Raw genomic sequence first — 115343 nt, forward strand, 5'->3', positions numbered from 1 at the left:
ACCCTCGCGGCCTCCCTGCGCGCCGTCGTCGTGCTCTCGGCAGCGGCGGCTGCCGGGCTCGTCGCGGCCGCCGCACCGATCGGCCGGGTCTTCACCGCCATCGACCGGCGCGGCGAGGGCTCCCGGGCCCTGGCGGCCATGCCCGAGGCGCTCATCGCCATGGTGCCGGGACTCATCGCCTTCGCGCTGTGCGCCGTGGCCCTGCGGGCGCTCTACGCGCGCGGCCGAGCCCTGCTCGCCGGGCTGACGATGGCCGGGGGCTGGCTCGTCGCGGCCGTCGTGCCGCTGCTCGTCCTCGGCCCCCAGGACGGGGCCCGTCGCACCCTCGTGGTCCTCGGGCTCGCGTCCTCGCTCGGCATGGCGCTCGCGGGCCTGGGCCTGCTCCTGCGGGTGCGCCACGACTGGGGCGTCGAGGCCGTCGCCGGGCTGACGCGCGCCCTCGTCCTCGCCGGGCTCGCCCTCGGCGCGGGGCTGCTCGTCCACCTGCTCGGCCGGGACCACTGGCCCGAGCAGACCCCCTTCGTCGTCGTCGCCGGGGGCCTCGCCGCCGCCGCCGTCGCCGCGGGTGTGCTGCTCGTGGGGGCCGCACTCGACCCCGGCCTGCGTGCCCGACTGCCCGGAGCACGGCGGACGAAGGGAGGATGAGCCCATGAGGATCCTGCTCTGCCTCGCGAGCGCCTCCGGAGGGATCGGGACGCACGTCGCCGACCTCGCCGCCGGGCTGCGCGCAGCCGACCACGACGTCGTCGTCGCCACCGAGCCGGGGACCCGCGAGCGGTTCGACCTGCCGGGGGAGGCGCCCCTCACCCCACGCGCCGTGCGCGCCCTGGCCCGGGGGGCCGACGTCGTCCACGCCCACGGGTTCCGGGCGGGGCTGGTCGCCTCGGCCGCGGCGCGGGGGACCCCCTTCGTCATCAGCCTGCACAACCCCGTCCGCGGCTCGGGGACCTCGCCGCGCCGGCTCGCGGGGGAGGCGGCCGCCCGGCTCGTCGTGCGGCGAGCCGACCTCGTCACCGGGGCGAGCAGCGACCTCGTCGCCGACGCGAGAGCGCTCGGCGCCCGGCGGGCGGAGCCGGCGGAGGTGCCCTCGCCACGGGTGCCCGGGCTGCTCGCCACCGACCGAGCCGCCTGGCGGGCCGCGCACCGTGACCTGCTCCTGGCGGGGCACGGGATGGCGGGGGAGACCCCCTTCGTCCTGACGATCGCCCGGGTCGCCCCGCAGAAGGGCATCGACGTGCTGCGGACGGCGGCGGGGCTCGGAACCGGCACATGGGGGCTCGTCGGGCCCGGCCAGGAGGCACTGACCGACCCGGGACCGGTGCGCCTGCTCGGCGCGGCCCGCGACGTCACGCCGTGGCTGCTGGCCGCCGACGTCCTCGTCGTGCCGAGCGAGTGGGAGGCCCGGGCCCTCGTCGTCCAGGAGGCCATGGCAGCCGGGACGCCCGTCGTGGCCCGCAGGGTCGGCGGCCTGCCGGACCTGCTCGACGGGGCCGGGCTGCTCGTCGAGGGCCCGCAGGACCAGGCCGCGGCGCCCATCGCGCGCGCCGTCGCCGCAGTCCTGGACCACCCGGAGCGCGCGGCGGCGGCCGCCGGACGCGCCCGCACGCGGGCCGCGACGTGGGACGGGCTCGAGGAGAGCGTGGCACGGTGGGTGGCCAGGTACCGAGCACTGCCCGATGTGACGTAGATTGGAACCCCGTGGTGGCACTGACGAAACACATCTTCGTGACCGGAGGAGTCGTCTCCTCACTCGGCAAGGGACTGACGGCCTCGAGCCTCGGGCACCTGCTTCGAGCGCGTGGCCTGCGGGTCACGATGCAGAAGCTGGACCCCTACCTCAACGTGGACCCGGGGACGATGAACCCGTTCCAGCACGGTGAGGTCTTCGTCACCGAGGACGGTGCCGAGACGGACCTCGACATCGGCCACTACGAGCGCTTCCTCGACACCAACCACGACGGCTCCGCCAACGTGACGACCGGTCAGGTCTACAGCCGGGTCATCGCCCGCGAGCGCAAGGGCGAGTACCTCGGCGACACCGTCCAGGTCATCCCGCACATCACCAACGAGATCACCTCGCGGATGCGTGCGCCCGCGGCCGGCAGCCCCGGCGTCGAGGCCTCCAGCGCTCCCGACATCATCATCACCGAGATCGGCGGCACCGTCGGCGACATCGAGTCGCTGCCCTTCCTCGAGGCGGCCCGCCAGGTGCGCCACGAGCTCGGCCGCGACAACTGCTTCTTCCTCCACGTCTCGCTCGTGCCGTACATCGCGCCGAGCGGCGAGATGAAGACCAAGCCGACCCAGCACTCCGTGGCCGCGCTGCGCCAGGTCGGCATCCAGCCCGACGCGCTCGTCCTGCGCGCCGACCGCGAGATCAGCGCCGACATCAAGCGCAAGATCTCGATGTCCTGCGACGTCGAGCAGGACGGCGTCGCCGCCTGCGTCGACGCCCCGAGCATCTACGACATCCCCAAGGTCCTGCACCGGGAGCACCTCGACACCTTCGTCATCCGGCGCCTGGGCCTGAACTTCACCGACGTGGACTGGGACAGCTGGGACACCCTGCTGCGCCGGGTCCACCACCCGCGCCACGAGATCGAGGTCGCCCTCGTCGGCAAGTACATCGACCTGCCCGACGCCTACCTGTCGGTGACCGAGGCCCTGCGTGCCGGTGGCTTCCACAACGACGCCAAGGTCCGCATCCGCTGGGTCCCCTCGGACGACTGCCAGACGCCGGCCGGTGCCGCGCGGGCGCTCGGTGGCGTCGACGCCGTCCTCGTGCCCGGAGGCTTCGGCGTGCGCGGCATCGAGGGCAAGCTCGGTGCCCTGCGCTGGTCCCGGGAGAACCACGTGCCGACGCTCGGCATCTGCCTCGGCCTGCAGTGCATGGTCATCGAGTACGCCCGCAACGTCGCGGGGATCCAGGGCGCGAGCTCCACGGAGTTCGACTCCGACTCCTCGGCGCCGGTCATCGCGACGATGGAGGAGCAGAAGTCCTTCGTCGACGGCGCGGGAGACCTCGGCGGCACGATGCGTCTGGGCTCCTACCCCGCAGACCTGCGCGAGGGCTCGGTCACCGCGCAGGCCTATGGCACGACCAAGGTCACCGAGCGCCACCGCCACCGCTACGAGGTCAACAACACCTACCTCGACCAGCTCGAGCAGGCCGGTCTCGTCGTGAGCGGCACGCATCCTCAGCTCGGTCTCGTCGAGTTCGTCGAGCTCCCGCGCGAGGTGCACCCGTACTACGTCTCGACGCAGGCGCACCCCGAGTTCAAGTCCCGCCCGGACAAGGCGCACCCGCTCTTCGCCGGGCTCATCGGCGCGGCCGTCCAGGCGCAGAAGGACGCGCGACTCGTCGAGGTCGAGCCGAGCCGCGAGACGGCGCCGGCAGCGGCCACCACCGACTCCGCCGGCTGATGGTCGAGGACGGGAGGCTGCGGGACGAGCTGGTCAGCCTGTCGGTGACGGCCAGCGAGGTCGTCTTCGACGGTGCGGTGTGGGACGTGCGCCGTGACACCTTCGAGCTCGAGGGACAGACCCTCGTGCGCGAGGTCGTCGACCACCCGGGCGCCGTCGCCGTCCTCGCCCTCGACGAGGACGACCGGGCGCTGCTCATCCGGCAGTACCGCCACCCCGTGGCCGCCCACGAGTGGGAGGTCCCCGCCGGACTGCTCGACGTCGCGGGCGAGGATCCACTCGTCGGGGCGCAGCGCGAGCTGCTCGAGGAGGCGGACGTCACCGCCGACGAGTGGTGGGTCCTCGTCGACTACTTCCCCTCGCCCGGCGGGATGAACGAGGCGATCCGGGTCTACCTGGCCCGCGGCCTGCACGAGGTGCCCGAGGGCGAGCGCCACGCGCGCGACGGCGAGGAGACCCACCTCGAGTACCGCCGGGTCCCGCTCGACGAGGTGGCCGAGGCCGTGCTCGCGGGACGGGTGCACAACTCGACCCTGATCGTCGCGGCCCTGGCCGCCCGGGTCGCGCGGGAGGGCGGGTGGGTCTCCCTTCGTCCGGCCGACAGCCCGTGGCCGGAGCACCCCGCCCACCGCTGATCCGTCCGTGCGGGCCACGGGTTCGCCGAGCACCTCGCTCCTTCGTAGGATGAGCGGTGGCCGGGCGCCCGCCGGGCCGAGAACCACCCCTCGCGATAGGACGTCATGCTCCGCACCCACGAAGCCGGCACACTGCGTGCCGAGCACTCCGGCCAGACCGTCACGCTCACCGGATGGGTGGGTCGCCGACGCGATCACGGCGGCGTGGCCTTCCTCGACCTGCGGGACGCCTCGGGCGTCGCCCAGGTCGTCGCCCGTGACGAGGTCCTCACCGGTGCGGCGCACGACCTGCGCAACGAGTACGTCGTCAAGGTCGTCGGCGAGGTCACCCCGCGTGACCCCAAGGACGTCAACCCCAACCTGCCCACCGGCGAGGTCGACGTCGTCGCGACGACGATCGAGGTCCTCTCCGAGGCCGCGCCGCTGCCCTTCCAGATCGACGAGCGCGTGAGCGTCGGCGAGGAGGCGCGCCTGAAGCACCGCTACCTCGACCTGCGCCGCCCGGGTGCCTCGAGCGCCGGCGCCGGTCTGCGTCTGCGGAGCAAGGTCAACGCCGCTGCCCGCTCGGTGCTCGCCGAGCGCGACTTCGTCGAGATCGAGACCCCGACCCTCACGCGGTCCACGCCCGAGGGCGCGCGTGACTTCCTCGTCCCCGCGCGCCTCGCGCCCGGCGAGTGGTACGCGCTGCCGCAGAGCCCGCAGCTGTTCAAGCAGCTGCTCATGGTCGCCGGCATGGAGCGCTACTACCAGATCGCGCGCTGCTACCGCGACGAGGACTTCCGCGCCGACCGGCAGCCGGAGTTCACCCAGCTCGACATCGAGATGTCCTTCGTCGAGCAGGACGACGTCATCGAGCTCGGCGAGGCGATCGCCAAGGCGGTCTGGGCGACGATCGGCGTCGACCTGCCCACCCCCTTCCCGAGGATGACCTACGCGGAGGCCATGGAGCGCTACGGCTCCGACAAGCCCGACCTGCGCTTCGGCGTCGAGCTCGTCGACTGCACCCAGTACTTCGCCGACACCCCCTTCCGGGTCTTCAGGGCCGAGCACGTCGGCGCCGTTGTCATGCCGGGTGGCGCGAGCCAGCCCCGCCGGCAGTTCGACGCCTGGCAGGAGTGGGCGAAGCAGCGCGGGGCCAAGGGCCTGGCCTATGTCACCGTCGGCGAGGACGGCCAGCTCGGTGGCCCCGTCGCCAAGAACATCTCCGACAGCGAGAAGGCCGGTCTGGCCGCCCACGTCGGTGCCGAGCCCGGCGACTGCATCTTCTTCGCCGCGGACACCCCCCGGGCCGCCCGCGCGCTCCTGGGTGCCGCCCGCCAGGAGATCGCCCAGCGGTGCGGGCTCATCGACGACAGCGCCTGGTCCTTCCTGTGGGTCGTCGACGCCCCGCTCTTCGAGCCGGCCGGCGACGCCGTGGCCGCGGGCGACGTCGCGGTGGGTGCCGGCGCGTGGACCGCGGTCCACCACGCCTTCACCAGCCCCAAGGAGGAGTTCCTCGACACCTTCGACTCCGACCCGGGGCCGGCTCTCGCCTACGCGTACGACCTGGTCTGCAACGGCAACGAAATCGGCGGCGGGTCCATCCGTATCCACCGCAAGGACGTGCAGGAGCGGGTCTTCAAGGTCATGGGCCTGGACGAGGAGTCCGCGCAGGAGAAGTTCGGATTCCTCCTCGAGGCCTTCAAGTTCGGCGCCCCGCCGCACGGCGGCATCGCCTTCGGCTGGGACCGCATCTGCATGCTGCTCCTGGGTGCCGACTCCATCCGCGACGTCATCGCCTTCCCCAAGTCCGGTGGCGGCTACGACCCGCTGACCGACGCGCCCGCGCCGATCACCCCGGAGCAGCGCAAGGAGGCGGGCATCGACGCCACGCCGCGCCGCGACGAGGACGCGGAGCAGGCAGGCGCCTGAGCGATGGGCGAGCCGGTCGAGGTGCTGCTGTGGGACTGCGACGGCGTCCTGCAGCACGGACGCTTCGACTGGCGCGCCCGTCTCGACGGGGCGGTCGGCCCCGGCTTCGCCGAGCAGGTCTTCGAGGCCGAGCTGCCCGCCCTGCGCGGTGAGCGGTCGCTGCGCGAGGTCCTCGAGGAGCTGCTGCGGCACGAGGGCCGGCGGCGCACGCACCTGCCGTTGACGGTCGAGGACCTGCTGGCGATCTGGGAGCAGTTCGACCTCGACCCGGAGGCGGTGGCGGTGCTCACCGCGGTCCGAGAGCTCGGCGTGCCGTGCATGCTCGCGACCAACCAGCAGGACCACCGGGTGCGGCACATGCGTGAGGTGCGCGGCTACGACGACCTCGTCGACGGCTCCTACTACTCGAGCGAGCTCGGCGCGATGAAGCCCGACCCCACCTTCTTCGAGCACATCCTGCAGGACCTCGACCTGCCGGGGGAGCGGGTCGGGTTCGTCGACGACGTGCCGGTCAACGTCACGGCCGCCCGCGGCGTCGGGATCCGGGCGGTGCTGCACGACCCCGCCTCGGGCGCCGCCGGCCTCGTCCACGGCCTCACCCCGCTCGTGCCGGGGCTCGCCGCCCACTCGATCTGAGTCAGTCGCCGAGCAGCTCCACGAGCCGGTCGAGGAAGGCCGTCTGCGCGGCCACCACGAGCTCCCGGGCGCTGTCGAGGTCGTGCCACCCCGCGCGGTCGAGCTCGGGGAAGCTCTGCCGCCGGCCGGATCGCGGAGGCCACTCCATCTCGAACACGCCGCTCTCGACGAAGACGACGTCAGCTGCCGCGCCGACCTCGATCGCCCACGCCGTGACCCGTTTGCCGCCGGACTGGCGGATCTCGCCGAGCGGCACACGGTCACCAGCCGGTGCCGGAGCCCCGGTCTCCTCCAGCCACTCGCGCTCGGCCGCGGCGAGCGGCTCCTCGTCCGGCCCGTGCTCGCCCTTGACGATCGTCCAGCCGCGCGGCCGCCTGGTCCACAGGGGGCCGCCCATGTGCCCGAGGAAGACGTGCGCGCTCCCCCCTTCGCCCCGGACGAAGGGGAGCAGTCCCGCACTCGTGCGGGTCACCTCAGGCCCCGGCGAGGATCGCGTGGACCCGACGCAGGTCGGCGGTGATCGCCTCCGCCGGCCGGTGCCGGGTCACCGGGTGGTCGGTGAGGCCCGTGAGGGCCTCGCGCGCCTGCGCCATGAGCTCGCGCTGCCCGCGCACGCGCGGGTTCCACGCCGCACCGAGGACCTGGTAGCCGATGGCGGCGAGCAGCTGCTCCATCTCGCGGTACGGGGCGACCGCCCGGGGGGCGTCGGCGACGGCCCGCGTGGCCACGACGTCGGAGCCGATGAGCTCGACGTACAGCTGGCGGCAGTGGTCGAGGTGGGCGGCCATCCCGGCGTCCGTGCGGGTCCGGCGCTCGGCGAGGTCCGCGAGCACGTCGTCGAGGGCGAGGACGACCCGACGCCCGTGGGCCCGCAGGAGCAGCTCCGGCCGGCCGAGGCGACCGCTGACGAAGAGGACGAGCACCGCCGACCCCACGCCGATGAGCGTGTCGAGGGCGCGGTCGAGCACGATCGTCTCCGTGTCCATCGCCGTCAGCCGTGAGGAGATCACCAGCGCGAGCGGGGTGATGAAGGTGACCGCCATCGCGTAGTTGCGTGTCACGAGCAGCTCGACGATGCCCTGGAAGACGATGACGACCGCCACGAGCCACCAGTGGCTGAGGTCGAGCGAGAGGACCGCGGCGAAGAGGACGAGCCCGGTGGCGGTGCCCACGGTGCGCTGCAGGGCCCGGTGGTGCTGCGAGACCCGGGTCCCGCCCGTCTGCACGACGAGGACGGCGAACCCGGCCGCCCAGTAGGCGTGGGCGTTGTCGAGCAGGAGGGCGAAGCCGCCCGCGAGGAGGGTCGCCGCCGCGACGCGGGCGGCGACGAGCAGGTCCTCGCTCGGCCAGCGCAGGGCCTGGCGCAGGGACCACGAGGCGCGGGGGCGCCCGAGGGAGACCTGCCGCACGCTCGCGGCCTGGTGCAGGGCCATCTCCGCGGTCACCTCGGTGTCGGTCCCGCCGACCGCTTTGGCGACCGTGCTCGCGTAGCGGTTGTTGACACGCTGGAGCCGCCCCGCGAAGGCCTCCTCGGTGCCACCGTCGGTCACGGCGGTCCAGGCCCGGCTGAGGGCCCCGGCGGCGGTCCGGCGGGCCGCGGGGACGGCCGCCGGGTCCGTCTCCCGGACGTAGGCGTCGACGGCCCCCTCGGCGGCGCTGACCGCGGCCTCCTCGATGCCGGTGACGCGGAACCACGCATCCGAGGTCCCGACGACGATCGCCGACAGGACGCCGATGGCGGCGAGACCGAGCACCTTGCCGGGATCGGCTCCGCCGGTCGCCGCGAGGTGGGCGATGCCGAGATCGAGGGCGAAGAAGAACGCGGCCGGCGGCCCGATGCCGAGGGTGTAGGTCAGCAGGGCGGCGACGGTCGCGACCACCGCCATCGCGAGGATGCCGAGGAGTGCATGGCCCGCGGTGAGGATGCCGATGCCGATCGCGAGGAGCAGCCCCAGACCGGCGAGCGGGATGGTCCGGAACCGGCGCCGGACCGGTCCACCGGCCCCGTAGAGGACGGCGAAGACCCCCAGCCCGGCCATGAAGGCATCGTGGTGGTTGTCGAGGAGGGAGATGAGGACCATCGGGACCGCCGCGGCCGTCGCCGCCCTGAGGGCGATCCAGCGCCGCACGGGGCCGGGGTTCCAGCGGACGAGGGGTCGCAGGAGCTCGCCGACCGCGCTCATGCCAACCTCCCGCTGGTCCACTCCGCGTGCACCTCGTAGCCGAGCGAGAGATAGATCCGTCGTGCCCGGTCGTTGTGCGAGTACATCCCCAGCGTGCACCACCCGTGCTCGGCGACGGCGGCCCGGGTCAGCTCGGTCGTGACCGCCCGCGCGAGCCCACGGCCGCGGGCGGCGGGCACCGTCGTGATGCCGGCGAGCACCGGTGCGCCCGAGCGCTCGCGCTCGCAGCAGCCGACGGCGAGCAGGGCGCCGGCCGCGTCGCGGGCACCGAGCCAGCGCTGCCCCGCGCGGGCGAAGGGCTGCCCGTCGGTCCCCGGGTTGTGCATGTCGAGCAGGGCCTGGACCTCGTCGCGCTCCGACGGCCCCAGCTCGACGAGGCCCTCGACGGGCTCGGTGGCCGGCGCGGTCCGCGTGCTCATGAACTCCCAGCGGCCACCGACCGCCCCGAGCAGCCCGCCGAGGTCCTCCAGACCGCGGGGCAGGGTGACCGAGGTGGCTCCCTTCGCCCTCGCCCGGCTCACCCACGAGGCGAAGGGGGCGGACCCCACCAGCTCGCGCAGGGCCGCGTGGTCGCCCCGGAGCATGATCGCGACGCCGTGGGTGTGGGTCGGGCGGACGAAGGCGAGCGCCCACGCCGCCCCGGCGCGGATCGCGAGGGCGGGGACCTCGACGTCGGACGAGGCCTCGGCCCGCACGACCGGGTCGCCGCCGCTCCACTCCAGCAGGTGCGACATGGGGACGGTCTGGCTCACCGGGATAGCGTGCCACCTGTGGTGCCCGACGATCTCTTCGCCTCTGCCTCCGACGACGCGGCGTCGCCCGGGGCGGACCTCAACGCGCCGCTCGCGGTGCGGATGCGCCCCCGCAACCTCGACGAGGTGCGCGGCCAGGGGGAGGTGCTGCGTCCCGGCTCGCCGCTGCGACGCCTCGTGGAGGGCAGCGCCAACGCCGTCGCCGGACCGATGTCGGCGATCATCTGGGGGCCGCCGGGGACCGGCAAGACGACGCTCGCGCACCTCGTCGCGACGGCCGCCGACCGTGACTTCGTCCAGCTGTCGGCGGTGACCGCCGGCGTCAAGGACGTGCGCGCGGTGATGGAGCGCGCCGCGACCAACCGGTCGATGTACGGGCGGCAGACGGTGCTCTTCCTCGACGAGATCCACCGCTTCTCCAAGGCGCAGCAGGACGCGCTGCTGCCCGGCGTCGAGAACCGCGAGGTCGTCCTCGTCGCGGCGACGACGGAGAACCCGAGCTTCTCGGTCATCGCGCCGCTGCTCTCCCGCTCGATCCTCGTCACCCTCGACTCCCTGACCCGGGAGGAGGTCGCGGAGGTCATCGACGCGGCCCTCACCGACGAGCGCGGCCTGGCCGGCGGGTACGACCTCGCCGACGACGCCCGCGACCACCTCGTCGCGATCGCCGGCGGTGATGCCCGTCGCGCGCTCACCTCCCTCGAGGCCGCGGCCGGCGTGGCCGCCGGCGACGTCCCCTTCGGGCCGGGCACACCGGAGACGGTGCCGCTCACCCTGGCCCACGTCGAGCAGGCGGTGGCCCGTGCCGCGGTGCGCTACGACCGCACGGGCGACCAGCACTACGACGTCGCCTCCGCCTTCATCAAGTCGATGCGCGGGTCCGACGTGGACGCGGCGCTGCACTACCTCGCCCGGCAGCTCGAGGCGGGCGAGGACCCGAGGTTCATCGCCCGGCGCATCGTCATCTCCGCGTCCGAGGACGTCGGCCTCGGCGACCCGACCGCGCTGCAGACCGCTGTCGCGGCCATGCACGCCGTCGCCCAGATCGGCATGCCGGAGGCGAGGATCATCCTCGCCCAGGCGGTCGTGCACAACACGTTGGCCCCCAAGTCCAACGCCGCCTACACGGGGATCAACGAGGCGGTCGCCGACGTGCGGGCCGGCAAGGTCCAGGCGGTGCCGCCGCACCTGCGCGGCAGCGGGTACACCCAGGCCTCCGACCGTGCGGCCGGTGCCAGCGGGGGAGCGAAGGTGGAGGGCTACGTCTACGCGCACGACCAGCCGGACGCGGTGGCGGCACAGCAGTACCTGCCCGACGACCTGCACGCCGAGCTGGCCGAGCGGTCGTACTACCGGCCGACGGACCGCGGCTTCGAGGCGCGGCTGCAGGAGCGGTGGGCCTGGCTGCGGGGACGTCTGCGCGGCAAGGGGTAGGACGGCGGGCCCGGGTAGGGTGGGGGCCATGACCGTGCCTCTCGGACGGCCGCGGCGGACCATCGCCCGGCGAGCTACCTCGGGGTCGGCCCGCGCCTGACGCGCCGGTCGCCCCCTTCGCTCCTGCCCGAGATCCTGCAGCACAGACCTGCACCACCAGATTGGACGCGAACACCCATGGAAACTGCCGAGATCCGGCGCCGCTGGCTGACCTTCTTCGAGGCGAAGGGGCACACGGTCGTCCCCTCCGCCCCGCTGATCCACGAGGACCCGACGCTCCTCTTCGTCAACGCGGGCATGGTCCCCTTCAAGCCGTACTTCTCCGGTCAGGAGACGGCGCCCTGGGACCGTGCCACGAGCGTGCAGAAGTGCGTGCGCACCGGTGACATCGACGAGGTCGGCAAGACCTCGCGGCACGGCACCTTCTTCCAGATGAACGGCAACTTCTCCTTCGGCGACTACTTCAAGCGCGAGGCGATCAGCTTCGCGTGGGAGCTGCTCACGACGAGCCAGGACGCCGGGGGGTACGGCCTCGACCCGGAGCGTCTCTGGGCGACGGTCTACCGCGACGACGACGAGGCCGAGCAGCTGTGGCTGGAGCTCACCTCGATCCCCGCCGAGCGCATCGTGCGCCGCGGCGAGGCGGACAACTACTGGTCGATGGGCGTGCCCGGCCCGGGCGGCCCGTGCAGCGAGATCTTCTACGACCGCGGCGAGGAGTACGGCCGGGACGGCGGGCCGGCGGTCGACGAGGACCGGTTCATGGAGATCTGGAACCTCGTCTTCATGCAGTACGAGCTGTCGGCGGTGCGCTCGAAGTCCGACTTCGACGTGGCCGGCCCGCTGCCCGCGCAGAGCGTCGACACCGGCATGGGCCTGGAGCGGATCGCGAGCATCCTGCAGGGCGTCGACAACATGTACGAGATCGACGAGGTCTACCCGGTCCTGGAGAAGGCCGCCGAGATGACCGGTCGCAGCTACGGCACCCGGTCGGGCCACACCGCTGGTGACTCGCACCCCGACGACGTCCACCTGCGCGTCGTGGCCGACCACGTGCGCTCCTCTCTCATGCTCATCGGGGACGGTGTCACCCCCGGCAACGAGGGACGTGGCTACGTGCTGCGCCGCATGCTGCGGCGTGCGGTGCGCGCGATGCGCCTGCTGGGCTACGACGAGCCAGCGCTGCCGCATCTGATGCCGGTCTCGATGGAGCGGATGAGCGCCTCGTACCCGGAGCTGCGCACCGGCTTCGACCGGATCGCGCAGATCGCCTACGCCGAGGAGCAGGCCTTCCGGCGCACGCTCGCGCAGGGCACGACGATCCTCGACACCGCGGTGGCGAGGACCAAGCAGGGCGGGGGGGACACCCTCGGCGGTGACCAGGCCTTCGCCCTGCACGACACCTACGGCTTCCCGATCGACCTCACCCTCGAGATGGCGGCCGAGCAGGGGCTGAAGGTCGACCGCGACGGTTTCGTCCGCCTCATGGACGAGCAGCGGCAGCGGGCCAAGGCCGACGCCAGGGCCAAGAAGGGCGGCATCGCCCACACCGAGGTGTGGAGGGACCTGCGTGCGCTGGGCGCCACCGACTGGCGCGCGTACGAGGAGCTGACGACGACCGGCTCGGTCGTCGGTCTCGTCCGCGACGGCGCCCGTGTCGAGGAGCTCGAGCCCGGGCAGACCGGCCAGGTCGTGCTCGACCGCACGAGCTTCTACGCCGAGTCCGGCGGTCAGGTCGCCGACTCCGGCGTCATCGTCGTCGACGGCGCGCGCCTGCTCGTGCGCGACGTCCAGCGTCCCGTGAAGGGCCTCGTCGTGCACACCGTCGAGGTCGCCGACGGCCCGGTGCGCGTGGGCACCGAGGCCTCGGCCGAGGTCGACCCGCAGTGGCGCGTGGACGCCTGCCAGGCGCACTCCGGCACGCACGTCGTGCACGCGGCGCTGCGGCAGGTGCTCGGTCCCTCCGCGCTGCAGTCCGGGTCGTACAACAAGCCCGGGTACCTGCGGCTCGACTTCGCGTGGAACCAGGGCCTGTCCGCCGACGCCCGCGCCGAGATCGAGCACGTGGCCAACCTCGCGGTCCGCGACGACCTGCCGGTCTCCGCGGACTGGATGACCCTGCCCGAGGCCCGTGAGCGGGGCGCGCTGGCGCTCTTCGGCGAGACCTACGACGAGCAGGTCCGCGTCATCGAGATCGGTGGCGAGTGGTCGCGCGAGCTGTGCGGCGGCACCCACGTGCGCCACTCCAGCCAGATCGGCGCCCTCACCCTCACCGGCGAGTCCAGCGTCGGCTCCGGCGTGCGCCGCCTCGAGGCCTACGTCGGGATGAACGCGCTGCAGCACCTCGCGACCGAGCGGGCGCTCGTCGCCGAGCTCTCGAGCATCGTCAAGGCGCCATCGGCAGAGCTGCCCGAGCGCGTCAGCGAGCTCGTCACCCGCCTGCGCGAGGTGGAGAAGGAGCTGGACAAGGTCCGTCGCGAGCAGGTGGCCGCCAACGCGGGCGCGCTCACGGACGCGGCGAGCGAGGTCGGCGGCACCACGTACATCGGCCAGCACGTCGCCGGGGGCATGCCGGACGACCTGCGCCGGATGGTCACGGACACCCGGGCCAAGCTCGGCGAGGAGCGACCCTCGGTCGTGGCCCTCACCGGTGACGGCCCCGGCAAGCCGGTCGTCGTCGTCGCCACCAACGAGTCCGCCCGGGCGAAGGGGGTCAAGGCCGGCGCGCTCGTGCGGGTCGCGGCCCAGGTCCTCGGCGGCGGCGGTGGCGGCAAGGACGACCTCGCCCAGGGCGGTGGCCAGGACGCCACCAAGGTCGAGGACGCCCTGGCGGCCATCGAGCGGGAGCTCGGTGCCTGACGAGGTGCCCGGCGCGATGCGCCCGGGCGTGCGGCTCGGCATCGACGTGGGCGAGGCCCGCGTCGGGGTCGCCGCGTGCGACCCCGGCGGGCTGCTCGCGACGCCCGTCGAGACCGTGGCACGCGACCTGCAGCACGGCAGCGACATCGACCGCGTCATCACCCTCGCCGGCGAGCTCGGCGCGATGGAGCTCGTCGTCGGCCTGCCCCGCTCCCTCGACGGGAGCGAGGGGCCGGCGGCAGCCGGGGTCCGGACCTGGGTCAAGCACCTGGGGTCCGTGTTGCACGCGTCACCGCTCGGCAACACACCGATCCGCCTCGTGGACGAACGGCTCACGACCGTGGATGCTCATCGGGGTCTGCGGGAGAGCGGCGTCGCCGGACGGCGCCATCGCAGCGTGGTCGACCAGGCGGCGGCCGTGCTGATCCTGCAGACTGCGCTGGACACGGAACGCGCAACCGGTGGACCCCCCGGCGAACGGGTCGGTCGGCCGCGCCGACGCACACCGAAGGGCAAGAAGGCATGAACCAGCTCGACGACGACATCTTCGAGAGCCAGCACGAGCACCGGCACACCCGGTCGCGTCGTCGGGCCAACCGCGACCGCTCGCGCCGCACCGGGGCGAGCTGCCTGGCGGTCCTGCTCGCCGGTGCGGTCCTGCTCGCGGCGGCCTTCTTCGCCTTCGGCTCCCTGCGCTCGCTCCTCCCCGGCGCCAGCGAGCCAAGCGACTACGAGGGCGCCGGCCACGGCACCGTCGAGGTGGAGATCACCTCCGGGCAGTCCGGCTCCGAGATCGGCGAGTCCCTCGTCGAGGCCGGCGTCGTGAAGTCGACGAGCAGCTTCACCTCCGTGGCGGCGACCCAGCCGGACAAGGCGGCGGCGATCCAGCCGGGCACCTACTCGATGCGTCAGGAGATGTCGGCGGCCAGCGCCTTCGACCGTCTGCTCGACCCCAAGGCGCGGATCGCCAAGGGCGTCACGCTGAGCGAGGGCCTGTGGCGGTCGGAGATCTACCCCAAGCTCTCCAAGGCCACCGGCGTGCCCGTCGCCGACTACGAGAAGGCGGAGAAGTCCGCCCAGCTCGAGCTCCCCGCCGAGGCAGGCGGCGACGTCGAGGGCTGGCTCTTCCCCTCGACCTACGAGTTCGAGAAGGGCACGAGCGCGGTCGAGCAGCTCAACCAGATGATCAGGATGACGACCGACCAGCTCACCGAGGCCAAGGTCGCGCGCCGCGACTGGGAGCGCACCCTCACCGTCGCCTCGATCGTCGAGGGTGAGGCCGGGGCCGCCGACCGCGGCAAGGTCGCCCGGGTCGTCGAGAACCGTCTGGAGGACGTCAACGGACCGACGGTCGGGATGCTCCAGATGGACTCGACGATCCACTACATGCTCCAGAAGCGGGGGACGGTGACGACCTCCGACAAGGAGCGCAACACCGACAGCCCGTACAACACGTACAAGAACAAGGGGCTGCCCCCCGGCCCGATCAACAACCCGGGCGCCGACGCCATCGAGGCCGCCGGCAACCCCGACGAGGGCGACTGGCTCTTCTTCGTCACCGTCGACCCGGAGTCGGGGGAGACGAAGTTCACCGCGGACGAGGCCCAGCACCAGCGCAACGTCCAGGAGTTCTGCCGCAACACCGGCAGCTGCGAGAAGTGACGCTGCACGCGGGCGTCCTCGGCAGCCCGATCCGGCACTCGCTCTCGCCCACGCTCCACCGGGCGGGGTACGCGGCGGCCGGGTTGCCGGACTGGGAGTACACCGCCCACGAGGTCGACGAAGGGGGTCTCGCCCCCTTCGTCGCCGGTCTCGACGCCTCCTGGCGCGGCCTGAGCCTCACCATGCCGCTCAAGGTCGCGGCCTTCGACGTCGCCGACGAGGTGAGCGCGCTCGCCCGCGCGGCCGGCGCCATCAACACGCTCGTGCGCACGCAGGCGGGCTGGTCGGCGCACAACACCGACGTCCACGGGATTGTCGCGGCCCTCGCCGAGGCGGGTGCCGCGCACGTCTCCTCCGCGACGATCGTCGGGTCCGGGGCGACGGCCCGCTCGGCGCTGCTCGGGCTCGTCGGGCTCGGGGCGCGACGGGTCACCGTCGCTGCCCGGACCCCGTCCCGGGCCGAGGCCCTGCGGGACGTGTGCGACGTCGATCTGCAGGTCGTCCCGCTCCGGGAGTGGGCGACCACGGGTGACCGGGCCGTGGTCTCCACCCTCCCGGGGGGACCGGCCAACGCCGTCGCCGCCGGGCACACCCGCGGCGACCTCACCGGGGTCACCCTCCTCGACGTCGTCTACGCCGACTGGCCGACCCCGCTGGCGCGGGCCGCCGCCGAGCACGGTGCGACGGTCGTCTCCGGGCTGGAGATGCTCGTCCACCAGGCGGCGCGGCAGTTCGAGCTCTTCACCGGGGTCACGGCGCCCGTCGAGGCGATGCAGGCTGCCGGCCGGGAGGCACTCGGCCACACCCCGGACGCCTGACGGCGCCCGCTGACCGAAGTGCGAGGATTGCGCCCATGTTGCGTTGGTTGACCGCTGGTGAGTCGCACGGCCAGGCCCTCGTGGCGACCCTCGAGGGGCTGCCCGCGGGCGTCGAGGTCACGACCTCGGACGTCGCCGGGGCCCTCGCCCGTCGCCGTCTCGGCTACGGCCGCGGGGCCCGCATGAAGTTCGAGCAGGACCAGGTGACCTTCCTCGGTGGTGTCCGCCACGGGAGGACCCTCGGCTCGCCGCTGGCCGTGATGATCGGCAACACCGAGTGGCCCAAGTGGGAGACGGTGATGAGCGCCGACCCCGTCGAGAGCGACGCGCTCGCCGCGGCCGACGACGTCAACGCGGAGAAGGAGATCGCCCGCAACCGGCCGCTCACCCGCCCGCGTCCCGGCCACGCCGACCTCGTGGGCATGCAGAAGTACGGATTCGACGAGGCCCGCCCGGTCCTCGAGCGCGCCTCGGCCCGCGAGACCGCGGCCCGCGTGGCCCTCGGCGAGATCGCCGAGCGCTTCCTCGAGCAGGCCTACGGCATCCGCCTCGTCGCGCACACGGTCGCCATCGGTGAGGGCTCCGCCCCCGTGGACGGCCCGCTGCCGACCCCCGAGGACACCCCGGTCCTCGACGCCAACCCGGTCCGCGCGATGACCCGAGAGGGCACCGACGCCATGGTCGCCGAGATCGAGGCGGCCAAGAAGGACGGCGACACCCTCGGCGGCGTCGTCGAGGTCCTCGCCTACGACCTGCCCCCGGGCCTGGGCAGCCACGTCCACTGGGACCGTCGCCTCGACGCGCGCCTCGCGGGCGCCCTCATGAGCATCCAGGCGATGAAGGGCGTCGAGGTCGGCGACGGCTTCACGACCGCCCGCCGTCGCGGCTCGGCCGCGCACGACGAGATGGAGCGTGACGCGGACGGCGTGATCCACCGCCGCACCGGCCGGGCCGGAGGGACCGAAGGGGGCATGAGCACCGGTGACGTGCTGCGCGTGCGCGCCGCGATGAAGCCCATCAGCACCGTCCCGCGCGCCCTCGAGACCGTCGACGTCGCCGGGACCGACCCGGCGACCGCCATCCACCAGCGCTCGGACGTGTGCGCCGTGCCCGCCGCCGGCGTCGTCGCCCAGGCGATGGTCGCCCTCGTGCTCGCCGAGGCCTGCGTCGAGAAGTTCGGCGGCGACTCCGTCGCCGAGACCGCCCGCAACCACCGCGCCTACCTCGACGCGATCCCCGAGCTCATGCGGACGTGGGAGGCGTGAGCGGGGCCCCCTTCGTCGTCGTCATCGGCCCTCCCGGGGTCGGCAAGTCGACGGTCGCCCGCGAGCTCGCCGACCGCCTCGGCCGGTCCCTCGTCGACACCGACTCCCTCGTGGAGCAGCGCGAGGGACGCAGCATCTCCGACCTCTTCGTCATCGAGGGGGAGGAGTACTTCCGGGCCGCCGAGGAGCGCGCCGTGCTCGAGTCGCTCACCGATGAGGGCATCGTCCTGGCGCTCGGTGGCGGGGCGCCGATGATCCCCGCGGTCACCGAGGCGCTGGCCGGGCACACGGTCCTCTTCCTCGACGTCGGCATCGCCGACGCGGCCAAGCGGATCGGCTTCGACACGAGCCGGCCGCTGCTGGCGGTCAACCCGCGGCAGAGCTGGATCCGGACGATGGAGGCGCGCCGCCCCACGTACGAGGCCCTCGCGACGCACCGCGTGGACACCGCGGGACGGCAGGTCGACGAGGTCGTGGCCGACGCCCTGCGTCTGCTGGAGGAGAGCGCGTGAGTGACGTGAGCACCATCCCCGTCGGAGACGACTACGACGTCCTCGTCGGGCCCGGCGTCTCGAGCCGCGTCACCGACGTCCTGCCGAAGGGGGTCGCCCGGGTCCTCGTCGTCCACGGCGCGCCGCTCGCCCGGCTCGCGGAGCCCGTCGTCGCCGCCCTGCGGGATGCCGGTCTCGAGGTCCACGTCGCCCCCGTACCGGACGCCGAGGCGGCCAAGACGGTGACCGTCGCGGCCGACCTGTGGGCGACGATGGGGCAGGCCGGGTTCACCCGGAGCGACGCGGTCGTCGCCGTCGGCGGCGGCAGCGTCACCGACCTCGGCGGCTGGGCCGCCGCGGCCTGGCTGCGCGGCGTGGCGGTCGTGCACGTGCCGACGACCGTGCTCGGCATGGTCGACGCGGCCGTGGGTGGCAAGACCGGCATCAACACGGCCGAGGGCAAGAACCTCGTCGGGGCCTTCCACACGCCGGCCGCCGTGCTCTGCGACCTCGACCACCTCGCGACGCTGCCCCCGGCGGACCTGTCCGCGGGGCTCGCCGAGGTCGTCAAGGGCGGCTTCATCGCGGACCCGCGCATCCTCGAGATCGTCGAGGCCGACGAGTCCGGGGTGCAGGACCCCACCTCGCCCGCCCTGCGCGAGGTCATCGAGCGCAAGATCGCGGTCAAGGCGGGCGTCGTCGCCGCCGACCTGCGCGAGTCGCACCTGCGCGAGATCCTCAACTACGGCCACACCCTCGGTCACGCGATCGAGCACCACGAGCAGTACCGCATGCGTCACGGCGAGGCCGTGGCCATCGGCATGGTCTTCGCGGCCGAGATCGCCCATCGCACGGGTCGGATCGACGCGGCCCTGCTCGAGCGGCACCGGTACGTGCTGGGTCTCCTCGGCCTGCCGACCCGGTACTCGGGAGCGGACTTCGACGAGCTGCTCGCCGCCCTTCGCCGTGACAAGAAGACGCGCGGGTCCACCCTGCGCTTCGTCGTGCTCGACGGCCTGGCCGAGCCGGCCCGGCTCGAGGGCCCGGACGAGGCCCTGCTGCGCGCGGCCTACGCCGCCCTCGCCTGACCGATCCCGCGCGCGACCGCCCCCCCGAACCTGCATTCCCCTAGGGCAATGCGCGCTCAGGTCTGCATTGCCCTAGGTGTTGCGGGGCATGAGGTTGGTGACACGAGGAGGGGCGTAACAGGGCGGGCAGGTCCCCGTGGCGACAGGATGAGGGTGTCAAAGCCGTTCATCACGAGCCAGCCAAAGGAACCTGCCCTGTGTCCCACGCTAATGCCCCGATGACCCCTGGTGGTCGCCTACGTCTGATCGAGCGAGTGCTGGGTCAGGCCAATGATGAGGCCGGCCCGCGGCCGATCGCGCACGTCGCAGCCGAGGCCGCGATCTCACGCCAGTGCCTGTCCAAATGGGTAGCCCGCTACCGCGAGCACGGCGAGGAAGGGCTGCACGACCGCTCCAGCCGGCCACAACGCTCCCCGAGCGCGACTGCCGAACCGGTGGTCGAGCGGATCATCGAGCTGCGGCGCCGTAAGTGGTCCGCGCGGCGCATCCATCTGGCGCTGGCCGATGAGGGCACGAATGTGGCGGTGTGCACCATCGCCCGGATCCTGCGCCGCGAGGGCTTGAACCGGCTGCGGGACCTGGACGTCGACGGGCAGCCCCTGCGCCAGCAGCCCGCCGGCAAGATCATCGCGCGCTACCCCGGGCACATGATCCACCTGGACGTGAAGAAGGTCGGACGCATCCCGCCCGGGGGCGGGTGGCGCGTCCACGGCCGCGGCTCGGACGCTGACCGGGCCCGCGGCCTGCGAGGACACCACCGCGGCGCCAAGGTGGGCTACACCTACCTGCACTCGGCCGTGGACGGCTTCACCCGGATGGTCTACACCGAGGCCCACGACGACGAGAGCGCCGCGACCGCGATCGCGTTCCTGGCCCGCGCCCGGGTCTTCTTCGCCGCGCACGGCATCACCCGCATCACCCGCATCGTCACCGACAACGGGTCCTGTTACCGCGCCAAGAACTTCACCCGCTCGGTGCTCTCCTTCGCCTCGAAACACAAGCGGATCAAGCCCTACACGCCCAAGCACAACGGCAAGGTCGAGCGCTACCAGCAGACCATGGCCCGCGAGGTCCTCTACGCCGACGCCTACCCCTCCGAAGAAGCCCGCCGACGACAGCTACAGATCTGGGTGACCCACTACAACTACCATCGCCCACACAGCGCCATCGGGGACCAACCCCCAGCCAGCCGCGCCAAGACCCGTGTCACCAAGGTCATGCCCAGTTACACCTAGGGGAATGCAGGGTCAGGGGGCGTCGAGGTCGGCCTCGTGCACGGTGATCGCGACCTGGACCCGGTTGTCGGCGTCGAGCTTGTCGAGGATGCGGCCGACGTGGGCCTTGACCGTCGCGACGCTCAGGTAGAGCTGCGCCGAGATCTCCGCGTTGGACAGGCCCGCGCCGACGGCGCGGGCGACGTCGAGCTCCCGCTCGGTGAGCAGCGCCAGGCGGGACCGGGCCGTGTCACGCGACGCGTCGGCCTCGCGTCGGGAGGCCCCGCGCACGGACTCCAGGACCCGGGACGTGACGCTCGGGGAGAGGATCGACTGCCCGGCCGCGACGAGCCGCACGGCTTCGACGATCCGGTCCGGCGGGGTGTCCTTGAGCAGGAATCCGTCCGCCCCGTGCTGCAGCGCGCGCATGACGTCGTCGTCGGCGTCGAAGGTCGTGAGGACGATGACCTTGCTCGGTGCCCCGCTGCGGACGAGCTCCTCGGTGGCCGACAACCCGTCCAGGCGCGGCATGCGGATGTCCATGAGCACGACGTCGGGCGCGTGCTCGGCGATGACCGACAGCCCCTGCCGGCCGTCCCCGGCCTGGGCGACGACGGTGATCTCCGGCGCCCCGCCGAGGATCATCGACAGCGCGGTGCGGACCATGGCGTCGTCGTCGACGAGGACGACGGAGATGGGCGGGCTCACGCCGGCCACGGTAGCGAGGCCACGAGTCGGTGCATCCCGTCGGGGTGCCAGCCGTGCGCCAGCTCACCGCCGGCCAGCTCGACGCGCTCGGCGAGCCCGAGGAGACCCAGCCCGGAGGCTGGTGCCGGCGCCTGGTGGCCGACGGCGCGGGGGTTGGCGACCTCGACCCGCAGCGTGCCGCCGGCGCGGCCGCCGAGCGTGACCGCCACGGCCGCCCCGGGCGCGTGCTTGCGGGCATTGGTCAGGCCCTCCTGCACGACCCGGTAGACCGTGCGTCCGGTCGTCTCGGGCACGGCCGTCGGGTCGATGCCGCCGTCGTCGAACGCGGCCCGGGTTCCCGCGGCACAGGCCTCCTCGAGCAGCTCCGGCACGTCGGCGAGGGTGCTCTGCGGGCGAAGGGGGAGGGACACGTCCTCGTCGCGCAGGACCCCGAGGACCTCGCGCAGGTCGGTCAGCGCGGCGCGGGCGTTGGTGTCGATCGCGGCGATCGCCTCGCGCCGCTCCGCCTAGGGCAGGTCCTCGCGGTAGGCGAGCAGCCCGGAGTGCATCGTGATGAGGGAGATGCGGTGGGCGAGGACGTCGTGCATCTCGCGGGCGATGCGCGAGCGCTCTGCCGTCTGCGCCCGGGAGACGCGCGCGCTCTGCTCCGACTCCGCGGAGCGGGCCCGCTCGACCCACGAGGCCACGAGTGCCCGGCGCGACCCGATGGCGTACCCGACCGCCACGGTGACGACGATGACGAGCAGGGTGACGAGGGCCTCCACCCAGAGCGGCAGCGCCTTGGGGTCGGGGTAGACGACGCGGGTCGCGAGGAGGCTCGCGAGCACGGTGAACCCGGCGAGCGGGAGGATCTCGCGCCAGCGCCGGCGGGTCGCGAGCGAGACGAGCACGACGGTCTGCGCTCCCGCGGCGACCATCGACACGCCGGCGAGCACCGTCGTCGCGGTGGTCACCGGGACCGGCCACCGACGGCGCAGCAGGAGCAGACCCGCGGCGAGGAGACCGAGGAGCGGGTCGACGACGACGAACCACAGGCCCCTCAGCACGCTCGGGCCCAGACCGCTGTCCGAGAAGATCATCGCGGCCGTGACGAGCCACAGCAGCCCGCCCAGGAGCAGCGCGACGACGACCCGCCACGTGGTGTCCCACCACGTGAGCCGGTCCGGGACGCGCTCCTCGCGCTGGGCTGTGGCTGTCACGGGCCCACCGTAGGCGCAGCCCGACCGCGACGACATCAGCCCCAGGGAGGGGGCCGCACGCCGGCGCCCCCTACCTGAGGAGGGGGAGCCGTCGAGACCTGCGGGCGATGCCCCCTTCGCCCCCGCCGTCGCATCGTGGGAGCCATGATCACGCTCACCCACCTCACCAAGCGCTACGGCGGCTTCACCGCCGTCGACGACATCTCCTTCACCGCCCGCCCCGGCAGCGTCACCGGGTTCCTCGGCCCCAACGGCGCGGGCAAGTCCACCGCGATGCGGATGGTCACCGGCCTCACGCCGCCGACCTCCGGCGAGGCGCTCGTCCTCGGCCGGCGCTACGCCGACCTGCCCAACCCCGGCCGCCACGTCGGCGTCATGCTCGACGCCTCGGCCCAGCACCCCGGCCGCACCGGACGAGAGGTGCTCACCCTGGCCGCCCGGACGATCGGCGTCGGTCCGACCGCCGTCGAGCACGGGCTCGCCACCGTCGGTCTCACCGACCAGGAGGCCGGTCGACGGGTGCGCAGCTACTCGCTCGGCATGCGCCAGCGCCTCGGCCTGGCCGCTGCGCTCATCGGCGACCCCGAGGTGCTCGTCCTCGACGAGCCGGCCAACGGGCTCGACCCCCAGGGCATCCACTGGATGCGGGGGCTGCTGCGCGGCTTCGCCGACCGCGGCGGCACCGTGCTGCTCTCCTCGCACCTGCTCTCCGAGGTGCAGGTCGTCGCCGACGAGCTCGTCATCATCGGCCACGGGTGCATCGTCGCCCAGGGCAGCGTCGAGCAGCTCCTGCAGCAGCAGGGCACGCGCGTGCGCTCCACCGACGACGCGGCCCTGGTCGCAGCGCTGACCACCGCGGGCATCGAGGTCACCGCCAGCCCCGCCGGCCTCCTGGCCGCGACGAGCAGCGAGGCGGTCGGTCGCATCGCGCTCGACGCCCGCATCGTCCTCACCGACCTCGCCAGCGGCTCCGCCGGTGGCCTCGAGGAGCTCTTCCTCACCCTGACCGCCGCACAGTCCCGAGAGGGGATGGCCGCATGAGCGCCGCCACCGCACCCACCGCACCCACCACGTCCGAGTCCGCGCCGGTCGACGTCTCCGGCGACCGGATCCCCTTCGCCCGGCTCGTCGGCCTCGAGCTGCGCAAGATGGTCGACACCCGCGCCGGTATGTGGATGCTCGTCGTCATGGCGGGGATGAGCTTCCTCGTCGCTGCCGGCCTCGTCGTCTGGGGCGAGGGGAGCGGCACGGCCTTCCCGACCTTCTTGGGCCTGATCGTCATGCCGATGATGCTCCTGCTGCCGATCGTGGGCATCATGTCGGCGACCCAGGAGTGGGCCCACCGCACCGGGCTGGTGACCTTCGCCCTCGTGCCACGGCGCGGTCGGGTGCTCGCTGCGAAGGTCGCCGGGGCGCTGGTGCTCTGCCTCGTGCTGCTCGCCGCCGCCGGCGCCGCGGCCCTCCTCGGCACGCTCCTCGCGGGCGGGGAACTCACCCTGACCGGCATCTCGCTGGTCGGCATCGTCCTCGCCGGGCTCGTCTACACCCTCCAGGGCGTCGCCTTCGGCGCGGCCTTCCTCAACACCCCGGTCGCTATCGTCACCAGCCTCGTGCTGCCGACGGTGTGGACGGTCCTCACCGCGATGACCGGCTGGATGGGCGATGTCGCCCGCTGGCTCGACCTCAACCTCGTCACCGCGCCTCTCACCGAGGGCAGCATGACCGGCGAGAGCTGGGCGCAGCTGGCGGCCGCCACCGCCGTCTGGGTCGGGATCCCGCTGGCGATCGGGACCCACCGGGTCCTCATGCGCGAGGTGAAGTAGTCCGCTCCCTGCTCGACCCACCACGGGGTGCGGTCCGCGACATGATCTCGATGATCGCGGCCGCGTCCTCGTCGCTGATCGCGCCCCACCCGGGCTCGTAGCCGTAGACCTCGCCGAGCGGGGTGGCCGCGCGGTTGCCGAGGAGCAGCTCCACGTCGTCGACCGTGAGCAGCCCGGGGTGCCAGACGCCGCACGCCTCCGAGACCTTGAGCAGGTCGCGGCGCAGGGTGCGCAGGTAGTTGTTGACGCGCTGCGCCTTGAGCGTCGGGTCCAACCCCCGGACGAGCCACGGGTTCTGCGTGGCGACACCGGTGGGACAGTGGTCCGTGTGACACCGCTGGGCCTGGATGCAGCCCAGCGCGAGCATCGGCTCACGGGCCACGTGCACCATGTCGCAGCCGAGGGCGAAGGCGACGAGCGCGTTCTCGGGCAGGCCGAGCTTGCCGGACCCGACGAAGGTGACCCGGTCGGTGATGCCCGCGCGGGCGAAGACCGAGTACACCCGGGTGAAGGCCAGCCGGAAGGGCAGCGCCACCGCGTCGCTGAAGACGAGCGGGGCAGCGCCGGTCCCCCCTTCGCCACCGTCGATGACGACGAAGTCGACCCCGCGGGAGTGGTCCGCGGCCATCGTGTCCACGAGCTCCTGCCAGAACCCCATGTCGCCCACCGCGGACTTGATGCCCACGGGCAGCCCGGTCTCGTCGGCGACGCGCTCGACGAAGTCGAGGAGGGAGTCGACGTCGTCGAACTCGGTGTGCCGGGAGGGGCTGGCGCAGTCGTGCCCCTGCGGGATGCCTCGGGTCTGCGCGATCTCGTCGGAGATCTTGGCCGCGGGCAGCATGCCACCCAGCCCCGGCTTGGCCCCCTGGCTCAGCTTGACCTCGATGGCCTTGACCGGCGCGGACGCCACGACCTCCTTGAGCCGCTCGAGGTCGAAGCGGCCCTCCTCGTCCCGGCACCCGAAGTAGGCCGTGCCGATCTGGAAGATCAGGTCCCCGCCCTGCCGGTGGTGCGGCGAGAGCGACCCCTCGCCGGTGCAGTGCAGCGCGCCGGCGAGGCGGGCGCCCTCGTTGAGGGCCCGGACGGCCGGACCGGACAGCGAGCCGAAGCTCATGCCGGAGATGTTGACGACCGAGTTGGGCCGGAACGCGTGCCGGCGGCCACGCGGTCCCCCGAGGACCTTGGCGCTCGGCAGGACCACGGAGTCCGCGGAGTGCACCGCCGTGGGCGCGGCGACGTCGGAGAAGGTGCGGTGCTTGAGGATCGGGTAGCCCTCCACCGTCTCCACGTCGTTGTCCGTGCCGAAGCCGACGTAGTTGTTCTCCATCTTGGACGAGGCGTAGACCCAGGCCCGCTGGTCCCGGCTGAAGGGCCGCTCCTCGTCGTTGCTCGTGACGATGTACTGCCGCAGCTCGGGTCCGATGCGCTCGAGCAGGTAGCGGGCGTTGGCGACGACCGGGAAGTTGCGCTTCAGGGAGTGCTGCTTCTGCAGCAGGTCCCGGGCAGCGAGCCCGGCGGTGCCGGCGAGCACGGTGGCGAGGGCGACCTTCGACTTCATGCTCGCCATCCTGCCTCTCCCGGGGGGTGGATGCGAGGATGCCCCGCATGACGACCTCGTGGGGCGCCGGCCGGCGTCGATGGCTGCTCGTGGCAGCGGCCGTCGTCGTGGTCCTCCTCGCAGCCCTCGTCCTGTGGCGCGCCGGCGACGACGACGTGCCGGGGGCGCCGCAGGGCCCGGCGGGGGCGGCGTTCTACTCGACGAGCGCGGAGCAGCTGTCCGCAGGGCGCCACGGCAGCCTCATCTGGTCCCGCCGGGTCGTCGACGGCCCGACGATCGGCGGGACGACGCACCTGGTCATGTACCGCTCGACGGACGCGAAGGGGGAGCCCGTCGCCGTGTCCGGGGTGGTGTCCGTGCCGGCCGGGAAGCCCCCGCAGGGCGGCTGGCCGGTCATCAGCTGGGGCCACGGCACCACCGGCATGGCCGACGAGTGCGCCCCCTCCCGCTCCCTGGTGGACCAGCAGACGGGCGTCTACACCGCGGCCATGGACCGGGCCACCGCGGACCTCGTCGGGGACGGCTACGCCGTCGCGCGCACCGACTACGAGGGGCTGGGCACGCCGGGGCCGCACCCGTACCTCATGGGGCAGTCGGCCGGGGCGGCCATGACCGACATCGTCCTGGCCGCGCACGAGCTCTCCCCGGACCTCTCCCCGCACTGGGTCGCCATGGGGCACTCGCAGGGCGCCCAGGCGGCACTCTTCACGAGCCGCTTCACCACCGGGTACTCACCCGGGCTCGACCTGGCCGGGATCGTCGCCCTGGCGCCGCCGAGCCAGCTCGGCGTCGTCGTCGAGATGGCCGACGGCGGTCGGCCCGCGGGGACGACGGCGCAGGAGCGGGCCGCCGCGGCAGATGCGGGCTCGGGGTTCCTCGGTCCGCTCATCGTCTCCGCCGCCCGCGTCGCCGGCGTGCCGGAGGAGGACGTGGTGAGCCCCGCGGGCCGCAGGCTGCTGCCGCAGCTGGAGGAGCGCTGCATCGCCGAGCTCTTCCGGCAGGACTCCTTCGGCGGCATGGACCTGCCGACCTTCCTGCGGGACGACGCCGACCTCTCCCGCATCCGCCGGGTCGTCGGCGCCAACGACGCGGCGGAGCTGCACCCGCAGGTGCCGGTCCTCGTCGTCCACGGCACGAAGGACACCACGGTGCCGCCGCTGCTCAGCGACCGCCGGGCGGAGCAGTACGAGGCGCAGGGCGCGGACCTGACGTACGAGCGCGTGCGGGGGGCCGACCACATCTCGGTGCTCGAGGAGGCCGCCGCCGACGTGAGCGCGTGGGTGTCCGAGGCGTTCGACGGTTAGGATGCTGGGCGGCCCGCGCGCGCCCTCGGCGCAGCGGTGGGAGACCAGACCGAGACGACGCGAAGGCGAGCACACCCGTGGCAACGACGAATGACCTCAAGAACGGCATGGTCCTCAACATCGACGGCCAGCTCTGGAGCGTCGTGGAGTTCCAGCACGTCAAGCCCGGCAAGGGCCCGGCCTTCGTGCGCACCAAGCTGAAGAACGTCACGAGCGGCAAGACCGTCGACAAGACCTTCAACGCCGGCACCAAGGTCGAGACGTCCAACGTCGACAAGCGCACGATGCAGTACCTGTACAACGACGGCACCGACTTCGTCTTCATGGACCCCGACACCTACGACCAGATCCCGGTCGCGCCGGAGGTCGTCGGTGACGCCGCCAAGTACATGCTGGAGAACCAGGAGGCGGTCATCGCCCGCCACGACGGCAGCGTCCTGTACGTCGAGCTGCCCGCCTCGGTCGTCCTCGAGATCACCTACACCGAGCCGGGCCTCCAGGGCGACCGCTCGACCGGTGGCACCAAGCCGGCCACCCTCGAGACCGGCGCCGAGATCGCCGTCCCGCTCTTCCTCGAGCAGGGCACCAAGGTCAAGGTCGACACCCGCGACGGCTCCTACCTCGGTCGAGTGAGCTGAGTGGGGGCACGCACCAAGGCGCGTCGGCGTGCCGTCGACCTGCTCTTCGAGGCCGAGTCCCGGGGCCTGAACGCGAGTGACCTCGCGAGCGAGCGGGCGTCGAAGCCGGTCACGCCGGCGCCGCTCAACCCGTACACGATCACCGCTGTCCAGGGCGTCGTGGCGCACTGGAACGACATCAACGACGCCCTGACCACGTACAGCCAGGGCTGGACCCTCGACCGCATGCCCGACGTCGACCGCGCCATCCTGCGGCTCGGCGCCTGGGAGATCCTCTTCAGCGAGGACGTCCCCGACCAGGTCGCCGTGAGCGAGGCCGTCGTCCTGGCGACCGAGCTCAGCACGGACGAGTCGCCGAAGTTCATCAACGGGCTGCTGGCGCGCATCGTCGAGGTCAAGCCCACCCTCGTCTGAGGAGACACATGAGCAGCGAGACCACCGTCGAGCACCGCCCCGAGCCCGTGGACCGCGGCGTCGTCATCGGACGGGGGCTGACCGCGCTCGCCCGGTGGTCGTGGCGCCTGGTCCTCCTGGCGGCCGGAGCGGTCGTGGTCTGGTGGGTCCTCGGCAAGCTCTGGGTCGGGGTCTTCCCCGTGCTCCTCGCGCTCATCGTCGCCACGGTCCTGTGGCCGCCGACCCGCTGGCTGCGGGCGAAGGGGGTGCCCTCCGCGCTCGCCGCGGCGCTGGTCATCGTCGGCTCGCTCCTCGTCTTCTTCGGGGTCCTCGGCGCGATCGCGCCCTCGCTCGTCTCGCAGTCCGGTGACCTCGCCGACCAGGCGGCCAAGGGCCTGGGCGACCTGCAGGAGCTCGCGGCCAAGCCGCCCTTCAACGTCGACAGCGCGACGATCGACGACGCGGTCGGCAAGGCGACGACCTGGCTGCAGGAGCGGAGCGGCCAGATCGCGAGCGGTGCCCTGGCCGGTGCCTCGGCCGTCGGCTCCGGCCTCGTCACCCTCGTCCTCGTCCTCGTGCTCGTCTTCTTCTTCATCAAGGACGGGCCGGCGTTCCTCCCCTTCGTCCGTCGGGTCGCCGGTGAGCGCGCCGGTGGTCACCTCACCGAGGTGGCGACGCGGTCGTGGAACACCCTGGGTGGCTTCATCCGCACCCAGGCGCTCGTCTCCGCCGTCGACGCGGTCCTCATCGGCACCGGTCTGGCGCTGCTCGGCGTGCCGCTCGCCTTCGCCCTGGCGATCCTCACCTTCTTCGGTGGCTTCGTGCCGATCGTCGGTGCCTTCGCCGTCGGCGTCCTGTCCGTCCTCGTCGCCCTCGTCGCCCAGGGCCCCACGACGGCGCTGCTCGTGCTCGCGCTGATCATCGCGGTGCAGCAGATCGAGGGCAATGTCCTCCAGCCCTTCCTCCAGGGCCGCTCGATGCAGCTGCACGCCGGCGTGATCCTCCTGGCGGTCGCGGTGGGCAGCACGCTCTTCGGCATCGTCGGTGCCTTCCTCGCCGTGCCGGTGGCCGCCGTCGCGGCGGTCGTCCTGCGGTACATCAGCGAGCAGGTCGACCTGCTCGCCGGCATCGTCAGCGCGGACGAGGTCGTCACCGAGTCGGCCGAGGGCGGGGAGGTCGCCGACGAGGTCGAGGACGAGGCCCCGGTCAGATCGTGACGCCCGTCGTCGCCCGCCCGGCCGTGAGCGTCATCCCGCTGCGTGACGGGCCGGACGGCCTCGAGGTCTTCGTCCAGCACCGCGCGACGACGATGGACTTCGCGGCCGGTGTCGTCGTCTTCCCCGGCGGCCGGTGCGACCCGGCCGACGAGGCGAGGGGAGCGGACCTCGCCCTGTCCGCCGCGACCCTCGCCGAGCACGTGCGCCGGTGGCGTCAGGTCCCCGTCGACGCCCCCGTCCACGTCGACCCGAGCGTGTCCGCGCGCACCCTGCTCGCCACCGGGCTGCGGGAGCTCGCCGAGGAGACCGGGCTCCTCGCCGACCCCGAGGCGCTGCTGCCGTGGGACCGCTGGGTGACCCCCGAGGCCTCGCCCAAGCGCTTCGACGTCGCCTTCTTCGTCCTCCCCGTGCCCGGGCACGCTCCCGACCAGCCGACGCACCTCACGACCGAGGCCACGCACTCCGTGTGGGAGGGCGTCGACGCCCTCCTCACCGCGGCGACGGAGCAGCGGCTGCGGCTGATGACCCCGACGAGGGTGCTGCTGCGCGAGCTCGCCGACCTGGGCGACGTCGCGTCGGTGCTCGCCCTGAGGCCGGTCATCACCGGCGTGCGGGACGACCGGCCCGGCAGCCGCCCACGGGCGACCGACCCCTCCTGAGCCGCGCGTCGATCAGAAGGCGGGCAGGACCTCACCGTTCGGCCAGGTCTCCTCGATGTACTTCTTGACCTCGGGGGAGTGGAGGAGCTCGTCGAGCTTCTTCAGCGACGCGTTGTCCTCGTTGGCCTTCTGCACCGCGAGGAAGTTGGCGTACGGGCTGTCCTTGCCCTCCTCGACGAGCAGCGCGTCATCGACCGACAGGTCGGCCTCGATGGCGTAGTTGCCGTTGATGACGGCGGCGTCGAGGTCCTGGAGCGAGCGCGCGAGCTGGGCCGCGTCGGTCTCCTTGAAGGTGAGGTCCTTCGGGTTGTCGGCGACGTCGAGGATGGTCGCGTTGGTCGCGTCCTTGCCGTCCTTGAGGGTGATGACGTCATTGTCGGCGAGCAGCTGCAGCGCGCGACCCTGGTTGGACGGGTCGTTGTTGATGCCGATCTGGGCGCCGTCCGGCAGGTCCTTGACGTCCTTGACCTTGTCGGAGTACAGGGCGAAGGGCTCGATGTGGATGCCCGTGTAGTGCGCGAACTCGTACCCGCGGTCCTTGACCTGCGCCTCGTAGTAGGGGAGGTGCTGGTAGTAGTTCGCGTCGAGCGTGCCCTCGGAGAGCTGGACGTTGGGCTGGACGTAGTCGTCGAAGGTCTTGATCTCCAGGTCGAGCTTCGCGTCGGGCGCGAGCTCCTTGTCGACGAACTCGAGGATCTTGGCGTGCGGGGTGGGGGACGCGCCGACGGAGATCGTGGTGACGCCGCCGTCGCCGGCCGCGGGGCCCTCGGCATCGTCCTCGACCGCGCCGCAGGCCGCGAGGGCAAGGGCGGAGACGGTGATGACCGCAGCAGCGCGGGTCGCGGAGCGGGTGGTGGGCATGGTGGTTCCTCTCGATGGGTGGCCGGTCGGGCCGGTGGTACGAAGGGGGGAGGTCAGCGGTGGTCGAGGCGGCGGGCGACGAGGTCGCCGACGACCTGGACGATCGTCACGATGACGACGAGGAGGGCGACGCAGACGATCATCACGTCGGACTCGAAGCGGTTGTACCCGTAGGACATCGCGACGGCGCCGAGGCCGCCGCCGCCGATGGCACCGGCCATCGCGGTGTAGCCGATGAGCGCGATGACCGTCGTCGTCAGTCCGGCCACGAGACCGGAGCGCGCCTCCGGGAGCAGCACCTTGCGGGTGATCTCGCGACGCGTGGCGCCCATCATCGCGACGGCCTCGACCTTGCCCGCAGGCACCTCGCGCAGCGAGGTCTCGACGAGCCGGGCGTAGAAGGGGATGGCGCCGACGGTGAGCGGGACGACCGCCGCCTGCCAGCCGATCGAGGTCCCGACGACGAAGCGCGTGAACGGGATGATCGCGATCATCAGGATGAGGAAGGGCAGCGAGCGTCCGACGTTGACGACCGCCCCGAGCGCACGGTGGACGGTGGGGTGGGGCGAGGTGCCGCCGGGCGAGCTCGTGTAGAGCAGCACACCGACGGGGATGCCGAGCAGCGCGGTGAGCACGCCCGCGAGGCCGGTCATCGCCAGCGTCTCCCAGACGGCGGTGGGGACGAGCTGGCGGATGACGTCGTTGTCGAGCCAGCGGCCCTCGGCGGCGACGGTGGTCAGGGCGGTCATGCGGCCACCTCCGGGGACAGGTGGGCGGCCTCGAGGACGCGGACGGCGTCACCGGTGCGCGCCGGCTCGACCTCGAGCTGGATGCGGCCGACGCGGCGGCCGGCGATGGTCTCGAGCGTCGCCGCGGCGACCTCGGCGGGGATGCCGGCCTCGCGCAGCAGCGCCAGGACGGCGTCGACGCTCGTGGTGCCGGAGCGGCTGTCGCCGAGCGCGACCTCGACGTAGCCACCCTCGTGCCCGAGCGGCAGCGGGGGCAGGGGGACGAGGTCGCGGTGGAGCTGGCGGCGCGGGTCGGCCACGACCTCACCGATGGGGCCGGTCTCGACGACGCGGCCGTCGGCCAGGAGGGTCACCGTGTCGCACACCTCGCGGACGACGGAGGGCTCGTGCGTGATGATGACGACGGTGATCCCGAGGTGCTCGCGCAGGTCGCGCAGCAGCCCCAGGATCTGCCGGGTGGTCGCGGCGTCCAGGGCCGAGGTCGGCTCGTCGCACAGCAGGATGTCGGGACGGGTCGCCAGGGCGCGGGCGATGCCGACGCGCTGCTGCTGGCCACCGGAGAGCTGGCCGGGGTGGTTGTCGGCGCGATCGGTGAGCCCGACGAGCTCGAGCAGCTCGGCGACGCGCGCCCGGCGCTCGTCGGCGGACCAGCCGGCGATCTCCAGGGGGAGGGCGATGTTGTCGGCGGCCGTGCGCGAGTCGAGCAGGTTGGCGTGCTGGAAGACCATGCCGAAGCGGCGACGCACCGCGCGCAGCTGCTCGCCGGCGAGGGCCGGGATGTCGGTGCCGTCGAGGTCCACCGTCCCGGAGGTCGGCCGCTCGAGCCCGGTGAGGCAGCGGATGAGCGTGGACTTGCCGGCGCCGGAGCGACCGACGATGCCGTGGATCGAGCCGCGCGCGATCGACAGGGTGATGTCGTCGAGTGCGACGACCGGCCCGCGCGCGGAGGGGAACTCCTTGCGCAGGCCGGACAGCTGCAGGAGGGGGGTCTCGGTCACGTCGAAGATAATAGGAAGTTATGTCTGGCATAAGCAAAACGCATGATGAGCCCCCTTCGCCCACGGGGTGGCGGTGCCGGGCGGACGTGGACGGATGTCGGGCGGTCCCGCCGCGGACGGTAGAGTCGGGGCCGATCGACATCCTTTAACCACTGTCCCGTGAGGCAGAGAAGGAGGTCTCGAGACACCCATGTGTCCGGACACGCCCCCAGAGGTCGGCCCCGAGCCGCCAGCCCGTGAGGTGCTCAGCACCTCCGACGTCGCCCGAGCGCTGCGTCGCATCGCCCACGAGGTCGTCGAGCGCAACAAGGGGGCCCAGGACGTCGTCCTGCTCGGCATCCCCAGTCGCGGCGTCGAGCTCGCCCAGCGCCTCGCAGCGCTCATGACGGAGATCGAGGGCGCCTCGGTACCCGTCGGCTCGCTCGACGTGACGATGTACCGCGACGACCTGCGGGGCCGCCCGACCCGCGCGCCGCAGCAGACCACCTTCCCCGCTGCCGGCGTCGACGACCGCATCGTCGTCCTCGTCGACGACGTCCTCTACTCCGGCCGGACCGTGCGCGCCGCCCTGGACGCGCTGTCCGACTACGGCCGCCCGCGGGCGGTGCGCCTGGCCGTCCTCGTCGACCGCGGGCACCGCGAGCTGCCGATCCGCGCCGACCACGTCGGCAAGAACCTCCCCACGTCCCAGGCCGAGCGCGTCACCGTGCGCCTCACCGGGCACGACGGCGTCGAGGACTCCGTGACGATCTCGGGCGGTGACCCCCGATGACCCGCCACCTGCTCTCCGTCGCCGACCTCGGCGACGACGCCCTGCGCGAGGTCCTCGACACCGCGGCCGAGATGCACGAGGTGCAGCATCGCCAGGTCAAGAAGATCCCGACCCTGCGGGGACGCACGATCATCAACCTCTTCTTCGAGGACTCCACCCGCACGCGCAGCTCCTTCGAGATCGCCGGCAAGTGGATGAGCGCCGACACGATCAACATCACCGGCAAGGGGTCCTCGACGTCGAAGGGGGAGTCCCTCCGCGACACCGTGCGCACCATCGCCGCCATGGGGGTGGACGCGATCGTCATGCGGCACCAGGCCTCCGGTGCCGCCCACCAGGTGGCCCGCTGGTTCGACGAGGCCGACGTGCGCACCTCGGTCGTCAACGCCGGCGACGGCACCCATGAGCACCCGACCCAGGCGCTGCTCGACGCCTACACGATCCGTCGGCGCCTCGGCACGCTCGAGGGCAAGCGGGTCGCGATCGTCGGGGACGTCACGCACAGCCGGGTCTTCCGCTCCAACGTCCTGTCCCTGCCGCGCCTCGGTGCGCAGGTCACGGTCGTCGCGCCGCCGACGCTCATGCCGAGCGGGGCCGCGCGCTGGGCGCAGGCCGACGGCTTCACCCTGAGCGACGACCTCGACGAGGTCATCGACTCCGGGGTCGACGCCCTGATGATGCTGCGGGTCCAGCGCGAGCGGATGTCGGGCGGGTTCTTCCCCACGGCCCGCGAGTACACGGTCGGCTACGGCCTGACCCGCGACCGCCTCGCCGCGCTCACCGCCGCCAACCCCGAGGCGGTCATCTGCCACCCCGGCCCGATGAACCGCGGCCTCGAGATCGCCGCCGACGCGGCGGACGCCGCGAGCAGCCTGGTCCTCGACCAGGTCAGCGCCGGTGTCGCCGTGCGGATGAGCGTCCTCTACCACCTGCTGGCCTCCGGCCTGACCGACGAAGGGGGCGCCGCATGAGGGACCTGCTGATCACCGGGGCCTCCCCGCTGGGCGCTGCGGCCACCGACGTGCTCGTGCGCGACGGCGCCGTCGTCGCGCTCGGGGCCGACGCCTCCGCCGACGCGACCCGGCAGGCCGAGCGCCTCGACGCCGACGGGCTGGTCCTGCTGCCCGGTTTCGTCGACCTGCACACCCACCTGCGCGAGCCCGGCCGGGAGGACGCCGAGACCGTCCGCACCGGGTCGGCCGCCGCCGCCGCCGGTGGCTTCACGGCGGTCCTCGCGATGGCCAACACCAGCCCGGTCACCGACACCGCCGAGGCCGCCGAGCGCGTCCTCGACCTCGGGGTCGCCGCCGGGCACTGCGACGTCCGGCCGATCGGTGCCGTGACCAAGAGCCTCGAGGGCGCCGAGCTGGCCGAGCTCGGTCTCATGCACCGCTCCCGGGCCCAGGTCAGGGTCTTCTCCGACGACGGCCGCTGCGTCCACGACGCGCGGGTCATGCGCCGGGCGCTCGAGTACGTGCGGGCCTTCGACGGCGTCATCTCCCAGCACGCCCAGGACCCGGCCCTCGCCGGCCCGGCCGCGTGCTGCCACGAGGGCGAGCTGAGCGGCCGCCTGGGCCTCACCGGCTGGCCGGCCGTCGCCGAGTCGAGCATCATCGCCCGCGACGCCGAGCTGGCGCTGCACACCGGCTCACGCGTGCACGTCGCTCACGTCTCGACCGCCGAGGGCGTCGAGGCCGTGCGCTGGGCCAAGCGTCGCGGGGCCCGCGTGACCGCGGAGGTGACCCCGCACCACCTCGTGCTCACGACCGACCTGCTGAGCGGCTACGACCCGGTGTACAAGGTCAACCCGCCGCTGCGCCCCGCCGAGGACGTCGAGGCGCTGCGCGAGGCCCTGGCCGACGGCACGATCGACGCCGTCGCGACCGACCACGCCCCGCACGCCCGCCACGACAAGGAGCACGCCTTCCCGGACGCCGCCTTCGGCATGCTCGGGCTCGAGACGGCCTTCTCCGTCGTGCACGACGTGATGGTCGGCTCCGGTCGCACCGACCTCGCGACGCTCGCCGAGCGGATGTCCCACGCCCCGGCCCGCATCGCCGGGCTCACCGACCACGGACGGGCGATCGAGGTCGGCTCCCCGGCCAACCTCGTCCTCGTCGACCCGAGCGAGCGGGTCACCGTCGACCCGGCCACCTCGCTCTCCCTGTCCCGCAACACCCCCTTCGCCGGGCACACCCTCACCGGGCGGGTCCGCACGACGATCCTGCGCGGCCGCGTCACGGCCACCGATGGAGAGGTCATCAGTTGAGTCACCACACCACCACCCCCGCGGTCCTCGTCCTCGAGGACGGTCGGACCTTCGCCGGCACGGCTTACGGCGCCGTCGGTGCCACCGTCGGTGAGGCGGTCTTCTCCACCGGCATGACCGGCTACCAGGAGACCCTCACCGACCCCAGCTACCGCGGCCAGGTCGTCGTCATGACCTCGCCGCACGTGGGCAACACCGGCTGGAACGACGAGGACGACGAGTCCTCCCGCATCCACGTCGCCGGCTACGTCCTGCGCGACCCCGCGATCCGCCCGAGCAGCTGGCGCTCGCGCCGCTCGCTCGAGGAGGAGCTCGCCGCGCAAGGCATCGTCAGCATCGCCGGGATCGACACCCGGGCGCTCACCCGCCACCTGCGCGAGCGGGGCGCCATGCGCGTCGGGATCTTCTCCGGCGAGGCCCTCGCCGACGAGGCGACCCTGCTGGAGCGGGTGCAGGCCGCCCCGGAGATGGCCGGCTCCGCGCTCGCGACCCAGGTGAGCACCACCGAGCCCTACGTCGTGGAGGCGAAGGGGGACAAGCGCTTCACCGTCGCCGCGATCGACCTCGGGATCAAGACCATGACCCCGAAGCGGCTCGCCGAGCGCGGCATCGAGGTCCACGTGCTGCCCGCGACCTCCACCTTCGAGCAGGTCATGGCGGTCGGCCCCGACGGCCTGTTCTTCTCCAACGGCCCCGGCGACCCGGCGACCGCGGGCGACCAGGTGGCCCTGCTCCAGGAGGCACTGCGCGCCGGCCTGCCCTACTTCGGCATCTGCTTCGGCAACCAGCTCTTCGGGCGGGCCCTGGGCTTCGGCACCTACAAGCTCAAGTACGGCCACCGCGGCATCAATCAGCCGGTCTTCGACCGGACGACCAACAAGGTCGAGGTCACCGCCCACAACCACGGCTTCGCCGTGGACGCGCCCCTCGACGAGGTGACGCAGACCCCCTTCGGCGCCGCGGCCGTGAGCCACGTGTGCCTCAACGACGACGTCGTCGAGGGCTTGGAACTACGGAGTGCTGCGGGGCAGCTCTTGGCCTTCTCCGTGCAGTACCACCCGGAGGCGGCGGCCGGCCCGCACGACGCCGCGTACCTCTTCGACCGCTTCGTCGACCTCCTCGAGACCACCACCGCCACCACCAAGGAGACCCAGGCCTGATGCCCAAGCGCGACGACATCACGAGCGTCCTCGTCATCGGCTCCGGGCCGATCGTCATCGGACAGGCCTGCGAGTTCGACTACTCCGGCACCCAGGCCTGCCGCGTGCTGCGGGAGGAGGGCGTGCGGGTCATCCTCGTCAACTCCAACCCGGCGACGATCATGACCGACCCGGAGTTCGCGGACGCGACCTACATCGAGCCGATCACCCCCGAGGTGGTCGAGAAGATCATCGAGCGCGAGCGTCCCGACGCGGTGCTCGCCACCCTCGGCGGCCAGACCGCGCTCAACACGGCGATCTCGCTCCACGAGGCCGGCGTGCTCGAGAAGTACGGTTGCCCGCTCATCGGCGCCAGCGTCGAGGCCATCGAGCTCGGCGAGGACCGCGAGCGCTTCAAGGGCGTCGTGGAGCGCTGCGGCGCCGAGTCGGCCCGCTCGATCATCTGCCACACGATGGAGGAGTGCCTGGCGGCGGCGGAGGACCTCACCTACCCGGTCGTCGTGCGGCCCTCCTTCACCATGGGCGGCCTCGGCTCCGGCTTCGCCTACGACGAGACGGACCTGCGCCGCATCGCCGGCCAGGGCCTGCAGTACAGCCCGACGACCGAGGTGCTCCTCGAGGAGTCGATCCTCGGCTGGAAGGAGTACGAGCTCGAGGTGATGAGGGACAACGTCGACAACGTCGTCGTCGTCTGCTCGATCGAGAACTTCGACCCCGTCGGTGTGCACACGGGTGACTCCATCACCGTGGCGCCCGCGCTCACCCTCACCGACCGCGAGTACCAGAAGATGCGCGACGTGGGCATCGCGGTCATCCGCGAGGTCGGCGTCGAGACCGGTGGCTGCAACATCCAGTTCGCGATCAACCCCGCCGACGGCCGGATGATCGTCATCGAGATGAACCCCCGCGTCTCGCGCTCCTCGGCCCTGGCGTCGAAGGCGACCGGCTTCCCGATCGCCAAGATCGCGGCCAAGATGGCCATCGGCTACACGCTCGACGAGGTGCCCAACGACATCACGCAGGAGACGCCGGCGGCCTTCGAGCCGAGCCTGGACTACGTCGTCGTCAAGGTGCCCCGCTTCGCGTTCGAGAAGTTCCCGGCGGCCGACCCGACCCTCACGACGACGATGAAGTCCGTCGGTGAGGCGATGGCCATCGGGCGCAACTTCACCGAGGCGCTGCAGAAGGCCCTGCGCTCCGCGGAGCGCAAGGGTGCTGCCTTCCACTGGGACGGCGACCAGCCCACGCTCGAGCACGGCCGCGAGCTCCTCGAGGCGGCACGCACGCCCACCGACGGCCGGATCGTGCAGGTGCAGCAGGCGATGCGCGCCGGCGTGTCGGTCGAGGAGGTCTTCGAGGCGACCAAGATCGACCCCTGGTACCTCGACCAGATGGCGCTCATCAACTCGGTCGCCGAGGAGGTGCACGCCGCGGAGGAGCTCAACCCGCAGGTGCTGCGCCTGGCCAAGCGGCACGGGTTCTCCGACGCCCAGATCGCCCGGCTGCGCCGGATGGACGAGGCCGTCGTGCGCGGCGTGCGCCACGCCCTCGGGGTGCGCCCGGTCTACAAGACGGTCGACACCTGCGCGGCGGAGTTCGCGGCCCGCACGCCCTACCACTACAGCTCCTACGACGAGGAGACGGAGGTCGAGCCGCGCGAGCGTCCGGCCGTCATCATCCTCGGGTCGGGGCCCAACCGCATCGGCCAGGGCGTCGAGTTCGACTACTCGTGCGTGCACGCCAGCTTCGCCCTGCGCGACGCCGGCTACGACACCGTGATGGTCAACTGCAACCCCGAGACGGTCTCGACCGACTACGACACGAGCAGCCGCCTGTACTTCGAGCCGCTGACCCTCGAGGACGCCCTCGAGGTCATCCACGCCGAGACCCAGGCCGGCCCCGTCGCGGGCGTCATCGTCCAGCTCGGCGGGCAGACGCCGCTCGGCCTCGCCGGTCAGCTGAAGGCCGCCGGCGTGCCCATCGTCGGGACCTCGCCCGAGGCGATCGACCTCGCCGAGGACCGGGGCCACTTCGGCCGGGTGCTCCACGAGGCCGGGCTCAACGCGCCCAAGCACGGCACCGCCTTCAGCGCGGAGGAGGCCGTGGAGATCGCCGGCGAGATCGGCTACCCGGTCCTGGTGCGCCCGTCCTACGTCCTGGGCGGACGCGGCATGGAGATCGTCTACGACGACGCCACGCTCTCCGAGTACGTCACCCGGGCGGCGATCGCCAGCCCCGAGCACCCGATCCTCGTCGACCGCTTCCTCGACGACGCGATCGAGATCGACGTCGACGCCCTGTACGACGGCACCGAGATGTACCTCGGCGGGATCATGGAGCACATCGAGGAGGCCGGCATCCACTCCGGTGACTCCAGCTGCACCCTCCCGCCGGCGACCCTCGGCACCTCCGAGCTGCAGCGGGTGCGAGAGGCGACCCTCGCCCTCGCCGAGGGCATCGGCGTGCGCGGCCTGATGAACGTCCAGTTCGCCCTCGCGCAGGACGTGCTCTACGTCCTGGAGGCCAACCCGCGGGCCTCGCGCACCGTCCCCTTCGTCGCCAAGGCCACGGGCGTGCCCCTGGCCAAGGCCGCGGCCCGCGTCATGCTCGGCACGAGCATCGCCGAGCTCAAGGACGAGGGCATGCTGCCCCGCCACGCCGACGGTGGCTCGATGCCGGCCCACGCGCCGATGTCGGTCAAGGAGGCCGTGCTGCCCTTCAAGCGCTTCCGGACCAAGGAGGGCGACGTCGTCGACTCGCTGCTCGGTCCCGAGATGCGCTCGACGGGCGAGGTCATGGGGATCGACGACGACTTCGGTGCCGCCTTCGCCAAGAGCCAGCTCGCGTCGCTCTCGAGCGGGCTGCCGACGACCGGCACGGTCTTCGTCTCCGTGGCCAACCGCGACAAGCGCGCGATGATCTTCCCGATCAAGCGCCTCGCCGACCTCGGTTTCACGATCCTGGCGACCCAGGGCACCGCGGACGTCCTGCGCCGCAACGCGATCGAGTGCGAGGTCGTCACCAAGCACTCCGAGCGTCGCGAAGGGGAGGTCAGCGTCGTCGACCGGATCCTCGCCGGTGAGATCGACGTCGTCTTCAACACCCCGTCCGGGCAGCACGCCCGCGCCGACGGCTACGCGATCCGCGCCGCGACGACCGCCATGGACAAGCCGATCGTCACCACGGTCCAGCAGCTCGGCGCGGCCGTGCAGTCGATCGAGGCCCGCATCCACGGCGAGCTGCGGGTCAAGCCCCTGCAGGAGCACGCCCGCGACCTCGACCTCTACGGGGTGGGGCGGTGACGGCTCGCACGATCGCGGCCCGCGAGGGGGCCGGTGTCGTCCAGGTCGACGCCGAGGTCCTGGGCAACGCCGCCGTGGGCGCCTACCGGCACCTGACGCTCGTCACGCCGGGTCTGGCCGAGATCGCGCGGCCGGGGCAGTTCGTGGCGCTGTCCGTCGGTGACGGGACGAGCTCGATGCTGCTGCGCCGCAGCTTCTCCATCCACCGGGTGAGCCCGGCCGGCACCTACGGCGGCACGACTGAGGTCGTCGTGGCGGCGCACGGGCCCGGCACCCGGGCGCTCACCGCGCTCGAGGCGGGGGAGAGCGTGAGCGTCATCGGTCCGCTCGGGCGCGGGTTCCCGCTGCCCTCGCAGCCGGTGCCGTGCATCCTCGTCGGCGGTGGCTACGGCTCCGCGCCGCTCTTCTGGCTGGCCGAGCAGCTGCGCGAGCGCGGTTGCGCCGTCGAGATCGTCCTCGGTGCGGCCTCGGCCGACCGGCTCTTCGGCGTCGTCGAGGCCCGCAGGGTCGCCGACGGCGTCACCGTGACGACCGACGACGGGTCGGCCGGCACGCAGGGCTGGGTCTCGGACGTGCTGCCCGACCTCATCACCCGCACGGGCGCCGGCGTGCTCTACGGCTGCGGGCCCATGGGCATGCTGCGCTCGATGAGCGAGATCGCCGAGGCACACGGGATCATCGCGCAGGTCGCCGTCGAGGAGGCCATGGCCTGCGGCGTCGGCATCTGCATGACGTGCGTCATGCCCGTCAGCGACGCGCAGGGCAGGACCAAGATGGTCCGCAGCTGCCTCGAGGGCCCGGTCTTCCGAGGCGACCGCGTGCGCTGGGAGGCCTTCGCGGACGGCCTGTGCCGCGTGCCCGCCGACGCGGTCGGCGCGCCGAAGGAGGCCCGATGACACCCCCTTCGTCCACGTCCGCGGCGTCCGCGGCGTCCGTGGCGTCCGTGGCGTCCGTCGACATGTCGGTGGACCTGGCCGGGGTGCGCCTGCCCAACCCGATGATGACCGCGAGCGGCTGCGCCGCCAACGGCCGGGAGATGCACCGGTTCATCGACGTGGCGCAGCTGGGCGCCTTCGTCACCAAGTCGGTCAAGGCCCAGCCCGTCTCCGGGCGCGGCACACCGCGCATGGCGGAGACCCCCTCGGGGATGCTCAACTCCATCGGCCTGCAGGGGCCGGGCGTCCAGGCCTTCGTCGAGGAGGACCTCGCCTGGCTGCACTCGATCGGCGCCCGCGTCGTCGTCTCCATCGCCGGGAGCACGGCCTCGGAGTTCGCGGGTGTCGCGCGCGCGGTCGTGCGCAGCCGGTACGCGAGCGCCGTCGCCGCCATCGAGGTCAACATCTCCTGCCCCAACGTCGCCAACCGCGGGCTCGTCTTCGCGTGCGACCCCGCGAGCTCGCACAAGGTGATGACGCTCGTGCGCGAGGAGGTCCCGCGCGGGCTGCCCATGCTCGCCAAGCTCAGCCCCGACGTCACCGACATCGTCGAGATCGCCGACACGGTGCTGCGGGCCGGCGCCCACGGCCTGACGATGATCAACACCACGCTCGGCGTCGCGATCGACGTCGACCGCCTGCGGCCCCACCTCATCGCGGCGACTGGTGGGCTCTCCGGGCCGGCGATCCGCCCGATGGCGGTCCGGGCGGTCTGGCAGGTCGCCGGGGCCATGCGCGCCGGCCGGATCAGGACCGCACCCATCGTCGGGGTCGGGGGGGTGCGGCACGGCCGCGACGCCCTCGAGCTCGTCGCGGCGGGCGCGAGCGCGATCCAGGTCGGGACGGCCGCCTTCAACGACCCGACCGCCCCCGAGCGCGTCGGGCGCGAGCTCGAGCAGCTGCTCGCCGAGCGCGGCTTCGACCGCCTGTCCGACGTCGTCGGGATCGCCCACGAGAGGTTCACGCCATGAGCGCCGACCCGCTGCCCCCCCTGCCCTTCGGCGCTCGGCTGCAGGCCGCGATGGCCGAGTACGGACCGCTGTGCGCCGGCATCGACCCGCACCGGGGCCTCGTCGAGTCGTGGGGCCTGACCTACGACCTCGCCGGCCTCGAGCGCTTCACGATGACCTGCGTCGAGGCCTTCGGGGGAGCGGTGGCCGCGGTCAAGCCGCAGTCCGCCTTCTTCGAGGTCTTCGGGGCGAAGGGGGTGGCCCTCCTCGAGCGGGCCCTCACCGATCTGCGGGACGCCGGCACCCTCACGGTGCTCGACGTCAAGCGCGGCGACATCGGCACGACCGTCGACGCCTACGGCGAGGCCTTCCTCGGCACGGACGCGCCCGCGGCCGCCGACGCGATCACGCTCAGCCCCTACCTGGGGTACGGCTCCCTGCGCCCGGCCATCGACCTCGCGCACCAGACCGGTCGCGGGGTCTTCGTCCTCGCCCTGACCTCCAACCCGGAGGGCGCCCAGGTGCAGCACGCCCGGCTCGCCGACGGCCGCTCCGTCGCCGGCGCCATCGCCGACGACGCCGCGGCGGACAACGCCGGGGCCCGCTCCCGTGGCGAGCTCGGCAGCGTCGGCCTCGTCGTCGGCGCGACCGTGGGGTCCGCCGTCGCGGACCTCGGCGTCGACCTGCCGGCCATGGGCGGACCGATCCTCGCACCCGGTCTCGGGGCGCAGGGCGCCACCGCCGCGGACGTGCGCTCGGTCTTCGCCGGGGCGCTCGGCCAGGTGCTCGCGAGCAGCAGCCGCGACGTGCTCCGGGCGGGGCCGGACGTGTCCTCCCTCCGCGCCCGGGCCCGGGAGGTGGCGACGCAGGTCGCCGACATCACCGCGGCGTGAGAGGGTGACCGGATCGCCGACCCGACGCCCCGGAGGCACGCCGTGAGCATCCCGCCCCTCAGCCCGCAGCAGCGTGCCCGGGCCCTGGAGCAGGCCGCCTCGGCCCGGCTCCGGCGGGCGGAGGTGCGCGAGCACCTCAAGGCCGGTCGTACCGGGGTCGCCCAGGTCCTCGAGGACGCCGGGAGCGACGACGCGCTGGCCCGGATGCGGGTCCGCACGCTCATCGAGTCCCTCCCGGGTGTCGGGCCCGTCACCGCATCCCGGATCATGGACGAGCTGGGGATCGCGGCCTCACGCCGGGTCCGCGGACTCGGCCGTCACCAGCGCACCGCACTCCAGGAGAGGTTCCCCCGGGCATGAGCACCCCCCGTCTGACCGTCCTCGCCGGACCCACCGCCGTGGGCAAGGGCACCGTCGCCGCCTGGATCCGCGAGCACCACCCCGAGGTGTGGCTCTCCGTGTCCGCGACGACCCGGCCGCCACGACCCGGCGAGGTCGACGGGGTGCACTACCGCTTCATGTCCGGCGACGAGTTCGCCGAGCAGGTCGCCTCCGGGCAGATGCTCGAGTGGGCGGTCGTCCACGGACGGGCCTCCTACGGCACCCCGCGCCGACCGGTCGAGGAGGCCCTGGCCGCGGGCAAGCTCCCCCTGCTGGAGATCGACCTGCAGGGAGCCCGGCAGGTGCGGGCCTCGATGCCCGACGCCTGCTTCGTCTTCCTCGCCCCGCCGACGTGGGAGGAGCTCGTCGGTCGGCTCGAGGGCCGCGGCACCGAGACGGCGGACGAGCGGGCGGTCCGGCTGGAGACCGCCAAGGTCGAGCTGGCGGCCCAGAACGAGTTCGACCGGGTCATCGTCAACGACGACATTCGTCGTGCCGCCGAGGAACTCGTATCATTGATGAGATCCCACTGACCCCGACGACAGGACCACCCCGACGTGTCCGGCACCACGGCCAACCCCATCGGTATCACCAACCCGCCGATCGACGACCTGCTGACCAAGGCTGACAGCAAGTACGCGCTCGTCATCTACGGCGCCAAGCGGGCCCGCCAGATCAACGCGTACTACTCCCAGCTGCAGGAGGGCCTGCTCGAGTACATCGGCCCCCTCGTCGACGCGCAGGTCCACGACAAGCCGCTCTCGATCGCCCTTCGCGAGATCAACGAGGGCCTGCTCACCAAGGAGGCCAGCGCCCCCGAGGGCGAGGACCTCCCGGCCACCGACGCGCCCGTCGCCGACGAGGCCTGAGCGGACCCCCCTTCGTGCGCATCGTCCTCGGTGTCGGAGGCGGCATCGCCGCCTACAAGGCAGCCCTCCTGCTGCGCCTGTTCACCGAGGAGGGCCACGAGGTGACCGTGGTCCCGACGGACGCCGCGCTGCGCTTCGTCGGGGCCCCCACGTGGGAGGCCCTCTCGGGCCGTCCCGTCCAGACCGACGTCTGGAGCAACATCACCGACGTGCCCCACGTGCGGCTGGGCCAGGAGGCCGACCTCGTCGTCGTCGCGCCGACGACCGCGGACCTGCTCGCCAAGGCCGCCCACGGGCTGGCCGGTGACCTGCTGACCAATGTCCTGCTCACCGCCCGCTGCCCGGTGGTGCTCGCCCCGGCGATGCACACCGAGATGTGGGAGCACGCGGCGACGCGGGCCAATGTCGCGACGCTGCGCGAGCGCGGCGTGACCGTCGTCGAGCCCGCCTCCGGGCGGCTCACCGGTGCCGACACCGGCCCCGGCCGGCTCCCGGAGCCGGAGGCGATCCACGCCGCCGCCCTCGAGGCCCTGGGCGGCTCGCCGTCCGCCGACCCGGCCCGCGGGCCCGACCTCGCCGGACGCACCGTGCTCATCAGCACGGGCGGCACCCGCGAGCCCCTGGACCCGGTGCGCTACCTCGGCAACCGGTCCTCCGGCAAGCAGGGCCTGGCCCTGGCCGAGGCCGCCGCCGCCCGGGGCGCGCGGGTGACCCTCGTCGCCGCCAACCTCGCCCTGCCCGTCCCCGACGGGATCACCGTCGTGCCGGTCCAGACCGCGCTGGATCTGCAGGCCGAGATGACCGCCCGGGCCGCGAGCCACGACGTCGTCGTCATGGTCGCGGCGGTGGCCGACTTCCGGCCCGCGGACTACGCCGAGAGCAAGATCAAGAAGACCCACGACCCGGCGGACCCCGATGCGGCGCCAACGATCCGGCTCGTGCGCAACCCCGACGTCCTCGCCGGTCTCGTCGCCGCGCGCGGGTCGTCGGCAGCACCGCTCCTCGTCGGCTTCGCCGCGGAGACGGGGGACGCGACCGGCTCGGTCCTCGAGCTCGGGCGGCAGAAGCTGGCCCGCAAGGGCTGCGACCTCCTCGTCGTCAACGAGGTGGGGACGGACAAGACCTTCGGCGCCGACGACACGAGCGTCCAGGTGCTCACCCGGGACAGCGAGGCGGTCGTGGAGATCGGCCCCGCCAGCAAGCTCGAGGTCTCGCACGGCATCTGGGACGTCGTCGTGGGCGTGTCGGCTGCGCGCTGAGCGCGCGTGCTTAGACTGGCCGGGCCCGTACCGGGCGGTCCTGGGCCGCCCTTCCACGATCATGGGAGTACTGCGTGTCCGGACGTCTCTTCACCTCAGAGTCGGTGACCGAGGGTCACCCCGACAAGATCTGCGATCAGATCTCGGACTCGATCCTCGACGCCATGCTCGAGGCGGACCCGCGCAGCCGCGTGGCCGTCGAGACCATGGTGACCACCGGGCTCGTGCACATCGCCGGTGAGGTCTCCACCGAGGCCTACGTCGAGATCCCGCAGCTCGTCCGCACGGTGATCGCCGACGGCGTCGGCTACGACTCCTCCGACAAGGGGTTCGACGGCCGCTCGTGCGGCGTCTCGATCTCCATCGGCCAGCAGAGCCCGGACATCGCGCAGGGCGTGGACACCGCCTACGAGAACCGCACCGGCGGCGTGGACCCCAAGGACAAGCAGGGCGCGGGTGACCAGGGCCTGATGTTCGGCTATGCCTGCCAGGACACCCCGGAGCTCATGCCGCTGCCGATCTTCCTCGCGCACCGCCTCGCGCAGCGCCTCACCGAGGTCCGCAAGAGCGGCGAGCTGGACTACCTGCGCCCGGACGGCAAGACCCAGGTCACCATCGACTACGACGGCGACCGCGCCGTGCGCCTCGACACCGTCGTCCTGTCGACCCAGCACTCGGCCGAGGTCGACCACGAGACCCAGCTGCCGGCGGACATCAAGGCGCACGTCTTCGAGCCGGTCATGGCCGCGCTCAAGGACTCGGGCGTCGAGCTCGACACCTCCGACTACCGGACCCTGATCAACCCCACCGGCAAGTTCGTCATCGGCGGCCCCATGGGCGACGCGGGCCTCACCGGCCGCAAGATCATCGTCGACACCTATGGCGGCATGGCCCGCCACGGTGGTGGCGCCTTCTCCGGCAAGGACCCGTCCAAGGTCGACCGCTCCGCGGCCTATGCCATGCGGTGGGTCGCCAAGAACGTCGTCGCCGCCGGCCTCGCCGGCCGCTGCGAGGTCCAGGTCGCGTACGCCATCGGCGCCGCGCAGCCGGTCGGCCTCTACATCGAGACCTTCGGCACCGAGACCGTCCCCGTCGACCGGATCCAGGTGGCCGTCAACACGGTCTTCGACCTGCGCCCGCTCGCGATCGTCGAGGAGCTGGACCTGCTCCGCCCGATCTACGCCCCGACCGCCGCCTACGGCCACTTCGGCCGGACCGAGGCCGCCGGCTACGACAACTCCTTCCCGTGGGAGCAGACGACCAAGGTCGAGGCGCTCCAGGCAGCAGTCAGGGGCTGAGCCACAGCGGTCGACCGGGCGGGGTGTCGCTGACACCCCGCCCGGTTACCTTGGTCCCCGTGCGCGTCGCCCAGGTCCTCGTCGACTCGGGGCTGGTCCATCTCGACCGGCCCTTCGAGTACCTCGTGCCCGAGGCCCTCGACGAGGCGGCGCAGCCCGGTGTCCGGGTCAAGGTGCGCTTCGCCGGGCGTGACCTGCCCGGCTACGTCCTCGAGCGGACCGAGGTCGCCGAGCACACCGGTCGCCTCGCCGAGGTCCGCACCGTCGTCTCGCCGGAGCCGGTGCTGACCCCCGAGGTCCTCGAGCTCGCCCGACGCCTCTCCCGGCACCAGGCCGGCACGGTCATGGACGTCCTGCGCCTCGCGGTCCCGCCCCGGCACGCACGTGCGGAGAAGGCGTTGCCGCTCGACCCGCCCACCTGCGACCCGGCCACCGAGGCAGGGGAGGCGGGTCCCCCTTCGCCGGAGACGACGGCGGGGGTCCCGCAGGTCTGGGCGGGCTACCGGGCGGGGGCCGCGTGGTGGTCACGGGTCGCGGCGGGCGAGTCCCCTCGCGCCGCCTGGCTCGCCGCCCCCGGGCGGCCTGTGGATCAGGACTGGCCGCGGGCCCTCGCCGAGGCCGCCGGGGCCGCCCTCCGCTCCGGCCGGGGGAGCGTCGTCGTCGTGCCCGACCAGCGGGACGTCGCCCGCGTCGACGCGGCCCTGACCGAGGTGCTCGGGACGGGGCAGCACGTGCGCCTCACCGCCGGCCAGGGACCGCAGGCGCGCTACACCGCGTGGCTGAAGGTGCTGCGCGGTCACGTGCGCGTCGTCGTCGGCACCCGCGCCGCCGCCTACGCGCCCGTGCGCGACCTCGGGCTCGTCGCCTGGTGGGACGACGGGGATGACCTGCACCTCGAGCCCCGCTCGCCCTACGCCCACGTCCGCGAGGTGCTCACCACGCGCGCCGACATCGAGGACGCCGCGCTCCTCGCCGGCGGGCTCGCCCTCTCGACCGACCTCGCCGCGCTCGTCGACGTCGGCCGGGTGCACCTCGTCGGCGGCATCACCTCCCGCCGCGAGGCCCCGCAGGTGCTCGTCGCCGGTGAGGGGACCGACGAGGAGCGGGACGGGCCGGGCGCCCGGGCGCACATCCCCTCGTCCGCGCACCGCGCCGCCTCCGCCGCCCTCGAGCACGGTCCCGTGCTGCTGCAGGTGCCGCGCCGCGGATACCTCCCCGCGATGTCCTGCGCGAGCTGCCGAGCGCCGGCGCGGTGCCCCGAGTGCCGAGGTCCGCTCGCGCTGCCCTCGCCCGACCGGTCGCCGGAGTGCGGGTGGTGCGGCAAGGTGCCCCGCGGCTTCGTCTGCCCGCACTGCGACGGCGACCGGCTGCGCGCCGGGATCATCGGCGCGCGACGGACCGCGGAGGAGATCGGGCGGTCCTTCCCGGGGACCCGCGTCATCACCTCCGGTGCAGGAGAGGTCCGCGAGGGCGTCGGCGCGGAGCCGACGATCGTGGTGGCCACCCCCGGTGCCGAGCCCGTGGCCGAAGGGGGGTACGCCGCCGTGCTCCTGCTCGACGCGTGGGCGAGCCTGGACCGGCCCGACCTGCGCGCGGGGGAGGAGGCGGTGCGGCGGTGGTTCGCCGCGGCGGGGCTGGCCCGCTCCTGGGCCGACGGCGGCACGGTGGTGCTCTGCGGTGCGCCGGGCCACGTGACGATCCCCCCGGTCGAGGCCCTCGTGCGGTGGGACCCGCAGTGGTTCGCGGCGCGCGAGCTGGCCGAGCGGGCCGAGCTGTCGCTGCCGCCGACGACGTGGACCGCCGAGGTGGTCACGGACCGCAAGCGCGTCGAACCGATCGAGCAGGCCGTGCGCGCCGCGGCGCCCGACGCCGCGGTGCTCGGGCCGCTGCCGGTACCCGGCGCGGACCAACGACGACGACTCGTCGTCACCGCCCCCTTCGCCGACGGGCCGCTCGTCGCCGCGGCGCTCAAGGACGTGCGCGCGGGGGAGAGCGCCCGCAAGGCGCCTGACCTGACCTCGGTCCGGGTGGGGCATCTGAGCATCGGGTGAGCGTGGCGGCCAACTAGACTCGCGCAGGTGCGACTGATCTTTGCCGGGACCCCCGAGGTCGCCGTCCCCTCCCTGCGTGCCCTGCTCGACGCCGACCACGAGGTCGTCGCCGTCGTCACCCGACCCGATGCACGGGTCGGGCGCGGCCGACGCCTCGGGTCCTCCCCGGTCAAGGTCCTCGCCCAGGAGGCCGGGCTCGAGGTGCTCACGCCGACCAGCCCGAAGGACGAGGACTTCGTCGCCCGCCTCACCGAGCTCGCCCCCGACTGCTGCCCGGTCGTCGCCTACGGCGCCCTGCTGCCGGTCCGGGTGCTCGACATCCCGGCGCACGGGTGGGTCAACCTGCACTTCTCGCTGCTGCCCGCCTGGCGCGGCGCCGCACCCGTCCAGCGGGCGCTCATCGCCGGCGACGAGATCACCGGGGCGAGCACCTTCCGGATCGAGGCCGGGCTCGACACCGGGCCGGTCTTCGGCACGATGACCGAGCGGATCCGGCCGGACGACACCTCCGGCGCGCTCCTGGAGCGGCTCGCGGGCGCCGGCGCGCCGCTGCTCGTCGCGACGATGGACGGGATCGCCTCGGGAGACCTGCAGCCGCGGCCCCAGCCCGACGAGGGCGTGAGCCACGCCGCGAAGATCACCGTCGAGGACGCCCGGGTCGACCTTCGCCACCCGGCGATGGCCGTCGACCGCCTCGTGCGCGGCTGCACGCCCGCACCCGGCGCCTGGACGACCTTCCGGGGGGAGCGCCTGAAGCTCGCACCCGTGACGATCACCGACGAGCAGCTGCCCGCCGGGACCATCGACGCCCGCAAGCGCGAGGTGCTCGTCGGCACCGCCGACCGCGCCGTGTGCCTGGGCGAGGTGACCCCCCTGGGCAAGAAGCCGATGCCCGCTGCCGACTGGGCCCGCGGGGTCCGCATCGGGGCCGGGGAACGGCTCGGAGAGGAGAGCGCATGAGCCAGGACCGTCCGCACCACCGGGGGCCGCGGCAGAAGTCGCGCACCGCACCCTCCGCCCGGGCCCGTCGCGCCGACGTCCCCCGCTCGACCGCCCAGCAGGTGCTGCGTGCGGTCTCGCAGGACGGCGCCTACGCCAACCTCGAGCTGCCCAGGGCCCTGCGCCGGGTGCGCCTGTCCGGACGGGACGCGGCCTTCGCCACCGAGCTGACGTACGGGACCCTGCGGATGCAGGGCCTCTACGACGCGGTCATCGCCGAGGCGTCCCAGCGTCCCGTGAGCAAGCTCGACGGCGGGGTGCTCGACGTGCTGCGCATGGGCGCCCACCAGGTCCTCGGCATGCGCGTGCCCGAGCACGCCGCCGCCGACCAGTCCGTCGCCCTCGCCCGCGCCGCGGCCGGTCAGGGTGCCGCGGGCCTCGTCAACGCCGTCATGCGCCGCATCGGCGAGCGCAGCCGCGAGGAGTGGCTCGAGCTCGTCACGCCGACCGAGCCCGTCGCCGAACGGTTGGCCGTGTCGCAGTCGCACCCGGTCTGGGTCGTCAAGGCGCTGCGGCAGGCGCTCATCGGCCACGGCGCCGCGACGCCCGACGACGCGGACGCGGAGCTCGAGGAGCTCCTCGCCGCGCACAACGTGCCCGCCGACGTCTCCCTCGTCGCCCGTCCCGGCTTGGCCGACGTCGACGAGCTGCTCGCCGCCGGCGCGCAGCCCGGGCGGTGGTCCCCCTTCGCCGCCGAGCTCGAGAGCGGTGACCCCGGCGCGCTCGATGCCGTCCGCGAGGGCCGCGCCGCGGTCCAGGACGAAGGGAGCCAGCTGCTCGCCCTCGCGCTCGCCGCCGTGCCGGTCACCCCGCGCAGCGTCGGTGCACCCGAGCGGTGGCTCGACCTGTGCGCCGGGCCCGGTGGCAAGGCAGGCCTGCTCGCGGCGCTCGCGCTGCGGCAGGGGGCCGACCTCGTCGCCAACGAGGTGAGCGAGCACCGCACGGAGCTGGTCCGCCAGAGCCTGCGCCCCGCGCTGACCAAGGCCAGGGACCACGGTCGCGAGCTCGTCGTGCGCACCGGCGACGGCCGCGAGGTCGGCCGGGACGAGCCGGAGGTCTACGACCGGGTGCTCGTCGACGCCCCGTGCACGGGGCTGGGCGCCCTGCGCCGCCGGCCCGAGGCGCGCTGGCGCCGCCAGCCCACGGACCTCGCGGGACTGGGCCCGCTGCAGCGCGAGCTGCTCGCCGCCGGCATCGACGCGACGCGCCCCGGTGGCGTCATCGCCTATGCGACGTGCAGCCCGCACCTGTCCGAGACGACCTTCGTCGTGCGCGACGTGCTCAAGAAGCGTGACGACGTCGAGGTGCTCGACGCCCGGACCTTCCTCGCCGACGCGGCGACCGCCGAGCTGACCGGGCTCGGCGACGGGCCGCACGCCCAGCTGTGGCCCCACCTGCACGGCACGGACGGCATGTTCCTCGCACTCCTGCGCAAGAAGGGCTGAACCGTGCGCGCCCTCGTCACAGGTCTCTTCGTCACCGACGTCCGCCGCGCCCACGAGTTCTACACCCGGGTGCTCGGCTGGCGCGACGTGCTCGTCGTGCCGGACGAGGAGCTGTGCATCCTCGGCCCCGGCAGCGGCTGGGAGCGGGGCTGCCAGCTCAACCTCGAGCCCGTCGAGGACGAGGTGACCCGGGCCTTCTCCCAGCACCGGTACCGCGAGGGCCTCGCCGCGATCATGCTCGCGGTCGACGACGCAGAGATGGAGTACCGCCGGCTCAAGGACCTCGGGGGCATCGTCTTCCGCGAGGAGCTGACCCGCGACGTCATCGGCCTGCACTTCCAGATCGAGGACGGGTGCGGCAACATCCTCTCGATCCACGAGGACTGACCCACCACCCGACCCCCACCAGCAGAGGACCCCGTGCAGATCTCTCCGAGCATCCTGTCCGCCGACTTCGCCAACCTGCAGTCCGAGCTGCAGGCGATCGCCACCGCCGACTGGGCGCACGTCGACGTCATGGACGCCCACTTCGTGCCCAACCTCACCCTCGGTCTGCCGATCGTCGAGTCGCTGCTGCGGGTGAGCCCGATTCCGATCGACTGCCACCTGATGATCGAGGACCCCGACCGGTGGGCGCCGCCGTACGCCGAGGCCGGGGCGCAGAGCGTCACCTTCCACATCGAGGCCGCCAAGGACCCGGTGACCCTCGCCCGCGGCATCCGCGCCCAGGGTGCGCGGGCGAGCATGGCGATCAAGCCGGGGACCCCCTTCGCCCCGTACGAGGAGCTGCTGCCCGAGCTCGACATGGTGCTCGTCATGACCGTGGAGCCGGGATTCGGCGGGCAGTCCTTCATGGCCGACCAGATGCCCAAGGTCGCGCAGGTCCGCGAGGCCGTGAAGCGCCACGGCGGTGACATCTGGGTCCAGGTCGACGGGGGAGTCTCGGCCAGGACCATCGAGCAGTGCGCCGAGGCGGGCGCCGACGTCTTCGTCGCCGGGTCCGCGGTCTACGGTGCCGAGTCGGCCGCCGCGGCCGTCGAGGAGCTGCGCGCGCTGGCGCAGGGGCACGCCCACTGACCGACCGGCCACCCCGCCGTGCACAAAGAGTCGTCCTGGTGCATCTCGTGGCGGATATCGCCACCGACTGCGTCAGGACGACCTGTTGTGCACGCCCGAATTGCCGAGCGGGCCAACCCTTCGCACAATGTCCCTGCACGTGCCACGTGACGCGGTGAAAATCCGCACCGGCGGTGAGAGCCCGCGACCCGACCGCCTGCGCGGACGGTGAACTCCGGTCAAGAACCCCGGGGCCGACGGTGAGAGTCCGGACGAGAGCGGCACGCGCGGACAAGGACGACGCATGTCCATCATCGAATGGATCTACTCGGCCGGCGTCGACATCGCCGGCTACCGCCTCTCGCTCATGGAGGTCATCGGGATCGGCTTCGGTCTCGCCTCCGCCGTCGGGGGGATGCTGCGCAGGGTGTGGGCGTGGCCGATCGGCATCGTCGGCAACGCCATCCTCTTCCTCGTCTACATCGGGATCACCGTCGGCGTGGACGACAAGGCGCCGCTCTTCGGCCAGTCCGCCCGGCAGATCTTCTTCATCGTCACCTCGCTCTACGGCTGGTGGCGCTGGCGCCAGGTGAGGTCGGCGCGGGCAGGTGGCGACGGGCACGCGATCACCCCGCGGTGGGCGAAGGGAGCCGAGCGCCTCGGTCTGCTCGTCACCGCAGTCATCGGCATCGTGATCGTCCAGCAGGTCTTCGCCGTGCTCGGTGCGGGGTGGCCGGCGCCGCGCTGGTACTTCTGGGCCGACGCGTGGATCTTCATGGGCTCGCTGCTCGCGACCTACGCCATGGCGCGCGGCTGGAACGAGTTCTGGCTCATCTGGATCGGCGTGGACCTCGTGGGGGTGCCGCTGCTGTGGCACAGCGGCTACCTGCCGACCGCCTTCCTCTACGCCGTGTACGCGATCTTCGTCGTCTACGGCTTCGTCGTCTGGCGGCGCGCCTCGCGGGCCGAGAGTCCGGACGGTGAACCCGTGGGCGAGCGGTCGCTCGTGGCGAACTAGGCTGGGCGCTCGTGAAGACCTTCGAGACCCTCTTCGACGAGCTCTCCCGCAAGGCCGCCGAGCGGCCCGAGGGATCGGGCACCGTGGCGCAGCTCGACGCCGGGACCCATGCGATCGGGAAGAAGATCGTCGAGGAGGCCGCCGAGGTGTGGATGGCCGCCGAGTACGAGAGCAAGGAGGAGCTGGCCGAGGAGATCAGCCAGCTGCTCTACCACCTGCAGGTGCTGATGATCGACGGTGGCCTCACCGTCGAAGACGTCTACACCCACCTCTGAGAGGACCGCCGTGCGCATCGCCGTGCCCAACAAGGGCTCCCTGTCCGAACCCGCCGTCGAGATGCTGCGCGAGTCCGGGTACCGGGTCCGCCGCGACAGCAAGGAGCTGATCGTCGCCGACGCCGACAACGACGTCGAGTTCTTCTACCTGCGTCCGCGTGACGTGGCCCTGTACGTCGGCAAGGGCCAGGTCGACGCGGGCATCACCGGCCGGGACCTGCTCCTGGACTCCGGCTCGGCCGCGACCGAGGTCATGGGCCTGGGCTTCGGCGGGTCGACCTTCCGCTTCGCCGGCCGGCCCGGTGAAGCGAGCAGCGCCGCCGACCTCGACGGTCGCCGGGTCGCGACCTCGTACGCCGGTCTCGTGCGCGACCACCTCGCGGCGAAGGGGGTCACCGCCGACGTCGTCCGCCTGGACGGCGCCGTGGAGACCGCCATCACCCTCGGCGTCGCCGACGCCATCGCCGACGTCGTCGAGACCGGGACCACCCTGCGCCAGCAGGGGCTGGAGGTCTTCGGCGAGCCCATCCTGCGCAGCGAGGCCGTGCTCATCCGCCGTGCCGACGCGAGCGAGGGAGGCATCGACGTGCTGCACCGGCGGCTCACCGGTGTCGTCACCGCCCGCGAGTACGTGCTGCTCGACTACGACTGCCCGGCCGAGCTCGTCGAGCAGGCCGTGCAGCTGACGCCCGGCCTCGAGTCGCCGACCGTGAGCACCCTGCACGACGAGCGCTGGTGCGCCGTGCGCTCGATGGTCCCGCGCGGCCGGACCAACCGGATCATGGACGAGCTGTACGACCTCGGTGCGCGCGCCATCCTCGTCACCGAGATCACGGCGTGCCGGCTGTGACCGTCCCCGACCGCGCGAGCGCCGCCCCCTTCCGTCCCGTGCGAGGGCGGTGGGTCTCGGCGGTCATCGCTGTCGTCATCCTCCTCGGGTCGGTCGTGCTGGCGGCGACCCTCCCCGAGCGCTTCGGGGTCATGGACCGGCTCACCTGCGCGGGCATCGGGGTCGCCGTCGCGGCCTTCCTCTCCCGCTTCGCGACGCTGCACGCCCGGCCGCGGGCCGAGGGTCTCCTCATCCGCAACCTCGGGCCCGGCGAGGTCGTGCCGTGGGAGGACATGCTCGCGATCCGCTTCTCCCAGGGGATGCCCTGGCCGCGCATCGACCTGGCGGACGGCACCGACGTCGCCGTCATGGCGATCCAGCGCTCGGACGGGGAGCGCTCGGTCGAGGAGGCCCAGCGCCTCGCCGACCTCATCGGTCGCTAGCGTCCAGCTGCGCCATCGTCAGGACCACGTGCGCCCGCTCCCGGGTGCGGTCCGCGGTGAAGACGGCCTCCTCCTGCCGCGCCCACATCTCCCAGTGGGAGGCGAAGACCGCGCCGTCGCGCGCGATGGCACGCTCCCGCCGCAGCCCGGCCGGCCCCTCGAGCCACGCGCGCGTCCCGACGAAGGGCGCCGCCGGGCCCACCGTCGCCCCGCACCCCTCGACGACCAGGCGGTCGGAGACGGGCAGCGGCAGCCGCGGACCGGGGCGCTCGGCGAGCCAGTCCCACGTCGGCACGAGCGGCTCGTCACCGCGCGAGAGCGGGAGCAGGACGTGCTCGACGAGCAGCGGGGTCGCTGCGGCCAGCCCGGACCAGCCGGGGTAGAGCGAGTCCATGGACAGCACGGGTGCCTCCCACCGGCGGGCCAGCCGCCGGGCCAGCGAGGTCTTGCCCGACCCGCTCCGCCCGTCGATGCCGATGACGTGCACCGGACCGCACGAGGGCGGCGCGCCGGCGGCGTGGGCGAGGAGCTGCTCGAGGGGCGACATCGGGGCGAAGCGTAACCGGGGGGCTCGGTAGGCTGCCCCGCGTGTCCCTCGCCGTGCGTGTCATCCCCTGCCTCGACGTCGACGCCGGACGGGTCGTCAAGGGCGTCAACTTCGAGAACCTGCGCGACGCCGGCGACCCGGTCGAGCTCGCCCGGCGCTACGGCCAGCAGGGAGCCGACGAGCTGACCTTCCTCGACGTCACCGCCAGCAGCTCGGACCGGGCGACGACCTACGACGTCGTGACCCGCACGGCCGAAGAGGTCTTCATCCCGCTCACCGTCGGCGGGGGAGTGCGCACGGTCGAGGACGTCGACCGGCTGCTGCGCTGCGGCGCAGACAAGGTCGGGGTCAACACCGCGGCGATCGCGCGGCCGGAGCTGATCAGCGAGGTCGCCGACCGCTTCGGCGCGCAGGTGCTCGTCCTGTCGGCCGACGTGCGCCGTCGGACCGCCGAGGACGGTTCTCCCGCAGGCGGGTTCGAGGTGACGACCCACGGTGGTCGCACCCGCACCGGGATCGACGCCGTCGAGTGGTGCGCGCGGGCCTCGCACCTCGGCGCGGGGGAGATCCTGCTCAACTCGATGGACGCCGACGGGACCAAGGCCGGCTTCGACCTGGAGCTCATCCGCGCCGTCCGCGCCGAGGTGAGCATCCCCGTCATCGCCAGCGGTGGTGCCGGGGCCGCCGCGCACTTCCCCCCGGCCGTCGAGGCCGGCGCCGACGCCGTGCTGGCCGCGAGCATCTTCCACTTCGGCGAGGTGACGATCGGTGAGGTCAAGGACGCCCTCGCCTCCGCCGGGCTGCCGGTCCGTCGCGGTCGCGCGGACTGAGGCTCCCCCCTTCGCCCGCCCCTGAACCCGCATTGCCCTAGGGGAATGCGGGTTCAGGTCTGCATTGCCCTAGGGGAATGCAGACGAACGGTCGCTCAGATGCCGTAGGAGGCCGTGCGGACGGTCTCGACCGCCTCCGGCGGGCCGGTGAGCTCGACCTCGGCGACGCCCTTGCGGCCGAAGCCGAAGAGGATGATCTCGCCCGGACGCCCGTGGATCTCGACGACCGGGCCGTCGCCGGAGCCGATGCGGTCGCGGCGGCGGGCGGTGACGAGCTCGACGTCCACCCCCTTCGTCCGGCCGAAGAGCAGCCGACCCATGGTGGCGAGCCGGTCCCCGAGCGCCGAGACGAGCTCGGGCGAGAGGGTGCGGCGGGGGGCGCCGAGGCGGGCGCGCAGCAGGTCCTCGTGGTGGACGAACATCTCGACGAGGTTGACCTTCTCGTCCACCGCACCGACGCTCGTCGGGTGCCAGCGGGGCGGGCCGGACCGCAGGCGGGCGACGAGGTCCTCGAAGGAGTGGCGCTCGAGCAACCGGGCCATGGCCTTCTCGGTGCGACCGGCGAGCGGCGCGGCGAGGATGCCGGCGGCCTGGTCGGGGCGGCCCTCGCGGACGACGAGGTGCGCGAGCAGCTCCGCGCTCGTCCAGTCGCCGCAGAGCGTCGGCGCGTCGGGGCCGAGGTCGAGGAGGGTGTCGCACAGTGCTTCGCGCTCGGCGCGGGCGTGGCGGGTCATGGGGCCTCCGGAGGGTCTGGGACACGTGGTCGTGCTGACGTCGCAGGGTAACCCCGCCCCGACCACGATGCGATGCGACGCGGGGGCGATCGGGCCCGGCGTGCACAATGGCAAGGGTGTCCACGCCTTCGTCCTCGCCCCTGCCCGAGCAGCTCGCGGCACGCCTGCGCCGCGACCCGGCCGGCCTCGTCGCCGCCATCGTCCAGCAGCACGACACCGGCGAGGTGCTCATGCTCGGCTGGATGGACGACGAGGCCCTGCACCGCACCCTCACGAGCGGCCGGGTGACCTTCTGGTCGCGCAGCCGTCAGGAGTACTGGCGCAAGGGCGACACCTCGGGCCACGTGCAGCACGTGCGCTCTGTGGCCCTCGACTGCGACGGCGACGCGCTGCTCGTGCGGGTCGACCAGGTCGGCGCCGCCTGCCACACCGGTGACCGCACCTGCTTCGACGCCGACGACCTCGGGGCGGTCGTGGGGGCGGACGGATGAGCGCGCCGCGCACCCAGCTGCCCGCCCTCGACCACGGGCAGACCTGGCCGGACCTCGACACCTTCACCGACCTGGCCCGCGACCGGCGCGTCGTGCCCGTCGTCCGGCGGCTCGTCGCCGACGGCGAGACCCCGGTCGGGGTCTACCGCAAGCTCGCCGGGGACGCGCCCGGCACCTTCCTGCTCGAGTCCGCCGAGCACGGCGGGGTCTGGTCGCGCTGGTCGATGATCGGCGCGCAGAGCCGAGCCACCCTCACCGAGCGCGACGGCCAGGCGCACTGGATCGGTGAGCCGCCGGCCGGTGTGCCCACCGAGGGCGACCCGACCGTGGCCCTCCGGGCGACGCTCGAGGCGCTGCGGACCGACCCGATCGAGGGCCTGCCGCCGCTCACCGGTGGCATGGTCGGGGCGATCTCCTACGACGCCGTGCGCCGCTGGGAGCGCGTGCCGAGCGAGCTGCCGGACGTCCTCGGCGTCCCCGAGCTCGGCATGGTCCTCGCGACCGACGTCGCGGTGCTCGACCACAGCGACGGCTCGCTGCTGCTCGTCGCCAACGCGATCAACTACGACGACACCGACGAGCGCGTCGAGTGGGCCCACCAGGACGCGGTCGCGCGCCTCGACGCGATGACCGAGCGCCTCGCCGCGCCCGCCGCGTCGACCGTGGCCTCGGTCGACCCCGAGGTGGTGGAGAGCGCGCGGGCGGAGGTCGAGAGCGACATCAGCGTCGAGGGCTTCGAGGAGATCGTCGACCGCGCCAAGGAGGACATCCGCGACGGCGAGGTCTTCCAGGTCGTCCTGTCGCAGCGCTTCTCGATGCCGTGCCCGGTCGACGCGCTCGAGGTCTACCGGGCCCTGCGACGCAGCAACCCGAGCCCGTACATGTACTTCGTGCGCCTGCCTCACCCCGACGGCTCGGTCTACGAGGTCGTCGGTTCCTCGCCCGAGGCCCTCGTCAAGGTCACCGGGCGCCGGGCGATCACCCACCCGATCGCGGGCACCCGCCCCCGCGGCACGTCCCCCGAGCAGGACCTCCAGCACGAGGAGGACCTCATCGGCGACCCCAAGGAGCGCGCCGAGCACCTCATGCTCGTCGACCTGGGGCGCAACGACCTGCAGCGCGTGTGCACGGCCGGCAGCGTCGACTGCGTCGAGTTCATGAACCTGCGTCGCTACAGCCACGTCATCCACCTGGAGTCGACCGTCGTCGGCGAGATGGCGAAGGGGGTCGGGGCCTTCGACGTCCTCGTCTCCACCTTCCCCGCGGGGACGCTCTCGGGCGCTCCCAAACCCCGGGCCCTCGAGCTCATCGAGCGCTACGAGCGCAGCAGACGAGGGATCTACGGCGGGGTGGTCGGCTACCTCGACTTCCACGGGGACATGGACGTCGCCATCGCCATCCGGACCGCGCTCGTCAAGGACGGGGTCGCGCACGTGCAGGCGGGGGCGGGCATCGTCGCCGACTCGGTGCCGGGCCTCGAGCAGGAGGAGACGGTGCACAAGGCGGGTGCCGCGCTCGCGGCCGTCGCGGCGGCCCGGGCGACCCGCCCCATCGGCGGTGCCCGATGAGGCTGCTCACCCGCAAGCCGGTCGTCGTGCTGCTGGCGGTCGCCGCCGGGATCGTGCTCCTCGCCGCGGGGCGTGCCGACTGGGTCACCGGGACCGTCGACGGGGTCGCCGGACCGGTGCGCGCGGCCGCGGTCGGCACCGAGGCGGCGCCCGGCCTCGCCGGCCTGGCCCTCGTCGCGATGGCCGCCTCCGTCGCCGCCACCACCTCCGGTCGGGTCGCTCGCTGGATCAGCCTCGCCGTGCTCGGCGCCGTCGGGGCGGGCGTCATCGCCCTCGCCCTGCGTGCCGTGGTCGACGCCCCCGACGTCCTCGGCAGCGTCGCGGCGACCCACTCCGGCGCGACCGGGACCCTCGAGGCGACCGGGTCGGCGACGGCCTGGCCGTGGATCGCGGTCGTGGCCGCGGGGCTGCTGCTGCTCGCCTGCGTCGGCGGTATCCTCGGCGGCCGCCGCTGGGGAGGTCTGGGTCGCAGGTACGAGCGGCCCGTCGGCGACGGGGACGGGGGCCAGGTGGGCGGCGCCCGGGGGGAACGGGTCGACTCCGACTGGGACCGGGTCACCCTCGGCGACGACCCGAGCGTCGACTAACCTGTGGCCATGCCCAGCGTCCTCGACCAGATCATCGATGGTGTCCGTGAGGACCTCGCCGGGCGCGAGGCCCGGACCCCGCTCGAGCGCCTGCGGCGCCAGTGCGACGGGCTGCCCGCGCCCCGCGACGCCGAGGCGCTGCTGAGGCGCCCCGGCCTGTCCGTCATCGCAGAGGTCAAGCGCTCCAGCCCGAGCAAGGGGGCGCTCTCCGACATCCCCGACCCGGCAGCCCTCGCCTCCGCGTACGCCGCGGGCGGAGCCACCGCCATCTCGGTGCTCACCGAGCAGCGCCGGTTCGGCGGCAGCCTCGCCGACCTCGAGGCCGTCCGCGCGGCGGTCGACGTGCCGGTCCTGCGCAAGGACTTCATCGTCACCGAGTACCAGGTCTGGGAGGCGCGGGCCCACGGGGCGGACATCGTCCTGCTCATCGTCGCCGCCCTCGACGACCGCCGGCTGTCCGACCTCATGGCCCTCGCCGGGTCGCTCGGCCTGACCTGCCTCGTCGAGGTCCACGACGAGGCCGAGGCCACCCGCGCGGTCGACGCCGGTGCGAGCGTCATCGGCGTCAACAACCGCAACCTCAAGACACTCGACGTCGACATCCAGACCTTCGCCCGGATCGCCCCACTCATCCCGGCGTCGTGCGTGCGCGTCGCGGAGTCCGGTGTCCGCGGGCCCGAGGAGGCCGCGGTCTTCGCGCGGGCCGGTGCCGATGCCATCCTCGTCGGCGAGGCCCTCGTCGTCGGCGGCGACCCCGAGGCCGGGGTGCGCTCGATGATCGCAGCAGGAGAGCAGGCATGAGCGAGTCCCGAGAGACCGAGCAGCAGACCGAGCAGGCCGACGTCCCCGCCGAGGTGCACGTCCCCGGGCGCTTCGGCGCCTTCGGCGGCCGCTACGTCCCCGAGGCGCTCGTCCCCGCGCTCGAGGAGCTCGACGAGGCCCGCCAGAAGGCGCTCGTCGACCCCGAGTTCGTCGACGAGCTGGCCCGGCTGCACCGCACGTACACCGGCCGGCCGAGCATCATCACCGAGGTGCCCCGCTTCGCGGCGCACGCCGGCGGCGCGCGGATCATCCTCAAGCGCGAGGACCTCAACCACACCGGCAGCCACAAGATCAACAACGTGCTCGCCCAGGCCCTGCTCACCAAGCGCATGGGCAAGCGCCGCGTCATCGCCGAGACGGGCGCCGGACAGCACGGGGTCGCCACGGCCACCGCCGCGGCCCTCATGGGCCTGGAGTGCCGGGTCTACATGGGCAAGGTCGACACCGAGCGGCAGGCGCTCAACGTCGCCCGCATGCGGATCCTCGGGGCCGAGGTCGTCGCCGTCGAGCACGGCAGCGCCACCCTCAAGGACGCGATCAACGAGGCGATGCGCGACTGGGTGACCAATGTCGAGCACACCCACTACGTCCTCGGGACGGTCACCGGACCCCACCCCTTCCCGGAGATGGTCCGTGACTTCCACAAGATCATCGGCGAGGAGGCCCGCGCCCAGGTCCTCGAGCTGACCGGTCGCCTCCCCGACGCGGTCATCGCGTGCGTCGGCGGCGGGTCCAACGCCATGGGCATCTTCCACCGCTTCGTCGGCGACGAGGGCGTGCGCCTCATCGGCGTGGAGGCCGGTGGCGCGGGCGTCGAGACCGGTCGGCACGCCGCGCGCTTCGCGACCGCGGAGCCCGGGGTCCTGCATGGCGCGATGAGCTACCTCATGCAGGACGACGAGGGGCAGACCCTCGAGACGCACTCGATCTCCGCCGGCCTGGACTACCCGAGCGTCGGCCCGGAGCACTCCTACCTGCGCGACAGCGGGCGGGCCGAGTACCGCTACGCCACCGACGAGCAGGTCATGGACGCCTTCCGGCTGCTCTCCCGCACCGAGGGCATCATCCCGGCGCTCGAGTCGGCGCACGCCCTCGCCGCGGCGCTCGACGTCGGCACGGAGCTCGGCCCCGAGGCCCTGCTCCTGGTGAACCTCTCCGGTCGCGGTGACAAGGACATGCACACGGCGGCCGAGTACTTCGGCTACGTCGACGGGTCCGAGGGCGGGGCATGAGCGCGCTGAGCGAGGTCTTCGAGCGCTGCCGTGCCGAGGGCCGGGCCGCCCTCATCGGGTACCTGCCGGTCGGCTACCCCGACGTCGAGGGCTCGTTGGCCGCGATCACCGTGCTCGCCGAGTCCGGCGCCGACATCATCGAGGTCGGCATGCCCTACAGCGACCCCGTCATGGACGGTCCGGTCATCCAGCGCGCGGCGACCGAGGCACTGGCGAAGGGGGTCCACGTCGACGACGTCTTCCGGGCGACGGCCGCCGCCCGCGCGGCGGGCGCCGTCCCGGTCGTCATGTCCTACTGGAACCTGGTGCTCCGTCGGGGCGTCGACCGCTACGCCGCGGACCTGGCCGCCTCGGGCGGAGCCGGCATGATCACGCCGGACCTCATCCCCGAGGAGGCGGGGGAGTGGCACGAGGCCAGCGAGCGGCACGGACTCGACCGCATCTTCCTCGTCGCCCCGAGCTCCACCCCCGAGCGGATCGCGACCGTCACCGCCGCGAGCAGCGGCTTCGTCTACACCGCGTCGACGATGGGTGTCACAGGCACCCGGGGCAGCGTCGGCAGCAGCGCGCCCGAGCTCGTCGCCCGGCTGCGCGGGGCGACCGACCTGCCGCTGTGCGTCGGGCTCGGCGTGAGCAACGGTGCGCAGGCGGCCGAGGTGGCCTCCTTCGCCGACGGCGTCATCGTCGGCTCCGCGCTCGTGGCCACCCTCATGGACCGCGGCCGCGACGAGGGGCTGGCCGCGCTCCGCGCGCTCACCACCGAGCTCGCCGAGGGCGTGCGGGGCCGGGTGTGACCACCTGCTGGCGCGACCATGTCGGCCTCCTCGCCCGCGTGGCCCTGGGCGGTGTCCTCGTGTGGGCCGGTGCGCTCAAGCTCGGCAACCCGCTCGGCTCGGCCCGGGCGGTGCAGGCCTACGACGTCCTCCCCTTCGAGGTCGCGAAGTACCTCGGCTACGGCCTCCCGTGGCTCGAGGTCGCGGTCGGCGCGCTGCTCGTCATCGGCCTCCTCACCCGCGCCAACGCGCTCGTGGGAACCCTGCTCATGGCGGCGTTCGTCGTCGGCATCGCGCAGGCCTGGGCCCGCGGGCTGACCATCGACTGCGGCTGCTTCGGCGGCGGTGGCCAGGTGGCCGCCTCCGAGACCAGGTACGGCAGCGAGATCGCCCGGGACCTCGCGCTGGCCCTGTGCGGGCTGTGGCTCGTCGTCCGTCCGGCGTCGACGTGGAGTCTCGACCGGGTCCTCTTCGGGACCACGAAGGAGTTGCAGTGAGCACCACCGACCGCAAGGCCAAGGCGCAGGCCGCCGCCAGGGGAGCGAAGGGGGGCGCCAACGTCCTCGTCGTCGCCGGCGTGGTGGTCGTCCTCGTCATCGCACTCGTCGTCGGCGGGGCCATCTGGGCCTCGACGCGCGGCGGCGACACGGCGGCGAGCAAGCAGCCCGTCGGTGTCGAGCAGGGGCAGCCGATCGAGCCCTTCAAGGACGCGAAACCCGCGGCCGACGCGCCGGTCGTCGACGTCTACGAGGACTTCCGGTGCCCGATCTGCCAGGTCTTCGAGCAGGCGATGGGCGACACGATCAACGACCTGGCCAAGGACGGCAGGATCAGGCTGCGCGTGCACCTCAAGACCGTCATCGACACCAACACCGGCGGTGACTCCTCGGCCGTCGCCGGGTCGAGCGCCGTCTGCGCCGCCGACCAGGGCAGGTGGGAGGAGTACCACGAGGCGCTCTTCGCCCTGCAGCCCGCGACGGAGACGCAGCAGGGATTCCCCGAGGGCGACTACACCCGCGCGGCGAAGGAGGCCGGTCTCTCCGGCGACGCCCTCGACGCCTGGCAGGAGTGCACGGACGAGGGCACCTACGTCGACTACGTCAGGAGCGTCGACGACGCGACCGTCAAGGACGGCATCACCGGGACGCCGGTCATCGCGGTCGGCGGGACCCAGCTCAGCTGGGGGGCCCTGATGGACCAGCAGACGGGCCGGGCGGACACCACGCGCCTGACCGAGGTCCTCACGAGCGGCGAGGTGCCGCAGGACCTGGTGCAGCAGCGGTGATCCCGGCCACGCTCCCTTCGCCCACCGTCGGGGTTCTCGCGCTCGGACCGCTGACGATCCACGCGTACGCGCTGTGCATCCTCGCCGGCATCGGCGTGGCCATCTGGATGGGCGACCGTCGCATGCGCGATCGCGGCGGCGAGGAGGGCCTCGTCCTCGACGTCGCGATGTGGGCAGTGCCCTTCGGCATCGTCGGTGGCCGGCTCTACCACGTCATCACCACCCCGCAGCCCTACTTCGGCGAGGGCGGGAGCCCCGTCGACGCGCTGAAGATCTGGCAGGGGGGCCTGGGCATCTGGGGCGCCGTCGCCCTCGGCGCCCTCGGGGCATGGATCGGCACCCGGCGGGAGGGGGTCTCCTTCCTCTCCTTCGCCGACGCCGTCGCACCCGGCGTGCTCGTCGCCCAGGCGATCGGGCGCTGGGGCAACTGGTTCAACAACGAGATCTACGGCGAGCCGACCGACCTGCCCTGGGCCGTACGCATCCACGACTGGGATGCCGGCGCCGGGCAGGCGGTCGTGGACTCCGCGGGTGACCCGGTCGTCCTGGGCACGTACCACCCGACCTTCCTCTACGAGTCGCTCTTCCTGCTCGTGCTCGCGATCGCCATCCTCGCGCTCGACCGACGGCGCCGGCTCGCGCCGGGCCAGGTGATGGGCCTGTACGTCGCCGGCTACCCGCTCGGCCGCGTCGTCATCGAGACGATGCGCACCGACGCCGCCAACACCATCCTCGGCCTGCGGGTCAACATCTGGACGAGCCTGGTCGTCTTCGTGCTCGGTGTGGTCATCTACACCGTCTGCGGGCGCCGACGCGCCGCGGACGAAAGAGACGAACATCTCACATCCCGAGATGCGCCCTCTCACTAGGTAAGACAGGCGCTGCTACACTCCGTCTTGCCGTGGCCGACGCCGTCCACGCCCTCTGACCCTGTACCTGTCGTTGTCCCTGACGCGGCAGGTACTTTCGAATCGAGACCCCGAGGACGGTGACCGACGTGACTGACGTGTCCCTCTCCCCCTATGAGCGCTGGTCGGCACTTCCGGCTGACTCCGGCCTCTACCGCCGGGACGCCGAAAAGGACGCCTGCGGTGTCGCCATGGTCGCCACGATGCGCGGCCACGCCGGCCACGACATCGTCGACCACGCACTCCTGGCGCTCACCAACCTCGAGCACCGCGGCGCCACCGGCGCCGACCCGCTCGTCGGTGACGGCGCCGGCATCCTGTGCCAGGTCCCGGACCGCTTCTTCCGCGAGGTCGTCGACTTCGACCTGCCGGAGGCCGGCCACTACGCCGTCGGCGCGGCGTACGTCCCGACCGACCCGTCCGAGCGCGACCAGATGGTCCAGCGCATCGAGGCCATCGTCGCCGAGGAGGGTCTGCGGGTCCTCGGCTGGCGCGAGGTGCCGGTGCGCCGCGACATCGTCGGCCAGATGGCCCGCGACTGCATGCCCGACTTCCACCAGCTCTTCGTCGCCGCACCCGGCGGCGAGGTCTCCGGGCTCACGCTCGAGCGACTGGCCTTCGTGACGCGCAAGCGCGCCGAGCGCGAGACGGGCGTGTACTTCGCGTCGATGTCGGCCCGCACGATCGCCTACAAGGGCATGCTCACCACCGCGCAGCTCGAGCCCTTCTACCCGGACCTCTCGGACGAGCGCTTCGAGACCGAGCTCGCGCTCGTGCACTCGCGCTTCTCGACCAACACCTTCCCGAGCTGGCCGCTCAGCCACCCCTTCCGGTTCATCGCGCACAACGGCGAGATCAACACCGTCAAGGGCAACCGCAACTGGATGCGCGCCCGCGAGTCGCTGCTGTCGAGCGACATCATCCCCGGCGACCTGCAGCGGATCATGCCGATCTGCGCGCCCGAGGCGTCGGACTCCGCCTCCTTCGACGAGGTGCTCGAGCTGCTCCACCTCGGTGGCCGCTCCCTGCCGCACTCGGTGCTGATGATGATCCCCGAGGCGTGGGAGAACCACGCGACGATGCCGCAGGAGCTCAAGGACTTCTACGAGTTCCACTCCATGTTCATGGAGCCCTGGGACGGGCCGGCCTGCGTGACCTTCACCGACGGCCGCCTCGTCGGGGCGGTCCTCGACCGCAACGGCCTGCGCCCGGGCCGCTACTGGGTCACCGACGACGGCCTCGTCGTCCTGGCCTCCGAGTCCGGGGTCCTCGACCTCGAGCCGGAGCACGTCGTGCAGAAGGGCCGGCTCACGCCGGGCCGGATGTTCCTCGTCGACACCGGCGAGGGCCGGATCATCGAGGACGAGGAGATCAAGGGCCGGCTCGCGGCGGAGCACCCCTACGGGGAGTGGCTCGACGAGGGCCGCATCATGCTCGGTGACCTCCCCCCGCGCGAGCACGTCATGCACACGCCGTCCTCCGTCGCGCGGCGCCAGCAGACCTTCGGCTACACGCAGGAGGAGCTGAAGATCCTGCTCACCCCGATGGCTGAGAAGGCCATCGAGGCGCTCGGGTCGATGGGGACCGACACCCCCGTGGCGGTCCTGTCGGAGAAGCCGCGGCTGATCTTCGACTACTTCACCCAGATGTTCGCGCAGGTGACCAACCCGCCCCTCGACGCGATCCGCGAGGAGCTCGTCACGGCGCTCGGCACCGCGATCGGCCCCGAGGGCAATGTGCTGGCCCCCGACCCGGACCACGCCCGCCAGGTCGTCCTGCCCTTCCCGGTCATCGACAACGACGAGCTGGCCAAGATCGTCCACATCGACGCCGACCGGGAGCTGCCGGGCAAGGCGAGCTATGTCGTGCGCGGCCTGTACGACGTCACCGGGGGAGAGGAGGCGCTGCGCGCCGCCCTCACCCGCATCTGCGCCGAGGTCTCCGAGGCGATCGCCGACGGCGCCCGCTTCATCGTCCTGTCCGACCGGGACTCCGGCCGTGACCTCGCGCCGATCCCGTCGCTGCTGCTCACGTCCGCGGTCCACCACCACCTCATCCGGGAGAAGACCCGCACGCAGGTCGGCCTCATCGTCGAGACCGGTGACGTGCGCGAGGTGCACCACGTCGCGCTGCTCATCGGCTACGGCGCCGCCGCTGTCAACCCCTACCTCGCCATGGAGTCCGTCGAGGACATGGTCCGGCGCGAGGTCATCACCGGAGTCGACGAGACGACCGCGGTCCGCAACCTCATCAAGGCCCTCGGCAAGGGCGTGCTCAAGGTGATGTCCAAGATGGGCATCTCCACGGTCGCGTCCTACCGCGGTGCGCAGGTGTTCGAGGCCCTCGGCCTGAGCCAGGAGCTCGTCGACGAGTACTTCACCGGCACCGTCTCCCAGCTCGGGGGCGTCGGCCTCGACGTCATCGCGGCGGAGACGGCCGCGCGCCACGCGACGGCCTACCCGCCCGCCGGGATGCGTCCGCCGCACCGCAAGCTCGAGGTCGGTGGCGAGTACAAGTGGCGTCGCGAGGGCGAGCCGCACCTCTTCGACCCCGAGACGGTCTTCCGCCTCCAGCACTCCACCCGGGCGCGGCGCTACGACATCTTCAAGCAGTACACGCAGCGGGTGGACGAGCAGTCCGAGCGCCTCATGACGCTGCGCGGCCTCTTCGCCCTCGCCGACGGGCAGGAGCGTCCCTCCATCCCGATCGACGAGGTGGAGCCGATCAGCGAGATCGTCAAGCGGTTCTCCACGGGCGCGATGAGCTACGGCTCGATCAGCCAGGAGGCTCACGAGACCCTGGCGATCGCCATGAACCGTCTCGGCGCGCGCTCCAACACCGGTGAGGGCGGCGAGGACCTCGACCGCCTCATGGACCCGGAGCGTCGCAGCTCGATCAAGCAGGTCGCCTCGGGGCGCTTCGGCGTCACGTCGGCCTACCTGACCAACAGCGACGACATCCAGATCAAGATGGCGCAGGGCGCCAAGCCGGGCGAAGGGGGGCAGCTCCCGGGCCCCAAGGTGTACCCGTGGGTGGCGGGCACCCGCCACTCGACCCCGGGCGTGGGCCTGATCAGCCCGCCTCCGCACCACGACATCTACTCGATCGAGGACCTCGCCCAGCTGATCCACGACCTGAAGAACGCGAACCCGCAGGCGCGGGTCCACGTGAAGCTGGTCAGCGAGATCGGGGTCGGCACCGTGGCGGCGGGCGTCAGCAAGGCGCACGCGGACGTCGTCCTGATCTCCGGTCACGACGGGGGCACCGGCGCCTCGCCGCTCACCTCGCTCAAGCACGCGGGTGGTCCCTGGGAGCTCGGCCTCGCCGCGACCCAGCAGACGCTCGTGCTCAACGGACTGCGCGACCGCATCGTCGTGCAGGTCGATGGGCAGATCAAGACCGGTCGCGACGTCATCATCGGCGCGCTGCTCGGTGCCGAGGAGTTCGGCTTCGCGACGGCCCCGCTCGTCGTGAGCGGGTGCATCCTCATGCGGGTCTGCCACCTCGACACCTGCCCGGTCGGCATCGCCACGCAGAACCCCGAGCTGCGCTCGCGCTACTCGGGCCAGCCCGAGTTCGTCGAGACCTTCTTCGAGTACATCGCGCAGGAGGTGCGCGAGCTGCTCGCCGAGCTGGGCTTCCGCACGCTCGACGAGGCCGTCGGCCGGGTCGACCTGCTCGACACCCGCAAGGCGATCGACCACTGGAAGGCCTCCGGGCTCGACCTCGGCCCGATCTTCGCCAGGGTGAGCTCCTTCGACGGGTCCGGGGTGCGGCACTCCCGCGCCCAGGAGCACGGTCTCGAGGCCGCGCTCGACCACCAGCTCATCGAGCTGGCGGCCCCGGCGCTCGAGGGCGGCGAGGCGGTCACCGGCGAGTTCGCCGTCCGCAACGTCAACCGCACGGTCGGCACGATGCTCGGTCACGAGGTGACCAAGCGCCACCCCGAGGGCCTGCCCGAGGGGACGATCGAGCTGACCCTCACCGGCTCGGCCGGCCAGAGCCTGGGCGCCTTCCTGCCCCGGGGCATCACGCTCGACATGGTCGGCGACGCCAACGACTACGTCGGCAAGGGCCTCTCGGGTGGTCGCGTCATCGTGCGCCCGCCGCAGGACGCCCGCTACGTCGCCGAGGACAACGTCATCGCCGGCAACGTCATCGGGTACGGCGCCACGTCGGGCCAGCTCTTCCTGCGCGGGATCGTCGGCGAGCGATTCTGCGTCCGCAACTCCGGCGCGACCGCGGTCGTCGAGGGCGTCGGTGACCACGGCTGCGAGTACATGACCGGTGGCACCGTCCTCGTCCTCGGCCCGACGGGCCGCAACTTCGCTGCCGGCATGTCCGGTGGCAACGCCTTCGTGCTCGACCTCGACGAGTCCCTCGTCAACCGCGAGCTCGTCGACGTCACCCCCCTTCGCACCGGTGACCGCGAGGTCGTGCGCGAGCTGCTGACCCAGCACCTCGAGCACACCGACTCCGCGGTGGCCCGGCGCCTGCTGGACGAGGGCGAGGCCGGTCTCGACCGCTTCTCGCTCGTCCTGCCCCGCGACTACCAGCGCGTCCTCGATGTGCGGGCCGACGCCGAGGCCGAGGGCCTCGACGTCGACGGCCCGGAGGTCTGGGACCGGATCATGGAGGCCTCCCGTGGCTGACCCGCACGGATTCCTGACCACCCGAGAGCGTGAGCTGCCCGCCCGTCGCCCCGTCGACGTGCGCATCCGTGACTGGAAGGAGGTCTACGAGGAGCAGCAGACCGGACAGCTGCAGCGCCAGGCCGGCCGGTGCATGGACTGCGGCATCCCGTTCTGCCACTCGGGCTGCCCCCTCGGCAACCTCATCCCGGAGTGGAACGACCTCGCCTGGCGCGGGGACTGGCACGATGCGATCGAACGCCTGCACGCGACCAACAACTTCCCGGAGTTCACCGGTCGTCTCTGCCCGGCGCCCTGCGAGACCGCGTGCGTGCTCGGCATCAACCAGCCGGCCGTGACGATCAAGCAGATCGAGGTGACGACGATCGAGGAGGCCTTCGGCCGCGGTGACGTCCCGCCGCAGATCCCCGATCGCCTCACCGGCAAGACCATCGCCGTCGTCGGCTCCGGCCCGGCCGGTCTGGCCGCCGCCCAGCAGCTGACGCGGGCGGGCCACACCGTCGCTGTCTACGAGCGCGCCGACGCACCGGGCGGCCTGCTGCGGTACGGCATCCCGGAGTTCAAGATGGAAAAGCGCATCCTCGACCGGCGCCTCCAGCAGATGAGGTCCGAGGGCACCCGCTTCCGCTCCGGCGTCGACATCGGCACCGAGATCACCGGGCAGCAGCTGCGGGACCGCTACGACGCGGTCGTGCTCGCCGTCGGGGCCACCGTGCCGCGCGACCTGCCCGTCCCGGGCCGCGAGCTCGAGGGCGTCGTGCAGGCCATGGACTTCCTGCCGCCGGCCAACCGCGTCGCGCTCGGCGAGGAGGTCGAGGACCAGGTGAGCGCCGAGGGCAAGGACGTCATCATCATCGGTGGCGGTGACACCGGGGCCGACTGCCTCGGCACGTCCATCCGCCAGGGCGCCAGGTCCGTCACGAGCCTCGAGATCATGCCCCGGCCGGGCGAGGACCGACCGCAGGACCAGCCCTGGCCGACCTACCCGATGCTCTTCCGCGTCGCCTCCGCGCACGAGGAGGGCGGTGACCGCGTCTACGCGGTGTCGACGACCGAGATCATCGGTGACGACGAGGGCCGGGTCTCCGGCCTGCGCCTCACCGAGGTCCGCCGCGGCGACCAGGGCTTCGAGCCGGTCGAGGGCACCGAGCGGGTGCTGCCGGCCCAGCTCGTCCTGCTCGCCATGGGCTTCCTCGGTCCGGAGCCGGACGGCGTCGTCGCCCAGCTCGGCCTCGAGACCGACGAGCGGTCGAACATCGTGCGCGGCAAGGACTACCAGACCGCTGTCCCGGGCGTCTTCGTCGCCGGTGACGCCGGGCGTGGCCAGTCGCTCATCGTGTGGGCGATCGCCGAGGGCCGCGCCGCGGCCCACGGGGTCGACCGCTACCTCATGGGCGAGTCGCAGCTGCCGCGCCCGGTCGACCCGACGGACCGTCCGGTCGTCGTCTGAGCCCCGGCCGAGGGCGAAGGGGGTGTGACCGCGACGGTGGTCACACCCCCTTCGTCGTCGGCATAGGGTGGAGACATGCGTCGCGCGAAGATCGTCTCCACCCTCGGCCCGTCGACCTCCAGCCCCGAACGCATCCGTGAGCTCGTCACCGCCGGCATGGACGTCGCCCGGCTCAACCTCTCCCACGGCGAGTACGCGGTGCACGAGGCCAACTACCGCAGCGTCCGCGACGCGAGCGACGCGACCGGCCACGCCGTCGGCGTCCTCGTCGACCTGCAGGGGCCGAAGATCCGCACCGGCCGCTTCGCCGACGGACCGATCCACCTGGCGGCCGGCGACCACTTCACGATCACCACCCGTGACGTACCGGGCGACCACAGGGTCGTCGGGACGACCTACCCCGGCCTGGCCGGGGACGTGGGCGCGGGGGACACGATCCTCGTCGACGACGGCAAGATCACCCTGGCCGTCCACGACGTCGACGAGACCGACGTGCACTGCGTCGTCGTCTACGGTGGCCCGCTGTCGGACAACAAGGGCATCAACCTGCCGGGCGCCGCGGTGAGCGCCCCGGCGCTGTCGGACAAGGACGAGCAGGACCTGCGGTGGGCGCTCGGGCTGCGGGCCGACTACATCGCGCTGAGCTTCGTGCGCTCCGCCGACGACATCAACCGGGTGCACGAGATCATGGACGAGGTCGGCGAGCGACTGCCCGTGATCGCCAAGATCGAGAAGCCGCAGGCGGTCGACGCGCTCGAGGAGATCATCGACGCCTTCGACGGCATCATGGTCGCGCGCGGCGACCTCGGCGTCGAGCTGCCCCTGGAGCAGGTCCCGATCGTGCAGAAGCGTGCGGTGGAGCTGTGCCGGCAGAAGGCCAAGCCGGTCATCGTCGCGACCCAGGTGCTCGAGTCGATGATCGAGAACTCGCGCCCCACCCGGGCGGAGGCCTCGGACGCCGCCAACGCGGTGCTCGACGGTGCCGACGCGCTGATGCTCTCCGGCGAGACCGCGGTGGGCAAGTTCCCCATCGAGGTCGTCAAGACGATGTCCAAGATCATCGAGACGACCGAGGAGGAGGGGCTGAGCCGGATGCGCGACCTCATGGCCCCGCCGACGAGCCAGGGGGGTGTCGTCACGGCCGCGGCCGCCGAGGTCGGCGAGGCCCTGGGGGTGAAGTACCTCATCGCCTTCACCCAGCTCGGTGGCTCGGCCCGTCGCCTCGCCCAGGTCCGCTCGGGCCTGCCGATGCTCGCCTTCTCACCCGTGCAGGACACCCGCTCGCAGCTCTCGCTCGTGTGGGGGATGCAGACCTTCCTCACGCCGCCGGTGACGCACACCGACCAGTACGCCCTCATGGTCGACGAGCAGCTGCTCGACCTCGGCTGGTGCCAGGAGGGCGACCACGTGGTCATCGTCGCTGGGTCCCCGCCCGGCGTCCCCGGCTCCACCAACGCGCTGCGGGTGCACCGCATCGGCGACGCCCGCAACAAGACGGCGGCCGCCTACCGCGACGACGCCGAGACGACGAAGGGCGCACTGCCCGGCGGGATGGGCTGACGCGACACCCCCGAGCGCTCGGTATGCTTGCCGCGCACTCCGGCCGGGGTGGTGGAATGGCAGACACGGAGCACTCAAAATGCTCTGCCCGCAAGGGCGTGCGGGTTCAAGTCCCGCCCTCGGCACCAGACACGACCGATCGATCACGAAGGATGGACATGGCGGACACCGACGGACAGCAGGGCCAGCGGGTGCTGCTCGCGGAGGACGAGGCGCTCATCCGACTCGACCTCGCGGAGATGCTCACCGACGCCGGCTACGAGGTGGTCGGTCAGGCCAGCAACGGCCAGGAGGCCGTCGAGCTCGCCGAGTCCCTGCAGCCGGACCTGATCATCATGGACGTCAAGATGCCCGTGATGGACGGCCTCACCGCCGCCGAGACCATCGGGGAGCGGCGGATCTGCCCGGTCATCATGCTCACCGCCTTTTCGCAGAAGGAGCTCGTCGAGCGGGCCCGCGACGCCGGAGTCATGGCCTACATCGTCAAGCCCTTCACGGTCTCGGACGTCACCCCCGCGATCGAGGTCGCGACCTCCCGCTGGTCCGAGCTGAAGGCCCTCGAGTCCGAGGTCGCCGACCTCGGCGAGCGCCTCGAGACGCGCAAGTCGGTCGAGAAGGCCAAGGGCGTGCTGATGAAGAAGCTGAAGATCACCGAGGCCGAGGCCTTCCGGTGGATCCAGAAGACGGCGATGGACCGCCGCCTCGGCATGCGCGAGGTCGCCGACGCCGTCGTCGCCGGCATGGACAAGTCCTGACCCGACGGGGCGCCCGCCCCTTCAGCCGAGCGCGACGACCAGCTGCGTGAGCAGCGGTGCCAGGACCAGCGCCGGCAGCATGTCCCCGACGGGGATCTGACGGATCTGCAGCAGCCGCAGGGCGATGCCGACGAGCACGAGGCCACCGGTGGCCGTGAGGGCCGCGATGTGCGCCTCCGGCAGCAGGGCGCCGAGGACCACGCCGAGCACGGTGAGCGAGCCCTGGACGACGGCCACGCTCACGGCGGACAGCAGCACGCCCACGCCGAAGGTGGAGGCGAAGGCGAGGGCGGCGAAGCCGTCGAGGACGGACTTGAGGGCCAGCTTGTCGATCCCGCGGCCCAGCCCGTCGTCGAGGCTGCCGAGGATCGTGAGCGGTCCCACGCAGAAGAGCAGGCTGGCCGTGAGCCAGCCCTCGATGAACCGCTCCCTCTCGGCGCCGTCGGTCGGGGAGTGGCCGACCCAGCCCTGCACCCGGCCGGCGAGCGAGCCCAGCCAGCGCTCGACGCCGAGCAGGGACCCGATGACCGACCCGATGAGCAGCGACCCGAGCACGACGAGCACGGGGGCGCTGGACCCCACCGCCGCGGCCAGGTCGGGGGAGAGCACGTCCATCACCGACAGGGCGGCCATGAGCAGGGTCACCAGACCGAGGCAGTCGGTGACGACCGACCGGGTGTGCTCCGGGAGGCGGCCGCCGACGAGCATGCCGAGCCCGGCGCCGACGACGACCGTCAGGACGTTGAGCACCGTCCCCGCGCCGATGAAGTCCACGGGATCCCCCTTCGTCGGTCCGTGGAGCCTCAGACGCCCGGGGGCTGGTCGCGCAGCAGGCAGGTGATCCGGCAGGTGCAGGTGCGACGACCCTCCTCGTCGGTGATGGTGATCTCGTAGCAGGTGGCGGTCCGCCCCAGGCTCACGGGCACGGCCGTGCCCGTGACCCAGCCGCTGGCGACCGCACGGTGGTGGGTGGCGTTGATGTCGAGGCCGACGCAGATCTTGCCCAGCCCGGCGGCGTGGATCGCCGACCCGATCGATCCGAGGGTCTCGGCGAGCACGACGCTGGCCCCCCCGTGGAGGATCCCGTAGGGCTGGGTGTTGCCTTCGACGGGCATGCGGGCCACGACCCGATCGGCCGAGGCCTCGAGGACCTCGATCCCCATCCGCTCGGCGAGGGGGCCGCGGATGCCCCTGAAGTCCTCGGCATCGAGCTGTCCCGGCTGGGGGAGGGAGTCGGTGGTCATGGAGTTCTCCTGGTGGGTCGACGACGTCTGCGGAGCAGCCTGCCACGAGTGAGGGCTGTCCCCCCAAGCGCCTAGGGTGTGGGGCGTGAGTCGACTACTGCTGCTGGATGGACACTCCCTGGCCTACCGGGCCTTCTTCGCCCTCCCCGCGGAGAACTTCTCGACGAGCACGGGACAGCACACCAACGGCGTCTACGGCTTCGTCGCCATGCTGATCAACGTGCTGCGCGACGAGGAGCCCACGCACGTCGCCGTGGCCTTCGACGTCTCGCGGGCGACCTTCCGCAGCGAGGAGTACGCCGAGTACAAGGCCGGTCGCAACGCGACGCCCGACGCCTTCTCGGGGCAGATCCCGCTCCTGCAGGAGGTCCTCGACGCGCTCAACATCGCCCACGTGCAGCTCGAGGGGTTCGAGGCCGACGACATCATCGCCACCCTCGCCACGCAGGGCCGCGAGGCCGGCATGGACGTGCTCATCTGCTCTGGGGACCGCGACACCCTCCAGCTCGTCGACGAGCGCACGACCGTCCTCTACCCGCGCAAGGGCGTCTCCGACCTGGCGCGCATGACGCCGGAGGCGGTGGCCGACAAGTACGGCGTGGGACCCGAGCGCTACAGCGACCTCGCCGCCCTCGTCGGCGAGGCGAGCGACAACCTGCCGGGCGTCCCCGGCGTCGGGCCCAAGACGGCGGCCAAGTGGATCACCGCCCACGGTGACCTGCAGGGGATCGTCGCCCACGTCGACGAGATCCCCGGCAAGGCCGGGCAGTCGCTGCGCGACCACCTCGACCAGGTGCTGCGCAACCGGCGGCTCAACGCCCTCGTGCGGGACGTCGCGCTGCCCCTCGGGGTCGCCGACGTCGAGCGCCGGGAGTGGGACCGGGAGCAGGTCCACACCCTCTTCGACAGCCTCGAGTTCCGCGTCCTGCGCGATCGGCTGTTCGCGACCTTCGACACGGCGCAGACCGAGGTCACCGGCGGCCTCGAGGTCGAGGGCACCGTCCTCGCCGAGGGCCAGGTGGCCGGGTGGCTCGCCGAGCACGCGACCGAGCGCCTCGGCCTCGACGTCGTCGGCGAGTGGGGACGCGGCTCCGGCGAGGTCACCGGGCTCGGCCTGGGCACGGCCGACGGGGTCGGGGCGTACGTCGACGTCTCCGGGCTCGGCCCCGAGGACGAGAGCGCGCTGCGCGCGTGGCTCGCCGACACCGACCGGCCCAAGGTGCTGCACGACGCCAAGGGACCGATGCTGGCCCTCGCCGCCTCCGGGCTGCCGCTCGAGGGCCTGGTCGTCGACACCGCGATCGCCGCCTACCTGGTGCGGCCCGACCAGCGCTCCTACGACCTCGCCGACCTCACCGTCCGCCACCTCGGTCGTGACCTCACGGCTGCGGAGGGGGAGTCCGGGGACCAGGGGATGCTCGACTTCTCCGCCGACGACTCGGAGGTCGGCCGCGGGGCCATGACCCGCGCCGTCGCCGCCGTCGAGCTGGCCACCGTCCTCGCGGGCAAGGTCGAGGAGACCGGGGGCACGCGCCTCATGCGTGAGGTCGAGCTGCCGGTCGTCGACGTGCTCGCCCAGATGGAGCGCGCCGGCATCGCCGTGGACGTCGAGGCCCTCCGGGCGCTGGAGTCGGACTTCGCGGACAAGGTCGCGACCGCCCAGGCCGACGCGTGGGCGGCCATCGGTGACGAGCAGATCAACCTCGGCTCGCCCAAGCAGCTGCAGACCGTGCTCTTCGAGACGCTGGCGCTGCCCAAGACCCGCAAGACCAAGACCGGGTACACGACGGACGCCGACGCCCTGGCCGACCTGTACGCCAAGACGGAGCACCCCTTCCTCGAGGCCCTCCTGCGGCACCGTGATGCGACCCGGCTGCGGGTGACCGTCGAGGGACTGCTCAAGTCCGTGGCGGACGACGGTCGCATCCACACGACCTATCAGCAGACGATCGCGGCCACAGGGCGGCTGTCCTCGACCGACCCCAACCTGCAGAACATCCCGATCCGCACCGAGGAGGGGCGGCGGATCCGCGAGGTCTTCGTCGTCGGCGCCGGCCACGAGTCGCTGATGTCCGCCGACTACAGCCAGATCGAGATGCGGGTCATGGCCCACCTCTCGGGCGACGAGGGCCTCATCGAGGCCTTCCGTACCGGAGAGGACCTGCACCGCTTCGTGGGCGCGCGCGTCTTCGGGGTCGAGCCGCAGGACGTCACCCCCGAGATGCGCAGCAAGGTCAAGGCGATGTCCTACGGGCTCGCCTACGGCCTGAGCGCCTTCGGCCTGTCCAAGCAGCTGGGGATCTCCACGGGGGAGGCCACCGGCCTCATGGAGGAGTACTTCGAGCGGTTCGGTGGGGTGCGGGACTACCTCGAGGAGGTCGTCGACCGGGCCCGGGCGACCGGTTACACCGAGACCATGCTCGGGCGGCGTCGCTACCTGCCCGACCTCACGAGCGACAACCGGCAGCGGCGCCAGATGGCCGAGCGCATGGCGCTCAATGCGCCGATCCAGGGCTCCGCCGCCGACATCATGAAGATGGCGATGCTGCGCGTCGACCGGGCGCTCACGGACGGGGGCCTGTCCTCCCGCGTGCTCCTGCAGGTGCACGACGAGCTGGTCATCGAGATCGTCCCCGGCGAGGCCGACGCGGTGGAGGCACTCGTCCGCGAGCAGATGGGCGCCGCCGTCGACATGGACGTCCCGCTCGACGTCTCCGTCGGGCTGGGCCGCAGCTGGCACGAGGCCGCGCACTAGGACGACGGTCCGGGGGGCGGCTCAGTCGGCGGACCCCCCGGTCCCGAGCGCTGCGTCGACGACCTGCGCCCCGGGTCCGACCCGCGCGTCCCGGCCGATGACGCTGCGGATCACGACCGCCCCGGCTGCGACGGTCGCCCCGGGCAGCACGACGGCCGCCTCGAGGCTGGCCCCGGGCCCGATCGAGGCCCGCGGGTGCACGACCGACCCGCCGGCGACGGTGGAGCTCGGGTCGACGTCGGCGTCTGCCGCGACGAGGGCCCCGTGGGCGTCTGCTCCGTCGCGCAGCAGCCACGAGGGGCCGTCCCCCACCACGAGATCGCGGTTGGCCCGCACCAGGGCGGCCGGCGTGCCGACGTCGAGGAAGTAGGCCTCCTCCCGGTACACGTGCAGGGCGTCACGGGCCGCCAGCGCCGGGAAGACCTCGTGCTCGAGCGAGAGCACACCCGCCGCGAGCACCTCGAGCAGGGCGGCGCGCACGACGTAGGTGCCGGCGTTGACGATCCGTGACGGCGGGTCGGGGGACTTCTCGACGAAGGCGCGGACGCGACGGCCCTCGGTGAGCACGCTGCCGTACGGACGGGCATCGGGCACCTCGCGGACGTGGACCGAGCCGAGGACCTCCGAGGGGGCTGTGCGCAGGGAGGCGACCTGCGCCGCCAGGTCGTGCCCGGTGAGCAGGTCCCCGTTGAGGACGACGACCTCGTCGGCCCCCGGCAGCGCCCGCAGCGCCCCGCGCAGGCCGCCGCCCGTGCCCCGGGCGGTCTCCTCGACGACGGTGGTGAGGTGCACCCCCTTCGCCCGGAGGGCACGGGTCAGGTCGATGAAGTCGTCCGCGCGGTACGACGTCGCGAGGACCACACGGTCCACCCCGACCGCGGACAGGCACGCGACCTGGTGCTCGACGAGCGGGTGGAGACCGACAGGCAGCAGAGGCTTGGGCAGGTCGCGGGTCAGCGGATCCATCCGCCGGCCGAGGCCACCGGCGAGGACGACCGCGTCGAGACGGGCTACGACGGGTCCTCCCCGCGGGAGATCTGCTGCAGCCGGGGAGCCAGCCACCGCCAGAAGATCGGCGCCGACTCGGACGTGAAGTGGATCGAGTCGTCGTACAGGGGCACACCGTTGACCACGTCGTGCACCGTGCCGCCCGGGCAGAGGAGGGAGTGCTGGTCGAGGACCGGGACGTCCTCGCGCTCGGCCCATCCCGCGACGGTGTCGTTGAGCCGCTCGACGTACTCGTCGTCGTTGACCCGGCTGATCTCCTCGCTGCCGAAGGTCGGCATGTCGTGGCAGGCGAGGTTCATCAGCGCGAACTGGCCGCTGCCCGCGGACCTCCTGGCGCGATCGAGCGCGCGCTCGACGAGCTCGACCCACGCGTCGGAGCCGAACTCGACGACCTTGCCGCCGGCGAGCCGGTCGCTGACCATCGTCTGGGCCACGAAGAAGACGACGACATCGGGCTCGTCGGTCGGGACCTGCTTCGTCCACCCGTCGCGCCACTCCTGGCAGCCTGCTTGGTCCGGCTGGCGCGCACCGTCGAAGTAACGCGGGGCGTCCAGGGGGTCGCACCCGACGTTGGTGTGGTCGACGAGACGAAGGTCCGGGTGGTTGGAGGCGCGGAAGTTCTCGATGAGGCTCTTGGGGACCGAGTTGCCGAGGAAGGTCACGGTCGTCATCCGCCCGTCCGGTCGGTAGACCGGCTGGGCGATCGAGACCTCGTCCGCCCCCAGCGGGCTCACGGGGGCCACGGTGCGGGCAGCGGCCGGCAGGGCCAGCGCGCCGATGACGAGCAGGGGGGCGGTGACCCAGGAGGTCACGGTGCCCAGGCGCGGCAGGCGGGGGACGAGCGCCCGGATGCCCTGCTTGCGGATGGGCCGTTCGACGAACCGGTAGCTCAGCCACGAGAGCAGTGCGGTGAGCGACGCCTGGAGGGCCACCCGCACGGGCGTGGGCCACGGGATGACCTGGTCGTTGAGGAAGATGACGATCGGCCAGTGCCACAGGTAGAGGCCGTAGGACACCAGCCCGATGCGGCGCAGCGGCTCCCAGGACAGGACGCGCTGGGCGAGGGAGCTCGAGGGGCTCGTCGCGGCGACCAGCACGATGCAGATGAGCAGGGACAGGACGACGGCCCAGCCCTCGAAGAGGGCGCTCTGGGCACGCCCGGCCCACCAGGAGGCGGAGAGGACGACCGCGAGGGCGGGCAGGGCGAGGCGGCGGCACCAGCGGTCGAGGACGCGCACCCGCTCGCGGTCCACGGCGCCCGGCCCGCCGCTGGTGAAGGCGGCGACGGCGGCGCCGACGAGGAGCTGGTGGGCGCGGGTGTCCGTGCCGTAGTACACGCGGCTCGGGTCGAGCCCCGGGTGGTGCAGGAGCGACATGAGCAGCGCAGAGGCGGCGGCGCCGAGCGCGAGGATGGTCACCAGGGTCGCGCGGCGGCGCACGAGCGCGAGCAGCCCGATGAGCAGGAGCGGGTAGACGAGGTAGAACTGCTCCTCCACGGCGAGGGACCAGGCGTGCCGGACGGGCGAAGGGGAGGCGACCTGACCGAAGTAGGCCTCGTCGCCGAGCACGAAGCGCCAGTTGGCGACGTAGCCGAGCGTGGCGAGGACGTCACCAGCGACATTGCCGGTGCGTCCCGGCAGGGTCAGGAAGGCCGCGGCGAAGAGGACCGCCGCGAGCACGACGAAGAGGGCGGGGAGGAGGCGTCTGGCCCGCGCCATCCAGAAGCCGAGGAGGTCGATCCGACCCCGTCGCCTGCGGTACTCGGCGAGCAGGAGCGCCGTGATGAGGAACCCGGAGATCACGAAGAAGACGTCGACGCCGAACCAGCCTCCGGGCAGCGCTGCCGGCACCATGTGGTACAGGATCACCGAGAGGACGGCGAAGGCCCGCAGGCCGTCGATGGCCGGTCGGTAGGGCAGGGAGGTGTGCGAGTGCGAGGTCGAGGTCATGTCCTGATTCCGGAGGGGGCGCGCCCATTATGCCCAACCCGTGGGTAATATGCGCCGCATGACAGATCACACCGCGGCGATCACTCCCTCCCGGCAGTTCGCCCCTCTGGCGATCATCCTCGGTATCCCCCTGATCTTCGCGGCGATCTACTTCTACACCTCCCCGGTCACGCTCCTCACCGGCGGAGACCAGGGGATCTTCAAGTGCGGGTCCCCGAGCTCGCCCAACACCGACGCCAAGAACGTCTGCGACGACCCGGAGGGCATCCAGCGCAACAAGGCGATCTACAGCGGGCTCTCCGGCGCGACCCTGCTGGGCCTCGGCGTCGTGTGGATGGTCCGGGGGGCCTCGCGCGACGAGGAGGAGTGGGACGACGACGGTCCGCGCCGCGGTGGCGACGACGACATCGACCTGCGCGGCGACGGCCCCCGCGCTCGTCGTGAGCTGCGCTCCGGCGTGGCCGAGCGCCGCCCCCGCCGCGACGAGACCGACGACGAGGTCGGCGACGACAACCGGTCCGCACGCCGCACCAGCCGTCGGTCCGTCCTGCGCGACGACGACTTCGCCGACCCCGAGCCGCGCCGACGCGGCGATGACGACTGGTCCTCGGACGGCTGGCGCTGATGCGGGTCGAGGACTTCCTCGCCGCGGTCGACCAGGCCTTCGAGGGGGACCCGCGGACGAGCGCTCCGACCGACCCGGTCTTCGCCGAGCTGGCAGACAGGGTCAACGGCTACACCTCGGCCAACGAGCTGGCCGTCCTCAACGCCGCAGCGCGGGTTATGCCCGCCGACGAGTGCTACCTCGAGGTCGGCAGCTACAAGGGGCGCTCGATGTGCGCCGCGGTCCAGGGGGTGGAGGGCAAGGCCTTCTACGTCGTGGAGAACTACCTCGAGTTCGGCATGCAGGGCCGGGAGGCCCGCGCCGAGCTGGAGCACAACCTGCGCACCCACGCCGCCCACGCGGACGTGCGCCTCATCGAGGGCAACTGCTTCTCGCTGCTGCGACGGCCGGGCCTCCTGGACCGTCCGGTGGGTGTCTACTTCTACGACGGTGAGCACACCGGCCTGTCGCACTACCTGGCCCTGGGCATCATCGAGCCCTGGCTCGCCGACGAGGCAGTCATCCTCGTCGACGACGCCTCCTACCCGATGGTGCGCGGCGCCCACGAGGAGTACATCCGACGGCACCCGCAGTGGCGGGTCGAGCGCCGCTGGGACGCCGAGGTCAACGGTGACCCGCGCTGGGCCAACGGGCTGCATGCGCTGAGCTTCCGCCGCGACGCGGCGACGGCGCGGGGCACCGACGAGCCGTGGGACGTGCGGTGGCGCCGGCTGGCCTACCTCTCCTCGCTGGGTCCCGGGCAGAAGGCCGCATGGACGGCCATCCACCGCTTCCCCGAGCTGATCCCGCTCGCGAAGAAGCTCTACCCCTCGAAGAAGGCCAGCTCGATCGACTGACCGTGGGCTCGGGCTCGGTCAGGCGACCAGGGCCTCGGCCGGGTCCGCACGGGGGAGGGGGGCATCCCCCTTCGGCGTGGTGAGCAGCCCCACCCCCGCGACGACGGCGGCGGTCCCGCCCACGGCGGCGAGGACCTCGTAGGGCGAGTCGTTGAACCACACGAGGACCAGCAGGCTCTGCACCCCGGCCGCCACCCACACGACGACGGTCAGGACGTGGTGACCGCGCGTCATCCCGGCGAAGAGCCACACCTGGACGACCGCCCACAGGGTGCCGATGATCGCGCTCCAGACGAGCAGCGGCTCCGCGTCGGTGAAGGCGGCGCCTCCCGACAGGGCGACGAGCCGGCCCGGGAGCAGCGCGCAGCCCAGCGCGACGACGGTCCCGATGGCCAGGACCCCGGCGGCGGAGCGGTAGACCGTGGCGCGCACCGCGCCGGGCGACCCCTCCGCGAGCCTCGGCACGATCGCCAGGGCGACGAACTGCGTGCCCCAGAAGACGACCTTGCCGAAGAGCGCGGCCAGGGCGTAGGAGCCGCTGTCGTGGTCGGTGAGCACGCTGCGGGCGAGCATGACGTCGACCGACGAGAGCGCCATGAGGCCGGCGAGCGCGAGGTTGCTGCGCACGAGGTCGCGCAGCAGGCCCCGTGCCGACCTGCCACCGGTGAGCTCGTGCCGGGTGAGCAGGAGCGCGCAGCCGAGGGTCGCGACCGAGGCGAGCAGCGTGGCCGCGAAGACCTCGACGACGTCGAAACCGGCGAGCGTCGCGACCACCGCGGCCACGAGTCGTGATCCTGCGGTCACGAGGTAGACGACCGAGAGCCGGCCGAGCAGGCCCCGTCCGAGGAGGACTCCCTGCAGGGCCCCGGTCAGCGTCATCGGGGGCAGCATGAGGGCCAGCCACACGACCGACCACGCGGTGTCGAGGCGCAGCTGGTGGGCGAGCACGGGGGAGAGGGCGATGGTGACGAGCGCCAGCACGCTGCCGACCGCCAGCGCGGAGCGCAGCCCCGTGACGTGGCGGTCGGTCACGCGGTACCGAGCGCCCTGCCGTCGGGCGACGACGAGCTGGTACGCGCCGGCGGGCAGGGCGAGCAGGACGCCGTAGGTGTTGAGTGCTGAGAAGCCGCCGAAGTCGGCCGGGCCGAGCGTGGACGAGACGAGGGCCACGAAGACGTAGCCCATGACATTGGCCAGTCCCATGGAGGCCCCGAGGACGAGACCGGCGACGGGCAGCGCCCGGCGCGCACGTGACGTCATGGGGGTCCTCGGCGGTCGGTGGGGATGACCACACGATGTTACGCCCCGGTAGCAGAAATGCCCCGGTCGGTTAGGATCGGCCGTCCGGCGTGCTGCAGGTTCCACTGGGGCGAGACCGTCGGACGACGCGTCCCGAGAGGAAGAGGTGAGTGTGCGCAGCCGGTTCCGGCTTGACCGCGCGGGCTCCGTGCGGCTGGTGTCCGCACTCCTGCTCCTCCTGCTCGCCGTCGTCGTCTTCGGCAACTCGTGGGGCGTCTTCCAGACCGACATCAAGCCCGAGGTCTACCTCGCCCCGCAGGAGATGCTGCCGCGCTACCTGTCGGCGTGGACCTCCTCGCCCTACCTGGGCTCGCCGAACTTCAACGTGGGGCTCGTCCCGGTCCTCGTCGTCACTGCCGCCCTGCGCGCCGTGGGGCTGGACCCGGAGATGGCCTTCAAGGTCTACCACCTGCTGCTCTGGGCGCTCGCCGCCTGGGGGACCAACCGGTTGCTCCGCACCCTCGTGCCGGGCGCCGGGGCCTGGGCCGGCCTGCTCGCCGGCGTCGCCTACATCGCCAACCCGTACGCGGTGGCCGCGGGAGGCACCCTCGCCATCGCCCTGCCGATGGCCCTGCTGCCGTGGCTGCTCATCGCGATGACCAAGGCCCTGCGTGAGCCAACCAGCTGGGCCTGGCCGGCCGCCGTGGGACTCGTCTTCTTCTGCATGAGCGGGATGAACGTCGGCGTCGTGCCCGTCTACCAGCTGCTCCTCGTCATCCCGCTCGTGCTCCACGTGCGCTCCGAGCAGGGGTTGACGTGGGCCGAGGTCCTGACCGCGCTGGCCAAGAGCGCCCTCTTCGTCGTCCTCGTCTCCGCCTACTGGCTCGTCCCCGGCGCCGCGGCGAGCGACACCGGCTCGCAGATCGTCCAGGGCTCGGAGTCCCTCGACGGCATCGCCCGGGTCAGCTCCTTCGGCGAGGTCCTGCGTGGGCTCGGTCTGTGGTCCTACTACGGCTCCTCCGACGCCGGCCCGTGGATCCCGCAGTACGCGATGTACCTGACGAGCGCCGTGATCGTCCTGCTGACGATGCTCTGGCCTGCTGCCGCGCTCGCCTCCCTGCGGGTCGTCCCGGCCCGGCTGGCCCGCTTCAGCGCCCTGGGCACCGCGATCGTCGCCGTGATCATGGTCGGCCTCTACCCGGGCGGCAACGGCAGCTCGGCCTTCAGCATCGTCCTGCGGTGGCTCTTCGAGCACCTGACGCCACTCGTCGCCTTCCGCACGACCAACAAGGTCGGGGCCGGTCTCGCCCTCGTCTTCGCGCTCGTCATCGGTCTCGGTCTCGTCCGGCTGCTCCCACGGGTGCTGCGGCGCAACGGCGGTGTCCCGCTCGTGGCCACCCTCGCCACCGGCGTCGTCGTCGCGCTGGTCGCCCCCGCGGTCACGGGCAACCTCTACGTCTCGCCGCTGGACGTCCCCGACTACTGGAAGAGGGCCGCGGCCGCGGCCGACGAGGGGGACGTCAACGGCCGGGTGCTGCTCCTGCCCGGCCAGACGCGCTCCTCCTACCGCTGGAGCCTCGAGCGGCCGGACGACCTGCCCAACTCGCTCATGCAGCGCGATGCCGTCATCCCGGAGACGATCCCCAACACCTCCGCGACCGGTGGCAACTTCCTCGCGGCCCTCGACGCCACCCTGCAGCAGGGCACCGCGGGCAGCCACGAGGTCTCCCCCTTCGCCCGCTACCTCGGGGCCGACCGTGTGCTGCTGCGCCACGACGTCAACTGGGAGGACACCGGGGGTGCCCGCCCCGGCGAGACGGCTCGTGCGCTCGGCGGCGACCCCGGCCTGCGGGGGCTGGCCAACTTCGGCGCCCCGGGTCAGAACATGTTCACCTACGCAGTGCCGCCGGTCTCCCAGGACGAGGCCGTGCTCTCGCCCCTGCAGCTCTACGGCGTCCGGGGGCACCGTGGCGTCGTGCGTGCCACGCCCACCCCCGGCACGGTCGTCGTCGCCGGCGATGCCTGGGCGATCCCACCACTGGCCGAGCAGGGCCTCCTCGACGACACGCCCGCGCTCCGGTACGCGCACGACGTCACCGACGAGCAGCTGCGCGAGGTCCTGCGCGACGGCGGGCGGATGGTGCTCACCGACACCAACCAGCGTCGCGCCGCGATCACCAACCGCCTGACGGCCAACCAGGGCGCCGTCCTCGCCGCCGACGAGACCCCTGCGCTCACCCGCGCGCTCGGCGACGCCCAGGACCAGAGCACCCTCGTGCGTGACGGGGTGCGCGCCACCGCGACGAGCTCCGGCGGGGCCTTCTTCGACCTGCCGCACGGCGTCGCGGAGCACGCCATCGACGGCGACCGGCGGACGTCGTGGCTCTTCGGTGACTTCCAGCGGGCGAAGGGGGAGTCGATCATCCTGCGTCTGCCCCGGGAGCGCCAGCTGGGCCGGGTCCGCATCGACACGACAGCGCTCGGCGGCGTCGAGATCGACAGCCTGCGCGTGGACGCGGGTGAGTCCACCCGCACCGCGAAGGTCGAGGAGGACGGCACGGCCGAGGTCCAGCTCGGCGGCATCACGACCGACCGGGTGAGGATCACCGTCGCCGGGCTGCGGGGGGAGGGCTTCAGCCTCGTGGGCCTGTCCGAGATCGACCTCGGTGCCGAGGGCCTGGTCGCCGAGCGGACCGTGCGGACGCCGGACACCCTCTCCCGTCTCTACTCCGGCCTCGACGCCCGTGAGCGCTCCGAGTTCGGGCAGACGCCTCTCGACGTGAGCTTCACCCGCGTGGTCAACACCGATGCGCCGACCGACGACTCGGAGCAGGGGTTGCGACGCGACTTCACCCTGCCCGACGACCGCGAGGTCCGGATGGAGGCGCGGGTGCGCGCCACCGGCGACCTCGAGCACCTCGCCGACGAGCTCTCCGGCGCGGCCGACACCTACCGGATGCGTTCCAACCGCACCTACTTCGACGCCCTCGACGTGCGCGCCTCCAAGGCCGCCGACGGCGACCCGCGGACCGCGTGGGTCCCCGGCGGCGACCTGGCCGACGCGTGGTGGGAGGTCACCGGACCGCAGCGCGACCTCGACAGGGTGGCGATCACCCAGGCCCCGGGCCCCGACGACGAGGGCGACACCATGTGGGCCACGCGTGCCCGGGTGCTCGTCGACGGCGAGGAGGTCGCCGACGCCCGGATCGGGCGTGGGAGCACCACCACGATCACGCTCCCCCCGAGGACGAGCGGCCGCACCCTGCGGGTGGCCGTCGACGAGGTCGACGACTCGGACGGCAACCGGCCGCCCCGGTTCACGAGCATCGACACCGGGGTTGAGCTCGAGCAGGGCGAGCAGAGCCGCCCGTGCATCCCCGTCGCGACCATCGACGGCGACCCGGTCCGCATGCGCCCGAGCGACCCCGAGGCGATCGCCGGCCGCGACGGGCCCGCCACGACCTGGCAGGGGTGCGCCGCACAGTCGATCACCTGGGGGGAGCACCGGCTCCGTCCGGTCGACGACATCCAGCTCGACGGGCTCACCCTGCGCGACCGGCAGGGGACCAAGCCGACCGAGACCGTCCCACCGCCCGTCGTCGAGGTCGACCGCACGACGCTCTCCGCGTCCATGACCGTCTCCGTCGGCGCCGCCCGCACGCCGTACTTCCTCACCATCGGCGAGGGGCACGACCCGCGCTGGCGCGCGACGCTCGAGGACGGCACCGACCTCGGCCCGCCCGTCGTCGTCGACGGCTACGCCGCCGGGTGGTACGTCGACGACCTCGCGGCCCACGAGGTGAGCATCGGCTACGGTCCGCAGCGCCGCGCGGACGTCGCGCTGCTCGTGAGCGGGCTCAGCCTGCTCGTCGCGCTCGTGCTCCTCCTGACCCCGCTGGTGCGGCGGCGCGTCGCCGCGGTGCGCACCGAGCGGGAGACCGAGTGGCCCGAGGAGCCGCTCGTCGACCCAGCTGCAGCCGAGACCGCTGCCCCGGCCGAGCAGGCCGCCGTGCCCGAGCCGGTCGTCGCACGCGACCCGCTCCCCTTCGTCGGCCTCGGCCGTGTCCTCGCCGACCGCTCCGGCCGCTCGCGGGTCCTCGTCGAGGTGGGCATCGTCCTCGGCGCCTTCGTCCTCACGGGCATCGGTGGATCCCTCGGGGCGCTGGCTGCGATGCTGCTCGTGCGGCGCCAGGGGCCCCGACCCGGTCGCCTCATCGCGGCGGGCGCGGCGCTGGTCGTCCTCTCGGCGGCCGCCTACCTCGTCCAGGCCGGTCTCGTCGAGGGCACCCTCGGCTCCGTGGACGCCGACACCATCAAGGCCTCCCTCGTCCCGCACCACCTGGCCGGGGCCGGCGTGGTCCTCGCCGTCCTCGGTACCTTCATGCGACCCGACCCTCCCAAGGAGAGCACCACGTGAGCGCACCCGACCAGCACCCGATCCCGGGGTCGGTGACCGTCGTGGTCCCGACCCGCGACAACATCCGGACCATCGAGGCCTGCCTGCGCTCGGTGACCGAGCAGACGCACCGGCCCCTCGAACTCGTCGTCGTGGACAACCACAGCACCGACGGGACCCGGGAGGTCGCCGAGCGCTACGCCGACCGGGTCATCACCGCCGGCCCCGAGCGCTCCGCCCAGCGCAACACCGGCATCGAGGCCGCGAGCTCCGAGTGGGTCCTCTGGCTCGACAGCGACATGGTGCTGCCGCGACGCACCGTCGCGATGGCGCTCGAGACCGCCTGCGCGACCGGCGCGAGCGGCATCGCCCTGCCGGAGCGGACGATCGGCGAGGGCTTCTGGACCGCCTGCCGCGCCCTCGAGCGCGAGTGCTACCTCGACGACCCGTGGCTGCACAACCCGCGCCTCGTCCGTCGTGAGTACCTGCTCGGGGAGGGCGCCTTCCACACGGACATGTCCGGCCCGGAGGACGCCGACCTGCGGATGAAGATGCGCGCCTCGGGCGCCGGCATCGAGCTCGCACCGATCATCATCGACCACGACGAGGGCCGCCTCACCGTCCGCGAGGTGCTCAGCAAGCGGTACTACTACGGCCGGAGCATCCCGGCCTTCGCGCAGGAGCACGAGGGTGCCGTCGGTGCCCAGGGCCGGGCCGTGCTGCGCTCCTACGCCCGCAACCACCGTCGGCTCCTCAGGGACCCGGCGCACGCGGCCGGCATGGTGCTCCTGCGCGCGCTGGAGGCGGGCGGCTACGCGCTCGGGGCACGACGCGGCCGCAAGGACCGGGCAGCGACGTGAGCGACGCCCTTCGTCGGATGCTCTGGGTGTCGCTGCCGGACCAGCGACCCCGCCGCGAGCTGTACTGGATGTCCCGGATGCCGGGCACCCACGTGCGCGCGATGGCTCAGCAGGAGCCGGTCGGCGGGATCGACTGGATCCCGAGCACCTACGTGCGGCCGATCAAGCGGTTCGTCGAGGCCGGCGCCCTCGCCCGGGTGCGCGGGCTGCGGGAGCAGGACCCCTCCGAGTACGACTGGGTGGCCTCGCTCGAGCTGTGCTCGCTCGTCACCGGCCAGGCCTCGGGCTGGCGGCGTCGGGCGCGGTCCGCCGGCGCCACCCGTCCGCTCCAGGCGGTCGTCACGTGGGAGAACCTGCCCGACCAGCCCCTGTACAAGGTCCCGCCGTACCGTCAGGCCCTGAACTCCTGCCGGGACGCCGACCTGCTGCTGTGCATGGTCGACGCCGCCCGCGACCACCTCCTGGCCAACGACTTCGACGACGAGCTCATCCGCGTCGTCAAGCCCGGCGTCGACATCGGGCTCTTCCACCCCGCCGCCGAGCCGGTGGCCGAGCCGGTCGTGGTCTTCGCCTCGCCCCTCGCCGCCAACAAGGGGATCGACCGCATCCTCGACGCCATGGCGCTCGTGCGCCGACGGGTGCCCGAGGCACGGCTCAAGGTCGCCGGACGCGGTCCGCTCGAGCACCTCGTGCGGGCCGCCGCCGACGACCCGCGCACGGGCGTCGAGCTCGTGGGTTCCCTCGACACCGCCGGCGTCGCCGATCTCATGCGCTCCGCCGCGGTCTTCGCCACCGCACCGCGACCGACGTGGAAGTGGACCGAGCAGCTGGGCCTGGCCTACCTGGAGGCCCTGGCCTGCGGCCTGCCGGTGGTCACCACGCGGTGCGGCACCAACGACGAGGCCGTCCAGCCGCCCAACCTGCTCGTCGACGACGACGTCGAGGCCCTCGCGGACGCCCTCGTCGGGTTCCTCGAGGACCCCGACCGGCGTGCCGAGGTGGGGCGCGCCAACCGCGCCCACGTCGTGACGCACCACGACCTCACGGCGCAGTGCGTCGCCATGGGCGACGCCTTCGCCGAGATCGAAGCGCTCCACCGGTCGCGATGAGGACGAAGGGGGTGACCCGCCCCGGCGTCCTGGGCGCGGTGGTCGGGGCACTCGTCGGCGTCGTCGTCCTCGGTCCTGCGCTCGCCCCCGGGTACACGCTGCACTACGACCTCGTCTTCGTCCCCGAGCTGCCGCTGTCGGCCCGCACGCTGGGCACGGACGGGAGCGTGCCGCGTGCCGTCCCCAACGACCTCGTCGTCGCGCTGCTCGGCACGGTGCTGCCCGGGTGGCTCGTGCAGAAGCTCGTCCTCCTCGGGTGCTTCGTGCTCGGGGGAGCCGGAGCCGGACGGCTGGCCCGCACCGCGCCCGGCGCCGTCGCCACCGCGATGCTGTGGTCGTGGAACCCGTGGGTCGGCGAGCGCCTCGGCATCGGCCACTGGGGCTACCTGCTCGGTTTCGCCCTCCTGCCGTGGGTCCTCGTCGCGGCCACCAGGGTGCGCACCTCGCGTGGCCTCGCGCTCCTCGCCGCGACCCTCACGGCGGCGGCCCTCGGCGGGTCGACGCCCGGCGTGCTCGCCACCCTGGTCGCCGCGGTGACCGTGCTCTCCCTCGACGGGAGCATCCGCCTCCGGTCACGGGACCTCGCGCTCGTGGCCGGGATCTCGCTGCTCGCCAACGCCGCCTGGTGGTGGCCCTTCCTCCGCGCGTCCTCGCACGCAGCCGACGCGGGAGGCGCCGCGGCGTTCGCGGCCGGGGCGGACACCCCCTTCGGCGTGCTGGGCTCGTTGCTGCTCGGTGGGGGGCTGTGGAACGACCGCACGTGGTTCGTCGAGCGCACGACGTGGCCGGTGGCCCTCGGCGCGCTGCTCGCGGTCCTGCTCGTCCTCGCGCTCGCGCTGCGCAGCCCCGCCTGGTGGCGCGCGCCGGTGACCCGGGCCGCCACGGCCAGCGGCGTGCTCGGGCTGCTCCTCGCGGGCCTCGCGGCCCTGCCGGGCGGGCGAACCCTGCTCGAAGCCGTCGTCACGACCGTCCCGGGCGGCGGTCTGCTGCGCGACGGGCAGAAGTTCGTCGCGCTGTGGGTCCTGCTCCTCGCGGTGGCCACGGCCGTCGTCGTCGACCGACTCGTCGAGCGCGACCTGCCGCGGGTCCTCGTGGCCGTGGCCGTGCTGTGGCCGGTCGCCACCCTGCCCACCCTCGCCGCGGGGCACGCGGGTGCCTGGGGGAGCGTCGACTACCCCGACGACGTGCTCGCCGTCGCGCGCGAGGTGGGCCGCAGCGGTGAGCCGGCAGCCGTCTTCCCGTGGTCGACCTACCGCCGCTACGCGTGGGACGGGGACCGCGTCGTCCTGGACCCGTGGAACAGGCTGCTCCCGCAGCAGGTCGTCTCCGACGACCGGCTGCCGCTGCGTGACCGCACGGTGGCCGGAGAGGACCCCGCGTCGGCGCGGGTCGCGGAGGCGCTCGCGTCGGGAGGGGACGTCCCCGGGGTGCTCAGGTCGCTCGGGGTCCGCTGGGTGGTCGTGCAGACCGACCAGCCCGCCCCGGAGGGCACCGTGCCGGCCCTCGACGGGCTCGCGACGCGCACGGTCGGCGACCTGCGGGTCGTCGACCTCGGACGCCCTGACCCCGTCTCGGACGACGCGGACGCACTGCGCGGGCTCGGCCTCGCCGGGACCGCGGCGGCGCTCATCGGGTCCGTCGGCGGGCTCTGGCGCACGCGCCGGGGTGGGACCGGGGACACGTCCGCACGACTCGCCGCGAAGTGACCGGCCGGTATAGGATGGCCGGAACGACATCCGTTGACGGAGGACACCTGTGAACAACGACGGCTCCAAGAAGCTGGCCTACAACGTCGTCGGCACCGTGCTCGGCGCGGCGATGGCGGCGCTGCTGATCTTCGGCATCGTGCAGTACGAGGGCAACAAGTCCGTCCCTCAGGAGAACCAGCAGATCATCAACTACAACAGCTGATCTGCCCCAGACCCCGCGAAGGGGGCGTCCGCTCGCTCGAGCGGACGCCCCCTTCGTCATGGCCGGGCAGGGCCGTCGATCAGGACGCGACGGCCTGCAGGTCCGGCGCGTGGTCCTCCACGGGGCGGGTGGCGATGAGCGCGTCGAGGTCGATGACGTCGTCGCGGTAGCGCTCGCGCAGACCCAGGACGGACTCGATGACCGACTCGAGGCGCCGTCCGGCGCGGCCCCAGTCGAAGGAGCTCGCGTACAGGCGCGCGGTCCGGCCGAGGTCGCGACGCATCGCGGCGTCGTCGACGAGGCGGATGACGTGGTCCTCGAACTCCCCGACCGAGTCGGCGAGCAGGCCGGTGCGGCCGTGGACGATCGACTCGCTCGGGCCGCCGGCGAAGCCGTAGGCGACGGCAGGGGTGCCGTGCAGGCCCGCCTCGACGATCGTCAGGCCCCAGCCCTCCTTGTGCGAGGGCATGACGACGACCCAGGCGCGGGCGAGCAGCTCGTGCTTGCGCTCCTCGGGGACGAATCCGTGGAGGTGGACGCGGTCGGCGACGCCCCGCGCCCGGGCGTGCTCGGCGATCGAGTCCTCCCAGTAGCCGCCCCCGACGACGTGCAGCTCGAGGTCGGGGTGGGACATGGCCCGGGAGGCGAGGATGTCGACGGCCTGCTCGACGTGCTTGTGCGGCACGAGGCGGCCGAGGAAGAGCATCGTCGGGGCCTGCGTCCGCTCGAGCCGGGCGAACCGGTCGAGGTCGGCGGGCCGGTCGTTGCCGGAGTAGACGAGGTCGACGCGGCCGGGGTCGACGCCGAGCTCCTCGAGCTCGGTGCGGGTCGACTTCGACACGGTGACGTAGCGGCTGCGGCGGTAGACCCAGGGGGCGACGCGGGACTCCAGGAGCCACCCGAGCCGGGCGACCTTGCGACCGAAGACGGCGGTCCACTGCTCGCGGTGCACGTGGTGGACGATGTTGACGACGGGCACCTGCGTCACGAGGGGCGACCAGAAGGGCACGCCGTTCTGCACGTCGAGGACGACGTCGTAGTCGTGGCCGTGGCGCAGCAGGTGCCACATGCCGTGGAGGTAGACGCTGAACTTGGAGCCGCGACGGATGACGTCGACGTCCCCGTGCCGGGTGCGCGGGGCGGAGCCGGGGAAGGTGGCGGTGAAGATCGTCACCTCGTGGCCCTGCTGGGTGAGCACCTCGGAGGTCCGCTCGGTGAAGGTCTCTGCGCCGCCCGCCTCGGGGTTCTCGCGGTCGCGCCAGGACAGGTAGAGCACCCTCAGCCGCCGCTTCGGGGTCGTCGTGCTCCAGGTCATTCGTCTCTCCTTGTCGCGCTGCGAGGGGTGCAACGCCGACGGTTAGGCTAGCGCCGTGAGTTACCCAAGGGTAGGTGAAGCCGCGGATCCGCGCTGCGAGGTGTGCGACGGCCCGGTCCGCGGGCAGGCCGTGCGCGGGGGCTGCGTGCTCGAGCGGTGCGAGCGCTGCGGGCACCTGGTGCGGGACCTCGACCGCTGCCCGGCCGACCACCGTGACCTCGCGTACGGCGGCGAGCCGACGCTCGACCGCATCCGCCTCGACCTCACCTACCGCGAGCTCGTCCGTGACGGTGTCCCGGAGCGGGTCCTCGAGGTCGGGTTCGGCGCGGGGACGATGCTGCGCCGTTTCCTCGACGACGGCGCGCAGGTGGCCGGGGTCGACCCCGACCAGCTGCAGGTCGGCGTCGACGAGGTCGTGCGCGCGAAGGGGGACCTGCGCACCGGTGGCATCGAGGAGGCCACGGACCTGCCGGGGGAGCAGGACCTCGTGTACGGCATCCACGTCCTCGAGCACGTCGTCGACCCGCACGCCGCGCTCCGCTCCTCCTTCGACCTGCTGCGGCCGGGTGGTCGCGCGAGCTTCCTCACGCCGGCGGGGGACAGCACCGGCCTCACCCGGTACGGCGCCGCCTGGTGGATGCTCGAGGACCCGACGCACATCCGCTTCTTCACCGCAGACTCCCTGGCGCGGGCCGCGCGGACAGCCGGCTTCGTCGACGTCGAGGTGCGGCGGCTGCTCCTCGACAGCCTGAGCGTCGACGCCGCGAGCCTGGCCCGGGCGGTCCGTCCGGGCGAGCGGCCGCAGGGGGTCCTCGGCTCGCGACCGGTGCTCGCCGCGGCCGTGGCCAGCCTCCCCCTCGTCCTGGGCCAGCGCCTCGTCTCCCCGCGCAGCCGCCCCACCCTGCAGCTGCTCGCACGTCGTCCATGATGGTGTCGTGCCGATGACCTCCCAGCCCATGCGTCGCGGGGTGCGCCGGTCGGTGCGCCTCTTCTCGGCCTTCCTCGTCGAGCAGACCGAGCCGGAGCGCTTCTACTCGGAGCTGGCGCGCGACTCCATCGGGCTGGTGCGCGAGCACACGCCCCTCGACGGCCGGACCGTGCTCGACGTGGGCGCCGGCCCGAGCGAGTTCGCCCGTGCCTTCCGCGCGGAGGGCGCGCGCTACGTGCCGCTCGACCACGATCCGTCGGTCCCGTCGGTGCGGGACGGCGGGGTCGTCGGCGACGCCCTGCGACTGCCGCTCGCGGACGGGAGCGTCGACGTCGTCTTCTCGAGCAACATGTGGGAGCACGTGCCGGACCCCGAGGCCGTCGCCGACGAGATGCTGCGTGTCACCCGGCCGGGCGGGCTCGTCCTCCTCTCGTACACCAACTGGCTCTCGCCGTGGGGCGGGCACGAGACCTCACCGTGGCACTGGCTCGGCGGCGACCGCGCGGTCCGGCGGTACGAGCGTCGCCACGGCCACCCGCCCAAGAACCGCGTCGGCGAGACCCTGCACCGCGTGAGCGTGCGGCAGGGCCTGGACTGGGCGCGCCGGGCCGACGCCGACGTCCTCGTCGCCCGGCCCCGCTACCTGCCGGACGCGGCGCGGGCCGTGCTGCGCGTCCCCGGCCTGCGCGAGGTCGTGACGTGGAACCTCCTGCTCGTCCTGCGTCGCCGATGACCGCTGACGGCCGGGTCGACCTCCTGCGCGAGCGCCTCCAGCGACTCTCCGCGACCCTGCTCGTCGCGGTCCTCCCCTGGCTCGTCGCGCCCGGCACGATCCAGCCGGACACCAAGACCGACCTCGTCCTGTCACCCGCGCGCTACCTCGGCCGGGCGCTGTGGGCGTGGAACGACCACACCGGCATCGGCGAGCTGCAGAACCAGGCCTACGGCTACCTCTGGCCGATGGGGACCTTCTTCCTCGTGGGCGACGCGGTGGGCGCGCCGGCGTGGGCGGTGCAGCGGCTGTGGTGGACGCTCCTTCTCGTCGTGACCTTCGTCGGGGCCGAGCGTCTGGCCCGACGGGTCGGCGGCCTGGCACCGGTCCCGGCGCTGCTCGTCGGCGGGGTCTTCACGCTGTCACCGCGGGTGCTCACCGTGCTCTCGGAGATCTCCGTCGAGGTGTGGCCGCAGGCCCTCGCACCCTGGCTCGTCCTCGTCGCCGCGCGCGCCGTCGCCCCCGGCGCGGTCGCCGCGGACCGGCGGCGGACGGCGGTGCTCACCGGCCTCCTCACGGCCTCCCTGGGTGGGGTCAACGCGACCGTCTCGCTCGTGGCCCTCGTCCCCGCGGCCGCCTGGCTGCTCCTCGCGCCGGCGGGCCGGCACCGTTGGCGGGCCCTCGCGTGGTGGCTCCTCGGTGCGGTCGCCGGGGCGGCCTGGTGGCTGGGTCCGCTGCTCGTCCTCGGCCGCTACTCCTACCCCTTCCTCGACCACATCGAGCTGGCGTCGACGACGACGGCGGTCGCGTCCGTCACGAACGTGCTCCGGGGCGCCAACCACTGGATCGCCTACATCCTCACCGGCAGCGACCAGCCGACGTGGCAGAGCGGGTGGGTCCTCGCCCAGTCCTTCTCGGCGATCCTCGCGACGACCCTGCTCGCGGGGCTCGGCCTCGCCGGTCTCGTACGTCACCGGGACCGGGGCGAAGGGGGCGACCCGCCCCCTTCGTCCGGGCGGCCCGCGGCGCACCTGACGCGCTGGGCGCTCGTCCTGGTGCTGCTCGGCGTGCTCGCGATGACGACCGGGCGCTCCGGCTCGGCCTCCGGGCCGCTCGCGCCCGTCGTGCAGGACCTGCTCGACGGGCCGCTCGCCCCCTTCCGCAACGTCCACAAGGCCGACCTGCTCATCCGGCTGCCGGTCGCCCTCGGCGTGGGCCTGCTCGCCCACTGGGCCACCCGCGTGGAGGGCGGCGCCGGTCCCGTGGTGCGGCAGGCCGTCGTCGTCGCGACCGTGCTCGCGCTCGTCGGCTCGCTCGCCCCGCTGTGGGTCGGTCGCGTCGGTGATGCCTGGGCGCCGGAGGACCTGCCGGGGACGTGGACCGAGGCGGCCCGGGAGGTCGACGAGCTCGCGTCCCGCGACGGCGGGACGACGCTGGTGCTCCCCGGGGCGCGCACCGCGGACTTCACGTGGGGACGCGTCACCGACGAGCCCCTCGGGGCGCTCGCGGCCTCACCGGTGCTCACCCGGGCCGCCGCGCCGCTCGGGCACCCCGGTGCCACGAGGATCCTCGACCACCTCGACGAGATGACCGCGACGGGGCGCAGCCGACCGGAGATCGTCCCCGGGCTGCGGCGGCTCGGCGTCTCCCGCGTCGTCGTCCGCGGCGGCCTGCAGCAGGCCGTCGGCGCGATGGACCCCCGGCGGGTGGCGGACACCCTGCAGGCCACCCCCGGCATCACCCGGGTCTGGGCCGAGGGCGACGGCCAGGACCGGGTGAGCATCTGGCGGCTGGACGCCCCGGCCGAGCCCATGGTCGTCGTGCCCCGGGACGGGGTGGTCCCCGTCGCCGCCGCGCCCGAGGGCTGGTTCGCGCTGCTCGCCTCGGGGCTGGTCGACCCCGACGCCCTCACCACGACCGCCCGCGGTGAGGACGCCGACGTGCGCACCGACACGCTGCGGTGGCAGGCGCTCAACTCCGGGCGACCGCCGTCGGACGGCCGCAGCCCCACCCTCCCCGCCACCAACCTCTGGCCCGAGATCGTCGGCACCAAGGACCTGGACCCGGGCGGCTCGGCGCTCGCCCGCACCACCAGGTTCTGGCGCGGGCTCTCCGGGCTCGCCGTGAGCTCGACCGCTGCCGACCCCTTCGCCCGAGACCCCGGGGGCGCGGGGACCGGCCCGGCGGCCATGGTCGACGGCGACCCCACGACCGCCTGGGTGAGCGGCGACGGGCTGGGCAGGCAGTCCTTCACGCTGCGCCTCCCCGACACCCACCGGCCGACGGCAGTGCTCGTCCACGAGGCGTGGGGCGGCACCCTCGCCCCGCTGTCGGGCGTCCGCGTCGCCGGCAGCGACGGCGAGCTGCTCGAGGGGACCAAGACCTGGCGCGTCCCCCTCGACGGTCGCGGGCGCACCGAGGTCACCGTCGACCTCGAGCGTGCGGGCGGGGACCCGACGCGCCGCGGGGCGCCGGTCGGCGTGCGCGAGGTGCAGCTCGAGGACGGCCCCCGTCTCGGGACGGGGCTGGCCCTGCCGCCGGGCCGGGGCCCGGCCCTGCTGACGCGCGACCCGCGCGGCGGCGTCGACGTCGGGGCGGGCGAGGACCCCGGCGACCTCGTCCGTCGGGTGGGCCACCTGCCGACGACCCGGGTGGAGGCGTCCGTGCGGGTGCGCCCGGGGGAGGCCGCGCAGGACCTCGTGACCGCACCGTGGAGCCTCACCGGCAGCACCGCACCCGACACCGACCCCGCCGCGTCCGGGCTGGCCGACTGGCCGGTCGCCGCCCTCGACGGCGACCCCACGACACGGTGGCGGCCCGCGGTCGGTGCCGCGCGGCCCACGCTGCGGATCGACCTCGGCCGGGAGCGGCGGGTCGGCACCATCAGGCTCGACCGGTCCGTGGGCTCGGTGACCGTCGCGACCGACACGCAGCGCCACGTGCTGCCCGCGGGCACCGAGCTGCGGATCCCGGCGCAGGAGACACGCCAGGTCTCCCTCGTCTTCACCCGGCCCCCCGGCCGGGCCGCATGGTCCGGGCCGGAGGTCACCCTGCCCGAGGCGGGCGCCCCGCCGACGACCGTGACGCTGGGCTGCAGCGCCGCAGGTGCCGTCGGCCGGGACGAGGGCCGCATCGGTCTGTCCCTCACCGCACCGCGCGCCGACCTCGTCGGCGGCCGACCGGTCGCCGCGACGGCCTGCGGCGACCTGCCCGCCGGTGGCGGCACGGTGACGGCGGCCGGCGTCCCGGGTCTGGTCCCCGAGTCGGTCGCCCTCGTGCCCGTCGGCTGGGTGCGGTCCGAGGTGGCGCCGACCCGCACGGTGACGACGCAGCGCGAGCACACCGGCCGGTGGCTCGCGGACGTCGGGGCCGGTGGGCCCTCGGTCCTGGCCCTGTCGCAGGGGGCCAACGCGGGCTGGCGGGCCGTCGACGAGGAGGGCATGCGGCTCGAGCCGGTCACCGTGGACGGGTGGCGCCAGGGGTTCGTGGTGCCCGGGGGAGCGAGCGAGCGGATCACGATCGACTTCGTGCCCAACGGGCAGCACCGGCTCGCCCTGCTCGTCGGGGCCGTCCTCGCGGGGCTCCTGCTCCTGTGGGGGCTCGTCGAGCTGGTCCCGGCGCGCCGTCCTGCGCGCTCGTCGGCCGTCGACGACCGGGTCGTGGAGCCGGCCGGCCCTGAGCCGACGGACGTCCCCGCCGGGGGAGTGGCCCCCTTCGTCGTGGGCGTCCTGCTCGCGGCACTCGTCGGCCTGCTCGTCGCGGGCTGGGCCGGGCTGCTCGCGGGTGCGGTGGGCGCGCTCGTGCCGGTGCGGCGGCGGGCGGCCGCGGTCGTGCTCGTCCTCGGGGCCGCGGGGGTCGCGCTGGCGGTGCTCGGGGTCGCCGAGCGCCAGTCGGCCGGCGCGATGGTCTCCCAGGTGCTCGGCGCGCTCAGCCTCGGGGTGCTGGCAGCGGCTCTGGTGCGTCCGCGGGCCGACGGTGGGCCAGTGCCAGCACCGGACGCTCCAGCAGCATCCACGACAGGTGCGCCAGACCCACGCTGACGAGCGTCACGAGGGCGAGCGTCAGCGCGAAGGGCGCAGCGAAGAGCCGCAGGTCGAGGGCCGCGAAGGCGACCTGCAGCACGAGCACGTGCCACAGGAAGACCCCGTACGAGATGTCGCCGAGCCACCGCAGGGCGCCGGCGACGGGGGAGTCGGCGAGGGTCGAGGACAGGCCGCGCGTCGTCGCCGCGAGGAGCAGGCACCCCGCGACGAGCCCGTAGAGCACCTCGGCGGCGAGCGCCTCCGGTGGCGACGAGGACTCGATGCCGCGCGGGCCGGCGACCGGGGTCGAGGCGAGCAGCCACAGGACGGCGGCGAGGACGACGAGGGTCCCCGGGCTCGTGCGCAGGACCTCGAGCCACGGACGGGCCGGCAAGGCGTCCACCCGCTCCGCCTCGACGAGCACGCGCACGGCCACGCCGAGCGCGAACCACGCGGCGTGCCCGGCCGCGCTCGTGGCGAGCACCCCGCCCGGGGTCCCCTCGAGCAGCGCCGCGAAGGTCTGGGTGCCGAGGCCGAGCACCCCGACGAGGAGGCAGAGCCACAGCAGGCGACGGGTCGCGGCGGTGGGGGAGGCGCCGCGCACGAGCGGGGCGAGGAGCCACGCGACGAGCGGCAGGAGCAGGTAGAAGGTCACCTCGGTCGTGAGGCTCCACGTCTGGGTGAAGGACTGGAAGGTGCGCCCCGTCCAGCCCTGGCCGATGACGAGGTGGACGAGCACGGTCGGCACGTCGAGCACGCTCGCCGCGGCACCGCCGAGGCGAGCGGCGACGGCGACGACCGCCGCGAGCGCGAGGAGGTAGGCGGGCAGGATGCGTGCCGCACGCCGCACGAGGTAGCGCCTGGTCGACCAGTCCGCGGTGCCACCGAGGGCACGACGCACGAAGGGGGAGGACAGCAGGAAGGCGGAGAGGGCGAAGAAGATCGCGACGCCGAGCTCGCCCCGGACCGCGAGCCCGCCCACGACCCCGGAGGCGCCGGCCCCGGTCCAGAAGGCCACGTGCGAGAGCAGGACGAGCCAGGCCGCCACGGCACGCAGCAGGTCGAGCCCGAGCATGCGACCCGCCACATCCGCCACCCGTCCTACCTGCGGGTCACTTACCATTCCGTCATCATCGCTCACCGTCGTATCGAGAGGCCACCCATGACGTCGCGTCCGGTCCTGCGTGCCCGCGCGCCCCTGCGGGTCAGCTTCGCCGGCGGTGGCACGGACGTCGCCCCCTTCCCGCAGCGCGAGGGCGGCGCGGTGCTCAGCGCGACCATCGGCAGCTACGCCTGGGCCACCCTGCGGCCGCGCACGGACGGTCACATCACCGTCGAGTCCCACGACTACGGGACCTCGATCGGCTACGACGTCGGCACCCCCTTCGTCCTCGACGGGGAGCTCGACCTGCCCAGGGCGGCGATCGTGCAGATCATGACCCTCGACGGGGCGATCCGGTCCGAGGGCTTCGACCTCTTCCTGCACACCAACGCGCCGCCCGGCTCCGGGCTCGGCAGCTCGAGCGCCGTCATGGTCGCGGTCATCGACCTGGTGGCCCGGCACTGCGGGCTCGACCTCGGCCCGCACGAGATCGCCCGGCTGGCCTACCGGCTCGAGCGGGACGACCTGCACATCCCCGGCGGCTACCAGGACCAGTACGCGGCCGCCTTCGGCGGGTTCAACTACATGGAGTTCCGTCGCGACGGCGAGGTCGTCGTCAACCCCCTGCGGGTGCGCCCCGACACCGTGCACGAGCTCGAGCACAACATGCTGCTCGCCTACACCGGACGCACGCGGGTGAGCGACCACATCATCGAGGACCAGGTCTCCCGCTACGAGACGGGCAACGAGGAGGCGGTCGCCGGCCTGCGGGCGCAGCGCGACCTCGCCGACGCGATGCGCGTGGCCCTCCTGCGGGGGGACGTCGACGAGATCGGTCGGCTCCTCGGGATCGCCTGGCAGGAGAAGCAGCGGATGTCCTCGCGCATCTCGACGCCGCTCATCCAGGACGCGGTCGAGGCGGCCCTCGCGACGGGCGCCCTCGGTGGCAAGGTGACCGGCGCCGGCGGCGGCGGTCACCTGATCTTCATCTGCGAGTTCGAGCGGCGCCACCTCGTGGCCGACGAGCTCATCCGACTCGGCCTCACCGTCTCCGAGTTCACCTTCACCAAGCACGGCGTGACGACCTGGAAGGGCCAGCCATGACATCGACCGAGGAGCGGCACGCCCTCGTGACGCAGCAGCTGGACGCGGGCATCGCCGCCTGGGCCCGGCTCGCCGACCAGGTGGCCGAGCCGGGGCTGCGGTCCGCGGTGGACGCCGCGGGCCGGGCGGTCCTGGACGCCCTGCTCGCCGGGCGGACCCTGCTCGTCGCCGGCAACGGCGGCTCGGCGGCGATCGCCAGCCACGTCGCCGCCGAGTTCCTCGGCAAGTGCGTCCGCGACCGGCACCCGCTCCCGGCGATCAGCCTCGCCGAGTCGCACTCGTCGCTCACCGCGATCGGCAACGACTACGGCTTCGACCAGGTCTTCCTCCGCGGTGTCCGGGCCTTCGGGCGACCCGGGGACGTCCTGCTCGCGATGTCGACGTCCGGCACGAGCCCCAACGTCGTCGCGGCGCTCGGCGAGGCCCGCGCGCGCGGGCTCACCACGATCCTCATGACGGGTGCGAAGGGAGCCGGCCAGGACCACCTCGCCGACCACCTGCTCGTCGTGCCCTCCGGGGAGACGCCGCGCATCCAGGAGGTCCACATGCTCTGGGCCCACGCCTGGTGCGAGGCCGTCGACCACGCCCTGCAGGACCACCCCTGACCGCGGCGCCCTGGTGGTTCGGCCCCGGGACGCTGACCGCGACCGGCGAGGGGACCCCCTTCGACCTCGTCCTGCTCGACCGGGACGGGACGCTCAACGTCCGGGTGCCCGACGGCTACGTCACCCGGCCGGACGAGCTCCAGCTCCTGCCCGGGGCGTCCGAGGCGGTCGCGGCGCTCACGGCCGCGGGCTGCCGCACGGTCGTCGTCACCAACCAGCGGGGCATCGCCCGGGGCCTCATGGACCGGACGGACCTGCTGGCGGTCCACGCCCGCCTGCGGGAGCTGCTCGCGGCCGACGGTGGACGCATCGACGCGATCGCGGTGTGCCCCCACGAGCGGGGGGCCTGCCGCTGCCGCAAGCCGCTGGACGGTCTCCTCGTCGAGGCACTGCGCCGGGCACCGTGGGCGGACCCCGCCCGGTGCGTCGTGGTCGGGGACATGCCGAGCGACCTCGAGCCAGCCATCGGGCTCGGGATGCGGGCGGAGCGGGTCGGCCCTCCGGGACCCGACGCCGGGGCCGTCGTGGCCAGGATCCTCGCGACATGAGGGGCCTCGCGCAGGCCGCGGATCGGGCGAGTCCGAGGTCACGTCCCCTACGCTGTCGTCCAGCCGGGCGCGGTGTGCCGAATGGTGCTACCGTCCGGTAAGTTCTTCAGGGCCAAGGAGGCTTTTCGTGCGCAAGTTCTTGCTGCCGGCGATCATCATGGGCGTCGGCGCCTTCATCCTCACCATGGGGCTGCTCTTGCGGTTCTATGCCTACCCCAAGCTCGCGGTCGTCCCCCTGGACCAGAACACGACGCAGGTGGTGCAGGACCCCAACGCCTCCTTCTTCGACGCCGACAACGTCAAGCCGGGCTCGGGCGAGCTGACCACCACGAGCCGCATCATCGGTGACCCGGAGGCGTCCGAGCAGGCATCCGAGGACTCCGGCCGCGACCTGGCGATCTGGAACAGCGGCCAGGTGAGCGACAACAACGGCGACAACATGCCGATGGACGGATCCACCGAGGTCTACGTCTTCGACCGTCACACCGGTGAGGCCGTCAACTGCTGCGGCGAGGCCCGCGACGGCCAGGAGGTCAAGCGCGACGGTCTGCTGGTCAAGTTCCCCTTCGACACCAAGCCCGTCGACACCTACCGGTGGTGGGACAGCTCGGCCGGCCAGTCCTTCCCCGTGAAGTACGAGGGCGAGGAGGACCTGCAGGGCATGAACGTCTACCGGTTCACGATGGAGGTCCCGGAGACCAAGACCGGCACCCGTGAGCTGCCGGGCAGCCTCTTCCCGAAGGCGAAGGAGAACGGTGCCGTCGAGGCCGAGCGCTTCTACAGCAACCAGCGCACCTTCTGGGTCGACCCGGTGACGGGCGTCGTCCTCGACCGCCTGGAGCTGCAGAACCAGGAGTTCCGCTACGAGGGCGAGTCGCTCAAGGCGCTCGAGACCGAGTCGCGCTTCACCAAGGAGACCGTCGACAAGAACGTCGAGGAGTACAAGAGTGCCTCGAGCCTGCTCAAGATGGTCCATTCGACCCTGCCGCTGGTCCTCACGATCCTCGGTGTCCTGCTCCTGCTGACCGGTGTGCTGCTGTCGGTGCTCATCGGGCGACGCCACCACCTGGACGCGCAGCCGGCCTACGTGGACGACCGGCCGGACCCGGTCTTCGGCATGGCCGACCCCGACGCCCCGACGACGCGGCGCAGCGACCTGCACGGCGGCTGAGGCCGCGCTGCGCAGTGAGCCCGGTCCTCCGCCACCCCGGCGGGCGACCGGGCTCACGTCGTGGCGACGAAGATCGCGGTCCCGGGCAGGCGCTCGCCGCGCAGCGGCGACCAGCCGCCCCAGGTCTCGGTGTTGTCCGGTGGCCACTCGGGCTCGAGGAGCGCGCGCAGGAGGAGACCCGCCTCGACGAGCTCGGCGATGCGGTGCCCCAGCGTGCGGTGGTGCTCGACGTAGCTGGCCCGTCCGGCGGTGGTCTCGACGTACGGGGTCTCGTCGAAGTACGTCCCGGTCGCGGTCAGGCCCTCCGGTCCCGGCACATCGGGGAAGGCCCACCGGATCGGGTGCGAGGTGGAGAAGGCGAGCGTGCCGCCCGGTCGCAGCACGCGCGCGAGCTCGCGCATGAGCCCGGCGGAGTCCGCGACGAAGGGGGTGGCCCCGTACGCGGAGAAGACGATGTCGAAGCTCGCGTCGGCGAAGGGGAGCCGGCTCGCGTCCGCCTGGGCGAGGAGGGGAGCGGGGCCGTCGTGCCGGGCGTCGAGCAGGCGGGCGGTGGCCAGCATGCCGGCGGACAGGTCGGTGGAGACGACGTGCGCGCCCTGCGCGGCGCACCAGCGCGCCCCCTGGGCGGCGCCCCCGCCGAACTCGAGGACCCGCCGGCCGGCGAGCTGGTCGCGCGGTCCGAGGACGCGCAGGTCCTCCTCGGTCCAGCCCTCGGGGCCCCAGACCAGGTCGGCGTCACCGAGGAAGCCGCCGTGCTCGGCGAGGTAGTCCGTGGCCTCGCGGTCCCACCACCCACGGTTGGCGCGGACCGTCTCGCCCTGGTCGCTCTCGCGCCGGCTGACGGCGTCCGGGTGCTCGTCGGGGCCCTCGTCCATGGGGTGGACGCTAGCCGACGCAGGGGTTTTGCCCCCCTCGTGCCTGAGCACTACGATGGGAGGGCACTCTTGTGTGCCCAGCTGTGTCCACCAGGGCACCCGGGTGCGATGCCTGCACCGCACCCGTTCCATACGATCAACTGTCCACAATCGGAGTTCCTACTACATGACTGCCAGCACGGTCGACACGACCGCCCCTCAGATCGCCATCAACGACATCGGCTCTGAGGAAGATCTTCTCGCCGCCATCGACGCCACGATCAAGGACTTCAACGATGGCGACATCGTCGAGGGCCACATCGTCAAGGTCGACCGCGACGAGGTGCTTCTCGACATCGGCTACAAGACCGAGGGTGTCATCCCCTCGCGCGAGCTGTCCATCAAGCACGACGTCGACCCCTCGGAGATCGTCGCCGTCGGCGACCTCGTCGAGGCCCTCGTCCTCCAGAAGGAGGACAAGGAAGGCCGACTCATCCTGTCCAAGAAGCGCGCGCAGTACGAGCGCGCCTGGGGCACCATCGAGAAGATCAAGGAAGAGGACGGCGTCGTCACCGGCACCGTCATCGAGGTCGTCAAGGGTGGTCTCATCCTCGACATCGGCCTGCGCGGCTTCCTCCCCGCCTCCCTCGTGGAGATGCGTCGCGTCCGCGACCTCCAGCCGTACGTCGGCAAGGAGATCGAGGCCAAGATCATCGAGCTGGACAAGAACCGCAACAACGTGGTCCTGTCCCGCCGTGCCTGGCTCGAGCAGACCCAGTCCGAGGTCCGCACGACCTTCCTCAAAGAGCTCCAGAAGGGGCAGGTCCGCTCCGGCGTCGTCTCCTCGATCGTCAACTTCGGTGCGTTCGTGGACCTGGGTGGCGTCGACGGTCTCGTCCACGTCTCCGAGCTGTCCTGGAAGCACATCGACCACCCCTCCGAGGTCGTCGAGGTCGGCGACGAGGTCACGGTCGAGGTCCTGGACGTCGACATGGACCGCGAGCGCGTCTCCCTGTCGCTCAAGGCGACGCAGGAGGACCCGTGGCAGCACTTCGCCCGGACCCACGCGATCGGTCAGGTCGTCCCGGGCAAGGTCACCAAGCTCGTCCCCTTCGGTGCCTTCGTGCGCGTCGAGGACGGCATCGAGGGCCTGGTCCACATCTCCGAGCTGGCCGAGCGCCACGTGGAGCTGCCGGAGCAGGTCGTCAACGTCGGCCAGGAGATCTTCGTCAAGGTCATCGACATCGACCTGGAGCGTCGCCGCATCTCGCTGAGCCTCAAGCAGGCCAACGAGGACGGCGCCAACCTCACCGAGTTCGACCCGACCCTCTACGGCATGGCCGCGGAGTACGACGAGCAGGGCAACTACAAGTACCCCGAGGGCTTCGACGCTGAGACCAACGAGTGGCTCGAGGGCTACGACACCCAGCGCGAGGCATGGGAGAAGCAGTACGCCGACGCCCACGCCCGCTGGGAGGCCCACCGCGCCCAGATGGAGAAGGCCGCTGCGGACGACGCCGCCGCTGCCGAGGGCGGTGCCGACTCCGTCAGCACCACCTCGTACAGCTCGGACAGCAGCAGCAGCAGCTCGGGCGCGCCGAGCGCTGGTGCCCCGGCGCCGACGTCCGAGGGCACGCTCGCCTCGGACGAGGCCCTGGCCGCGCTCCGCGAGAAGCTCACGGGCAACTGACCCGGGTCGCTTCCTGACGACGAAGGGGGGCATCGCACCGATCCGGTGCGGCGCCCCCCTTCGTCTTGCCTAGGATCGGGCCCATGCTGCGCATCGGACTCACAGGTGGGATCGGCTCCGGGAAGTCGACGGTCTCCTCCCGGCTCGCCGAGCTCGGTGCGGTGGTCGTCGACGCGGACCGGATCGCCCGCGAGGTCGTCGAGCCCGGGGAGGCGGCGCTGGAGCGGGTCCGGGAACGCTTCGGTGACGGCGTCTTCGACGTGGAGGGGTCGCTCGACCGTCCGGCGCTCGGGCGGGTCGTCTTCGGTGACCCGCAGGCCCTCGCCGCGCTCGAGGGCATCACCCACCCCGCGATCTGGGCGCGCACCGCGGAGCGCTTCGCGGCCGCCGAGGCGGCCGGGACGGCGATCGGCGTGCACGACATGCCGCTGCTCGTCGAGAAGGGGATGGCGGGGGAGTACCACCTCGTCCTCGTGGTCGACACCGACGAGGAGGTGCGTGTGCAGCGGCTCGTCGGGTCGCGGGGCATGCCCGAGGACGAGGCCCGTTCGCGGATCGCCGCCCAGGCCACCGACGAGGAGCGGCGCGCGGTCGCCGACGTCCTCCTCGACAACAACGGGTCCCCGGAGGAGCTCGCCGCCGCGGTGGACCGGCTGTGGGAGGCGCGGCTGGCCCCCTTCGCCGACAACCTCGCCGAGCTCACCCCGGTGCGCGCGCCGCAGGAGCTCGTCCTCGTGGAGCCCGACCCGGCGTGGGCGGGGCGGGCCGCGCGCGAGATCGCTCGTCTGCGGCACCGGCTCGGCGACCTCGCGGTGACGCTCGACCACATCGGGTCCACGGCCGTCCCGATGCACGCCAAGCCGATCATCGACCTGCAGGTCGGGGTGGCCTCGCTCGACGTCGCGGACTCCGCCGCCTTCCTCGCGGCGACGGTCGAAGGGGGGTGGCCCCGGATCGAGGGCGTCGTCCAGGACACCCCGCTGGACACCTCGCGGGACTCCGCCACCTGGCCGAAGCGGTACCACCTGGGGAGCGACCCGGCCGTGCCGATCCACGTACACGTGCGCGAGGTGGGCTCGTCGGGGTGGCGCTGGGCGCTGCTCTTCCGCGACTGGTTGCGGGAGGACCCCTCCGCGCGCGCGGACTACCGCGCGGAGAAGGAACGCCTCGCGGCCGAGGGGCTGACCCGCAGGGAGTACGCCGCCGCCAAGGAGCCGTGGTTCGCCGCCGCCCACGGGCGGGTCGAGGCCTGGGCCCGCGAGACCGGGTGGTCGCCCGGGGCCCGGGGGGCCTGAGTGCCGTCCTACCGCGTCGCCGTCGACGTGCACGGAGTCTCGCCGGGCGTGCCGCCGCAGAGCCTCCTGCCGCGTGCCGAGGAGCTGCTCGCGCTCGGGCACCGCGTCGAGGACCGGTCCGTCGAGATCGTGCGGGGGCAGCCCCAGATCCACCTGCGCTTCCTCGTGACGGGAGGGCACGACGCCGCCGAGGACGACGAGGCGCAGGACGCGGTCCGCGGCATGGTGATGGCGCTGGCGCCCATCGCGCGCCTCGGGCGGTGGACCCTGCGTCGCGGTCCGGGTGGCCACTGGAAGGTCATCCGCAGCGGCCACTCCCGGGCGGACCTGCCCGAGCACCCGGTCGACTTCTGAGGGTTGTCGGTGGGGTGACATACCGTGGTGGTCATGCGCCCGGTGACCGATCTGCAACGTACGGTGGCTCCCTTCGAGGTCATCTCGGAGTTCGAGCCGGCCGGTGACCAGCCGACCGCGATCGCCGACCTCGCGACGCGCGTGCGGGCCGGTGAGCAGGACATCGTCCTCCTCGGCGCCACCGGCACCGGCAAGTCGGCGACGACCGCCTGGCTCATCGAGGAGGTCCAGCGCCCGACCCTCGTCATGGCGCCCAACAAGACGCTCGCCGCGCAGCTGGCCAACGAGTTCCGCGAGCTGCTGCCCAACAACGCCGTCGAGTACTTCGTCAGCTACTACGACTACTTCCAGCCCGAGGCCTACGTGCCCCAGACGGACACGTACATCGAGAAGGACTCCTCGGTCAACGAGGAGGTCGAACGTCTGCGCCACAGCGCGACCAACAGCCTGCTGACCCGCCGGGACGTCATCGTCGTCGCCTCGGTCTCGTGCATCTACGGCCTCGGTACGCCGCAGGAGTACGTCGACCGGATGGTCACGCTCGAGGTCGGCACCCAGATCGACCGGGACGAGCTGCTGCGCAAGTTCGTCACGATGCAGTACACCCGCAACGACCTGGCCTTCACCCGCGGCACCTTCCGCGTGCGCGGCGACACGGTCGAGATCATCCCGGTGTACGAGGAGCTGGCCGTGCGCATCGAGTTCTTCGGCGACGAGATCGAGCGCGTCCACACCCTCCACCCGCTCACCGGTGAGGTGGTGCGCGAGGAGCAGCAGATGCACATCTTCCCGGCGACCCACTACGTCGCCGGGCCGGAGCGCATGGAGCGGGCCATCGCGGGCATCGAGACCGAGCTCGAGCAGACGCTGGCGGACATGGAGCGCCAGGGCAAGATGCTCGAGGCCCAGCGTCTGCGGATGCGCACGACCTACGACATCGAGATGATGCGCCAGGTCGGCAGCTGCGCCGGGATCGAGAACTACTCGATGCACATCGACGGCCGCCTGCCGGGCACCGCGCCCAACTGCCTGCTCGACTACTTCCCCGAGGACTTCCTCCTCGTCATCGACGAGTCGCACCAGACCGTGCCCCAGATCGGGGCCATGTACGAGGGCGACGCCTCCCGCAAGCGCACCCTCGTCGAGCACGGCTTCCGGCTCCCGAGCGCGATGGACAACCGCCCGCTGAAGTGGGAGGAGTTCCTCGAGCGGATCGGGCAGACGGTCTACCTCTCCGCGACCCCCGGCGACTACGAGCTGGCCAAGTCCGACGGGTACGTCGAGCAGGTCATCCGCCCCACCGGCCTCATCGACCCCGAGGTCGTCCTGAAGCCGACCAAGGGCCAGATCGACGACCTCCTGCACGAGATCCGTCAGCGCGCCGACCGCGACGAGCGGGTCCTCGTGACGACCCTGACGAAGAAGATGGCCGAGGACCTCACCGACTACCTCCTCGACAAGGGGGTGCGGGTGCGCTACCTCCACTCCGACATCGACACCCTGCGACGGGTCGAGCTGCTGCGCGAGCTGCGGCTCGGCGAGTTCGACGTCCTCGTCGGCATCAACCTCCTGCGGGAGGGCCTGGACCTGCCCGAGGTCTCGCTCGTGAGCATCCTCGATGCCGACAAGGAGGGCTTCCTGCGCAGCGCCCGCTCGCTCATCCAGACGATCGGTCGCGCCGCCCGCAATGTCTCGGGCGAGGTGCACATGTACGCCGACAAGGTGACCCCCTCGATGCAGGAGGCCCTCGACGAGACCCACCGCCGCAGGGTCAAGCAGATCGCCTACAACCGTGAGCGCGGCCTGGACCCCCAGCCGCTGCGCAAGAAGATCGCCGACATCACCGACATGCTGCGCCGCGAGGACGCGGACACCGACGAGCTGCTCGGCTCCGGTCGCAGCCAGTCCCGCGGCAAGGGTCGCGGTGGCAAGGCGGGCACCGAGACCACGGAGCGGGGCCGCGACCTGCCGGCGACCGAGCTGGCCCGACTCATCCAGGAGCTCACCGACCAGATGCACCAGGCGGCCACCGACCTGCACTTCGAGCTCGCGGCGCGCCTGCGCGACGAGATCGGGGACCTGAAGAAGGAGCTGCGGCAGATGACCGCCGCGACCCGGTAGCCGGGGGCGCCCGGGCAGAGTCCTGCAGCCGGACCGGGGTGGGTCGTGAGAGACTCGAGGGAGCGGAGGGGAGTACCCCCAAGCGTTGGCTCGTCAGCACGGTCGGTCCGCCGACCCGGGTCATCGGCCCCCTCGGGGGTGGGAGAGACCTCCGGACGTTGTGTTCCCTGTCCGGAAGGTTCTCGTTGTCCACCATCTCATCGCTCCAGCCGTCGATCATGAGCGGCGGCACCATGGACGTGCCGACCTGGGCGTGGCTCCTCACGCTCGGTGTCGCCGCCGCGGTGCTGCTCTTCGACGTCATCTGGGTGGCCCGCAACCCGCACGTCCCCTCCACGCGCGAGGTCGCGACGATCCTCAGCATCTACGTCTCGGCGGCAGTGCTCTTCGGCATCGGCCTGTGGTTGATGGAAGGGGGTGACCGCGGGACCGAGTTCTTCGCCGGGTGGTTGACCGAGTACTCGCTCTCGGTCGACAACCTCTTCATCTTCATCATCATCATGGCGAAGTTCGGCGTGCCGGCCCGGTTCCAGCAGACCGCGCTCCTGTGGGGCATCATCATCGCGATCGTCCTGCGGACGATCTTCATCTTCGTCGGCGCCGCCGCGATCAACCAGTTCGCCTGGGTCTTCTACATCTTCGGCGCCTTCCTCATCTACACCGCGTTCAACCTCGCCACGGAGAGCCACGACGAGGAGGACGAGTGGGAGCCCAACGCGGTCATCAAGTGGTTCCAGCGGACCGTGCCGAGCACGACCGAGTGGGCCCCCAAGCTCTTCACCAAGGAGAACGGCAAGCGCGTCGCGACTCCTCTCTTCATCGTCGTCATCGCCCTCGGCATGACCGACCTGCTCTTCGCCCTGGACTCGATCCCGGCGATCTACGGCCTCACCAAGGAGCCGTACATCGTCCTCACGGCGAACCTCTTCGCGCTCATGGGTCTGCGCCAGCTGTACTTCCTCATCGGTGGTCTGCTGAAGAAGCTCGTCTACATGAGCCTGGGCCTGTCGGTCCTGCTCGCCTTCATCGGCGTCAAGCTCATCCTCCACGCGCTCCACGAGAACACGCTGCCCTTCATCAACGGCGGCGAGCACGTGAGCGTCCCGGAGATCTCCACGCTCTTCTCCCTCGGCGCCATCGTCCTCATCCTCGGTGTCACGACGGTCGCCAGCCTCTGGAAGTCCAACAAGGACGCCAAGGAGGGCATCGGCTCCGACCACTGAGCCGGCAGACGAAGGGGGTCGGTCACGCCGCGGTGACCGACCCCCTTCGTCATCTCCTCAGACGGGCAGCTCGGTGGCGGGGGTGCGCTGACCCAGGCCGAGGACGAGGATGCTCGCCAGGACCACGAGCGTCATCCCGCCGAGCTGCACGGGGTCGAGGCGCTGGCCGAGCACGAGCAACCCGGCGAGCGCCGCCACGGCGGGCTCGAGGCTGAGCAGGATGCCGAAGACCGCGGGCGCGAGCCGTCGGAGGGCGAAGAGCTCGAGGGAGTAGGGCAGGACGGACGAGAGGACGGCGATGCCCAGCCCCTTGAGCAGCACCTCGGCGTCCCAGGCGCCGGTCCCGTGCCGGGCGACGTCGAGCAGGCCGAAGGGGAGGACCAGGAGCGTCGCGACGACCATGGCGAGGGCGAGCCCCTCCAGCTTGGGGAAGGCCGCTCCGGTCCGGCCGGAGAAGACGATGTACCCGGCCCAGCAGGCACCCGCCGCGAGGGCGAGCGCGATGCCCGTGCCCTCGAGCTCGTCGAGGGGGATGCTCAGGGCCCGGGAGATCAGGACGACCCCGACCCCCGCGGCGCCGACCGCGAGGAGGTCGCGCGGGCGGCGCGAGAGGACGGCAGCGAGCGCCAGGGGCCCGACGAACTCGATCGTCACGGCGACGCCGATCGGCAGGTGACCGAGCGAGCCGTAGAAGGCGAAGTTCATCATCCCGAGCGCGGCACCGAAGCACGTGACCGTCGCCCAGTCCCGGCGGGTGTGGCCGCGCCAGCGCGGCCGGGCGACGAGCAGGAGGATCGCCGTCGCGAAGCCGAGCCGCAGGATGACCGAGCCGGCCGCGCCGATCTCCGGGACGAGGGTGGCCGCGAGCGCCCCGCCGAACTGCACCGAGAGCACTCCCGCGAGGACGAGGAAGGGCGCTGGGACGGCATCGACACGACTCACGGCGTCACCCTAGTCTTCGGCCCCGGGGCCACCTACCTGTCTCGTCCCGGAGGCCGACGAGACGCAGGCGGCCGGCGCCGCCCCGGACGAGGTCGTCAGTCGACGAGCTGCGGCGTCGTGGCGCGTCGGGCGCGCACGTCACGGCTGATCACGAGGCCGAAGACCGGCGCGAACAGGTACATGAAGATCGAGTAGATGGCGGCCGCGATCGCGACCTCGGTGCTGCCCAGCACGCTGAGGGCGATGGTCAGGGCGATCGTCGTGTTGTGGATGCCGACCTCCATCGAGGTGGCGATCGCCTGCCGGTCGTCCAGACGCATCAGCCGGGCGCCGAGGTAGCCGATGGTCAGGCTGGCGAGGCAGAAGAGTGCGGTCACGAGGCCGAGCTGCTCGAGGTAGCCGGCGACGTCGTCGCGCTCGCCGACGAGGGCGCCGACGGCGACCACGACGAGGACGCTGATCGAGAAGATGCGGACCGGGCGGTCGGCCCGGACGGCGAAGGCCTGCGAGCGATGGCGCACCACCATGCCCAGGCCGACGGGGACGAGGACGATGGCGATGACCTGGAGGACCTTGCCGACCTGGAGGCCGAGCTCTCCGTCGGCCTCGAACCAGCCGATCGCGAGGTTGGTGATGACGGGGATGCTGACCACCGCCAGCACCGAGTTGACGGCCGTCAGCGTGATGTTGAGGGCGACGTCCCCATGGAAGAGGTGGCTGAAGAGGTTGGCCGTCGTCCCGCCCGGCGAGGCGGCGAGCAGCATCACGCCCACCGCGAGCAGGGGGTCGACGTCGAAGGCGATGACCAGCCCGAAGGCGACGAGCGGAAGGACGAGCACCTGCAGCACGAGGGCCACGACGACGGCCTTGGGCGATCGTGCGACCCGACGGAAGTCGCCGACGGTCAGGGACAGGCCGAGGCCGAACATGATGATCGCCAGGGCGATCGGCAGACCGATCGAGATCAGGGGGGAGTCGTTCATGGCCAGCCGCGTCCTTGCCGTCGGGGTCGATCACGCTCGGGTCACCGGGAGAACTCAGGGTTACTGATGGGTAACCCAGCCCGCTGGTGAGCAGTGTGGAGGGCCGGGCGTCGTCCCGTCAACCCCAGCCGGCCCGTCGGGCCCCCGTGCTCACCAGCCCCGCTCGCGCCACTCCTGGAGGTGGGGCCGCTCCCTTCCGAGCGTCGTGTCCGAGCCGTGGCCGGGGTAGACCCACGTGTCGTCGTCGTACACGTCGAAGACCCGCTGGGTGACGTCGGCGTACAGCGACTCGAAGCTCTGGCCCTCCATCTTGGTGTTGCCCACCCCGCCCGGGAAGAGACTGTCGCCCGTGAAGAGGTGGACATGGCCCTCGGGGTCGTCGTACGCGAGTGCCACCGATCCCGGGGTGTGCCCCCGAAGGTGCGTCACGGCCAGCGTGGCCTCGCCGAAGGTGATCGTGTCCCCGTGCGCCAGACGGTGGGCCGGCGCCAGGGGCAGCGCGTCGGCGTCGTCCTCGCCGGCGTACGTCTCGGGGGAGTACTCCGCAGTGATCTCCGCCAGGGCGCGGACGTGGTCCCAGTGCTGGTGCGTCGTCACGAGGTGGCCGAGGTCCGTCCCGCCCGCGGCGACGAGCTCGCGGATGCGGTCGGCCTCGTCGGCGGCGTCGATGAGCAGCTGGGCACCGCTCGCCCGGCAGGTGAGCAGGTAGACGTTGTTGTGCATCTCGGACACGGAGAGCTTGCGGATCGTCAGGTGGGCCAGCTCCCGGGTGGACCAGGGGCCGCCCGGGGTGACGTCGGGGTCGTAGGTGTCGGTCATGAGATCGCTCCTTCAACGGGGTGCACGGGGGTCGCTGTGTCGTCCGTCCTGGGGTGCTCGCCACGGGCCGCGGCGGCGTCGGCATCACGCAGCGCGTAGGCGGCGCCGATCAGGGCGAGGTGGCTGAAGGCCTGCGGGAAGTTGCCCGCCTGCCGCCGGCCCCTGACGTCGTACTCCTCGGCGACGAGACCGACGTCGTTGAGCAACCCGCACAGGCGGGCCATGAGGGCGTGCCCCTTGTCGAGCTGCCCGGTGAGGGCGTAGGCGCTCACCAGCCACCAGGAGCAGGCGAGGAAGGGGTGCTCGTCACCGGCGAGGCCGTCGACGCCCGACTCCGTGCGGTAGCGCAGGAGGTACCCGTCGCGCAGGAGGTCGCGCTCGACGGCGGCGATCGTCCCGAGGACCCGCGGGTCGTCCGGGGGCAGGAACCCGACCATCGGGATGAGCAGCAGCGAGGCGTCGACCTCGGTGGTGTCGTAGTGCTGGGTGAAGCTCTGCCGGTCCTCGTCCCACCCGTGCTCGAGCACGTCCGCGCGCACCCGCTCGCGCAGGTCGCGCCAGGTCTCGACCTCCCCTTCGTACCCGTGGAGCTCGACCGCCCGGATGGCGCGGTCGAAGGCGGCCCACACCATCACCCGCGAGTGGGTGAAGTGGCGCAGCGGTCCGCGGATCTCCCACAGGCCGTTGTCCGCGTCCTGCCAGTGCGTGGCGAGGTTGTTGACGAGGGCGCGCTGGACGGCCCACGACTGGGGCGACTCGGTCAGGCCCTGGGCGCGGGCGTCCTCGAGCGCGATCATCACCTCGCCGAGGACATCGGTCTGCTTCTGGTCGACGGCACCGTTGCCGATGCGCACGGGACGGCTGCCCGCGTACCCGGGGAGGTGGTCGAGCTCGCGCTCGGGCAGCTCCCGCCCGCCGTCGACCGCGTACATGATCTGCATGTCCTCCGGGTCGCCGGCGATCGCGCGCACGAGCCAGTCCCGCCACAGCTTGACCGCGCCGACGTAGCCCGACTTGAGCAGCGCCTCGAGGGTGAGCGAGGCGTCGCGCAGCCAGCAGTAGCGGTAGTCCCAGTTGCGCTCGCCGCCGAAGTCCTCGGGCAGGCTCGTGGTGACCGCTGCGACGATGCCGCCCCGGCGCGTGTCGGTGAGCAGGCGCAGGGTGAGCAGCGAGCGCACGACCTCGTCCTGGTACGGCCCCTCGTAGGTGCAGCGGGCACCCCACTGCGCCGAGCGCTGGTACGTCGCCTCGATGCGTGAGCGGATGTCGAGCGGCGGGGGGATCGGCTTGTAGGAGGCGAACCACGTCGTGGAGAAGTTGTAGTGCTCGCCCGCGCGCACGGTCCACCGGTCGCGGTGGTGGTCGCCCTCGGGCACGGGCAGCCGGGAGCCGCGCAGGACGAGCATGTCGTTGCCGGCGATGGCGGTGATGACCTCGCGGTCCTGCTCGTGGCCGGGGGAGTGCGCCACCCACGGGCGGATCCGGCCGTAGCCGAAGCGCACGACCCACTCCTGGCGCATCTCGACCTCGCCCTCGAGGCCCTCGACGACGCGGACGAGGTCCGCGCGCCCGTCGCCGAGGGGCATGAGATCGGTCACCTTGACCGCCCCGGTGGCGGTGCGGTGGGTGGTCTCGAGGATGAAGGAGTCGCCGCGGTAGGCGCGGGTCGTCGTCGCCTCGCCGACCGGGCCGATGAGCCACCGGCCGTGCTCGGGGGTGCCGAGCAGCGCGGTGAAGCACGACGAGGAGTCGAAGCGCGGCAGGCAGAGCCAGTCGACCGAGCCCCCCTTGGACACCAGGGCGGCGGTCTCGGTGTCGCCGATGGCGGCATAGTCCTCGATCGGTGTCGTCATCCGCTCAGGCTAGGCCCTGCTTCGGCCCGTCCGGCGAAGGGGGGAGAGCGCTGTCGGTGGTCCCGCCTAAGGTTGGGTGCGTGACTGTTGCCAAGGCCGCCGGCTCCCGCCTGCACGACCGGATCGTCGTCCAGGGGGCCCGCGAGCACAACCTCAAGAACATCCATGTCGACATCCCACGCGACTCCCTGGTGGTCTTCACCGGGCTGTCGGGGTCGGGCAAGTCGTCGCTGGCCTTCGACACGATCTTCGCCGAGGGGCAGCGCCGGTACGTCGAGTCCCTGTCGGCCTACGCGCGGCAGTTCCTCGGCCAGATGGACAAGCCGGACGTCGACTTCATCGAGGGGCTGTCGCCCGCGGTGTCCATCGACCAGAAGTCGACGAACCGCAACCCCCGATCGACCGTGGGCACGATCACCGAGGTCCACGACTACCTGCGTCTGCTCTTCGCCCGCGTCGGTCGGCCGCACTGCCCGGTCTGCGGCGAGGCGATCACCCGTCAGAGCCCGCAGCAGATCGTCGACCGGCTCCTCGAGCTGCCCGAGCGCACCCGCTTCCAGGTCCTGGCGCCGGTCGTGCGCGCCCGTAAGGGCGAGTTCGTCGACCTCTTCTCCGAGCTGCGGACCAAGGGCTACAGCCGGGCCCGCGTGGACGGGGAGGTCGTCTCGCTCGCGGAGCCGCCGACGCTGGAGAAGCAGGTCAAGCACACCATCGACGTCGTCGTCGACCGCCTCGTGGCGAAGGGGGAGGAGGACCGGGCCGCGAAGCAGCGGGTCACCGACTCCGTGGAGACCGCCCTCGGGCTCGCCGGGGGCGTGCTCGTCATCGACTTCGTCGACCTCGACGAGGACGACCCGCAGCGTCAGCGCCGCTACTCCGAGACGATGGCCTGCC

At 72.8% G+C, this 115343-nt stretch carries 102 protein-coding genes, 1 tRNA gene, 1 pseudogene and 1 riboswitch (1 of these 105 running past the window's edge); of the genes and pseudogenes, 80 read left to right on the forward strand and 24 right to left on the reverse strand.

What is annotated here, in order from left to right; translation table 11 throughout:
* From JT1_RS04055 to JT1_RS04080, 6 genes and pseudogenes are all read left to right on the forward strand, one after another.
* Nucleotides 1-645 (forward strand): annotated as a pseudogene (locus JT1_RS04055) (virulence factor MviN); the annotation flags it as partial.
* 4 nt (nucleotides 646-649) lie between these two features.
* Entirely contained in the window at nucleotides 650-1687 is a 1038-nt protein-coding gene (locus JT1_RS04060; protein WP_068323495.1) for a glycosyltransferase, read from the forward strand.
* A gap of 11 nt (nucleotides 1688-1698) precedes the next feature.
* Nucleotides 1699-3423 carry a CTP synthase gene (gene pyrG / locus JT1_RS04065; protein WP_068323498.1) on the forward strand — a complete coding sequence of 575 codons (1725 nt, stop codon included), beginning with the start codon at nucleotides 1699-1701 and terminating at the stop codon, nucleotides 3421-3423.
* Nucleotides 3423-4058 (forward strand): NUDIX domain-containing protein, encoded by a 636-nt coding sequence (locus JT1_RS04070; protein ID WP_068323500.1) that lies wholly within the window; start codon nucleotides 3423-3425, stop codon nucleotides 4056-4058. Before pyrG ends, JT1_RS04070 begins: the two co-directional genes overlap by 1 nt.
* 105 nt (nucleotides 4059-4163) lie before the next feature.
* Nucleotides 4164-5969: an aspartate--tRNA ligase gene (aspS, locus tag JT1_RS04075; RefSeq protein ID WP_068323503.1), complete on the forward strand. Its 1806-nt coding sequence runs from the start codon at nucleotides 4164-4166 to the stop codon at nucleotides 5967-5969.
* Between the two features lie 3 nt (nucleotides 5970-5972).
* On the forward strand, nucleotides 5973-6605 hold the full coding sequence (locus tag JT1_RS04080; RefSeq protein ID WP_068323505.1) for an HAD family hydrolase: 633 nt from the start codon (nucleotides 5973-5975) through the stop codon (nucleotides 6603-6605).
* Between the two features lies 1 nt (nucleotide 6606).
* Here the strand turns inward: JT1_RS04080 and JT1_RS04085 are convergent, their stop codons facing one another.
* The 3 genes from JT1_RS04085 to JT1_RS04095 are packed head-to-tail and all read right to left on the reverse strand — an operon-like array spanning nucleotide 6607 to nucleotide 9540.
* Nucleotides 6607-7077 (reverse strand): NUDIX hydrolase, encoded by a 471-nt coding sequence (locus tag JT1_RS04085; RefSeq protein ID WP_068323512.1) that lies wholly within the window; start codon nucleotides 7075-7077, stop codon nucleotides 6607-6609.
* Between the two features lies 1 nt (nucleotide 7078).
* Nucleotides 7079-8788 (reverse strand): FUSC family protein, encoded by a 1710-nt coding sequence (locus JT1_RS04090; protein ID WP_068323514.1) that lies wholly within the window; start codon nucleotides 8786-8788, stop codon nucleotides 7079-7081.
* A complete protein-coding gene (locus tag JT1_RS04095; RefSeq protein WP_068323516.1) occupies nucleotides 8785-9540 on the reverse strand; it encodes a GNAT family N-acetyltransferase in 756 nt (251 codons plus the stop codon). The genes JT1_RS04090 and JT1_RS04095 overlap by 4 nt, the downstream gene beginning before the upstream one ends.
* Nucleotides 9541-9558: 18 nt before the next feature.
* Between JT1_RS04095 and JT1_RS04100 the strand changes: the two genes are divergently transcribed.
* From JT1_RS04100 to JT1_RS04140, 9 genes are all read left to right on the forward strand, one after another.
* The gene (locus JT1_RS04100) at nucleotides 9559-10974 is read left to right on the forward strand and encodes a replication-associated recombination protein A (protein WP_068323519.1); all 1416 of its coding nucleotides are present in this window, start codon (nucleotides 9559-9561) and stop codon (nucleotides 10972-10974) included.
* A gap of 177 nt (nucleotides 10975-11151) precedes the next feature.
* On the forward strand, nucleotides 11152-13833 hold the full coding sequence (gene alaS, locus JT1_RS04105; RefSeq protein WP_068323524.1) for an alanine--tRNA ligase: 2682 nt from the start codon (nucleotides 11152-11154) through the stop codon (nucleotides 13831-13833).
* 16 nt (nucleotides 13834-13849) lie between these two features.
* A complete protein-coding gene (gene ruvX / locus JT1_RS04110) occupies nucleotides 13850-14359 on the forward strand; it encodes a Holliday junction resolvase RuvX (RefSeq protein ID WP_068323896.1) in 510 nt (169 codons plus the stop codon).
* On the forward strand, nucleotides 14356-15495 hold the full coding sequence (mltG, locus tag JT1_RS04115) for an endolytic transglycosylase MltG (RefSeq protein WP_068323530.1): 1140 nt from the start codon (nucleotides 14356-14358) through the stop codon (nucleotides 15493-15495). The genes ruvX and mltG overlap by 4 nt, the downstream gene beginning before the upstream one ends.
* Complete coding sequence (locus JT1_RS04120) at nucleotides 15492-16313, forward strand: shikimate dehydrogenase (RefSeq protein ID WP_369407429.1); 822 nt, start codon at nucleotides 15492-15494, stop codon at nucleotides 16311-16313. Before mltG ends, JT1_RS04120 begins: the two co-directional genes overlap by 4 nt.
* A gap of 35 nt (nucleotides 16314-16348) precedes the next feature.
* Nucleotides 16349-17578, forward strand: coding sequence for a chorismate synthase (gene aroC / locus JT1_RS04125; RefSeq protein ID WP_068323542.1), 1230 nt, complete (start codon nucleotides 16349-16351; stop codon nucleotides 17576-17578).
* Entirely contained in the window at nucleotides 17575-18090 is a 516-nt protein-coding gene (locus JT1_RS04130) for a shikimate kinase (RefSeq protein ID WP_068323556.1), read from the forward strand. The genes aroC and JT1_RS04130 overlap by 4 nt, the downstream gene beginning before the upstream one ends.
* Entirely contained in the window at nucleotides 18087-19157 is a 1071-nt protein-coding gene (gene aroB / locus JT1_RS04135) for a 3-dehydroquinate synthase (protein ID WP_068323560.1), read from the forward strand. The genes JT1_RS04130 and aroB overlap by 4 nt, the downstream gene beginning before the upstream one ends.
* Nucleotides 19158-19354: 197 nt before the next feature.
* Nucleotides 19355-20392, forward strand: coding sequence for an IS481 family transposase (locus JT1_RS04140; RefSeq protein WP_068321680.1), 1038 nt, complete (start codon nucleotides 19355-19357; stop codon nucleotides 20390-20392).
* A gap of 12 nt (nucleotides 20393-20404) precedes the next feature.
* Here the strand turns inward: JT1_RS04140 and JT1_RS04145 are convergent, their stop codons facing one another.
* From JT1_RS04145 to JT1_RS18645, 3 genes are all read right to left on the reverse strand, one after another.
* Entirely contained in the window at nucleotides 20405-21088 is a 684-nt protein-coding gene (locus tag JT1_RS04145; protein ID WP_068323564.1) for a response regulator, read from the reverse strand.
* Complete coding sequence (locus tag JT1_RS18640) at nucleotides 21076-21489, reverse strand: sensor histidine kinase (RefSeq protein WP_068323566.1); 414 nt, start codon at nucleotides 21487-21489, stop codon at nucleotides 21076-21078. The genes JT1_RS04145 and JT1_RS18640 overlap by 13 nt, the downstream gene beginning before the upstream one ends.
* A gap of 96 nt (nucleotides 21490-21585) precedes the next feature.
* Nucleotides 21586-22278: a histidine kinase gene (locus tag JT1_RS18645; RefSeq protein ID WP_068323573.1), complete on the reverse strand. Its 693-nt coding sequence runs from the start codon at nucleotides 22276-22278 to the stop codon at nucleotides 21586-21588.
* 144 nt (nucleotides 22279-22422) lie between these two features.
* Between JT1_RS18645 and JT1_RS04160 the strand changes: the two genes are divergently transcribed.
* Both JT1_RS04160 and JT1_RS04165 read left to right on the forward strand, forming a co-directional pair.
* On the forward strand, nucleotides 22423-23319 hold the full coding sequence (locus JT1_RS04160) for an ABC transporter ATP-binding protein (RefSeq protein WP_068323574.1): 897 nt from the start codon (nucleotides 22423-22425) through the stop codon (nucleotides 23317-23319).
* Nucleotides 23316-24101: an ABC transporter permease gene (locus JT1_RS04165; RefSeq protein ID WP_068323575.1), complete on the forward strand. Its 786-nt coding sequence runs from the start codon at nucleotides 23316-23318 to the stop codon at nucleotides 24099-24101. The genes JT1_RS04160 and JT1_RS04165 overlap by 4 nt, the downstream gene beginning before the upstream one ends.
* Here JT1_RS04165 and JT1_RS04170 read toward each other — a convergent pair.
* Nucleotides 24082-25659: an FMN-binding glutamate synthase family protein gene (locus JT1_RS04170; protein ID WP_068323577.1), complete on the reverse strand. Its 1578-nt coding sequence runs from the start codon at nucleotides 25657-25659 to the stop codon at nucleotides 24082-24084. The two genes, JT1_RS04165 and JT1_RS04170, sit on opposite strands and share 20 nt — an antisense overlap.
* Nucleotides 25660-25706: 47 nt before the next feature.
* Here JT1_RS04170 and JT1_RS04175 point away from each other — a divergent pair, with 47 nt between their 5' ends.
* The 5 genes from JT1_RS04175 to JT1_RS04195 all read left to right on the forward strand — a co-directional run bounded on the left by JT1_RS04175 (nucleotide 25707) and on the right by JT1_RS04195 (nucleotide 29870).
* Entirely contained in the window at nucleotides 25707-26963 is a 1257-nt protein-coding gene (locus tag JT1_RS04175) for a lipase family protein (RefSeq protein WP_068323579.1), read from the forward strand.
* 77 nt (nucleotides 26964-27040) lie between these two features.
* Nucleotides 27041-27601, forward strand: coding sequence for an elongation factor P (efp, locus tag JT1_RS04180; protein WP_068323581.1), 561 nt, complete (start codon nucleotides 27041-27043; stop codon nucleotides 27599-27601).
* On the forward strand, nucleotides 27602-28015 hold the full coding sequence (nusB, locus tag JT1_RS04185) for a transcription antitermination factor NusB (RefSeq protein WP_068323582.1): 414 nt from the start codon (nucleotides 27602-27604) through the stop codon (nucleotides 28013-28015). It begins immediately after the preceding gene.
* Nucleotides 28016-28023: 8 nt separating this feature from the next.
* Nucleotides 28024-29211 carry an AI-2E family transporter gene (locus tag JT1_RS04190; RefSeq protein ID WP_068323583.1) on the forward strand — a complete coding sequence of 396 codons (1188 nt, stop codon included), beginning with the start codon at nucleotides 28024-28026 and terminating at the stop codon, nucleotides 29209-29211.
* The gene (locus tag JT1_RS04195) at nucleotides 29208-29870 is read left to right on the forward strand and encodes an NUDIX hydrolase (RefSeq protein ID WP_174522854.1); all 663 of its coding nucleotides are present in this window, start codon (nucleotides 29208-29210) and stop codon (nucleotides 29868-29870) included. The genes JT1_RS04190 and JT1_RS04195 overlap by 4 nt, the downstream gene beginning before the upstream one ends.
* Nucleotides 29871-29882: 12 nt before the next feature.
* Here the strand turns inward: JT1_RS04195 and JT1_RS04200 are convergent, their stop codons facing one another.
* Genes JT1_RS04200 through JT1_RS04210 form a run of 3 tightly spaced genes read right to left on the reverse strand, consistent with a single transcriptional unit; the run spans nucleotide 29883 to nucleotide 32487 of the window.
* On the reverse strand, nucleotides 29883-30731 hold the full coding sequence (locus tag JT1_RS04200; protein ID WP_068323584.1) for a MetQ/NlpA family ABC transporter substrate-binding protein: 849 nt from the start codon (nucleotides 30729-30731) through the stop codon (nucleotides 29883-29885).
* A gap of 53 nt (nucleotides 30732-30784) precedes the next feature.
* On the reverse strand, nucleotides 30785-31480 hold the full coding sequence (locus JT1_RS04205) for a methionine ABC transporter permease (protein WP_068323585.1): 696 nt from the start codon (nucleotides 31478-31480) through the stop codon (nucleotides 30785-30787).
* The gene (locus JT1_RS04210; protein WP_068323586.1) at nucleotides 31477-32487 is read right to left on the reverse strand and encodes a methionine ABC transporter ATP-binding protein; all 1011 of its coding nucleotides are present in this window, start codon (nucleotides 32485-32487) and stop codon (nucleotides 31477-31479) included. Before JT1_RS04210 ends, JT1_RS04205 begins: the two co-directional genes overlap by 4 nt.
* Nucleotides 32488-32668: 181 nt before the next feature.
* Between JT1_RS04210 and pyrR the strand changes: the two genes are divergently transcribed.
* The 22 genes from pyrR to JT1_RS04320 all read left to right on the forward strand — a co-directional run bounded on the left by pyrR (nucleotide 32669) and on the right by JT1_RS04320 (nucleotide 54682).
* Nucleotides 32669-33250 (forward strand): bifunctional pyr operon transcriptional regulator/uracil phosphoribosyltransferase PyrR, encoded by a 582-nt coding sequence (gene pyrR, locus JT1_RS04215; RefSeq protein WP_068323589.1) that lies wholly within the window; start codon nucleotides 32669-32671, stop codon nucleotides 33248-33250.
* A complete protein-coding gene (locus JT1_RS04220; RefSeq protein WP_068323591.1) occupies nucleotides 33247-34221 on the forward strand; it encodes an aspartate carbamoyltransferase catalytic subunit in 975 nt (324 codons plus the stop codon). The genes pyrR and JT1_RS04220 overlap by 4 nt, the downstream gene beginning before the upstream one ends.
* A complete protein-coding gene (locus tag JT1_RS04225) occupies nucleotides 34218-35519 on the forward strand; it encodes a dihydroorotase (RefSeq protein ID WP_068323593.1) in 1302 nt (433 codons plus the stop codon). The genes JT1_RS04220 and JT1_RS04225 overlap by 4 nt, the downstream gene beginning before the upstream one ends.
* Nucleotides 35516-36679, forward strand: coding sequence for a glutamine-hydrolyzing carbamoyl-phosphate synthase small subunit (gene carA / locus JT1_RS04230; RefSeq protein ID WP_068323596.1), 1164 nt, complete (start codon nucleotides 35516-35518; stop codon nucleotides 36677-36679). Before JT1_RS04225 ends, carA begins: the two co-directional genes overlap by 4 nt.
* Nucleotides 36679-39981, forward strand: coding sequence for a carbamoyl-phosphate synthase large subunit (carB, locus tag JT1_RS04235; RefSeq protein ID WP_068323598.1), 3303 nt, complete (start codon nucleotides 36679-36681; stop codon nucleotides 39979-39981). Before carA ends, carB begins: the two co-directional genes overlap by 1 nt.
* Nucleotides 39978-40877 carry a dihydroorotate dehydrogenase electron transfer subunit gene (locus JT1_RS04240; RefSeq protein WP_211596762.1) on the forward strand — a complete coding sequence of 300 codons (900 nt, stop codon included), beginning with the start codon at nucleotides 39978-39980 and terminating at the stop codon, nucleotides 40875-40877. Before carB ends, JT1_RS04240 begins: the two co-directional genes overlap by 4 nt.
* Entirely contained in the window at nucleotides 40874-41887 is a 1014-nt protein-coding gene (locus JT1_RS04245) for a dihydroorotate dehydrogenase (protein ID WP_255218250.1), read from the forward strand. The genes JT1_RS04240 and JT1_RS04245 overlap by 4 nt, the downstream gene beginning before the upstream one ends.
* The gene (gene pyrF / locus JT1_RS04250) at nucleotides 41884-42759 is read left to right on the forward strand and encodes an orotidine-5'-phosphate decarboxylase (protein ID WP_068323600.1); all 876 of its coding nucleotides are present in this window, start codon (nucleotides 41884-41886) and stop codon (nucleotides 42757-42759) included. Before JT1_RS04245 ends, pyrF begins: the two co-directional genes overlap by 4 nt.
* A 42-nt stretch (nucleotides 42760-42801) precedes the next feature.
* Nucleotides 42802-43119, forward strand: coding sequence for an integration host factor, actinobacterial type (gene mihF / locus JT1_RS04255; RefSeq protein WP_068323604.1), 318 nt, complete (start codon nucleotides 42802-42804; stop codon nucleotides 43117-43119).
* Nucleotides 43116-43673, forward strand: coding sequence for a guanylate kinase (gene gmk / locus JT1_RS04260; RefSeq protein ID WP_068323606.1), 558 nt, complete (start codon nucleotides 43116-43118; stop codon nucleotides 43671-43673). The genes mihF and gmk overlap by 4 nt, the downstream gene beginning before the upstream one ends.
* A 24-nt stretch (nucleotides 43674-43697) precedes the next feature.
* Nucleotides 43698-44009 carry a DNA-directed RNA polymerase subunit omega gene (gene rpoZ / locus JT1_RS04265; RefSeq protein ID WP_068323608.1) on the forward strand — a complete coding sequence of 104 codons (312 nt, stop codon included), beginning with the start codon at nucleotides 43698-43700 and terminating at the stop codon, nucleotides 44007-44009.
* A 14-nt stretch (nucleotides 44010-44023) separates the two neighbouring features.
* Nucleotides 44024-45268 carry a bifunctional phosphopantothenoylcysteine decarboxylase/phosphopantothenate--cysteine ligase CoaBC gene (gene coaBC, locus JT1_RS04270; RefSeq protein WP_068323610.1) on the forward strand — a complete coding sequence of 415 codons (1245 nt, stop codon included), beginning with the start codon at nucleotides 44024-44026 and terminating at the stop codon, nucleotides 45266-45268.
* A gap of 74 nt (nucleotides 45269-45342) precedes the next feature.
* On the forward strand, nucleotides 45343-46566 hold the full coding sequence (gene metK / locus JT1_RS04275; RefSeq protein ID WP_068323612.1) for a methionine adenosyltransferase: 1224 nt from the start codon (nucleotides 45343-45345) through the stop codon (nucleotides 46564-46566).
* Nucleotides 46567-46625: 59 nt separating this feature from the next.
* Nucleotides 46626-48617, forward strand: a complete 1992-nt coding sequence (locus JT1_RS04280) for a primosomal protein N' family DNA-binding protein (protein WP_068323615.1) — start codon at nucleotides 46626-46628, stop codon at nucleotides 48615-48617.
* Nucleotides 48618-48644: 27 nt separating this feature from the next.
* The gene (gene fmt / locus JT1_RS04285) at nucleotides 48645-49577 is read left to right on the forward strand and encodes a methionyl-tRNA formyltransferase (RefSeq protein WP_068323617.1); all 933 of its coding nucleotides are present in this window, start codon (nucleotides 48645-48647) and stop codon (nucleotides 49575-49577) included.
* Nucleotides 49574-51061 carry an RsmB/NOP family class I SAM-dependent RNA methyltransferase gene (locus JT1_RS04290; protein ID WP_068323620.1) on the forward strand — a complete coding sequence of 496 codons (1488 nt, stop codon included), beginning with the start codon at nucleotides 49574-49576 and terminating at the stop codon, nucleotides 51059-51061. The genes fmt and JT1_RS04290 overlap by 4 nt, the downstream gene beginning before the upstream one ends.
* 3 nt (nucleotides 51062-51064) lie before the next feature.
* Nucleotides 51065-51448 carry a VOC family protein gene (locus JT1_RS04295; RefSeq protein ID WP_068323623.1) on the forward strand — a complete coding sequence of 128 codons (384 nt, stop codon included), beginning with the start codon at nucleotides 51065-51067 and terminating at the stop codon, nucleotides 51446-51448.
* Nucleotides 51449-51481: 33 nt separating this feature from the next.
* Complete coding sequence (gene rpe, locus JT1_RS04300; protein WP_068323626.1) at nucleotides 51482-52138, forward strand: ribulose-phosphate 3-epimerase; 657 nt, start codon at nucleotides 51482-51484, stop codon at nucleotides 52136-52138.
* A gap of 136 nt (nucleotides 52139-52274) precedes the next feature.
* A riboswitch (FMN riboswitch) is annotated at nucleotides 52275-52405 on the forward strand.
* A gap of 16 nt (nucleotides 52406-52421) precedes the next feature.
* Nucleotides 52422-53135, forward strand: a complete 714-nt coding sequence (locus JT1_RS04305; protein ID WP_068323629.1) for a nicotinamide mononucleotide transporter family protein — start codon at nucleotides 52422-52424, stop codon at nucleotides 53133-53135.
* 11 nt (nucleotides 53136-53146) lie between these two features.
* Complete coding sequence (locus JT1_RS04310) at nucleotides 53147-53410, forward strand: phosphoribosyl-ATP diphosphatase (protein ID WP_055995812.1); 264 nt, start codon at nucleotides 53147-53149, stop codon at nucleotides 53408-53410.
* Between the two features lie 10 nt (nucleotides 53411-53420).
* The gene (hisG, locus tag JT1_RS04315) at nucleotides 53421-54260 is read left to right on the forward strand and encodes an ATP phosphoribosyltransferase (RefSeq protein WP_082807462.1); all 840 of its coding nucleotides are present in this window, start codon (nucleotides 53421-53423) and stop codon (nucleotides 54258-54260) included.
* Nucleotides 54248-54682 carry a PH domain-containing protein gene (locus JT1_RS04320; protein WP_169701842.1) on the forward strand — a complete coding sequence of 145 codons (435 nt, stop codon included), beginning with the start codon at nucleotides 54248-54250 and terminating at the stop codon, nucleotides 54680-54682. Before hisG ends, JT1_RS04320 begins: the two co-directional genes overlap by 13 nt.
* Here JT1_RS04320 and JT1_RS04325 read toward each other — a convergent pair.
* Nucleotides 54669-55229 (reverse strand): nucleoside/nucleotide kinase family protein, encoded by a 561-nt coding sequence (locus tag JT1_RS04325; RefSeq protein ID WP_245634666.1) that lies wholly within the window; start codon nucleotides 55227-55229, stop codon nucleotides 54669-54671. The two genes, JT1_RS04320 and JT1_RS04325, sit on opposite strands and share 14 nt — an antisense overlap.
* A 41-nt stretch (nucleotides 55230-55270) precedes the next feature.
* On the opposite strand from JT1_RS04325, the gene hisF reads away from it, so the two are divergent.
* Nucleotides 55271-56059 (forward strand): imidazole glycerol phosphate synthase subunit HisF, encoded by a 789-nt coding sequence (gene hisF / locus JT1_RS04330; protein ID WP_068323635.1) that lies wholly within the window; start codon nucleotides 55271-55273, stop codon nucleotides 56057-56059.
* A gap of 95 nt (nucleotides 56060-56154) precedes the next feature.
* On the opposite strand, the gene JT1_RS04335 is transcribed toward hisF, so the two are convergent.
* Nucleotides 56155-56793, reverse strand: a complete 639-nt coding sequence (locus JT1_RS04335; RefSeq protein ID WP_068323639.1) for a TIGR03085 family metal-binding protein — start codon at nucleotides 56791-56793, stop codon at nucleotides 56155-56157.
* Nucleotides 56794-56900: 107 nt separating this feature from the next.
* Between JT1_RS04335 and hisI the strand changes: the two genes are divergently transcribed.
* The 14 genes from hisI (at nucleotide 56901) to JT1_RS04405 (ending at nucleotide 72876) form a co-directional block, all read left to right on the forward strand.
* Nucleotides 56901-57284 carry a phosphoribosyl-AMP cyclohydrolase gene (gene hisI, locus JT1_RS04340; protein ID WP_068323648.1) on the forward strand — a complete coding sequence of 128 codons (384 nt, stop codon included), beginning with the start codon at nucleotides 56901-56903 and terminating at the stop codon, nucleotides 57282-57284.
* Nucleotides 57281-58852 carry an anthranilate synthase component I gene (locus JT1_RS04345; protein ID WP_068323650.1) on the forward strand — a complete coding sequence of 524 codons (1572 nt, stop codon included), beginning with the start codon at nucleotides 57281-57283 and terminating at the stop codon, nucleotides 58850-58852. Before hisI ends, JT1_RS04345 begins: the two co-directional genes overlap by 4 nt.
* The gene (locus JT1_RS04350; RefSeq protein WP_068323652.1) at nucleotides 58849-59439 is read left to right on the forward strand and encodes a Trp biosynthesis-associated membrane protein; all 591 of its coding nucleotides are present in this window, start codon (nucleotides 58849-58851) and stop codon (nucleotides 59437-59439) included. The genes JT1_RS04345 and JT1_RS04350 overlap by 4 nt, the downstream gene beginning before the upstream one ends.
* A gap of 9 nt (nucleotides 59440-59448) precedes the next feature.
* Nucleotides 59449-60240, forward strand: a complete 792-nt coding sequence (gene trpC / locus JT1_RS04355) for an indole-3-glycerol phosphate synthase TrpC (protein ID WP_068323917.1) — start codon at nucleotides 59449-59451, stop codon at nucleotides 60238-60240.
* A complete protein-coding gene (gene trpB / locus JT1_RS04360; protein WP_245634667.1) occupies nucleotides 60237-61493 on the forward strand; it encodes a tryptophan synthase subunit beta in 1257 nt (418 codons plus the stop codon). The genes trpC and trpB overlap by 4 nt, the downstream gene beginning before the upstream one ends.
* Entirely contained in the window at nucleotides 61490-62287 is a 798-nt protein-coding gene (gene trpA, locus JT1_RS04365; RefSeq protein ID WP_068323658.1) for a tryptophan synthase subunit alpha, read from the forward strand. The genes trpB and trpA overlap by 4 nt, the downstream gene beginning before the upstream one ends.
* The gene (locus tag JT1_RS04370) at nucleotides 62284-62763 is read left to right on the forward strand and encodes a DoxX family protein (protein ID WP_068323661.1); all 480 of its coding nucleotides are present in this window, start codon (nucleotides 62284-62286) and stop codon (nucleotides 62761-62763) included. Before trpA ends, JT1_RS04370 begins: the two co-directional genes overlap by 4 nt.
* Nucleotides 62760-63551 (forward strand): DsbA family protein, encoded by a 792-nt coding sequence (locus JT1_RS04375; protein ID WP_068323665.1) that lies wholly within the window; start codon nucleotides 62760-62762, stop codon nucleotides 63549-63551. Before JT1_RS04370 ends, JT1_RS04375 begins: the two co-directional genes overlap by 4 nt.
* Complete coding sequence (gene lgt, locus JT1_RS04380) at nucleotides 63548-64420, forward strand: prolipoprotein diacylglyceryl transferase (RefSeq protein ID WP_068323667.1); 873 nt, start codon at nucleotides 63548-63550, stop codon at nucleotides 64418-64420. The genes JT1_RS04375 and lgt overlap by 4 nt, the downstream gene beginning before the upstream one ends.
* Nucleotides 64421-64539: 119 nt before the next feature.
* Nucleotides 64540-69111 (forward strand): glutamate synthase large subunit, encoded by a 4572-nt coding sequence (gene gltB, locus JT1_RS04385; protein ID WP_169701843.1) that lies wholly within the window; start codon nucleotides 64540-64542, stop codon nucleotides 69109-69111.
* Complete coding sequence (locus JT1_RS04390) at nucleotides 69104-70561, forward strand: glutamate synthase subunit beta (RefSeq protein ID WP_068323669.1); 1458 nt, start codon at nucleotides 69104-69106, stop codon at nucleotides 70559-70561. The genes gltB and JT1_RS04390 overlap by 8 nt, the downstream gene beginning before the upstream one ends.
* A gap of 75 nt (nucleotides 70562-70636) precedes the next feature.
* Complete coding sequence (gene pyk, locus JT1_RS04395; RefSeq protein ID WP_068323671.1) at nucleotides 70637-72121, forward strand: pyruvate kinase; 1485 nt, start codon at nucleotides 70637-70639, stop codon at nucleotides 72119-72121.
* A gap of 42 nt (nucleotides 72122-72163) precedes the next feature.
* A tRNA-Leu gene (locus JT1_RS04400) sits at nucleotides 72164-72249 on the forward strand.
* Nucleotides 72250-72273: 24 nt separating this feature from the next.
* Nucleotides 72274-72876: an ANTAR domain-containing response regulator gene (locus JT1_RS04405; RefSeq protein ID WP_068323674.1), complete on the forward strand. Its 603-nt coding sequence runs from the start codon at nucleotides 72274-72276 to the stop codon at nucleotides 72874-72876.
* A 21-nt stretch (nucleotides 72877-72897) separates the two neighbouring features.
* Here JT1_RS04405 and JT1_RS04410 read toward each other — a convergent pair whose 3' ends face one another.
* Both JT1_RS04410 and JT1_RS04415 read right to left on the reverse strand, forming a co-directional pair.
* Entirely contained in the window at nucleotides 72898-73650 is a 753-nt protein-coding gene (locus tag JT1_RS04410; RefSeq protein WP_082807465.1) for a DUF554 domain-containing protein, read from the reverse strand.
* A 29-nt stretch (nucleotides 73651-73679) separates the two neighbouring features.
* The gene (locus JT1_RS04415) at nucleotides 73680-74120 is read right to left on the reverse strand and encodes a hotdog fold thioesterase (RefSeq protein WP_068323684.1); all 441 of its coding nucleotides are present in this window, start codon (nucleotides 74118-74120) and stop codon (nucleotides 73680-73682) included.
* An 85-nt stretch (nucleotides 74121-74205) separates the two neighbouring features.
* Between JT1_RS04415 and polA the strand changes: the two genes are divergently transcribed.
* Entirely contained in the window at nucleotides 74206-76875 is a 2670-nt protein-coding gene (gene polA, locus JT1_RS04420; protein ID WP_068323926.1) for a DNA polymerase I, read from the forward strand.
* A gap of 21 nt (nucleotides 76876-76896) precedes the next feature.
* Here the strand turns inward: polA and JT1_RS04425 are convergent, their stop codons facing one another.
* Together JT1_RS04425 and JT1_RS04430 are read right to left on the reverse strand one after the other, a co-directional pair.
* Nucleotides 76897-77937, reverse strand: coding sequence for a nucleotidyltransferase family protein (locus JT1_RS04425; protein ID WP_255218251.1), 1041 nt, complete (start codon nucleotides 77935-77937; stop codon nucleotides 76897-76899).
* On the reverse strand, nucleotides 77886-79832 hold the full coding sequence (locus JT1_RS04430; RefSeq protein ID WP_068323693.1) for an acyltransferase family protein: 1947 nt from the start codon (nucleotides 79830-79832) through the stop codon (nucleotides 77886-77888). Before JT1_RS04430 ends, JT1_RS04425 begins: the two co-directional genes overlap by 52 nt.
* 58 nt (nucleotides 79833-79890) lie before the next feature.
* On the opposite strand from JT1_RS04430, the gene JT1_RS04435 reads away from it, so the two are divergent.
* Both JT1_RS04435 and JT1_RS04440 read left to right on the forward strand, forming a co-directional pair.
* On the forward strand, nucleotides 79891-80457 hold the full coding sequence (locus JT1_RS04435; RefSeq protein WP_169701845.1) for a hypothetical protein: 567 nt from the start codon (nucleotides 79891-79893) through the stop codon (nucleotides 80455-80457).
* Nucleotides 80457-81293 (forward strand): class I SAM-dependent methyltransferase, encoded by an 837-nt coding sequence (locus JT1_RS04440; RefSeq protein ID WP_068323697.1) that lies wholly within the window; start codon nucleotides 80457-80459, stop codon nucleotides 81291-81293. The genes JT1_RS04435 and JT1_RS04440 overlap by 1 nt, the downstream gene beginning before the upstream one ends.
* Nucleotides 81294-81311: 18 nt before the next feature.
* Here JT1_RS04440 and JT1_RS04445 read toward each other — a convergent pair whose 3' ends face one another.
* Entirely contained in the window at nucleotides 81312-82553 is a 1242-nt protein-coding gene (locus JT1_RS04445; RefSeq protein WP_068323699.1) for an MATE family efflux transporter, read from the reverse strand.
* Between the two features lie 145 nt (nucleotides 82554-82698).
* On the opposite strand from JT1_RS04445, the gene JT1_RS04450 reads away from it, so the two are divergent.
* The 5 genes from JT1_RS04450 to JT1_RS18225 are packed head-to-tail and all read left to right on the forward strand — an operon-like array spanning nucleotide 82699 to nucleotide 90808.
* Entirely contained in the window at nucleotides 82699-86949 is a 4251-nt protein-coding gene (locus tag JT1_RS04450) for an alpha-(1->3)-arabinofuranosyltransferase domain-containing protein (RefSeq protein WP_082807467.1), read from the forward strand.
* Entirely contained in the window at nucleotides 86946-87788 is an 843-nt protein-coding gene (locus JT1_RS04455; protein WP_068323710.1) for a glycosyltransferase family 2 protein, read from the forward strand. Before JT1_RS04450 ends, JT1_RS04455 begins: the two co-directional genes overlap by 4 nt.
* Entirely contained in the window at nucleotides 87785-88897 is a 1113-nt protein-coding gene (locus JT1_RS04460) for a glycosyltransferase family 4 protein (RefSeq protein ID WP_082807468.1), read from the forward strand. Before JT1_RS04455 ends, JT1_RS04460 begins: the two co-directional genes overlap by 4 nt.
* A gap of 11 nt (nucleotides 88898-88908) precedes the next feature.
* Nucleotides 88909-90603 (forward strand): MmpA family trehalose lipid delivery protein, encoded by a 1695-nt coding sequence (locus JT1_RS04465; protein ID WP_068323714.1) that lies wholly within the window; start codon nucleotides 88909-88911, stop codon nucleotides 90601-90603.
* Nucleotides 90604-90652: 49 nt separating this feature from the next.
* Nucleotides 90653-90808 (forward strand): hypothetical protein, encoded by a 156-nt coding sequence (locus JT1_RS18225; protein WP_169701846.1) that lies wholly within the window; start codon nucleotides 90653-90655, stop codon nucleotides 90806-90808.
* A gap of 79 nt (nucleotides 90809-90887) precedes the next feature.
* Here the strand turns inward: JT1_RS18225 and JT1_RS04470 are convergent, their stop codons facing one another.
* Complete coding sequence (locus tag JT1_RS04470; RefSeq protein WP_068323726.1) at nucleotides 90888-92123, reverse strand: glycosyltransferase family 4 protein; 1236 nt, start codon at nucleotides 92121-92123, stop codon at nucleotides 90888-90890.
* Nucleotides 92124-92178: 55 nt separating this feature from the next.
* Here JT1_RS04470 and JT1_RS04475 point away from each other — a divergent pair, with 55 nt between their 5' ends.
* From JT1_RS04475 to JT1_RS04485, 3 genes are read left to right on the forward strand one after another with little or no spacing between them, the layout of a single operon-like run.
* A complete protein-coding gene (locus JT1_RS04475) occupies nucleotides 92179-93051 on the forward strand; it encodes a class I SAM-dependent methyltransferase (protein ID WP_255218252.1) in 873 nt (290 codons plus the stop codon).
* Nucleotides 93052-93064: 13 nt separating this feature from the next.
* A complete protein-coding gene (locus tag JT1_RS04480; protein ID WP_068323928.1) occupies nucleotides 93065-93784 on the forward strand; it encodes a class I SAM-dependent methyltransferase in 720 nt (239 codons plus the stop codon).
* Nucleotides 93781-97803 carry an alpha-(1->3)-arabinofuranosyltransferase domain-containing protein gene (locus tag JT1_RS04485; RefSeq protein WP_068323732.1) on the forward strand — a complete coding sequence of 1341 codons (4023 nt, stop codon included), beginning with the start codon at nucleotides 93781-93783 and terminating at the stop codon, nucleotides 97801-97803. Before JT1_RS04480 ends, JT1_RS04485 begins: the two co-directional genes overlap by 4 nt.
* Here the strand turns inward: JT1_RS04485 and JT1_RS17695 are convergent.
* Complete coding sequence (locus JT1_RS17695) at nucleotides 97691-98881, reverse strand: acyltransferase family protein (protein ID WP_169701847.1); 1191 nt, start codon at nucleotides 98879-98881, stop codon at nucleotides 97691-97693. The genes JT1_RS04485 and JT1_RS17695 overlap by 113 nt on opposite strands.
* Nucleotides 98882-98947: 66 nt before the next feature.
* On the opposite strand from JT1_RS17695, the gene JT1_RS04490 reads away from it, so the two are divergent.
* From JT1_RS04490 to pgfA, 4 genes are all read left to right on the forward strand, one after another.
* Nucleotides 98948-99991 carry a GHMP family kinase ATP-binding protein gene (locus tag JT1_RS04490; RefSeq protein ID WP_068323931.1) on the forward strand — a complete coding sequence of 348 codons (1044 nt, stop codon included), beginning with the start codon at nucleotides 98948-98950 and terminating at the stop codon, nucleotides 99989-99991.
* Nucleotides 99988-100596 (forward strand): D-sedoheptulose-7-phosphate isomerase, encoded by a 609-nt coding sequence (locus JT1_RS04495; protein WP_068323733.1) that lies wholly within the window; start codon nucleotides 99988-99990, stop codon nucleotides 100594-100596. The genes JT1_RS04490 and JT1_RS04495 overlap by 4 nt, the downstream gene beginning before the upstream one ends.
* Nucleotides 100557-101144 (forward strand): D-glycero-alpha-D-manno-heptose-1,7-bisphosphate 7-phosphatase, encoded by a 588-nt coding sequence (locus tag JT1_RS04500; protein ID WP_068323734.1) that lies wholly within the window; start codon nucleotides 100557-100559, stop codon nucleotides 101142-101144. The genes JT1_RS04495 and JT1_RS04500 overlap by 40 nt, the downstream gene beginning before the upstream one ends.
* A gap of 127 nt (nucleotides 101145-101271) precedes the next feature.
* Nucleotides 101272-102315, forward strand: coding sequence for a cell envelope lipid trafficking protein PgfA (gene pgfA, locus JT1_RS04505; protein ID WP_068323737.1), 1044 nt, complete (start codon nucleotides 101272-101274; stop codon nucleotides 102313-102315).
* A 53-nt stretch (nucleotides 102316-102368) separates the two neighbouring features.
* Here pgfA and JT1_RS04510 read toward each other — a convergent pair whose 3' ends face one another.
* Entirely contained in the window at nucleotides 102369-103190 is an 822-nt protein-coding gene (locus JT1_RS04510; protein WP_068323740.1) for a class I SAM-dependent methyltransferase, read from the reverse strand.
* A 166-nt stretch (nucleotides 103191-103356) separates the two neighbouring features.
* On the opposite strand from JT1_RS04510, the gene rpsA reads away from it, so the two are divergent.
* From rpsA to JT1_RS04535, 5 genes are all read left to right on the forward strand, one after another.
* Complete coding sequence (gene rpsA, locus JT1_RS04515; RefSeq protein ID WP_068323743.1) at nucleotides 103357-104859, forward strand: 30S ribosomal protein S1; 1503 nt, start codon at nucleotides 103357-103359, stop codon at nucleotides 104857-104859.
* Between the two features lie 83 nt (nucleotides 104860-104942).
* Nucleotides 104943-106154, forward strand: coding sequence for a dephospho-CoA kinase (gene coaE, locus JT1_RS04520; RefSeq protein WP_068323744.1), 1212 nt, complete (start codon nucleotides 104943-104945; stop codon nucleotides 106152-106154).
* Entirely contained in the window at nucleotides 106155-106508 is a 354-nt protein-coding gene (locus JT1_RS04525) for a hypothetical protein (protein ID WP_068323745.1), read from the forward strand.
* Between the two features lie 33 nt (nucleotides 106509-106541).
* The gene (gene uvrB / locus JT1_RS04530) at nucleotides 106542-108629 is read left to right on the forward strand and encodes an excinuclease ABC subunit UvrB (protein ID WP_068323934.1); all 2088 of its coding nucleotides are present in this window, start codon (nucleotides 106542-106544) and stop codon (nucleotides 108627-108629) included.
* 233 nt (nucleotides 108630-108862) lie between these two features.
* Nucleotides 108863-109852 carry a TerC family protein gene (locus tag JT1_RS04535; RefSeq protein WP_068323746.1) on the forward strand — a complete coding sequence of 330 codons (990 nt, stop codon included), beginning with the start codon at nucleotides 108863-108865 and terminating at the stop codon, nucleotides 109850-109852.
* 57 nt (nucleotides 109853-109909) lie between these two features.
* Here JT1_RS04535 and JT1_RS04540 read toward each other — a convergent pair whose 3' ends face one another.
* From JT1_RS04540 to JT1_RS04555, 4 genes are all read right to left on the reverse strand, one after another.
* Nucleotides 109910-110794, reverse strand: coding sequence for an EamA family transporter (locus JT1_RS04540; protein ID WP_068323749.1), 885 nt, complete (start codon nucleotides 110792-110794; stop codon nucleotides 109910-109912).
* Nucleotides 110795-110889: 95 nt separating this feature from the next.
* Entirely contained in the window at nucleotides 110890-111777 is an 888-nt protein-coding gene (locus JT1_RS04545) for a bile acid:sodium symporter family protein (protein WP_068323753.1), read from the reverse strand.
* Nucleotides 111778-111927: 150 nt separating this feature from the next.
* Entirely contained in the window at nucleotides 111928-112596 is a 669-nt protein-coding gene (locus JT1_RS04550) for an MBL fold metallo-hydrolase (RefSeq protein WP_068323759.1), read from the reverse strand.
* Entirely contained in the window at nucleotides 112593-114449 is a 1857-nt protein-coding gene (locus JT1_RS04555) for a glycoside hydrolase family 15 protein (RefSeq protein WP_068323761.1), read from the reverse strand. The genes JT1_RS04550 and JT1_RS04555 overlap by 4 nt, the downstream gene beginning before the upstream one ends.
* Before the next feature lie 80 nt (nucleotides 114450-114529).
* Between JT1_RS04555 and uvrA the strand changes: the two genes are divergently transcribed.
* Nucleotides 114530-115343, forward strand: the 5' portion of a protein-coding gene (gene uvrA / locus JT1_RS04560) for an excinuclease ABC subunit UvrA (RefSeq protein WP_068323764.1). The gene runs 2303 nt beyond the window's last position; the window shows 814 of its 3117 coding nt (coding positions 1-814); its start codon is at nucleotides 114530-114532; its stop codon lies beyond the right edge, outside the window.

The sequence above is a fragment of the Janibacter terrae NBRC 107853 genome (assembly GCF_001591405.1).
Lineage (GTDB): Bacteria > Actinomycetota > Actinomycetes > Actinomycetales > Dermatophilaceae > Janibacter > Janibacter terrae.

What these genes read in the sequence shown, in the direction of transcription:
- JT1_RS04305 (WP_068323629.1), top strand. Translation starts at nt 52,422, where the DNA reads ATGTCCATCATCGAATGGATCTACTCGGCCGGCGTCGACATCGCCGGC.
- JT1_RS04200 (WP_068323584.1), bottom strand. Translation starts at nt 30,731, where the DNA reads ATGCCCACCACCCGCTCCGCGACCCGCGCTGCTGCGGTCATCACCGTC.
- JT1_RS04090 (WP_068323514.1), bottom strand. Translation starts at nt 8,788, where the DNA reads ATGAGCGCGGTCGGCGAGCTCCTGCGACCCCTCGTCCGCTGGAACCCC.
- JT1_RS04545 (WP_068323753.1), bottom strand. Translation starts at nt 111,777, where the DNA reads ATGAACGACTCCCCCCTGATCTCGATCGGTCTGCCGATCGCCCTGGCG.
- pyrF (WP_068323600.1), top strand. Translation starts at nt 41,884, where the DNA reads ATGAGCGCCGACCCGCTGCCCCCCCTGCCCTTCGGCGCTCGGCTGCAG.
- pyrR (WP_068323589.1), top strand. Translation starts at nt 32,669, where the DNA reads ATGTGTCCGGACACGCCCCCAGAGGTCGGCCCCGAGCCGCCAGCCCGT.
- uvrB (WP_068323934.1), top strand. Translation starts at nt 106,542, where the DNA reads ATGCGCCCGGTGACCGATCTGCAACGTACGGTGGCTCCCTTCGAGGTC.
- ruvX (WP_068323896.1), top strand. Translation starts at nt 13,850, where the DNA reads ATGCGCCCGGGCGTGCGGCTCGGCATCGACGTGGGCGAGGCCCGCGTC.
- JT1_RS04480 (WP_068323928.1), top strand. Translation starts at nt 93,065, where the DNA reads ATGACCTCCCAGCCCATGCGTCGCGGGGTGCGCCGGTCGGTGCGCCTC.
- carB (WP_068323598.1), top strand. Translation starts at nt 36,679, where the DNA reads ATGCCCAAGCGCGACGACATCACGAGCGTCCTCGTCATCGGCTCCGGG.
- JT1_RS04070 (WP_068323500.1), top strand. Translation starts at nt 3,423, where the DNA reads ATGGTCGAGGACGGGAGGCTGCGGGACGAGCTGGTCAGCCTGTCGGTG.
- JT1_RS04335 (WP_068323639.1), bottom strand. Translation starts at nt 56,793, where the DNA reads ATGACCCGCCACGCCCGCGCCGAGCGCGAAGCACTGTGCGACACCCTC.
- hisI (WP_068323648.1), top strand. Translation starts at nt 56,901, where the DNA reads ATGGCAAGGGTGTCCACGCCTTCGTCCTCGCCCCTGCCCGAGCAGCTC.
- alaS (WP_068323524.1), top strand. Translation starts at nt 11,152, where the DNA reads ATGGAAACTGCCGAGATCCGGCGCCGCTGGCTGACCTTCTTCGAGGCG.
- JT1_RS04485 (WP_068323732.1), top strand. Translation starts at nt 93,781, where the DNA reads ATGACCGCTGACGGCCGGGTCGACCTCCTGCGCGAGCGCCTCCAGCGA.
- rpsA (WP_068323743.1), top strand. Translation starts at nt 103,357, where the DNA reads ATGACTGCCAGCACGGTCGACACGACCGCCCCTCAGATCGCCATCAAC.
- JT1_RS04205 (WP_068323585.1), bottom strand. Translation starts at nt 31,480, where the DNA reads ATGACCGCCCTGACCACCGTCGCCGCCGAGGGCCGCTGGCTCGACAAC.
- JT1_RS04350 (WP_068323652.1), top strand. Translation starts at nt 58,849, where the DNA reads ATGAGGCTGCTCACCCGCAAGCCGGTCGTCGTGCTGCTGGCGGTCGCC.
- trpC (WP_068323917.1), top strand. Translation starts at nt 59,449, where the DNA reads ATGCCCAGCGTCCTCGACCAGATCATCGATGGTGTCCGTGAGGACCTC.
- JT1_RS04405 (WP_068323674.1), top strand. Translation starts at nt 72,274, where the DNA reads ATGGACATGGCGGACACCGACGGACAGCAGGGCCAGCGGGTGCTGCTC.
- JT1_RS04555 (WP_068323761.1), bottom strand. Translation starts at nt 114,449, where the DNA reads ATGACGACACCGATCGAGGACTATGCCGCCATCGGCGACACCGAGACC.
- JT1_RS04170 (WP_068323577.1), bottom strand. Translation starts at nt 25,659, where the DNA reads ATGAAGTCGAAGGTCGCCCTCGCCACCGTGCTCGCCGGCACCGCCGGG.
- JT1_RS04550 (WP_068323759.1), bottom strand. Translation starts at nt 112,596, where the DNA reads ATGACCGACACCTACGACCCCGACGTCACCCCGGGCGGCCCCTGGTCC.
- JT1_RS04345 (WP_068323650.1), top strand. Translation starts at nt 57,281, where the DNA reads ATGAGCGCGCCGCGCACCCAGCTGCCCGCCCTCGACCACGGGCAGACC.
- pyk (WP_068323671.1), top strand. Translation starts at nt 70,637, where the DNA reads ATGCGTCGCGCGAAGATCGTCTCCACCCTCGGCCCGTCGACCTCCAGC.
- JT1_RS04225 (WP_068323593.1), top strand. Translation starts at nt 34,218, where the DNA reads ATGAGGGACCTGCTGATCACCGGGGCCTCCCCGCTGGGCGCTGCGGCC.
- JT1_RS04445 (WP_068323699.1), bottom strand. Translation starts at nt 82,553, where the DNA reads ATGACGTCACGTGCGCGCCGGGCGCTGCCCGTCGCCGGTCTCGTCCTC.
- gmk (WP_068323606.1), top strand. Translation starts at nt 43,116, where the DNA reads ATGAGCACCCCCCGTCTGACCGTCCTCGCCGGACCCACCGCCGTGGGC.
- JT1_RS04190 (WP_068323583.1), top strand. Translation starts at nt 28,024, where the DNA reads ATGAGCAGCGAGACCACCGTCGAGCACCGCCCCGAGCCCGTGGACCGC.
- JT1_RS04415 (WP_068323684.1), bottom strand. Translation starts at nt 74,120, where the DNA reads ATGACCACCGACTCCCTCCCCCAGCCGGGACAGCTCGATGCCGAGGAC.
- JT1_RS04535 (WP_068323746.1), top strand. Translation starts at nt 108,863, where the DNA reads ATGGACGTGCCGACCTGGGCGTGGCTCCTCACGCTCGGTGTCGCCGCC.
- JT1_RS04510 (WP_068323740.1), bottom strand. Translation starts at nt 103,190, where the DNA reads ATGGACGAGGGCCCCGACGAGCACCCGGACGCCGTCAGCCGGCGCGAG.
- aspS (WP_068323503.1), top strand. Translation starts at nt 4,164, where the DNA reads ATGCTCCGCACCCACGAAGCCGGCACACTGCGTGCCGAGCACTCCGGC.
- trpB (WP_245634667.1), top strand. Translation starts at nt 60,237, where the DNA reads ATGAGCGAGTCCCGAGAGACCGAGCAGCAGACCGAGCAGGCCGACGTC.
- JT1_RS04245 (WP_255218250.1), top strand. Translation starts at nt 40,874, where the DNA reads ATGACACCCCCTTCGTCCACGTCCGCGGCGTCCGCGGCGTCCGTGGCG.
- coaE (WP_068323744.1), top strand. Translation starts at nt 104,943, where the DNA reads ATGCTGCGCATCGGACTCACAGGTGGGATCGGCTCCGGGAAGTCGACG.
- JT1_RS04220 (WP_068323591.1), top strand. Translation starts at nt 33,247, where the DNA reads ATGACCCGCCACCTGCTCTCCGTCGCCGACCTCGGCGACGACGCCCTG.
- JT1_RS04165 (WP_068323575.1), top strand. Translation starts at nt 23,316, where the DNA reads ATGAGCGCCGCCACCGCACCCACCGCACCCACCACGTCCGAGTCCGCG.
- JT1_RS04430 (WP_068323693.1), bottom strand. Translation starts at nt 79,832, where the DNA reads ATGACCTCGACCTCGCACTCGCACACCTCCCTGCCCTACCGACCGGCC.
- JT1_RS04060 (WP_068323495.1), top strand. Translation starts at nt 650, where the DNA reads ATGAGGATCCTGCTCTGCCTCGCGAGCGCCTCCGGAGGGATCGGGACG.
- JT1_RS04290 (WP_068323620.1), top strand. Translation starts at nt 49,574, where the DNA reads ATGAGCCAGGACCGTCCGCACCACCGGGGGCCGCGGCAGAAGTCGCGC.
- JT1_RS04080 (WP_068323505.1), top strand. Translation starts at nt 5,973, where the DNA reads ATGGGCGAGCCGGTCGAGGTGCTGCTGTGGGACTGCGACGGCGTCCTG.
- mltG (WP_068323530.1), top strand. Translation starts at nt 14,356, where the DNA reads ATGAACCAGCTCGACGACGACATCTTCGAGAGCCAGCACGAGCACCGG.
- JT1_RS04160 (WP_068323574.1), top strand. Translation starts at nt 22,423, where the DNA reads ATGATCACGCTCACCCACCTCACCAAGCGCTACGGCGGCTTCACCGCC.
- trpA (WP_068323658.1), top strand. Translation starts at nt 61,490, where the DNA reads ATGAGCGCGCTGAGCGAGGTCTTCGAGCGCTGCCGTGCCGAGGGCCGG.
- JT1_RS04175 (WP_068323579.1), top strand. Translation starts at nt 25,707, where the DNA reads ATGACGACCTCGTGGGGCGCCGGCCGGCGTCGATGGCTGCTCGTGGCA.
- JT1_RS04435 (WP_169701845.1), top strand. Translation starts at nt 79,891, where the DNA reads ATGACAGATCACACCGCGGCGATCACTCCCTCCCGGCAGTTCGCCCCT.
- aroC (WP_068323542.1), top strand. Translation starts at nt 16,349, where the DNA reads ATGTTGCGTTGGTTGACCGCTGGTGAGTCGCACGGCCAGGCCCTCGTG.
- JT1_RS04495 (WP_068323733.1), top strand. Translation starts at nt 99,988, where the DNA reads ATGACATCGACCGAGGAGCGGCACGCCCTCGTGACGCAGCAGCTGGAC.
- JT1_RS04440 (WP_068323697.1), top strand. Translation starts at nt 80,457, where the DNA reads ATGCGGGTCGAGGACTTCCTCGCCGCGGTCGACCAGGCCTTCGAGGGG.
- JT1_RS04470 (WP_068323726.1), bottom strand. Translation starts at nt 92,123, where the DNA reads ATGACCTGGAGCACGACGACCCCGAAGCGGCGGCTGAGGGTGCTCTAC.
- JT1_RS04490 (WP_068323931.1), top strand. Translation starts at nt 98,948, where the DNA reads ATGACGTCGCGTCCGGTCCTGCGTGCCCGCGCGCCCCTGCGGGTCAGC.
- JT1_RS04325 (WP_245634666.1), bottom strand. Translation starts at nt 55,229, where the DNA reads ATGTCGCCCCTCGAGCAGCTCCTCGCCCACGCCGCCGGCGCGCCGCCC.